This window comes from Stenotrophomonas muris (assembly GCF_052751275.1).
Map to the genome: position 1 here is coordinate 3931881 of NZ_CP199879.1, position 113430 is coordinate 4045310.

At 67.3% G+C, this 113430-nt stretch carries 97 protein-coding genes and 1 tRNA gene (2 of these 98 running past the window's edge); 49 read left to right on the top strand and 49 right to left on the bottom strand.

Annotated features, from left to right (window positions below):
* Window positions 1–364: the 5' portion of a YbjQ family protein gene (locus tag ACUVWL_RS18215; protein WP_049442059.1), read on the bottom strand. Its footprint begins 17 nt before the window's first position; 364 of the gene's 381 nt are visible here — the first part of the coding sequence; it begins with the start codon at window positions 362–364; its stop codon lies beyond the left edge, outside the window.
* Between the two features lie 138 nt (window positions 365–502).
* Here ACUVWL_RS18215 and ACUVWL_RS18220 point away from each other — a divergent pair, with 138 nt between their 5' ends.
* Window positions 503–1210: an alpha/beta fold hydrolase gene (locus tag ACUVWL_RS18220; protein WP_445978634.1), complete on the top strand. Its 708-nt coding sequence runs from the start codon at window positions 503–505 to the stop codon at window positions 1208–1210.
* Here the strand turns inward: ACUVWL_RS18220 and ACUVWL_RS18225 are convergent.
* A complete protein-coding gene (locus ACUVWL_RS18225; RefSeq protein WP_445392010.1) occupies window positions 1167–1946 on the bottom strand; it encodes a YdcF family protein in 780 nt (259 codons plus the stop codon). The genes ACUVWL_RS18220 and ACUVWL_RS18225 overlap by 44 nt on opposite strands.
* A gap of 310 nt (window positions 1947–2256) precedes the next feature.
* On the opposite strand from ACUVWL_RS18225, the gene ACUVWL_RS18230 reads away from it, so the two are divergent.
* Together ACUVWL_RS18230 and ACUVWL_RS18235 are read left to right on the top strand one after the other, a co-directional pair.
* On the top strand, window positions 2257–2661 hold the full coding sequence (locus ACUVWL_RS18230; protein WP_046433170.1) for a hypothetical protein: 405 nt from the start codon (window positions 2257–2259) through the stop codon (window positions 2659–2661).
* Between the two features lies 1 nt (window position 2662).
* Window positions 2663–4396: an ATP-binding response regulator gene (locus ACUVWL_RS18235; RefSeq protein WP_049406828.1), complete on the top strand. Its 1734-nt coding sequence runs from the start codon at window positions 2663–2665 to the stop codon at window positions 4394–4396.
* Window positions 4397–4505: 109 nt separating this feature from the next.
* On the opposite strand, the gene dkgB is transcribed toward ACUVWL_RS18235, so the two are convergent.
* On the bottom strand, window positions 4506–5315 hold the full coding sequence (gene dkgB / locus ACUVWL_RS18240) for a 2,5-didehydrogluconate reductase DkgB (RefSeq protein ID WP_126411505.1): 810 nt from the start codon (window positions 5313–5315) through the stop codon (window positions 4506–4508).
* 245 nt (window positions 5316–5560) lie between these two features.
* Window positions 5561–7681, bottom strand: coding sequence for a methyl-accepting chemotaxis protein (locus ACUVWL_RS18245; protein ID WP_126411504.1), 2121 nt, complete (start codon window positions 7679–7681; stop codon window positions 5561–5563).
* A 183-nt stretch (window positions 7682–7864) separates the two neighbouring features.
* On the opposite strand from ACUVWL_RS18245, the gene ACUVWL_RS18250 reads away from it, so the two are divergent.
* Entirely contained in the window at window positions 7865–8320 is a 456-nt protein-coding gene (locus tag ACUVWL_RS18250; RefSeq protein ID WP_014648823.1) for an Rrf2 family transcriptional regulator, read from the top strand.
* The gene (locus tag ACUVWL_RS18255; protein ID WP_445978635.1) at window positions 8310–9215 is read left to right on the top strand and encodes an NAD(P)/FAD-dependent oxidoreductase; all 906 of its coding nucleotides are present in this window, start codon (window positions 8310–8312) and stop codon (window positions 9213–9215) included. The genes ACUVWL_RS18250 and ACUVWL_RS18255 overlap by 11 nt, the downstream gene beginning before the upstream one ends.
* A 95-nt stretch (window positions 9216–9310) precedes the next feature.
* Here the strand turns inward: ACUVWL_RS18255 and ACUVWL_RS18260 are convergent, their stop codons facing one another.
* From ACUVWL_RS18260 to ACUVWL_RS18275, 4 genes are all read right to left on the bottom strand, one after another.
* The gene (locus ACUVWL_RS18260) at window positions 9311–10531 is read right to left on the bottom strand and encodes an RtcB family protein (RefSeq protein WP_126411501.1); all 1221 of its coding nucleotides are present in this window, start codon (window positions 10529–10531) and stop codon (window positions 9311–9313) included.
* 56 nt (window positions 10532–10587) lie between these two features.
* Complete coding sequence (locus tag ACUVWL_RS18265; protein WP_014648820.1) at window positions 10588–11712, bottom strand: slipin family protein; 1125 nt, start codon at window positions 11710–11712, stop codon at window positions 10588–10590.
* A gap of 356 nt (window positions 11713–12068) precedes the next feature.
* Window positions 12069–12141: transfer RNA gene (locus ACUVWL_RS18270), tRNA-Gln, on the bottom strand.
* Between the two features lie 648 nt (window positions 12142–12789).
* On the bottom strand, window positions 12790–13746 hold the full coding sequence (locus tag ACUVWL_RS18275; RefSeq protein WP_445978636.1) for an aldo/keto reductase: 957 nt from the start codon (window positions 13744–13746) through the stop codon (window positions 12790–12792).
* A 169-nt stretch (window positions 13747–13915) separates the two neighbouring features.
* Here ACUVWL_RS18275 and ACUVWL_RS18280 point away from each other — a divergent pair, with 169 nt between their 5' ends.
* Window positions 13916–14773: a class I SAM-dependent methyltransferase gene (locus ACUVWL_RS18280; RefSeq protein ID WP_445978637.1), complete on the top strand. Its 858-nt coding sequence runs from the start codon at window positions 13916–13918 to the stop codon at window positions 14771–14773.
* A 171-nt stretch (window positions 14774–14944) separates the two neighbouring features.
* The gene (locus ACUVWL_RS18285; RefSeq protein WP_014648817.1) at window positions 14945–15484 is read left to right on the top strand and encodes a pseudouridine synthase; all 540 of its coding nucleotides are present in this window, start codon (window positions 14945–14947) and stop codon (window positions 15482–15484) included.
* 93 nt (window positions 15485–15577) lie between these two features.
* Here the strand turns inward: ACUVWL_RS18285 and ACUVWL_RS18290 are convergent, their stop codons facing one another.
* Both ACUVWL_RS18290 and hrpB read right to left on the bottom strand, forming a co-directional pair.
* On the bottom strand, window positions 15578–15952 hold the full coding sequence (locus ACUVWL_RS18290) for a hypothetical protein (RefSeq protein WP_014648816.1): 375 nt from the start codon (window positions 15950–15952) through the stop codon (window positions 15578–15580).
* 200 nt (window positions 15953–16152) lie between these two features.
* Complete coding sequence (gene hrpB, locus ACUVWL_RS18295; RefSeq protein ID WP_445978638.1) at window positions 16153–18657, bottom strand: ATP-dependent helicase HrpB; 2505 nt, start codon at window positions 18655–18657, stop codon at window positions 16153–16155.
* A 67-nt stretch (window positions 18658–18724) separates the two neighbouring features.
* Between hrpB and ACUVWL_RS18300 the strand changes: the two genes are divergently transcribed.
* A complete protein-coding gene (locus ACUVWL_RS18300; protein WP_046433165.1) occupies window positions 18725–19522 on the top strand; it encodes a TatD family hydrolase in 798 nt (265 codons plus the stop codon).
* 55 nt (window positions 19523–19577) lie between these two features.
* On the opposite strand, the gene ACUVWL_RS18305 is transcribed toward ACUVWL_RS18300, so the two are convergent.
* The 5 genes from ACUVWL_RS18305 to ACUVWL_RS18325 all read right to left on the bottom strand — a co-directional run bounded on the left by ACUVWL_RS18305 (window position 19578) and on the right by ACUVWL_RS18325 (window position 24476).
* Window positions 19578–20387: an epimerase gene (locus ACUVWL_RS18305; RefSeq protein ID WP_262093735.1), complete on the bottom strand. Its 810-nt coding sequence runs from the start codon at window positions 20385–20387 to the stop codon at window positions 19578–19580.
* Between the two features lie 71 nt (window positions 20388–20458).
* Complete coding sequence (panE, locus tag ACUVWL_RS18310) at window positions 20459–21397, bottom strand: 2-dehydropantoate 2-reductase (RefSeq protein ID WP_241887727.1); 939 nt, start codon at window positions 21395–21397, stop codon at window positions 20459–20461.
* 187 nt (window positions 21398–21584) lie between these two features.
* Complete coding sequence (locus tag ACUVWL_RS18315; RefSeq protein ID WP_041863959.1) at window positions 21585–22352, bottom strand: hypothetical protein; 768 nt, start codon at window positions 22350–22352, stop codon at window positions 21585–21587.
* A gap of 367 nt (window positions 22353–22719) precedes the next feature.
* On the bottom strand, window positions 22720–23511 hold the full coding sequence (locus ACUVWL_RS18320) for an ABC transporter permease (protein ID WP_014038898.1): 792 nt from the start codon (window positions 23509–23511) through the stop codon (window positions 22720–22722).
* Window positions 23508–24476, bottom strand: a complete 969-nt coding sequence (locus ACUVWL_RS18325) for an ABC transporter ATP-binding protein (RefSeq protein ID WP_005411567.1) — start codon at window positions 24474–24476, stop codon at window positions 23508–23510. The genes ACUVWL_RS18320 and ACUVWL_RS18325 overlap by 4 nt, the downstream gene beginning before the upstream one ends.
* An 84-nt stretch (window positions 24477–24560) precedes the next feature.
* On the opposite strand from ACUVWL_RS18325, the gene ACUVWL_RS18330 reads away from it, so the two are divergent.
* The gene (locus tag ACUVWL_RS18330; protein WP_014648809.1) at window positions 24561–25310 is read left to right on the top strand and encodes a ferredoxin--NADP reductase; all 750 of its coding nucleotides are present in this window, start codon (window positions 24561–24563) and stop codon (window positions 25308–25310) included.
* 264 nt (window positions 25311–25574) lie between these two features.
* Here ACUVWL_RS18330 and ACUVWL_RS18335 read toward each other — a convergent pair whose 3' ends face one another.
* The 3 genes from ACUVWL_RS18335 to ACUVWL_RS18345 all read right to left on the bottom strand — a co-directional run bounded on the left by ACUVWL_RS18335 (window position 25575) and on the right by ACUVWL_RS18345 (window position 28814).
* On the bottom strand, window positions 25575–26744 hold the full coding sequence (locus ACUVWL_RS18335; protein ID WP_445978639.1) for a lytic polysaccharide monooxygenase: 1170 nt from the start codon (window positions 26742–26744) through the stop codon (window positions 25575–25577).
* Window positions 26745–26925: 181 nt separating this feature from the next.
* A complete protein-coding gene (locus ACUVWL_RS18340) occupies window positions 26926–28095 on the bottom strand; it encodes a lytic polysaccharide monooxygenase (RefSeq protein WP_142235044.1) in 1170 nt (389 codons plus the stop codon).
* A 191-nt stretch (window positions 28096–28286) separates the two neighbouring features.
* Window positions 28287–28814, bottom strand: coding sequence for a DUF1203 domain-containing protein (locus tag ACUVWL_RS18345; protein WP_041863955.1), 528 nt, complete (start codon window positions 28812–28814; stop codon window positions 28287–28289).
* A gap of 296 nt (window positions 28815–29110) precedes the next feature.
* Between ACUVWL_RS18345 and ACUVWL_RS18350 the strand changes: the two genes are divergently transcribed.
* The 3 genes from ACUVWL_RS18350 to ACUVWL_RS18360 are packed head-to-tail and all read left to right on the top strand — an operon-like array spanning window position 29111 to window position 32561.
* Entirely contained in the window at window positions 29111–30637 is a 1527-nt protein-coding gene (locus ACUVWL_RS18350; RefSeq protein WP_445978640.1) for an alpha/beta hydrolase, read from the top strand.
* Window positions 30634–31380: an ABC transporter ATP-binding protein gene (locus ACUVWL_RS18355; protein WP_046433110.1), complete on the top strand. Its 747-nt coding sequence runs from the start codon at window positions 30634–30636 to the stop codon at window positions 31378–31380. The genes ACUVWL_RS18350 and ACUVWL_RS18355 overlap by 4 nt, the downstream gene beginning before the upstream one ends.
* On the top strand, window positions 31377–32561 hold the full coding sequence (locus ACUVWL_RS18360) for an ABC transporter permease (protein WP_126411496.1): 1185 nt from the start codon (window positions 31377–31379) through the stop codon (window positions 32559–32561). Before ACUVWL_RS18355 ends, ACUVWL_RS18360 begins: the two co-directional genes overlap by 4 nt.
* A 24-nt stretch (window positions 32562–32585) precedes the next feature.
* Here ACUVWL_RS18360 and ACUVWL_RS18365 read toward each other — a convergent pair whose 3' ends face one another.
* Both ACUVWL_RS18365 and ACUVWL_RS18370 read right to left on the bottom strand, forming a co-directional pair.
* Entirely contained in the window at window positions 32586–33296 is a 711-nt protein-coding gene (locus ACUVWL_RS18365) for a transposase (RefSeq protein WP_180835848.1), read from the bottom strand.
* A gap of 99 nt (window positions 33297–33395) precedes the next feature.
* Window positions 33396–34193 carry an AraC family transcriptional regulator gene (locus ACUVWL_RS18370; RefSeq protein WP_445979175.1) on the bottom strand — a complete coding sequence of 266 codons (798 nt, stop codon included), beginning with the start codon at window positions 34191–34193 and terminating at the stop codon, window positions 33396–33398.
* 78 nt (window positions 34194–34271) lie between these two features.
* Between ACUVWL_RS18370 and ACUVWL_RS18375 the strand changes: the two genes are divergently transcribed.
* Window positions 34272–34526, top strand: coding sequence for a hypothetical protein (locus tag ACUVWL_RS18375; RefSeq protein ID WP_049442042.1), 255 nt, complete (start codon window positions 34272–34274; stop codon window positions 34524–34526).
* 83 nt (window positions 34527–34609) lie between these two features.
* Here the strand turns inward: ACUVWL_RS18375 and ACUVWL_RS18380 are convergent, their stop codons facing one another.
* Window positions 34610–35623 (bottom strand): energy transducer TonB, encoded by a 1014-nt coding sequence (locus ACUVWL_RS18380; RefSeq protein ID WP_014648799.1) that lies wholly within the window; start codon window positions 35621–35623, stop codon window positions 34610–34612.
* A 201-nt stretch (window positions 35624–35824) separates the two neighbouring features.
* Window positions 35825–36466, bottom strand: a complete 642-nt coding sequence (locus ACUVWL_RS18385; RefSeq protein WP_445392003.1) for a TIGR00645 family protein — start codon at window positions 36464–36466, stop codon at window positions 35825–35827.
* Window positions 36467–36576: 110 nt separating this feature from the next.
* Between ACUVWL_RS18385 and ACUVWL_RS18390 the strand changes: the two genes are divergently transcribed.
* The 4 genes from ACUVWL_RS18390 (at window position 36577) to ACUVWL_RS18405 (ending at window position 42063) form a co-directional block, all read left to right on the top strand.
* A complete protein-coding gene (locus tag ACUVWL_RS18390) occupies window positions 36577–37266 on the top strand; it encodes a glutathione binding-like protein (RefSeq protein ID WP_014648797.1) in 690 nt (229 codons plus the stop codon).
* Window positions 37267–37429: 163 nt separating this feature from the next.
* A complete protein-coding gene (locus tag ACUVWL_RS18395) occupies window positions 37430–39655 on the top strand; it encodes a S9 family peptidase (protein ID WP_445978641.1) in 2226 nt (741 codons plus the stop codon).
* A 25-nt stretch (window positions 39656–39680) separates the two neighbouring features.
* Window positions 39681–40196: a cytochrome c oxidase assembly factor Coa1 family protein gene (locus ACUVWL_RS18400; RefSeq protein WP_134809410.1), complete on the top strand. Its 516-nt coding sequence runs from the start codon at window positions 39681–39683 to the stop codon at window positions 40194–40196.
* Between the two features lie 67 nt (window positions 40197–40263).
* Window positions 40264–42063 carry a DUF885 domain-containing protein gene (locus ACUVWL_RS18405; protein ID WP_046433089.1) on the top strand — a complete coding sequence of 600 codons (1800 nt, stop codon included), beginning with the start codon at window positions 40264–40266 and terminating at the stop codon, window positions 42061–42063.
* A 105-nt stretch (window positions 42064–42168) separates the two neighbouring features.
* Here ACUVWL_RS18405 and ACUVWL_RS18410 read toward each other — a convergent pair whose 3' ends face one another.
* Window positions 42169–42627 carry a hypothetical protein gene (locus ACUVWL_RS18410; RefSeq protein ID WP_005420187.1) on the bottom strand — a complete coding sequence of 153 codons (459 nt, stop codon included), beginning with the start codon at window positions 42625–42627 and terminating at the stop codon, window positions 42169–42171.
* Between the two features lie 186 nt (window positions 42628–42813).
* On the opposite strand from ACUVWL_RS18410, the gene ACUVWL_RS18415 reads away from it, so the two are divergent.
* From ACUVWL_RS18415 to ACUVWL_RS18430, 4 genes are all read left to right on the top strand, one after another.
* Window positions 42814–43062: a hypothetical protein gene (locus ACUVWL_RS18415; RefSeq protein ID WP_005420185.1), complete on the top strand. Its 249-nt coding sequence runs from the start codon at window positions 42814–42816 to the stop codon at window positions 43060–43062.
* Between the two features lie 123 nt (window positions 43063–43185).
* Entirely contained in the window at window positions 43186–44103 is a 918-nt protein-coding gene (locus ACUVWL_RS18420; protein WP_014038878.1) for a bestrophin family protein, read from the top strand.
* 19 nt (window positions 44104–44122) lie between these two features.
* On the top strand, window positions 44123–45112 hold the full coding sequence (gene hemB / locus ACUVWL_RS18425) for a porphobilinogen synthase (RefSeq protein WP_014648793.1): 990 nt from the start codon (window positions 44123–44125) through the stop codon (window positions 45110–45112).
* A gap of 32 nt (window positions 45113–45144) precedes the next feature.
* Window positions 45145–45414, top strand: a complete 270-nt coding sequence (locus ACUVWL_RS18430) for a hypothetical protein (RefSeq protein ID WP_032959066.1) — start codon at window positions 45145–45147, stop codon at window positions 45412–45414.
* A 121-nt stretch (window positions 45415–45535) separates the two neighbouring features.
* Here ACUVWL_RS18430 and ACUVWL_RS18435 read toward each other — a convergent pair whose 3' ends face one another.
* Entirely contained in the window at window positions 45536–46399 is an 864-nt protein-coding gene (locus tag ACUVWL_RS18435) for a TolB family protein (RefSeq protein WP_111206068.1), read from the bottom strand.
* 48 nt (window positions 46400–46447) lie between these two features.
* On the opposite strand from ACUVWL_RS18435, the gene aroE reads away from it, so the two are divergent.
* The 3 genes from aroE to dinG all read left to right on the top strand — a co-directional run bounded on the left by aroE (window position 46448) and on the right by dinG (window position 49920).
* Window positions 46448–47293, top strand: a complete 846-nt coding sequence (gene aroE / locus ACUVWL_RS18440; protein ID WP_445978642.1) for a shikimate dehydrogenase — start codon at window positions 46448–46450, stop codon at window positions 47291–47293.
* Window positions 47294–47296: 3 nt separating this feature from the next.
* The gene (locus ACUVWL_RS18445; RefSeq protein ID WP_014648789.1) at window positions 47297–47650 is read left to right on the top strand and encodes a hypothetical protein; all 354 of its coding nucleotides are present in this window, start codon (window positions 47297–47299) and stop codon (window positions 47648–47650) included.
* A gap of 167 nt (window positions 47651–47817) precedes the next feature.
* Window positions 47818–49920, top strand: a complete 2103-nt coding sequence (gene dinG / locus ACUVWL_RS18450; RefSeq protein ID WP_014648788.1) for an ATP-dependent DNA helicase DinG — start codon at window positions 47818–47820, stop codon at window positions 49918–49920.
* Between the two features lie 105 nt (window positions 49921–50025).
* Here the strand turns inward: dinG and ilvD are convergent, their stop codons facing one another.
* Entirely contained in the window at window positions 50026–51864 is a 1839-nt protein-coding gene (ilvD, locus tag ACUVWL_RS18455) for a dihydroxy-acid dehydratase (RefSeq protein ID WP_445978643.1), read from the bottom strand.
* Window positions 51865–52273: 409 nt separating this feature from the next.
* On the opposite strand from ilvD, the gene ACUVWL_RS18460 reads away from it, so the two are divergent.
* From ACUVWL_RS18460 to ACUVWL_RS18470, 3 genes are read left to right on the top strand one after another with little or no spacing between them, the layout of a single operon-like run.
* Entirely contained in the window at window positions 52274–52846 is a 573-nt protein-coding gene (locus ACUVWL_RS18460; RefSeq protein ID WP_005420172.1) for a DUF1190 domain-containing protein, read from the top strand.
* A 7-nt stretch (window positions 52847–52853) separates the two neighbouring features.
* The gene (locus ACUVWL_RS18465) at window positions 52854–54032 is read left to right on the top strand and encodes a glutathionylspermidine synthase family protein (protein ID WP_445978644.1); all 1179 of its coding nucleotides are present in this window, start codon (window positions 52854–52856) and stop codon (window positions 54030–54032) included.
* Window positions 54032–54691 (top strand): hypothetical protein, encoded by a 660-nt coding sequence (locus ACUVWL_RS18470; RefSeq protein WP_169411994.1) that lies wholly within the window; start codon window positions 54032–54034, stop codon window positions 54689–54691. Before ACUVWL_RS18465 ends, ACUVWL_RS18470 begins: the two co-directional genes overlap by 1 nt.
* An 810-nt stretch (window positions 54692–55501) precedes the next feature.
* Here ACUVWL_RS18470 and ACUVWL_RS18475 read toward each other — a convergent pair.
* The 10 genes from ACUVWL_RS18475 to baeS form a co-directional block, all read right to left on the bottom strand.
* On the bottom strand, window positions 55502–56800 hold the full coding sequence (locus tag ACUVWL_RS18475; protein ID WP_014648783.1) for a DUF58 domain-containing protein: 1299 nt from the start codon (window positions 56798–56800) through the stop codon (window positions 55502–55504).
* On the bottom strand, window positions 56797–57783 hold the full coding sequence (locus ACUVWL_RS18480; RefSeq protein WP_014648782.1) for an AAA family ATPase: 987 nt from the start codon (window positions 57781–57783) through the stop codon (window positions 56797–56799). Before ACUVWL_RS18480 ends, ACUVWL_RS18475 begins: the two co-directional genes overlap by 4 nt.
* The gene (locus tag ACUVWL_RS18485; protein ID WP_049442036.1) at window positions 57780–58964 is read right to left on the bottom strand and encodes a DUF4350 domain-containing protein; all 1185 of its coding nucleotides are present in this window, start codon (window positions 58962–58964) and stop codon (window positions 57780–57782) included. Before ACUVWL_RS18485 ends, ACUVWL_RS18480 begins: the two co-directional genes overlap by 4 nt.
* Window positions 58961–60577, bottom strand: coding sequence for a DUF4129 domain-containing protein (locus ACUVWL_RS18490; protein ID WP_445978645.1), 1617 nt, complete (start codon window positions 60575–60577; stop codon window positions 58961–58963). Before ACUVWL_RS18490 ends, ACUVWL_RS18485 begins: the two co-directional genes overlap by 4 nt.
* Entirely contained in the window at window positions 60567–61559 is a 993-nt protein-coding gene (locus ACUVWL_RS18495) for a stage II sporulation protein M (protein WP_445978646.1), read from the bottom strand. The genes ACUVWL_RS18490 and ACUVWL_RS18495 overlap by 11 nt, the downstream gene beginning before the upstream one ends.
* A complete protein-coding gene (locus ACUVWL_RS18500) occupies window positions 61556–62245 on the bottom strand; it encodes an RDD family protein (protein ID WP_014648778.1) in 690 nt (229 codons plus the stop codon). Before ACUVWL_RS18500 ends, ACUVWL_RS18495 begins: the two co-directional genes overlap by 4 nt.
* Before the next feature lie 123 nt (window positions 62246–62368).
* Window positions 62369–62899, bottom strand: a complete 531-nt coding sequence (locus ACUVWL_RS18505) for a gamma carbonic anhydrase family protein (protein WP_014038860.1) — start codon at window positions 62897–62899, stop codon at window positions 62369–62371.
* A 142-nt stretch (window positions 62900–63041) separates the two neighbouring features.
* Complete coding sequence (locus ACUVWL_RS18510; RefSeq protein ID WP_014648776.1) at window positions 63042–63863, bottom strand: nucleotidyltransferase domain-containing protein; 822 nt, start codon at window positions 63861–63863, stop codon at window positions 63042–63044.
* 135 nt (window positions 63864–63998) lie between these two features.
* Window positions 63999–64688 (bottom strand): response regulator, encoded by a 690-nt coding sequence (locus ACUVWL_RS18515; RefSeq protein ID WP_014648775.1) that lies wholly within the window; start codon window positions 64686–64688, stop codon window positions 63999–64001.
* The gene (baeS, locus tag ACUVWL_RS18520; protein ID WP_049442029.1) at window positions 64685–66076 is read right to left on the bottom strand and encodes a sensor histidine kinase efflux regulator BaeS; all 1392 of its coding nucleotides are present in this window, start codon (window positions 66074–66076) and stop codon (window positions 64685–64687) included. The genes ACUVWL_RS18515 and baeS overlap by 4 nt, the downstream gene beginning before the upstream one ends.
* Before the next feature lie 128 nt (window positions 66077–66204).
* On the opposite strand from baeS, the gene smeA reads away from it, so the two are divergent.
* The 3 genes from smeA to smeC are packed head-to-tail and all read left to right on the top strand — an operon-like array spanning window position 66205 to window position 71975.
* Window positions 66205–67401: a multidrug efflux RND transporter periplasmic adaptor subunit SmeA gene (smeA, locus tag ACUVWL_RS18525; protein WP_049442027.1), complete on the top strand. Its 1197-nt coding sequence runs from the start codon at window positions 66205–66207 to the stop codon at window positions 67399–67401.
* 12 nt (window positions 67402–67413) lie between these two features.
* Window positions 67414–70563, top strand: a complete 3150-nt coding sequence (gene smeB / locus ACUVWL_RS18530) for a multidrug efflux RND transporter permease subunit SmeB (RefSeq protein WP_111206560.1) — start codon at window positions 67414–67416, stop codon at window positions 70561–70563.
* Window positions 70560–71975, top strand: coding sequence for a multidrug efflux transporter outer membrane subunit SmeC (gene smeC / locus ACUVWL_RS18535; RefSeq protein ID WP_111206562.1), 1416 nt, complete (start codon window positions 70560–70562; stop codon window positions 71973–71975). Before smeB ends, smeC begins: the two co-directional genes overlap by 4 nt.
* Window positions 71976–72125: 150 nt before the next feature.
* On the opposite strand, the gene mnmG is transcribed toward smeC, so the two are convergent.
* A complete protein-coding gene (mnmG, locus tag ACUVWL_RS18540) occupies window positions 72126–74015 on the bottom strand; it encodes a tRNA uridine-5-carboxymethylaminomethyl(34) synthesis enzyme MnmG (protein ID WP_069117673.1) in 1890 nt (629 codons plus the stop codon).
* A gap of 547 nt (window positions 74016–74562) precedes the next feature.
* Window positions 74563–75054 (bottom strand): hypothetical protein, encoded by a 492-nt coding sequence (locus ACUVWL_RS18545; RefSeq protein WP_032957537.1) that lies wholly within the window; start codon window positions 75052–75054, stop codon window positions 74563–74565.
* 160 nt (window positions 75055–75214) lie between these two features.
* Here ACUVWL_RS18545 and ACUVWL_RS18550 point away from each other — a divergent pair, with 160 nt between their 5' ends.
* Together ACUVWL_RS18550 and ACUVWL_RS18555 are read left to right on the top strand one after the other, a co-directional pair.
* Window positions 75215–76177: a pyridoxal-phosphate dependent enzyme gene (locus tag ACUVWL_RS18550; protein WP_014648768.1), complete on the top strand. Its 963-nt coding sequence runs from the start codon at window positions 75215–75217 to the stop codon at window positions 76175–76177.
* Window positions 76162–76806 (top strand): YdcF family protein, encoded by a 645-nt coding sequence (locus tag ACUVWL_RS18555; protein ID WP_032957535.1) that lies wholly within the window; start codon window positions 76162–76164, stop codon window positions 76804–76806. The genes ACUVWL_RS18550 and ACUVWL_RS18555 overlap by 16 nt, the downstream gene beginning before the upstream one ends.
* Before the next feature lie 77 nt (window positions 76807–76883).
* On the opposite strand, the gene bioC is transcribed toward ACUVWL_RS18555, so the two are convergent.
* The 5 genes from bioC to bioB all read right to left on the bottom strand — a co-directional run bounded on the left by bioC (window position 76884) and on the right by bioB (window position 81722).
* On the bottom strand, window positions 76884–77768 hold the full coding sequence (bioC, locus tag ACUVWL_RS18560) for a malonyl-ACP O-methyltransferase BioC (protein WP_140230551.1): 885 nt from the start codon (window positions 77766–77768) through the stop codon (window positions 76884–76886).
* A gap of 12 nt (window positions 77769–77780) precedes the next feature.
* The gene (locus ACUVWL_RS18565) at window positions 77781–78560 is read right to left on the bottom strand and encodes an SDR family oxidoreductase (RefSeq protein WP_014648765.1); all 780 of its coding nucleotides are present in this window, start codon (window positions 78558–78560) and stop codon (window positions 77781–77783) included.
* A 29-nt stretch (window positions 78561–78589) separates the two neighbouring features.
* Window positions 78590–79369, bottom strand: a complete 780-nt coding sequence (gene bioH / locus ACUVWL_RS18570) for a pimeloyl-ACP methyl ester esterase BioH (protein ID WP_445978647.1) — start codon at window positions 79367–79369, stop codon at window positions 78590–78592.
* An 18-nt stretch (window positions 79370–79387) separates the two neighbouring features.
* Complete coding sequence (gene bioF / locus ACUVWL_RS18575; RefSeq protein WP_046433053.1) at window positions 79388–80611, bottom strand: 8-amino-7-oxononanoate synthase; 1224 nt, start codon at window positions 80609–80611, stop codon at window positions 79388–79390.
* 67 nt (window positions 80612–80678) lie between these two features.
* A complete protein-coding gene (gene bioB / locus ACUVWL_RS18580) occupies window positions 80679–81722 on the bottom strand; it encodes a biotin synthase BioB (protein WP_445978648.1) in 1044 nt (347 codons plus the stop codon).
* Between the two features lie 103 nt (window positions 81723–81825).
* On the opposite strand from bioB, the gene ACUVWL_RS18585 reads away from it, so the two are divergent.
* The 6 genes from ACUVWL_RS18585 (at window position 81826) to ACUVWL_RS18610 (ending at window position 86452) form a co-directional block, all read left to right on the top strand.
* Complete coding sequence (locus tag ACUVWL_RS18585; RefSeq protein WP_445978649.1) at window positions 81826–82446, top strand: DUF3658 domain-containing protein; 621 nt, start codon at window positions 81826–81828, stop codon at window positions 82444–82446.
* Between the two features lie 115 nt (window positions 82447–82561).
* Entirely contained in the window at window positions 82562–83122 is a 561-nt protein-coding gene (locus tag ACUVWL_RS18590) for an HAD family hydrolase (RefSeq protein WP_197607933.1), read from the top strand.
* A 123-nt stretch (window positions 83123–83245) separates the two neighbouring features.
* Window positions 83246–84586: a chloride channel protein gene (locus tag ACUVWL_RS18595; RefSeq protein ID WP_014648760.1), complete on the top strand. Its 1341-nt coding sequence runs from the start codon at window positions 83246–83248 to the stop codon at window positions 84584–84586.
* A 93-nt stretch (window positions 84587–84679) separates the two neighbouring features.
* Window positions 84680–85375 (top strand): ComF family protein, encoded by a 696-nt coding sequence (locus tag ACUVWL_RS18600; protein WP_049442014.1) that lies wholly within the window; start codon window positions 84680–84682, stop codon window positions 85373–85375.
* Window positions 85376–85433: 58 nt separating this feature from the next.
* Window positions 85434–85985, top strand: coding sequence for an HdeD family acid-resistance protein (locus tag ACUVWL_RS18605; protein WP_126411479.1), 552 nt, complete (start codon window positions 85434–85436; stop codon window positions 85983–85985).
* A complete protein-coding gene (locus ACUVWL_RS18610; protein WP_126411478.1) occupies window positions 85982–86452 on the top strand; it encodes a SecDF P1 head subdomain-containing protein in 471 nt (156 codons plus the stop codon). Before ACUVWL_RS18605 ends, ACUVWL_RS18610 begins: the two co-directional genes overlap by 4 nt.
* Before the next feature lie 52 nt (window positions 86453–86504).
* Here ACUVWL_RS18610 and ACUVWL_RS18615 read toward each other — a convergent pair whose 3' ends face one another.
* The 6 genes from ACUVWL_RS18615 to ACUVWL_RS18640 form a co-directional block, all read right to left on the bottom strand.
* Window positions 86505–88283, bottom strand: a complete 1779-nt coding sequence (locus ACUVWL_RS18615; RefSeq protein WP_049442013.1) for an MFS transporter — start codon at window positions 88281–88283, stop codon at window positions 86505–86507.
* Between the two features lie 192 nt (window positions 88284–88475).
* Entirely contained in the window at window positions 88476–89591 is a 1116-nt protein-coding gene (gene nagA / locus ACUVWL_RS18620; RefSeq protein ID WP_046433040.1) for an N-acetylglucosamine-6-phosphate deacetylase, read from the bottom strand.
* Window positions 89588–90364 (bottom strand): DeoR family transcriptional regulator, encoded by a 777-nt coding sequence (locus ACUVWL_RS18625; RefSeq protein WP_014038836.1) that lies wholly within the window; start codon window positions 90362–90364, stop codon window positions 89588–89590. Before ACUVWL_RS18625 ends, nagA begins: the two co-directional genes overlap by 4 nt.
* 33 nt (window positions 90365–90397) lie before the next feature.
* On the bottom strand, window positions 90398–91732 hold the full coding sequence (locus tag ACUVWL_RS18630) for a D-tagatose-bisphosphate aldolase, class II, non-catalytic subunit (protein WP_014648754.1): 1335 nt from the start codon (window positions 91730–91732) through the stop codon (window positions 90398–90400).
* 16 nt (window positions 91733–91748) lie between these two features.
* The gene (locus tag ACUVWL_RS18635) at window positions 91749–92687 is read right to left on the bottom strand and encodes an ROK family protein (RefSeq protein WP_046433033.1); all 939 of its coding nucleotides are present in this window, start codon (window positions 92685–92687) and stop codon (window positions 91749–91751) included.
* On the bottom strand, window positions 92680–93834 hold the full coding sequence (locus ACUVWL_RS18640) for an SIS domain-containing protein (RefSeq protein ID WP_046433031.1): 1155 nt from the start codon (window positions 93832–93834) through the stop codon (window positions 92680–92682). Before ACUVWL_RS18640 ends, ACUVWL_RS18635 begins: the two co-directional genes overlap by 8 nt.
* A gap of 322 nt (window positions 93835–94156) precedes the next feature.
* Here ACUVWL_RS18640 and ACUVWL_RS18645 point away from each other — a divergent pair, with 322 nt between their 5' ends.
* The 11 genes from ACUVWL_RS18645 (at window position 94157) to ACUVWL_RS18695 (ending at window position 112459) form a co-directional block, all read left to right on the top strand.
* Window positions 94157–97516, top strand: a complete 3360-nt coding sequence (locus ACUVWL_RS18645; RefSeq protein WP_445978650.1) for a TIM-barrel domain-containing protein — start codon at window positions 94157–94159, stop codon at window positions 97514–97516.
* Window positions 97517–97650: 134 nt separating this feature from the next.
* On the top strand, window positions 97651–100626 hold the full coding sequence (locus tag ACUVWL_RS18650) for a TonB-dependent receptor domain-containing protein (protein ID WP_445978651.1): 2976 nt from the start codon (window positions 97651–97653) through the stop codon (window positions 100624–100626).
* Window positions 100627–100691: 65 nt separating this feature from the next.
* Window positions 100692–102047 (top strand): Gfo/Idh/MocA family oxidoreductase, encoded by a 1356-nt coding sequence (locus tag ACUVWL_RS18655; protein WP_206621337.1) that lies wholly within the window; start codon window positions 100692–100694, stop codon window positions 102045–102047.
* Between the two features lie 317 nt (window positions 102048–102364).
* Window positions 102365–107050, top strand: coding sequence for an RHS repeat-associated core domain-containing protein (locus ACUVWL_RS18660; protein ID WP_445978652.1), 4686 nt, complete (start codon window positions 102365–102367; stop codon window positions 107048–107050).
* Window positions 107047–107502: a hypothetical protein gene (locus ACUVWL_RS18665; protein WP_032958733.1), complete on the top strand. Its 456-nt coding sequence runs from the start codon at window positions 107047–107049 to the stop codon at window positions 107500–107502. The genes ACUVWL_RS18660 and ACUVWL_RS18665 overlap by 4 nt, the downstream gene beginning before the upstream one ends.
* 397 nt (window positions 107503–107899) lie before the next feature.
* Window positions 107900–108265, top strand: a complete 366-nt coding sequence (locus ACUVWL_RS18670; RefSeq protein ID WP_180886920.1) for a hypothetical protein — start codon at window positions 107900–107902, stop codon at window positions 108263–108265.
* A gap of 286 nt (window positions 108266–108551) precedes the next feature.
* Window positions 108552–108812, top strand: a complete 261-nt coding sequence (locus ACUVWL_RS18675) for an ankyrin repeat domain-containing protein (protein ID WP_197562012.1) — start codon at window positions 108552–108554, stop codon at window positions 108810–108812.
* Between the two features lie 683 nt (window positions 108813–109495).
* The gene (locus ACUVWL_RS18680; RefSeq protein WP_445978653.1) at window positions 109496–109993 is read left to right on the top strand and encodes a hypothetical protein; all 498 of its coding nucleotides are present in this window, start codon (window positions 109496–109498) and stop codon (window positions 109991–109993) included.
* Window positions 109994–110949: 956 nt separating this feature from the next.
* Window positions 110950–111384 (top strand): hypothetical protein, encoded by a 435-nt coding sequence (locus tag ACUVWL_RS18685; RefSeq protein ID WP_046433006.1) that lies wholly within the window; start codon window positions 110950–110952, stop codon window positions 111382–111384.
* The gene (locus ACUVWL_RS18690; protein ID WP_100450745.1) at window positions 111381–111830 is read left to right on the top strand and encodes an adhesin; all 450 of its coding nucleotides are present in this window, start codon (window positions 111381–111383) and stop codon (window positions 111828–111830) included. Before ACUVWL_RS18685 ends, ACUVWL_RS18690 begins: the two co-directional genes overlap by 4 nt.
* Before the next feature lie 170 nt (window positions 111831–112000).
* Window positions 112001–112459, top strand: coding sequence for a hypothetical protein (locus tag ACUVWL_RS18695; RefSeq protein ID WP_445978654.1), 459 nt, complete (start codon window positions 112001–112003; stop codon window positions 112457–112459).
* Window positions 112460–112536: 77 nt separating this feature from the next.
* On the opposite strand, the gene ACUVWL_RS18700 is transcribed toward ACUVWL_RS18695, so the two are convergent.
* Window positions 112537–113430, bottom strand: partial view of an aspartyl protease family protein gene (locus ACUVWL_RS18700; RefSeq protein WP_445978655.1) — the 3' portion only. 984 nt of this gene lie beyond the right edge of the window; 894 of the gene's 1878 nt are visible here — the last part of the coding sequence; the start codon falls outside the window, past its right edge; the stop codon is at window positions 112537–112539.

Genomic DNA, 113430 nt, shown 5'->3' on the forward strand with positions numbered 1-113430 from the left:
CCACCACCGCCGTGCCATAGCACAGCACTTCGGTAAGCCCGGTCATCACATCGGTGGCGTCGTAGCGCATGCCGATGATCGCGTTGGCACCCAGCTGCCGTGCATGCTTGACCATGTCGCGGTAGGTTTCCTCGCGGGCCTGTTCGCACAGTTCGGTATAGATGGTGATGTTGCCACCGAAGATCGTCTGGATACCGCCGAGGAAGTTGCCGACGATCGAGCGCGAGCGCACGGTGATGCCGCGCACCACACCGAGGTTGCGCACGACGCGGTGCCCAGGCAGCTCGAAGGCGGTGGTGACCAGCGCATCATCGAAGCGGAGCGCGGGTGGGGTGGGGGTGCCGCTGTTGTAGGGGTCTGCCATGGTCGCGTCCGTGTCGCTGCCTTCTGAGAGTCGAGCCATGCTCGACGGGCCGTGCAGCAGTCGAGCATGGCGCGACTCTACAACGCAACCGCCTGTTGCGGCATGGTTCCGTCACCGTGCTGGCGCGACAATACCCCCATGACCGACCGTATTCCCCTGCTGCTGCTGCCCGGCCTGCTCAACGATGCCGAGCTGTGGCGCGCGCAGCTGGCCGACCTGGCCGACATCGCCGACTGTACAGTAGGCGACCAGACCCGTGGCGAGACCCTGCAGGCGGTGGCCGAGGACGTACTCGCACAGGCACCGGAGCGCTTTGCGCTGGCCGGTTTCTCATTGGGCGGCTTCGTCGCCCAGCAGATCCTGCGCATTGCGCCGGAGCGCGTGCTGCAGCTGGCGCTGATCGATACCTCGATCCACGCCGATCCACCGGAACGTGCCGAGCAGCGCCGCAGCCAACGTGCCAGCGTGCGCCTGCCGGGGAAGTTCCACGGCTTCGGCGATGTGCTGATGCGCAGCTACATCGATGCGTCGCGGCTGGATGACTACGTGCTGGTGCAGCGCGTGCGCGACATGACCGCCCGCCTGGGCGCGGACGTGTTCCTGCGCCAGAGCGCGCTGGAACGCCGCGATGGCCATGATGTGCTGGCCGGCTACCGCGATCCGCTGCTGATCGTGTGCGGCGCGAACGATCGCATCACGCCACTGGCGATGAGTGAGGAAATGCACGCGATGGTGCCGCACTCGCAGCTGGTGGTGGTGCCCGACTGCGGGCACCTGGCACCGATGGAGAAACCGGACGAGGTCAGTGCGGCGATGCGTGGGTGGTTGCTGCAGGCGCGACACTGACCGGCTCGATGGGGGCGTCGTTCCAGCCCATCCGGTTGTAGAGGTGGTAGCGCAGAACGCCGATACGCTCATGCAACATCACTTCGACCAGCAATAGATTGAATGTGGAGGGCAGCCACCCCCGGGTGGCACGGAGGCGGTCGCTGGGCAGGCCCTCGGCCACGACGCCGAAGTGACGGAAGTAGATCAGGCTCCGCGTGAGATGCAGGCCCGAGGTCACCAGCACCACCCGCGGGCTGTTGCGCCCGATGATCGCACTGCTGTTTCGGGCGTTCTGCCAGGTGTTCCTGCTGGCACGCTCGCGGACAATCCTCTCGGTGGGCACGCCCAGCGCAATCAGTTCGCGTGCGTAGACATCGGCCTCAGCGACATCGCCCTTGGCAGTGACGCCTCCGCTGGCAAGCACCGTACAGACCTCCCGCGTGCGATCGCATTCGTGGTAACGCTGTGCTGCCCTCATCAGGCGGCTGTAACCGCCCAGCCCGGGCCTGGAGCCCCGGGCATCGTGGTCGATGCCGGCACCCAGTACCACGATCACAGTGCGCGGATGAAGTGCACCGTGATCAGTGACAGAAGGGGTGCCCTGCGCGCGATCCAGCAACCATTGCGTGACCGGGGCGCTGGCACTGGCTGCCATGGCCAGCGGAAGCGTCGCCAGAAACGCAGCACTGCGCAGACGGCGTTTCCAGACCAGCACGCTGCATGAAAGCAGCAGGAGAAGTGTCAGTGTCAGCATGGTGGTCCATGAGGAAAGTTTGAAAGAATTCCGATGGCGTAGCGCATTCGTTGCCTACATGCTGGATGTCATGGATCTGAAGCGACTGTCACTCCCGGCCCGATGTGCTGCCATCGTAGGCGGAATCATGCTCGCGGTGGCTGCAGGGCATCTGCTGGGTGGCTGCTTTCCGCAGTTCTTCGTACAGATCCATCAGCGGATGCAATAGCTCGCGGGTCCTGCATGCTGACGCCTGAGGTCTCCAGTCAGGCGTAACGGGACGCTGGAATACATCCGTTCAGGTGTTGAATGCGACAGATGGAGGAAGGCGATGCAAAGCTTGAAGTCCCGGTTTGGGCTGAACGCAGGTCCACACGCCATGGACCGGCCTGAGCTTGGGGAACGCTCGATGCTAGGTCTCATTGCGGCAACGTCGCCCCACCAGCTGCCTTCATTCACCGCAGCGTTGGACGCGGCGATATCGCAGTGGATGAGCAAGGCGAAGGACGAATCCTTCGGTGGCTTGGAGCAGGAGCTGGCGCGTCTGCATGCCTTGAAGAGCGTGACCTCGGCGTTGGGCAGCGCCGAGGTAACGCTGGCCTGCGACGCATTGAGTGACTGTCTCCGCTCGGGTACAGAAGCGTACGCTGTGCGGCGGCGGGCATGCGCGTTGGCACTGTCCGCGCAGCGTCTTCTGCATCGTGCGACGGCGCATTTCCGGATGGAAGGAGGCTGACGTGCACCAGCCCTGTGTGTGCTCGCAGGCTTCCGCACCGGCAGCATTGCTGCAGGCAGCCCGTGCGCTGGAGATGCACCGCCTGGCCTGGCTTCTGTCGTGCCTTCAGGAGCCACGCGCCAGCGGGTTCCGGGTCCTGCTGCAGGTACTGGTGGTGCTGTGGTGCTGGCAGTGGGTGGATGGCCCGCAGCCGGTTCTGGCCAATGAGGCGGCCCGCGTGCTGCCGGTGGCCGTTGCACTGCTCGCGGTATCCGGGACATGGGCACTTGTTGCAAGGCTCTGCATGGAGCGCTGCCACCGCTGGTGCGATGGGGTAGGCCTTCTGCTCAGCCTGGCAATGGTTGCGATCCAGGTGGACGCGGCGTTCATCCTGCTGATGACGCTCAATGCAGCCCTGCCTTTCCTCGTGATCTCCGCGACCGCGGTGTATGGCCGCAGGGCAATTGCTCCCGCGATTGCATCGACTGCGCTGGCATTGCTGTGGGCCGCGCCTGAAGGCTACTGGGTCTCTCGGCCCGCCTACCTCGCCTACGCGCTGGCATTGACGATCCTGTTGCCGCTGGTAGCGGCGTTGCTGGTAGCCGCGATGCGTGACATAGCGCTGCGTGCCATTGCTTCGCGTGAGGCGCAGGGCCGATTCGTCAGTACGATGAGCCACGAGCTGCGGACGCCGCTGAACGCCATCATCAGTGGGATCCAGCTGCTGGAAGTGGGGACGGCAAGTACGGCCCAACGGCATGCACTGGCGACGGTCGCAACGCAGGCGCAGGCGCTCAGGCACCGCATCGATGATGTACTGGACGCAGCCAGCATCGATGGTGGCCGGCTGCAGTTGCGGCTTCATCCTTGTTCGCTGCGGTCGATCATTGAAAGCGTGCAGGCGACCTGCATGCCGGCTGCCGCCGACAAGGGCGTACTTCTGCAGCTGGATGGGAGTGAGCCCGATGTCTGGATGCTGGCAGACGGCGGACGTATCGAACAGGTGGTGACCAATCTTGTCTGCAATGCCATCAAGTTCACCCCGATGGCGGGCGAGGTGTCGGTATCCATCGTTGCGGTCCGATCGGGTGACGACTGGCAGGTTCAGATCGAGGTCTGCGATTCCGGCACGGGGATCGAAGCCGCGGACTTGGAGATGATCTTCTCGCCGTTCGTACAGCTCAGCCAAGGTGAGGCACGCTGCGAGCAGGGTGTCGGGCTGGGGCTGTACATCGTGCGGCTGATTTCCGATGCCATGGGTGGGACGATCAGCGTGAGCCGCAATGAAGCAGGCGGTGCCTCATTCGCGTGGCGCTTCACGGTGGCCTCAACCACGGAGGTGGACCCTCTTCCTTCCCTTGAAGAACTTCTTCAGTCACACGCAGCGTCGGTGCGACCGCTGCACTGCCTGCTGTTCGAGGACGTGGAAACCAACCGTGACGTGGTAGAGCGCCTGCTGCAGAGCGCCGGTCATCGCCTCAGCTCCCGCCACGATGGTCACGACGCGCGCGCAGTAATCGCGGCAGTCGAGCCTGATGTGGTGCTGCTGGATCTGCACATGCCCGGCTGCAGCGGATGGGAGGTGCTGGAGTCGCTAGCCAGGGACCCCGGCGCGCCACCGGTTCTTGTAATGAGCGCGGATACGCGGGTACAGGTGATTGAAAGAGCCCGCGCGCTGGGGGCTGCCGGTTTTCTATGCAAGCCACTGGACATCCACGACGTGCTGGATATGTTGCGCGGTGTTGCCGAGCGCTGACCGTCCGGCAGGTGCCGACCTTGGTCGGCACGGTGTTTCATCGATCGATCAGACGTCTGCGCCGACCAAGGTCGGCGTCTACCAGAGCAGTTGCGCGCCGTCGTTGGAATCAATCCCAGGCCGGGGCGATGCCTTCCGGGTTGGCCAGGCGATGGCCGCGGTCGAGCTTGGCGATCTGTGCCATGTCTTCGTCGGTAAGCCGGATCGCTGCCGCTTCCAGGTTGCTCGCCAGGTTCTCGCGCTTGGTCGAGGACGGAATGACCGAGAAACCCTGCTGCAGCGCCCAGGCCAGCGCGACCTGCGCCGGCGTGGCCTGGTGGCGTCCGGCAATGGCCTGGATCACCGGGTCCTTGATCACCTCGCCGTAGGCCAGGCTCATGTAGGCGGTGATGTGGATGCCGTTGTCCTGCAGGAACTTCACCAGCAGGCGATTCTGCAGGTAGGGGTGGATTTCGATCTGGTTGGTGGCAATGGCACCGGCGCCGAGGATGCCGATCGCCTTGCGGGTCTGCGCGATGGTGAAGTTGGAGATGCCGATCTCGCGGGCCAGGCCCTGCGCCTTGGCTTCAGCCAGTGCGGCCAGGTACTCCTCCATCGGCACGTCGACCTTGTCGTTCGGCGATGGCCAGTGGATCAGCGCCAGGTCGACGTACTCGGTTCGCAGCTTTTCCAGGCTGGTGCGCAGGCTGGCCAGCAGCGCATCGCGCTTGAACGCGGTGATCCAGACCTTGGTGGTCAGGTAGATGTCGTCGCGCGGCACGCCGGAATCGGCGATGGCCTGGCCGACCTCGGCTTCGTTGCCGTAGATCTGCGCGGTATCGATGGCGAGGTAGCCGACCGCCAGCGCGTTGCGCACGGAGTCGATCACGGTCTGGTCTTTCAGGCGGAAGGTGCCGAGACCGAAGGCGGGGACAGTCATGGGGGCTCCAGCAGAGGGGGAGGGAGGCGGGAATATCCACGAAAGGGTAGGCCAGCGGCCGTGTGCATGCCGGCAACGGTGCATTGCATCGACGTGTACGACGGCAGGTGGTGGTGGGTGCGGACCGTTGGTCCGCACTGTTCATGCCGCCACCCATGCAGCGTTGGACGCGGCCGGCCAGCGGCCGGCACTCCCCCTGTCTGCGCTCGACGGTAGTGCCGGCCGCTGGCCGGCAACCGGATCAATCAAGCCGCGCGTGCCAGCCCGCCCTTCGCCGCCGCCGTGGTTGACAGGTCGAACACATCCACCGCATCGATCAGGCGGTTGGCCTGCTGCTCCAGGCTGCGCGCGGCGGCGCTGGCTTCTTCCACCAGCGCGGCGTTCTGCTGGGTCGTGCCGTCCATCTGGATCACGGTCTGGCTGACTTGTTCGATGCCCGCGCTCTGCTCCTGCGAGGCCGCGGAGATCTCGGCCATGATGTCGGTCACGCGCTGCACCGATGCAACGATCTCGGCCATGGTGTCGCCTGCCTCGCGCACGCGCTGTGCGCCATGGCCAACCTGTTCCACCGAGGCTTCGATCAGTGACTTGATCTCCTTCGCGGCTGCCGCCGAGCGCTGCGCCAGCGTGCGCACTTCGCTGGCGACCACCGCGAAGCCGCGGCCCTGTTCTCCGGCGCGTGCCGCTTCCACCGCGGCATTCAGCGCCAGGATGTTGGTCTGGAACGCGATGCCATCGATCACGCTGATGATCTCGGCGATCTGCCGCGACGAGGTCTCGATCGCGCCCATCGTCGCCACCACCTGGCCGACCACGCTGCCACCGTGCGAGGCGACCGTATGTGCGCCGATCGCCAGCTGGTTGGCCTGGCGCGCATGTTCGGCGTTCTGGCGCACGGTGGAGGTCAGCTCCTCCATCGATGCCGCGGTCTCCTCCAGGTTGGCCGCCTGCTGCTCGGTGCGGCGCGACAGGTCATTGTTGCCGGCGGCGATCTCCGCGGCGGCGGTGTGGATGTTGCCGGAGGCGTGCTTGATGTCGGTGACGATGGTCGCCAGCTGCGTGGCGGTGGTATTGGCATCGCCGGCGATACGGGCGAACACCCCCTGGAAATCACCGTGCATGCGCGCGCCGAGACGGCCATCGGCGATCGCGCGCAGCATCGTCGAGACTTCGCCGAGGTTCAGTTCGGTAGTCTGCATCAGGCGGTTCAGGCCTTCGACCATTGCACGGAAATCATGCTCGAAGCGGGCACTGTCGCCGCGCTGGCTGAAGTCACCGGCGGCCGCCGCCTCGGCCAAGCGGCGGATCTCGCCATTGATCAGGCCGAGGTTGTGCTTGGCCATGTCCAGCGCTTCGGTGATCACGGCCTTCTCGCCGGGCAGGCGTTCCATGTCCTGGCTGAGGTCGCCGACCGCGTAGCGGCCCATGATCGAGATCGCGCGCATCTTCACCCGGATATGCGCATCGACCAGTGCGTTGCAGTCGGCCACCATGGTGCCGAACGCGCCGGGGAAGGCAGCGGCGTCCATGCGATGGCTGATGGTGCCGGCTTCGTGCGCCTGCGCCATCGCGGCCTGTGCATCCAGCACGCTGCGCAGCGTGGATTGCACCGCCTGCATGGCCTGCGCGAGGCGACCGATCTCGTCGCGGCTGCGCACCTGTACTGCGTGCTGCAGGTCACCGGCGGCCACCGCGCGCGCCGCTGCTTCCACTGCCAGCACCGGCTGCACCACCGCACGCCGCAGCCACCAGGCCAGACCGATCAGCAGCAGCACGGCGGCCAGCACGGTCAGCGCCGCGCACAGCAGCAGGGTCTGCCGGGCCTGCTGCGAACGGGACGCCACCGCCGCTTCAGCCACCTGCGTGGCGTGCGTGCTCAGCGCATCCAGAGCCATCGCCACCGGGCGATCCTTGCCGCGCACCAGGTTGTCGCCGGCCGCGGGATCGTAGCCGGCCGCGGCAAATGCCTGCAGCGCCGCGTGATAGTCCTGCTGCAGCTGCGCGTGCAGGCCAACGAACGCCTGCGCCAGCTCACGCGTGCGCGGGTCCGGGCTGGTGGCCAGACCCTTGGCCAGTTGCCCGACCAGGCGGCCTTCGCTGTCGAAGCCATCCAGGTGGCGTTGGCGCAGCGCATCGTCGTGCCCGCGCAGCAGCACGTTCTTCCATTCCTGCACCTGGCCACGGAACTCACGCTGCAGGCGTTCGGCATCGCGGCTGTGCGCGACTTCGGGCGGGACCTCGGTGGACAACTTCAACCAGGCGGAGGCCAGGCCTGCCAGCGCGCACAGCAGGACCACGGCCAAGCCAACAGAAACCGCGCCGAGCAGCTTGGACTGCAGGCGCGGAGCACGGACAGACGCATTCATCGGGAAGCACTCTCGGGAAGGGGCAATGCGGTATCGACCCGCTACGCTTCCGCTGAAGTGCGACGAACATCACATTAGCGTTTCGTTTAGTGATGTGAAGGAAGTGTTTCATAGGACAAATGTGTCCATATGGAACAAATACGGACCCTGGACAGGGGATATAAATGTAACTAATGTAGTTACATGAAATCCGCGAACCCGCTCTCTGACGCCCTGCACGTGATGGCGCATCTGGTCGGCCAGGATGGCCCGCGCACGTCCGGGCAGCTGGCGTCCTGCCTGCCGACCCATCCGGTGGTGATCCGCCGTCTGCTGGCGCAGCTGCACAAGGCCAGCTTGGTACGCAGCACCCGCGGTCATGGCGGTGGCAGCCAGCTGGCCCGCGACGCTGCAACGATCACCCTGCATGACATCTACCTGGCCGTGGGCGCACCACCGCTGGTGCAGGTCGGCGCCCGCGACGCCGGCGGCGGCTGCCCGATCCAGCAGCTGGTCAACAGCGCGCTGCTGGAGGGGGCACGCGAGGCACAGCGGTTGCTGGAGGCGCGCCTGCGGGCGACCACGCTGGACCAGCTCGGCGCCGACTTCGCCCGCCATCTCGCCCATCACCGTTCCCTGGAAGGTCCTCATGAATCCTGATGTGCTCATCGTCGGCGGCAGCTACGCCGGCATTGCCGCCGGCCTGATCCTGGCCCGCGCCCGGCGGCCGGTCACCGTCATCGACGCCGGCTCGCCGCGCAACCGCTTCGCCAGCCATTCGCACGGGGTGCCAGGGCTGGATGGCATCAGCGGCGCCGAGCTGCTGAAGACCGCGCGCCAGCAGCTGCTGGATTACCCCAGCGTGCGCTGGGTGCATGCCGAGGCTGTGCAGGCCAACGCCAGCGCAGAGGGCGTGGAAGTACGTACCGCCGATGGCCAGGTGCTGGCCGCGCGCAAGCTGCTGCTGGCCAGCGGTATCGCCGACCAGCTGCCGGAACTGCCCGGGCTGGCCGAGCGCTGGGGCAGCACCGTGCTGCACTGCCCCTACTGCCATGGTTACGAAGTGGGTGGCGGCGCCATCGGCCTGCTTGGCGGCCATCCGATGTCCGCCGGCAAGGCGCCGCTGTTTGCCGACTGGGGCAATGTCACCTTCTTCAGCCAGGGCCTGCCGATGACCGATGAGGAACGGGCTGCCATGCAGCAGCGCGGCGTGCAGATCGAGACGTCGCCGGTGCTGGGCGTGCAGGGCGACCAGCCGACCTGGCTGGAAGTGGAGCTGGCCGATGGCCGCCGCATCGCCCAGCGTGCGCTGTTCGTACCGGCCACCCAGGCGATGGCCACGCCATTGGTGCAGCAGCTTGGCTGCACCTTGGCCGAGAGCCCGCTGGGGGTGCTGATCGAGGTCGACATGATGAAGCAGACCTCGGTGCCGAACGTGTATGCCGCAGGCGATGCGACGACGGTCGGCAACATCACCCTGGCCATGGCCGAAGGCGTGCGCGCGGGCATCGGCGTGCATCATGCGCTGGTGGCCGAAGACAGCGTGCCGCGCTGAATGTGGCGGGGTCAGATCCCTTTCGCAGAAAGCGATCTGACCCCCGACGTGACGTACTGCTCTGGTAGAGGCCGGCCTTGGCCGGCACCGCTCCGTTACCCCTTCACGCACAGCACCTGGCGCAGGGTGTGCACCACCTCGACCAGGTCCAGCTGTGCGGCCATCACATCGTCGATCGACTTGTACGCGGCCGGTGACTCGTCCAGCACGCCGCTGTCCTTGCGGCATTCCACGTGCGCGGTGGCCTCGCGGTGCTGGGCCAGCGTGATCTGCTGGCGCGCCGTGCCACGGCTCATCACCCGGCCGGCACCGTGGCTGCAGCTGTGGAAGCTGTCGGCGTTGCCCTTGCCGCGCACGATGTAGCTGCGCGTGCCCATGCTGCCGGGAATGATGCCCAGCTCGCCTTCGCGCGCACTCACCGCCCCCTTCCGGGTCACCAGCAGTTCCTGGCCGTGGTGCGTCTCCTTCTGCACGTAGTTGTGGTGGCAGTTCACCGCCATCGCTGCCAGCTGGAACTTCGGCAAGCGGTGGCGCATCTCGGCAAGCACGCGCGACATCATCGCCTCGCGGTTCTGCCGGGCGTAGTCCTGCGCCCACGACACGGCTTCGACGTAGTCATCGAACAGCGGCTCGCCTTCCATGAAGAACGCCAGGTCCTTGTCCGGCAGGTGGAAGCCGAGCACGCGCCGGGCCAGTTCCTCGCGCGCCTTCTCGATGAAGTAGGTGCCGATCAGGTTGCCGGTGCCGCGCGATCCGCTGTGCAGCATCACCCACACCGTGTCCGTCTCGTCCAGGCACAGTTCGATGAAGTGGTTGCCACCACCCAGCGTACCCAGCTGGCGGTCGAGCTTGTCGGTGCGGATTCTGCGGTGCCTGTCCTTGATCTTCTCCAGGCCGACGGCCAGCCCGGACTGCACCAGCCGGGTGTGGATGCTGTCGGGCATGCGGTGATGCTCGCCGCCGCGCCCGTTGCCGACCGGAATGCTGCGCTCGATGCTGTTGCGCAGCTGCCGCAGGTCGTCGGGCAGGTCGTTGGCGCGCAGCGTGGTGCGTACCGCCGCCATGCCGCAGCCGATGTCGACGCCGACCGCGGCCGGGATGATCGCACCGCGGGTCGGAATCACCGAGCCGACGGTCGCGCCCTTGCCCAGGTGCACGTCCGGCATCACGGCCACCCACGGCCCGACGAACGGGATCGCGGCGATGTTGCGCAGCTGCTCATGCGCCTGCGCTTCCAGCGGCACACCGTTGACCCAGCCCTTGATCGGCGTGGTGCCCTCGGCGTGCAGCCATTGATAGTTGTGTTGAGTGTCCATGTCTTCGTGTATGTCCTTGATGGGCCGGCGGCGCGTCCCTGCGCCGCCGCTGCCCCCTACCTGATCGTCACCAGCTGCTTCAGCACGCCATCCAGGCCGCCGAATACGGTGAGCGTGTCGATCTTCTCGGTGACCTTCTCCAGTGCCTCCAGCTCCTTCAAGCGCATCAGCACCGGGTTGTCCTCGATCAGCTTTGCGGTGTTGAGCTGCGAACGCGTGGCGTTGGCCTCCTCGCGTCGACGGATCACGCTGGCCTGGGCCTGCTTCTCGGCCAGCACCACGCCATTGAGGATCTCCTTCATCTCGCCCGGCAGGATCACGTCCTTGATGCCCACGCCGAGCAGCCGCACGCCGTGGCCCTCGATCGCGGCCTGCACATGGGCGGCGATCTCGCCGTCCAGCGCCGCCTTGTCGCCCAGCAGCTCGTCCAGGCTGCGCGCGGCAATCGCCTGGCGCAGGCCGAACTGCAGCTGCCGGTAGACGAACTCATCGGCATTGCTGAGCGTGCGGTGTGCACGCACCGGGTCGATCACCTGCACGGTCGCGGCCAGGTTCACCCGCAGGGTCACCTTGTCGCGGCTGAGCAGCTCCTGGCCGGACACGTCCAGCGAACGTGCACGCAGTTCCACGCGCTCCACCGACACGTTGCCGTTGAAGTTCCAGAACGCGTGCAGGCCGGCGTCCAGCGTCTGCCGCAGCGTGCCATCGATGAACAGCAGGCCGACCGACTCGCTTGGCACGGTGCTGATCACCGCCACACGCGGCAGCACCCCCAGCTGGCCCAGGCGTTGCTGCACGTCCGCCGGGATGCGCGGCTCGTCACCCAGCGCCATCACGCGTACCTGGGTGTCGACCGAACCCCGCCAGTACAGGCGGCGGCTGCCCGGCGGCAGCACTTCATCGATGCGGCCGTTGCGCAGCAACAGGCCGACTTCGGTGGCGCTGACATTGGCCAGCACGAAGTGCGTGTCCAGCGTCGCGCCCAGTGCCTCGATCAGGCTGTCCTGGTCGCTGCCGGTATAGGCCGCGCCCTTCGATGCGGTGTGGATGTCCACGTGCGGGCGGCCGCCGAACGGCGACAGGCGGTGCACGCCCGGCAGCAGCATCTGCTGGAAACGACGGTTGCGATACACCAGGCCGCGCTCGCCGTCGCCGATCACGACCTTGATGGTCCAGAACATGGGAGTCTCTCCTTGTATGGCTCTGGTGGTTCGACCCGTTGCGGATGAATCGCCATGACCCGGGTCGATCAGGTCGTGGCGCGGCCGCCTGCACACCACGTGCAGGCAGCGGAAGAGGGCGGCCATCGGCGGACGGTCCGCGCGCGGAGCCTTCGGTGCGCCGGCAGTGCTGCCATCGCCGTTCCCGGCAGGCAGCACCGGGGCGGAACGTGGCTGGCAGTGGCGGCGGGCCGGGGCCCGGCGTGCGGTCCGTTGCCTTCCACGCCCCGCCCGAAGGCGATGGCGGTGGACGGCGACGATGGCCGCTGGGGCTTGCGCCCCGGGTGTTGCTTCAAGTCATGACGTGACAGGTCATGTGGTTTGGAGTGGGAGTCGAACCCACGACAGACGGAATCAGGATCCGTTGCTCTACCCTGCTGAGCTATCCAGTTGGGGACCGCGCGGAATCGAACCGCGTACCGGCGAACCGGCGCCTGCCTCCAGCAGGCGATCCAGGCGATGGCATGTCCGCGACCTCCGGCATACGCCACGGCAACGCCGCGCGCACCAGCCCGTGATGGAAACGGGACCGTTGGAGAATCGAGGGTGCAGGCCACCGACATTATCGACGAGCGATAATGTTTTGATGCGATGCAGATAATGTCCTGGCGCAGCCGATCGCGCGAAGTAAATCCTTCGGCGGGGCGGGAGAAACCTGGGTCAGTGAGCGGCGGGTTGCCGCGCGGGGTGCAGTTCTGGCATCGCGGGTCCTTGTGCCGACGCAAACGAAAACGCCCCCGGGACTTGCGTTCCGAGGGCGTCGTCAGGCCTCGGAGATCGGGGTGGCCGATCTCCGCAGGGCGGGTATCAGGCCGTTGTCAGCTGGTCTTCCTTGCCGAACGCGCGCGCCAGCCCGTCCATGCGCAGGCATGGCAGCAGTTTGGCGATGGCGACGGAATGCGCGTTCAAGGGAAGTTTCCAGTGGTTGTTGAAACGAGGTGCGCACGATAAACCACGATTTAGTCGCGTGCAACCATTTTGTTCAATTGTTTTCTTCGCTGTTGTGCAATGCCGGCCAGCGGCCGGCACTACCGGGCCTCACGCTTCGGCGCTGGCGGCATCCAGCTGCGCGACATCCTGCACGCTCAGCGACACGTTGGCCGCTGCCAGCAGATCGTGCAGCTGTTCGACGCTGGTGGCGCTGACGATCGGCGCGGTGATCGACGGCCGCGCGATCTGCCATGCCAGTGCGATCTGTGCGGCGCTGACATTGTGCTTGCTGGCCACGTCATCCAGCGCCTGCAGGATGCGCAGGCCGCGCGGGTTCAGATAGCGCTTCACCACCGTTTCGCCACGTGCCGGGCTCTTGGCCGCATCGGCCGGTGTGCGGTACTTGCCGCTGAGGAAGCCACTGGCCAGGGCGTAGTAGCCGATCACGCCGATCTGTTCGCGCTGCACCAGCGGTTCCAGCTCCTTCTCGTAGCCGGCACGGTCGTACAGGTTGTACTCCGGCTGCAGGGTTTCGTAACGCGGCAGCTTGTAGTCGGTGGACACCTTCAGCGCATCGGCCAGGCGCGTGGCGCTGTAGTTGGAGGCACCGATGGCGCGCACCTTGCCGGCTTCGATCAGGCGGCCGAACGCGGCCAGGGTCGCTTCCAGTGGCGTCGACTCATCATCCTCGTGGGCCTGGTACAGATCGATCACGTCGGTCTGCAGGCGGCGCAGCGAATCCTCGACGGCCGCATTGATGTTGTCCGGGGTCAGGCCGGGGCGTTCGGCCCATTTGGCCACCTTGGTCGCCAGCACCACCTTGTCGCGCTTTCCGCTGCGCGCGAACCATTTGCCGATCAGCGTTTCCGATTCGCCGCCGGCGTTGCCCGGCACCCAGGCCGAATACACATCGGCGGTGTCGACCAGGTTGAAGCCGGCGTCGACGAAGGCATCGAGCAGGGCGAAGCTGGCCTTCTCATCGGCGCTCCAGCCGAACACGTTGCCACCGAAGGCGAGCGGACGTACATGCAGGCCGGAACGGCCCAGTTCGCGGGTTGCCGTCATGGGCACGGACTCCTTGGGGGAAGTGCTCCAGAATAGAACGCGTAGTGTGACCGTGCTGCGGCGGCGACCACAAAACAGTGTTCCGCGATACGCACGCGGCTAACGTTTTGTGAACACCTGGGGCGCCGCGGCTGCTAGTCTCGCCGCATCTTCCGCTGGAGTCGCTCCGATGATGCCTGCTTCGTCCCTGCGTGGTTGCCGCCTGCTGCTTGCTTCGGCCCTGCTTGCCGCTGTTCCCGCGTTTGCCGCACCGGCCACGGTCGCGCCGGCGAAGATCGAGGTGTCGCCGGCCATCGACGCGGCGGTGAAGGCGCCCACCCGCGATGCCAACAACGTCAAGCGCGACGGTTTCCGCCACCCGGCGCAGACGCTGTCGTTCTTCAAGGTGACGCCGGAAAAGACCGTCATCGAGATCACCCCCGGCAACGGCTGGTACTCGGAGATCCTGGCGCCGCTGCTGCACGACAAGGGCCACTACGTTGCTGCGGTGGTCGATCCGATGGCGGTGCCCGAAGGCCGCGGCCGTGACTACCAGCAGCGCAGCCGCGACAGCCTGGAAAGGAAGTACGCCGCTGCACCGGCACAGTTCGGCAAGACTGCCGTGGTCGCCTACGATCCGGCCAAGCCGGTGTTCGGCCCGGCCGGTTCAGCCGATGTGGTGCTGACCTTCCGCAACGTGCACAACTGGCGCAAGGCCGGCCAGGCGCAGGGCATGTTCCAGGGCTTCTTCAACGTGCTCAGGCCGGGCGGCGTGCTGGGCGTGGTCGAGCACCGCGCCAAGGCCGACGTGGCCGACGACGATGACACCGGCTATGTCGGCCAGCAGCAGGTGATCGCGATGGCCGAGGCCGCCGGCTTCAAGCTGGACGCGCGCAGTGAGGTCAACGCCAACCCGCGCGACACCAAGGACCACCCGAACGGCGTGTGGACGCTGCCGCCGACCAACCAGCACGACAAGGCCGATGATGCGAAGTACCAGGCGATCGGCGAAAGCGACCGCATGACCCTGCGCTTCATCAAGCCGTAAGAGGGGTGCCGGGCTGGCGCATGCTGACTCTGTAGAGCCGAGCCCATGCTCGGCTGCTGTTGCGTTCCGCCGTGCTGTGCGCGATGAGCCGAGCATGGGCTCGGCTCTACAGCCGAGTGGCGCGTGGCGCGGCATGGGACAATGCGCCATCCGCCGACTGCCGTGCCCGCAATGCTGATCGCCTTCAACAAGCCCTTCAACGTGCTCTGCCAGTTCACCGACCGCAGCGTACCGCCGCGGCCGACGCTGGCCGGGTTCGGCCTGCCGCCGCGCGTGTATGCCGCCGGTCGCCTGGACCATGACAGCGAAGGCCTGCTGCTGCTGACGGATAACGGCACGCTGGCGCACACGTTGACCGACCCGAAGCACAAGGCCGACAAGACCTACTGGGTGCAGGTGGAAGGCACGCCCAGCGATGAGCAGCTGCAACGGTTGCGCGATGGGGTGGAGCTGAATGACGGGCCGACCTTGCCGGCGAAGATCGAGCGCCTCGATCCGGCGCCGTCGCTGTGGACACGCGATCCGCCGGTGCGCTTCCGCAAGACCGTGCCCGATGCCTGGCTGGCGATCACGATCCGCGAGGGCCGCAACCGCCAGGTGCGGCGGATGACCGCGGCAGTGAACCTGCCAACGCTGCGGCTGGTGCGGGTGGCGATGGGGCCCTACCGGCTGGACGACCTGCAGCCGGGGCAGTGGCGGCAGATCGGTTGAAACAGAAAGGGCCGGATACCTCGCGGCATCCGGCCCTCTCGTAGCTGGTAGGGTCAGAGCCCTTCCTGCGGAAGGGGTCTGACCCGGGCAGCTTCACGCGTCGCTGCCGATATCGCTGTGCTCGTCCACCACGGTGTCGTTGCGGCGGTCGCGTGCGTGGATGCGCTGCGCCTGCCCATTCACCACGTGGCCATTGGCAGCCTTCTTCTTCTGCTGCTTGCGGTACAGCGCATAGCCCAGCAGGCCGACGCCGACGGCAGCCGCGGCAATGGTCACGGCCGGGTTGCGGCGGGCGAACTTGGTGGCGACCTTGCCGCCGGTCTTCACTGCGCCGAGGGCGGCGCCGGTCTTGATCCAGTCCGCGTTGCGCAGGCTGCCACCGGCGCTCTTCAGGCCATCGCCGGCGGTGTGGGCCAGCTCCAGGGCGCGCTCCAGAGCGCGGTCGGTGATTACGGTCAGCTTGCTCATGCGGGGGTCCTTTGCCTCGGGTCGAAGTCCAGTGTCGCGTGTTGCCCGTAAACGGTATGTCAGTCGGGGACGCACGTGGTGTGACTTTACCGCAGCCATTCAGGATCAGGCAGGCTCCGCACCCGGTAGTGCCGGCCGCTGGCCGGCAATGCTCTCCGCCTGGTGCCAGGGGGCTGCCGGCCAGCGGCCGGCACTACCAATCAGGTTCCGCGCGGCTTGGCCCGGTGCGTGGCCGTCGCCGTCCACGGATCATCCGGCCATGGGTGGCGCGGGTAACGGCCCTTCATCTCCTTTTTCACTTCGGCGTAGGTGCTTTCCCAGAAGTTGCGCAGATCCTGGGTGACCTGCAGCGGGCGGCCGCCGGGGGAGAGCAGGTGCAGGGTCAGCGGCACGCGGCCATCGGCGATGCGCGGCGTGTCGGCCAGGCCGAACAGTTCCTGCAGCTTCACCGCCAGCACCGGCGGCAGCGGATCGCCGCTCTCGCTGTCCAGCGCATAGGTGATCGGCCGCTCCAGTCCGGACGGCACGGTGATGCGGGTCGGCGCATGACGCTCGACCAACTGCCGTTGTGACCACTCCAGTGGCGATTTCAGCGCCTCGCCGAAGCTGGATTCATCCAGCGTATCCAGTCGCGTCCTGCCGGCGAACGCGGGCTGCAGCCATTGTGCGCGCGTGGCCAGCAGGGCATCGTCGCTGCAGTCGGGCAGGCCGAGCTCGGGCATCCAGCGCCGCAGCGATTCCACCCGGGCCTGCCACTGGCGCAGGCCCTCGGTCCACGGCAGCGCCTGCAGGCCGAGCTCGGCCACCGCATCGGTCAGCGCCTGCGCGGCGTGCTGCGGATCGACCCGGCCGGCCGAGCGGCTGTCCAGCACGATCCGGTCGAAACGGGTCTCGCGCAGCGCCACCAGGGCGCGTCGCTCGCTGTCCCAGCGCACCACGTCTTCGGTGACGAAGCGCTCCGGCCATGCCTTGCGCAGCTGGCCTTCATCCACCGGTGCGGCACGCAGCAGCAGCGCATCGCGCGCCTCGAAGCGCAGTTCGCTGGCCACCAGCCACGGCTCACCGCGCAGGTCACTCAGTTCGTGCAGGCGCGCGCTGCGGCCATTGGCCAGCAGGTAGCGCAGCGGATCGCCGGGATGCTGGAAACCGATCCGGTCGGGAAAGGCGTGTGCAAGCAGATCGCCCAGTTCGTGCGCCTCGATGCTGGCCGGCGGCGTAGCCTCGCAGCGCAGGCGGCGACGCCACTGCTTGGCGGCGGCATCAATGGCGGCCAGCCCGCTGCGGTTGGCATCGCCCGGCGCGCGGCCAGTGCGGAACGCGGCCAGTGCGCGCCAGCGGGCCGCCAGCGCGTCACCGCCCTGGCGCAGCGGGTCGCGCGCTTCCAGCAGGGCGGCCAGATCGGCGGCCAGCGCCTGCGCGCGGGCATCGGGCGCTGCCAGCAGCATCGCCGCCATCCGCGGGTGCGTACCCAGCGCCAGTACACGGCGCCCGAGTGCGGTGATCGCGCCCGAGTCCGACAGTGCACCCAGGCGCTGCAGCAGTTCGCGCGCCGCGCCCATCGGGCCGGCCGGTGGCGGATCGAGGAAGCGCAGGTCACTGCTGCCCCAGGCGGCCAGTTCCAGCGCCAGTCCGGCCAGTTCCACCTGGTCGATCTCGGCGCGGCGCTGCGGCTCCAGCCGCTGCGACTGCGGCCACAGCCGCCAGGCCACGCCTTCGGCGACGCGACCGGCGCGGCCGGCGCGCTGGTCGGCCGACGCCTGCGCGATGGCCACCACGTCCAGCCGGGTGAAGCCGCTGTTGGGGTCGTAGCGCGGCTCGCGCGCCTGGCCGCTGTCGATCACCACGCGCACGCCGGGCAGGGTCACCGACGACTCGGCGACGTTGGTCGCCAGCACCACGCGACGGCGGCCATCGCTGGCGGCCTGCAACACGCGCGCCTGTTGTTCCACCGGCAGCTCGCCATGCAGCGCCAGCACCTCGACGTTGCCATCGAGTGACTCCTGCAGGCCGGCCTGGACGCGCGCGATCTCGCGCTGGCCGGGCAGGAACACCAGCAGGTCACCGGGGTGCTCGGCCAGCGCCTGCTGCACCGCGCGGCGCACCTGCAGTTCCAGGGCTTCATCGCGGCGCGCCGGGAAGTGGCTGATCGCCACCGGATAACTGCGGCCCTCGCTGCTCAGCCGCGGCGCATCGAGGAAGCGTGCCAGCCGCTCGCCGTCCAGCGTGGCCGACATCACCACCAGGCGCAGGTCGTCGCGCAGCTGCGCCTGCACGTCCAGCGCCAGCGCCAGGCCCAGATCCCCACTGAGATGGCGCTCGTGGAATTCATCGAACAGGATCGCGCCGACGGTTTCCAGCATCGGGTCGTCCTGCAGCATCCGGGTCAGGATGCCCTCGGTGACCACCTCGATGCGGGTGCGCGCGGATACCTTGTTCTCGAAGCGGATGCGGTAGCCGACCGTGCCGCCGACCTCCTCACCCAGCTGCCGTGCCATGAACAGCGCCGCGCTGCGCGCGGCGACCCGGCGTGGTTCCAGCAGGATGATCTTGCGGCCCTGCAGCCACGGCGCGTCGAGCAGCGCCAGCGGCACCTGGGTGGTCTTGCCGGCACCGGGCGGGGCCTCCAGCACCAGCCGTGGTTGCACGGCCAGCTGCTGCTGGATCTGCGGCAGCAGCGGGGAAATCGGGAAGAGCGGGGCGTTCATATGCAAAGGATAAGGGGCCACGGCAGGCGCAGGTACAATGCGCGGGCACTTTTCCCCCGCGATGACCATGCACCTGATCGATATCGGCGCCAACCTGACCCACGACTCCTTCGACCGCGACCGCGATGCCGTGCTGGACCGCGCGCGCCAGGCCGGCGTGGTGCAGATGGTCATCACCGGTGCCAGCCGCGAGCACTCGCCACTGGCCCTGCAGTTGGCCCAGCAGCACCCCGGCTTCCTGTACGCCACCGCCGGCGTGCACCCGCACCACGCGGTGGAATACACCGAGGAATGCGATGCCGAAATGCGCGCGCTGCATGCCCACCCGGAAGTAGTGGCGGTGGGGGAGTGCGGGCTGGACTACTTCCGCGATTTCTCGCCGCGCCCGGCCCAGCACCGCGCGTTCGAGCGCCAGCTGCAGCTGGCCGCGGACAATGGCAAGCCCCTGTTCCTGCACCAGCGCGATGCGCATGCCGATTTCATGGCACAGATGAAGAACTTCGAAGGCCGCATCGGCCCGGCGGTGGTGCATTGCTTCACCGGTGAGCGTGACGAGCTGTTCGACTACCTGGACCAGGACTGGTACATCGGCATCACCGGCTGGCTGTGCGACGAGCGCCGTGGCGCGCACCTGCGCGAACTGGTGAAGAACATCCCGGCCAACCGCCTGATGATCGAGACCGACGCACCGTACCTGCTGCCGCGCACGCTGAAGCCGATGCCGAAGGACCGCCGCAACGAACCGATGTTTCTCTCGCACATCGTGGAAGAACTGGCGCGTGACCGTGGCGAGGACGTGGCAGTGACCGCCGCGAATGCAACGGCCGCGACGCGTACGTTCTTCCGCCTGCCCGGCGCAGGTTGATGGTAGTGCCGGCCGCTGGCCGGCAATACGGTTGATTGCCGGCCAGCGGCCGGCACTACCGGAGCAGGTCGCGCAGGCCCTCACGGTAGCTGGGGAACCGCGGCGCCCACGCCAGTGCTTCACGCGTGCCACGGCTGTCGATGCGCTTGTTGCTCTGGTAGAAGCGTCGCAGGGTCGGGCTGAGTGCAGGGTCGTCCCATGCCACGGCAGGTGGCATCGCAAACCCGCCCAGCTGCGCGGCGAAGGCCAGTACCTCCTGCGGCGGTGCCGGCTCGTCATCGGCCGGCAGATACAGGCCATCCACGCACGGCCGCTGCATCGACGCGATAACGACCGTCACCAGGTCATCCACGTGCAGCCGGTTGAATAGCAGCCCGGGACGCACTACGTGGCGGGCACGTCCCTGCGCCAGCTGCAGCAGCGCATTGCGCCCCGGCCCGTACAGGCCGGGCAGGCGGAACACTGCCGATGCGATGCCGCGTTCTCCTGCAAGCGCACGCCATTGCGCTTCGGCCCGCAGGCGCTGCACGCCGGCTGCTTCAGTGGCATCGGCTGCGCTGCGCTCGTCGACCCAGCCGCCGGCGCGGTCGGCATACACCGAGGTGGACGACAGATAGCCCACCCAGCGCAATGCCGGGCTGGCCCGCAGCGCGGGCAACAGCAGGCGCAGCGCAGGATCGCCATCGGCGTCGGGTGGCACGCTGCACAGTACGGCCTCGGCCTGCGCGATCTCATCGAGCAGGGCGGGCGATGGCGTGGCATCGGCACCCAGCGGATGGCGACGCAGACCATCGCGTGGTGCCGATGCGGGATCGCGTACCGTGCCGGCGACGTGTGCGCCCAATGCCTGCAGATGTCGGGCCATCGCACCGCCACTCCAGCCCAGCCCGAGGATCAGCACCCGTGAGGGCGATGCACTGGCGGCGGAGATGATGCTCACGCGCCGCGCAGTGCCTGGTAGGCCTGCAGGCTGCTGTAGGCGACCTGCAGCAGCAGGGCTTCCTGGTCGGCCTTGCGCGCGCGGGCCAGCATGTCGCCGACGATCTGTTCGGCCTCCACCTGTTGGCCGGCTTCCAGGTCACGCAGCATCGATGCCTTCAGTGCCGAGCCGGCCTGGGTCAGGGTGCCGCGCGCGGTGTCCTGCGCGGCCACGGGAACCGGTTCACCGGCGGCTTCGGCCACGGCCAGGCATTCGTCGTACAGGCCGCGCACGATCGCCTCGCCATCATCGGTGGCAACGATGGTGCCGATGTCGGCGCGCAGCAGGCAGGTCGCCGCCGCCAGCGCGGTAAGGAAGGTGTACTTGATCCATTGTTCCTGGCCGATGTGTTCGCTGGCCAGGTGATCAAGATGGGCCTGCGCGCAGACCGCAGCGAAGGCGCGCACGCGCGCCGAGGCCGCGCCGCTGTCGCGCTCGCCGAAGGTGAGCTTGGCCGGTTTGCCCAGGTGCAGCACCGCACCGTCGGGGGCCTTGGTGGCGCTGATGAAGCACAGGCCACCAAGCACGGCGTCGCGGCCGAAGCGCGCGTCCAGTGCGTTGTAGTGATGCAGGCCGTTGAGGATCGGCAGCACGGTGGTGCCTGCGCCCACGGCCGGGGCAATGGCGTCGATCGAGCTGTCCAGGTCGTAGGCCTTGCAGCTGAGGATGACCAGGTCGAACGGCTTCTGCGCGGCCAATGCGGGCAGTGCATCAGCGGTGACATGCTGCACGGGGAAGCTGGCATCGCCGAGCGGGCTGCGGATGACCAGGCCGTCGCGATCCAGCTGGGCGGCGCGCGCGGGGCGCACGAGGAAGGTCACGTCCACACCGGCCTGGGCCAGGCGACCACCGAAGTAACCGCCGGTACCGCCGGCGCCGAGGATCAGGATGCGCATTGCACGTTCACCGTGTTCTGGGGAATCAGGATTTCGATTGTGCCGGAGATCGCGGCCAACGGCGGTGCCACTCGTGGTGGTTCGCGGAAAGCACGGTTCAGTGGGGTTGGCCGGGTGCGGCCACCACGGAAGACAGATCAGGAGCGGAAGCGGGCCGCTCGCTGCGCGAGCGCGTGTAGAACCGCGCTCAGGGCAGCTGTTCGCTGAAGCCTTCGGTGTATCCCAATAGAAGCGTGGTGCGGGAGGACAGCGTTGCAGCCAGTTGTGACCAGGTGTCGTGCGTTCCGGCAGCGTAGACGCGCTGCAGGTCCGCGACCAGAGCGTCCGCTTCCGCAGGCGACGGCGCGCTGTCACGCTGGAAGCCCAGCCACGATGCGCCAAGCCCGAACAGGCGGTAGTCGTAATGCTCTTGCAGGTGCCGGATCAGGGCGTGGTTCTGGAAGATGTTCCAGTCCGCGCTGAAGTAGCCGTTGGGCAGGGCGGCGATCAGCAGGTCGTCACGATCCACGGGCACCTGTTGCACGCAGACCACCTCGTCGACGATGAGATCCGGTGCGGCATTGGCCGCGACCAATGCCTCGATGTCTGCGTCATTGCACATCAGCGTGCCCGCCAGCGTGCTCCATTCCAGCCGATGCGTCGAATGCTCAAGCTGCGCGACCACATGCGCCAGCAACCGCCCGCGTGCCGCCAACGCATCGTCGGGGGTTGCCGGGTCTTCGTCCTCGTAGAGCGCGATGCGCGCGTCGTCTGATGCGTGCATGCTGGTGTAGCGGCACTGGCCGGCATCATCGAGCGTGCACAGGTAGCGATACCGGGGATCAGCCGCGTGCCGCGAGGCCAGGTATTCCAGCACCTCATCCAGCGTGGGTGAATCGCCCAGCAACGCATGGCTGAAGGCATCGATGGGGCCGTCCGACACGGCTTTGTCCAGCGCAATGGAAGTGATCTTCATCGCCACAGCCTAGCTGCAATCCCGAACGAGAAAAGCGGAACATCGGCTTTGCCGTGAAAGCTCCATCCACGCATGGCGTCGATCCATCGTGTCGACCAAGGTCGACACCTACCAGCAGCAGCGGAGAACGACATCCCGGCAGATCGCCGGAATTTGTCGAAGGCGGGGTGGGTCCGATTGCGGGGGTGTCCGCGGCATGGATGCCGCGGCCAAGCCCCCAGGGATGGGTTTACGGCGTCCCCCGCAATCGGACCCACCCCGCCATCCCCCGGATAGTCAGCTTTTGCCGTTGCCGTTGCCGTTGCCGTTGAAGTTGAAGTTGACGTTGATTCGGCGGGTGCAGGGCCGCAGGCCCTGCAGGCCACCCTTAGCTGCGCATGCCCACGCCACGGCGCAGCAGCCACAACGCCAGCGCCGTCAGCGCCACCACGAAGCCGATCATCAACCCATAGGCCACCGGCAGCGGCACATCGCTGCTGCCCAGCAGGCCATAGCGGAACGCATTGACCATGTAGAAGATCGGGTTCGCGTGCGTGGCCGCTTCGGCCCAGCCCGGCAGCAGCTTCACCGAATAGAACACGCCACCCAGGTAGGTCAGCGGGGTCAGGATGAAGGTCGGCACGATCGCCACGTCGTCGAACTTCTTCGCATACACCGCATTGATGAAACCGGCCAGCGAGAAGATCGTCGCGCCCAGGATCACCGTGGTCAGCATCACCAGCGGGTGCGGAATGCGCACCGGGGTGAAGAACATCGCGATGATCAGCACGATCACGCCCACCATCAGGCCGCGCAGCACGGCGCCGGCCACGTAGCCCCACAGGATCACCCAGTTCGGCATCGGGCTGACCAGCAGCTCTTCCACGTGGCGGCCGAACTTGGCACCGAAGAACGAGGAACTGATGTTGCCGTAGCTGTTCTGGATCACGCTCATCATCACCAGGCCCGGCACGATGAACTGCATGTACGTGTAGCCGCCCATGTCACCCACGCGCGACCCGATCAGGTTGCCGAAGATCAGGAAGTACAGGGTCATGGTGATCGCCGGCGGCACCAGGGTCTGGCCCCAGATGCGCATGATGCGGGCGACTTCGCGGCGCACGATGGTCATCAGTGCGATGCGGTTGCGCTGGCCGTCGGTCAGCTCGGTGGTGCTCATGCAGGCTTCTCCAGGTTGCCGGTGAGGCGCACGAACAGCTCCTCCAGGCGGTTGCTCTTGGTACGCATCGAACGCACGCGGATACCGGCCTCGTTGAGCGTGGCGAACACGCGGTTGAGGTCCATTGCGCGCGGCATGTCGATGTCCAGCGTGTGCGGGTCCGGCGCGGTCAGGGTCGCGCCCTCGATCACCGGCAGCTGCGCCGGCAGGTCACCGTCGATGTCCAGCAGGAAGCCCTCCACGTCCAGCTTGGCCAGCAGGGTGCGCATCGGCCCCTGCTCGACGATCTGGCCATGGTTGATGATCGCCAGGTGGCGGCACAGGTACTCGGCTTCTTCCAGATAGTGCGTGGTGAGGATGATCGTGGTGCCGGCAGCGTTGATCTCCTTCAGCACGCGCCACATGTCGCGGCGGATCTCGATGTCCACGCCGGCGGTCGGCTCATCCAGGATCAGCAGGCGTGGGCGGGTCATCATTGCGCGGGCGATCATCAGCCGGCGCTTCATGCCGCCGGACAGCGTGCGGCTCATCACCTGCGCCTTTTCCCACAGGTGGGCCCGCTTCAGTTCCTCTTCGGCGCGCTGCTCCGCTTCCTCGCGCGGCACGCCGTAGAAGCCGGCGTAGTTCACCAGGATGTCGAAGGGCTTTTCGAACAGGTTGAAGTTGATTTCCTGCGGCACCAGCCCGATCAGGCGCATGGTGGCGCTGCGGTTGCGCACCAGGTCGCTGCCGAACACCTCCACCTGGCCCTCGCTGAGGTTGACCAGGGAGCTGATGATGCCGATCAGGGTCGACTTGCCGGCACCGTTGGGGCCCAGCAGGGCGAAGAAGTCGCCCGGGGCCACTTCCAGGGAAACCCCCTTCAGGGCCTGGGTGCCGTTGTCGTAGGTCTTGCGCAGGTCGCGCACGCGCAGGGCGGGCGCCGTATCGTTCTGGGATGCCAAGCTCGAAGCCTTCGCGCCCATGGGCTGGCGCTGGAGAGGGGCGGGGAGGGGCTATTATAGAAGACCCCGAGGGCTTGCCCCGGCTACACACTGTCCCGAAAAGTCGTGCCTGTTCAATTCCCCCTCAAGCTGGTCGGCCGCCGCATGCTGGCCCCGACCGTCGGCCACTACCAGTTCGTGCGTGACGATGGGCAGCCGCTGGATTTCCAGCCCGGCCAGTTCATCCAGGTCCATTTCAGCTACGCCGATGGCACCGAAACCAAGCGCAGCTACTCGCTGGCGACCATTCACGACCACGCACTGGGCCCGGGCGAGGCGGTGGATATCGCGGTCAGCTTCGTGCCCGGTGGCGCCGCCACCGCGCTGTTCGAGGCGCTGGAGCACGGCGGCCAGATCAGTGCATCCGGCCCCTACGGCCGCTTCTGCCTGAATCCCGGTGACCACAATGCCCGCTACCTGCTGATCGCCACCGGTACCGGCGTTACCCCGTACCGCTCGATGCTGCCGCTGCTGGAAAAGGCCATGGCCGAACGTGGTGCGCAGATCGTGCTGCTGCAGGGCGCGCGCAGCCCGGGCGAGCTGCTGTACAGCGAGGACTTCTACAGCTTCGCCGAAAAACACCCGAACTTCCGCTATGTTCCGTGCCTGTCGCGCGAACTGCCCGCCGATCCGCATCCGGACGTGCAGCACGGTTACGTGCAGCAGGCGCTGGCCGGTTTCACGCCGGACCCGGCCACGGACATCGCCTACCTGTGCGGCAACCCGGACATGGTCGATGCCTGCGCCGAGCTGCTGAAGGCCGCCGGCCTGGGCAACCCGCAGATCCGCCGCGAGAAGTACGTCAGCAGCAAATAGGTCCGGCTGGCGCCGGCCGCTGGCCGGCAACCCCACGAACCTGGTAGTGCCGGCCGCTGGCCGGCAACCGCACGAACCCCGGTAGTGCCGGCCGCTGGCCGGCAACGGCATGAACCCCGGTAGTGCCGGCCGCTGGCCGGCAACCGCACGAACCTGGTAGTGCCGGCCGCTGGCCGGCAACCGCACGAACCCCGGTAGTGCCGGCCGCTGGCCGGCAACCCTGGAAACCGGAGGCGACCCCACGCCGCCCCCGGTGCCCTGCCTTCAGTACTCGATCCAGGCATCACGCCAGGCAGAGCCGGTACCCGGGCGGTAGGCCTCTGCATTGATGTTGCACCAGGCGCCTTCCGGGAACGGGCGGCAGGCATACAGCTTGCCGTCGGTGCCCTTCACCACGGTCTGGCCCGGCGTGTAGCTGCCGATACCCGCGGGGTATACGAAGTCGTAGTCGTCAGCCGGCGGCGGATCGATCGGATCGACCGGATCCGGCACGCGGGTATCGAGCTGGAACAGGTGGCCTGGCTTCAGATAGACGCGGTTCCCGGTAGCCGAGGCGACGGGCGTGATCACGCCGTTCTTCATCACCCCCACGCGCGCCTGCTGCGCAGCGCCATTGACCTTGCGGGCCAGTGCCAGCGGCCACTGGTTCGCAGCGGTCTGGCCGGCGGCAAGGGTGATCTGCGGGCTTTCCAGATCGTTGCCCTGGGCGTTGAAGACCCGCAGGGTCAGGATGGTGCCCACGTCCAGCGCACCACGGGCAGTGACCGGACCCGCGTCCTGCCACTGCGGCGGCGGGGTCACACCACCGTCCCCCTCGAAGCGCACGTCTGCGCAGGTATAGAACGCCTCGCCCGAATCCGAGCGCTGCCAAGTGTTGTAGATGATGTGCTGGCCGCTGCGCTTGGGTAGCGGGCAGTCCAGCTTGTAAACGTCACCGGAGACCGGCACGTTGCCCAGCGTGCAGAATTCCTGCAGGTCGGCCCAGCGCAGCGGGCTGCCCGGTTGCCAGCCATCGCGGGTGACATAGAACTTCCACTCGCGGGTGGCATGCGGGGCCGGCGCCTTGAACTCGAACGTGTAGCGGCCACGGGCGTCGGCACGGATCGGCGAGGTCTGCCAGTCACTGCGGTTCAGATCCAGGCCGCGGTACTTGCTGTTGCCGCCGCTGCACAACTCGCCATCGGGCACGACGGCCTGGTGGTTGCCATGGGCCTCGGCCTGGTTGATCCCGGCCCAGTCATAGAACGGTTGCGCACCACCGATGGCCTTGGCGGCAGCGCAGGCGGGGTTGGTCGGATTCTCGGGATTGCCCTGGTAACAGGCATAGACACGGCTGGCGGGTTTGGACAGGGTGCCGTGGGCGAACGCGCTGCCAGAGGTGGCAATGCCTGCGATCACAGACAGCGCGATGACGGTCCGGTGTGACAGATGCATGGAGATCTCCTGAGGGTGGTGAAACCCCGCGAAGTCTCGACATCCCACCCGCCCGCATCCATCGGATTACGTTGAAAAAAGCATCGCGTGGTTGCATATGGGAACGGCTTCCCACTCACACGCTGGCGCGTCTCACGCTATGCAGGGAACGGCGCTCTGCCACCGTTCCCTGTACCCGGTCTCAGTATGCAATCCACGCATCGCGCCAGGCCGCACCCACACCCGGCCGGTACGCCTCGGCGTTGACGTTGCACCATGCACCTTCCGGGAACGGGCGGCAGGCGTACAGCTTGCCGTCGCTGCCCTTCACCACGGTCTGGCCCGGCACATAGCTGCCGATGCCCGCCGGGTACACGTGGTCGAAATCACCGCCCGGTGACGGTGTACCCGGGTCGGGCACCTGGGTATCGAGCTGGAAGCGGTTGCCGTCCTTCAGGTACACGCGGTTGTCGGTGGCCGAGGCGGTCGGCGTGATCACGCCATTGGCAAGCACGCCCACGCGCGCGTGCTGGGCACTGCCATTGACCTTGCGGGCGAGCACCAACGGCCACTGCGCGGGTGCGGTCTGGCCGCTGGCCAGGGTGGCCTCCACACGTTCGACGTCATTGCCGTTGGCGTTGAACACGCGCAGCGCCAGCGTCGTGCCAACCGGCAGCTCACTGCGTGCGGTGACCGGGCCGGCGTCCTGCCATTGCGGTGCCGGTGCGGTCCCTCCGCCTCCCTGGAATCGCACGTCCATGCAGGTATAGAACGCCTCGGTCGAATCCGAGCGCTGCCAGGTGTTGTAGATCACATGCTGGCCGGTGCGCTGCGGCAACGTGCACTGAAGCTTGTAGGTGCCGTCGGCCGACAGCGGCGTATTGCCCAGCGTGCAGAACTCCTGCAGGTCGGCCCAGCGCAGCGGGCTTCCCGGCTGCCAGCCTTCGCGGGTAACGAAGAAGCGCCAGTCGCGCGTGGCGTGTGGTGCGGTCGCCTTGAACACGAAAGTGAACTTGCCATTGGCATCGGCCTGGATCGGCGTGGTCTGCCAGTCACTGCGGTTCACGTCCAGGCCGCGGAAGGTCGGGTTGTTGCCGCTGCACAGCTTCCCGTCGGGCACCACGGCCTGATGGTTGCCGTTGGCGTTGGCCTGGTTGATGCCGTTCCAGTCGTAGAACGCCTGTGAACCGCCAATCGCTTTTGCAGCGGCACAGGCCGGGTTGGTCGGGTTCTCGGGATTGCCCTGGAAGCAGGCATAGACGCGGCTGACCGGCGTGGTCATCGTGCCGTGGGCGAACGCGCTGCCGGCCAGGCACAGGCCCGCAGCGGCGAACGAGGTGGCCAGCAACAGCGGTGTGGATCGGAATGACATGGCGCATCCTTGTGGTCGTCGAAAGGGAACGGTGACCGCAGGAGCTGCGCTGCGCGGCGGACTTTCGGCGGCACCACGGCGAGTATCGAGCCGCACTGCAGGCGACGGAACCATCGCAGTGCCGATCCGTGACTGCGCATGTGAAGCCCTTCCCGCAGGCTTCACGCAGGGCTGAACGGATGCGCTGGACGTCACGTGACCGGCGTGGCATCGATCACGTCATGGAGATCACGCGACGCAGTCCCGGTACCCACCCGATCTGCCTGGCACGAGAAACAGCCATGCGCCGCGTTGTGCAGCTGCACGAACGCCACCGACGGGTCGGCAAACAGTGCATCCAGGTGGTCGGCCACCTCGGTGCCCGCGCAGACCTGGGCACCGCACATCAGCGCGGCGTGGTCATAGGCACGCATCGAGATCATCCGGCGCTGCACATACGGGGGCACCTCGCCCGGCGGCAGGACGCAACGGGTCACGCCGCGCTGCACGAAGATCGGGCCGGCGGCGCGGTACGGCGAATGCAGCGGCAGGTGGACGTGGGACAGCAGGAGCAGCTCGCTGCCAGGCGCGGGGTCGCTCAGGCTGATCCGGCAGGGATGTCCGCCGTTGGCGCCGGCCCAGCGACGCTGGATGCCGAGCGTGGCGAGCGCGCTGTCGCTCATCTCGAACAGGTGCAGGAAAGGGCGGTGGTCGATGCCGCCGAGGTACCACGCGTGCATGGGCGTCTCCTTGGGTTTTCCGCGGATTGTGCGCATGCGCCGGTCGCCGTGCTCGCCGTTTTCAGACCCCGCATCGCCCTCGGGCCGGAACACTGGCCCTTGGGGTGCTGCTGGCCGCCGCCGATGCCGCCCTGCACGGGCCAAGGCCGAGCGCGGGACTGCCAGGTCTGCGCGCCGTCGGCGGCGGATTCGTCATTGCCCATCGCCGTCGGCGCGCTGCCCGTGTAAGTTGGGTCACATCTTCCGCGGCAGCCCGTCGTGGTCGACAGGAACGTCCTCCAGGGGAAACGAGCACGATGCAAAGACACCACCTCGCGCTGGCCGGGATGCTGGCCAGCCTGATGCTTGCCGGGTGCAGCCAACCGCCGCCGGCCGCCGCCGGAAGCGCCAGCGATGCACCCAGCCGCCGCTTCGGCACGATCGACTTCCAGCCCTGCACGTTGTCCACCGAAGGCGCCAGCGCCAACGTGGAGGCGCAGTGCGCCACCCTGCAGGTGCCGGAGAACCGGGCCCAGCCCGATGGCCGCCGGATCGGCCTGCGCATCGCCTGGCTGGAATCGGGCAGCAGCGGCGCCAGCCAGCCCGACCCGGTGTTCTTCCTGGCCGGCGGCCCCGGCCAGGCGGCCAGCGAGGTGGCGGTCATCGTCGATACCGCACTGCGCCAGGTGCGCAAGCAGCGCGACGTGTTCCTGATCGACCAGCGCGGCACCGGCGGCTCCAACCCGCTCAGCTGTCTGGGCGCAGATGGCAAGCCGCTGCAGATGGACGAGGATGCCGCGCCTTCCGAGGCATCGCTGCGCGACTACGCCCAGCGCTGCGCCGCATCGCTGCAGGGGCGTGCCGATGCGCGCTTCTACACCACCACCGAGGCGATCGCCGATCTGGATGCGGTGCGTGCGGCGCTCAGTGTGGACCAGCTGAACCTGGTTGGCGGCTCCTACGGTACCCGCGTGGCCCAGCGCTATGCCGGGGCCTATCCGCAGCACACCCGCAGCATCGTCATCGATGGCGTGGTACCGAACGAGCTGGTGGTCGGTGGCGACTTCGCGACCACCTTCGAGGATGCGATCGCCCTGCAGTCGGCGCAGTGCCGCAAGGATGCCGCGTGCAGCAAGCGTTTCCCGACCGACACCCGCGCGCAGCTGCGCAGCGTGGTCGACACCCTGCGCCGTGCACCGGTCTCGGTCGAGTATCGCGACCCGGGTACCAACGCACCGCGGCAGGATGTCCTGACGCCGGACAGCGTGGTCGGCCTGGCCTTCGCCTTCTCCTACGTGCCGCAGTATTCCTCGCTGCTGCCACTGGTGCTGGATGAAGCCGCGCACGGTCGTTATGCCCCGTTGGCATCGCTGGCGCGCGGCGCGAACCGCAGCATGGATTTCCAGATCAACCGCGGCATGCAGTGGTCGGTGATCTGCAGCGAGGATGCGCCGCGCTACCACGCGCCGGCCGAGGACCCCGAGCGGCTGTTCGGCAACGAAGTGGCCAGCGCCTTCTTCGCCGCCTGCCCGGTGTGGCCGCACCGTCCGGCGCCGGCAACCGATGCCGTGCCGCTGCGCAGCGACGTGCCGGCACTGCTGCTGTCCGGTGAGCTGGACCCGGTGACCCCCCCGCGCTACGCCGCACAGGTGCTCAAGGGCCTGCCCAATGGCCGTGCGCTGGTCGCCCGTGGCCAGGGCCATGGCACGTTGACCGCCGGCTGCATGCCGCGGCTGCTCGGCCAGTTCATCGACAAGACCGATGCCAAGGCGCTGGATGCCGGCTGCCTGGACACGCTGAGCTACGTGCCGGCGTTCACCTCGTTCAACGGATGGGAACCATGATCGTCGCCGACAACCTGCACAAGGCCTTCGATACCCGCACGGGCCGCATCCAGGCGGTCGCCAACGTCGGCTTCCGCGCCGGCGATGGGCAGATCACCGGCCTGCTCGGCCCCAACGGTGCCGGCAAGACCACCACCATGCGCATGCTCTACACGCTGATGACCCCTGACCAGGGCAGCATCAGCGTCGATGGCATCGATGCCGCCGGCAATCCGGTGGAGGTACGTCGCCACCTGGGCGTACTGCCCGATGCGCGCGGCGTCTACAAGCGTCTGACCGCGCGCGAGAACATCGCCTACTTCGGCGAGCTGCATGGCCTGTCGGCCGAGCGCATCCGCGAACGCATCGAGGTGCTGTCGCACGCGCTGGACATGGGCGACATCCTCGACCGGCAGACCGATGGCTTCTCGCAGGGCCAGCGCACCAAGACCGCGATTGCCCGCGCGCTGGTGCACGATCCGCGCAACGTCATCCTCGACGAACCGACCAACGGCCTGGACGTGATGACCACGCGCGCGCTGCGCCGCTTCCTGCTGGGCCTGCGCGAAGAGGGTCGCTGCGTGATCCTGTCCAGCCACATCATGCAGGAGGTGGGCGCGTTGTGTGACCACATCGTGATCATCGCCAAGGGCACGGTGATGGCCGCCGGCAGCGCCGATGATCTGCGTGCGCAGGCCGGTGAAGCCAATCTTGAGGACGCGTTCGTGAAACTGATCGGCAGCGAAGAGGGCCTGCACGCATGAGCATGATGTCGACCCTGATGACGGTGATGCGCAAGGAACTGCGCGACCTGTCGCGTGACCGCCGCACGCTGCTGCTGACCCTGCTGTTCGGGCCGCTGCTGTACCCGGTGCTGCTGCTGGGCATGGGCAAGCTGGCCGAGAGCCGGGTGCGCACCCAGATCGAGGAGCCGTTGCAGATCCCGACGATCGGCGCGGAGAACGCGCCGAACCTGGTGCGCTTCCTCGCCGCACAGGGCCTCAATGCCGCACCGGCGCCGAAGGACCTGGCCGAGGCCATCCGCAGCCAGGATATCGATGTGGCGCTGCGCATCAGCGGGGACTTCGGCAAGGACTGGGCCGAGGGCAAGCCGGCGCTGGTGGAGGTGATCAAGGACAGCACGCGTCGCGCGGCCGAGGTACCCAGTGCACGCCTGGAGGCGGCGCTGGCCACCTACAACGGCCAGGTCGGTGCCTTGCGCCTGATGGCACGCGGCATCGATGCACAGGTGGCACGCCCGCTGGACGTGGCACGCCAGGACCTGGCCAGTGCCGAAGCCAAGCGCGGCATGATCCTGTCGATGCTGCTGCCGGTCCTGCTGACGCTGACCTCGTTCATCGGGGGCGCCTACCTGGTGATGGACGCCACCGCCGGCGAGCGCGAGCGGCAGTCGCTGGAACCCCTGCTGGCCACGCCGGGCTCCCGCAGCGCGATCGTCAGCGGCAAGATCGCCGCCGCCTGCGTGGTCGGTTTCGTGTCGCTGCTGCTGACCCTGGTCGCGTTCAAGGTGAGCGCGCAGATCGCACCCGGCAACATCGGCCGCCAGTTCAACATGAACGTCGGCTCGATGCTGCAGATGCTGCTGGTGATGCTGCCGATGCTGCTGATCGGTACCTCGCTGCTGACCTTCCTGTCGGCCGCGGCCAAGAGCATGAAGGAAGCGCAGAGCCACATGACCTGGCTGATGCTGCTGCCGATGCTGCCCGGCTACGCACTGGTGGCCTACCCGCTGAAGAGCGAACTGTGGCAGTACGCCGTGCCGTTCCTGTCGCAGAACCAGATGCTGCTGAAGGTGATCCGCCACGAGACCATCACCCCGACGGTCTGGGCGATCTACCTTGGTGCCAGCCTCGGCCTGGCCGCCGTGCTGTGGTTCGCCGCCGTGCGCCGCTACCACAACGAGCGCCTGGCCATCTCCGGCTGACCCCAAAAAAGGGGACGGAGGGGATTAAGTCGTTTCTGCCCCTCCCGTCCCCTCCTTGCGCGGGCGGCCTTGTCTTCGCATCGCCACCGGCCGCCCGAGCATCTTCTCTACCATCCGCAGGAACGCAGCATCCCCCAACGGACGCTGTTTGGCGCTATGACTGCGGATTGCGGGCAGATCGGCGGACGCATTCACATCGCGCAGGAATCGCGCATACACCGTCGTCCTGTTGCGAGCGGTCGCGGCCAACGCTCTGAATGCGGGATGCGGGGTCAGCATGGGGTCATCGCGTCGTTGAAGGTTGCCGTGCACGCTGGACCACGGATGATCTTCAGCACTGACCGCAATGCCGGCACGAACGGGATTGCGTTCGATGTAGCGGTATACGCTGAGCAGGTAAGCGTCGCTGTCGATCATCGAGGAATGGAAGCGGCCCTGCCACAGGGGACCGGTGCGGCCGTGCCGCTGGTTGAAAGCCTGTACATAGTTGTTGCCCTGCATGCGCATTGCATCGGCCAGCCCACGCTGCGTGGATGGCGTGGCCAGCAGGTGGATGTGGTTGTCCATCAGTACGTAGGCATGCAGTGCGACGCGGTGCTTGAGGAAAGCGCTGTGCAGCAGATGCAGGAACAGTTGCCGGTCGATGTCGTCGACAAAGATCGCACCCTTGTTCACACCGCGCTGGACCACGTGATAGGCCTGGCCGGCCAGCATCAGGCGCGCTTGTCGGGGCATGGGATTCCCAGGTCGAAGGGGGCCTCAGCCTGGCATCGGCACCGTGGCGTAGGGCATCAGGTAATGCCGCGCAGGCGTATCGGAGGAGTCAGAAGCGACTTAATCCCCTCCGTCCCCTTTTGCGTACCGCGCGGGCGTTACCCCCATCTCGCGCTTGAATACGTTGATGAAGGAACTGGGGGTGTCGTAGCCCATCGACAGGGCGACGCTGATCACCGGCTCGCCTGCCAGCAGGCGTGGCAGTGACAGCAGCACGCGCAGGCGCTGCCGCCACTGGCCCAGGGCCATGCCTGTTTCGGCCTGCCAACGGCGGGCGAGGCTGCGGCTGGACAGTCCGCTGGCGGCTGCCCACGCTTCGACGCTGCGCAGGTCGTCCGGCGAACGCGCCAGCGCCGCCGCGATCCGCCGCAACCGGCGATCCCGCGGCTGTGGCAGGGCAAATGGCAAGGGAGTGCTGGCACGGATCTCATCGGCGATGACGCCGGCCAGGCGTGCCTGCGCAGCGTCCAGTGCCTGATGCGGCCAGCGCAGTGCGCGCGTCACCGCCGCCTGCAACAGCGCATCGGGTTGGAAAATACGGGGCAGCGGGGGCAGATCCAGGCCGGTATCGGCGCGGACGTACAGGCTCCAGCCATCGAATGCGTCTGCCCCGAGCAGCGCATGGGGCAGCAGCGGCGGTATCCAGGCAACGTGCCCGGCCGGAAGCAGCCACTGCAGATTCCCGGCTTCGATCCGCAACAGGCCCTGATGGGCGCCCAGCAATTGACCGCGCCGGTGTTGGTGGCGGGCGGTGCGCCGCCTCCCGGGCACGCGCAGCTGGCCGGCCAGCACGATGGGGCCGTCGTCGGCGTCCGCCAATGCCGGATCAATCAAGCCGGTCGGTGTCTGATCTGCCATATCCATTGGCAGTTATACGGCAGAAGCGCCGATCCGCGCGCGCCACACTGGGCGCCCATTTCAACACGAGCCGCCCCGATGCAGCCCCAGGACATCCTTCCCGACCACCAGAACGAAGTACAGGTAAACGGCCTCACCGTGCGCAAGGGCAGCGTCGGCGCCTTCCTCGCCAGCGTCCGTGACTGGCAGGACCCCGCCAGCGATGACGCCACCCGGGCCACCGCCGAAGCAGATCTGCGTGGGCTGCTGCCGGGCCTGCATGCGCTGGGCCTGTTCCAGGTGCTGGCCGCGCGCGATCCGGCACTGCAACGCCTGATCGACAGCCTCTCCTGAAACGAACACGGCCCGGACATGCCGGGCCGTGTCCTCATTGCGGGGGCGGAAACGACTTAATCCCCTCCGTCCCCTTTTTGCGGTCAGGTGCCGCCCGGGGCGAATACCAGGGTACGGCGGGTGGTGACCGGTGCGCTGACCGGCTCGAAGCGCCAGCGCTTGACCGCGTTCATGGCTTCGCGATCGAAGACGCGCGACGGTGTTGCGCGCAATACGCGGGCGTTGGTCACTGAGCCGTCGGTGCCGACGGTGATTTCCACCAGCACTTCGCCGGAGGTGCCTGCACGCAGTGCCTCGGACGGATAGCGCGGCGCCGGGGTGCTGACCGGGCGCAGGTTCGGCGCCGCAGCGGCCGCTGGAGCCGCGGCCTGGCGTGCGGCACTGGCCTGCTGGGCGGCGGCCTGCTGCTGCTTCAGCTCGGCTTCGCGGCGCGCGGCGGCCTGGCGCTCGGCTTCCTGGCGCTCGTTGTCGCGGCGGGCGGCATCCTGCTGCGCAGCGATCTGCTTGGCCGCGTCGGCTTCCTTGGCACGCTGCTCGGCCAGGCGCTGCTGTTCGGTCTGCTGCTTGCTGCGGTCCTCGGCGTCCTTCTTGGCCTTCTCGGCTTCGGCCTCGGTGCGCTTGGCCGCGTTCTGCACGCCCTTGGCCAGGCCGTCCTTCAGGCGCGGCAGGGCCGGCGCGGATGCATCCACCTTCTCGATCAGCGCCACCAGCCGCTGCGCTTCGGTGTAGTCCTCGCGCCCCAGGTGCTGCTCGGCGGCGATCAGGGTGTACGGCAGCAGGTCGGTCAGCGCGCTCTTCACCGAGGCGTCGTCCGGGGTCTTGTCGCGCAGGGCGAGGTAGTACTCGATGGCGTTGTCGCCGGCCGGCGCGTACATGCGGTTCTCGCGCAGGGCCTGGCTGGCCGACTCACGCAGCTGCTCGGTGCCCATCGACTGCACCTTGGCGGCGACCACCGGTGCGGCAGGTGCAGCGGCGGTGGGGGCGGCGGCCGGAGCCGGTGCTGCGGATTCTTCCTTGCCCGAGCAGGCGGCCAGCGCCAGTGCCAAGGCAACCGGCAGCCACCGGCGCGCGGCGGTGATCGTTGAGACGTGCGACATCCTGCTCCCCTTTAGAAGACGACGTGACGTAAATCATTGATATGCATGGCCGGGACCCGTGGTCCAGGCGCGGCAGGGTAGCGTTTCCCGACGCCACCGCCGGCAACGGCGAGGATGCAATCTAGCATCCCGGCCACCGCCCCGCACAAGGGGTGGTGGCCGGGTGGGGCCGCGGCGATCATGTCGTGGCCGGCGGCGACCTCAGTAGTCGTGTGCCTTGTCGTGCGACTTGCTGTGGCCGTTGGACATCAGCTTGTCGGTCCAGGCGATGCCGATCGCCGACAGGATGAACACGCAGTGGATGATGGTCTGCCACAGCACGCCTTCCTGGGTCATGGTCGTGCAGGTATCGACGCCAGCGTTGTAGAAGCTGGTCGAAGCCGAAGACACTGCTGCCGCCCATTGTTCCGGCTTGCACAGTGGCAGTCCCTTCAGCGCGCTGGTGGCAATGAAGGTCTTCAGCAGGTGGATCGAGGAGATGCCGATGATCGCCATCGCCAGCTTCACCTTCAGCACGCTGGCGTTGACGTGGCTCAGCCATTCCGGCTGGTCCGGGTGGCCTTCCAGGCGCAGGCGCGAGACGAAGGTCTCGTAGCCGCCGACGATCACCATCACCAGCAGGTTGGAGATCATCACCACGTCGATCAGGCCCAGCACGATCAGCATGATCTGCTGTTCGCCCATCGACACCGAGTGGGACAGCAGGTGCCACAGTTCCTTGCCGAACAGGAACACGTAGACGCACTGGGCAAGGATCAGGCCCAGGTACAGCGGCAGCTGCAGCCAGCGCGAGGCGAAGATCAGCGAGGACAACGGGGACAGGGGACGGGGACTGTGGCTCATGCAGGACAGTGCGTTTCGGGGGAGCCGCGAGGTTACCGGCCCGCCATGACGGTGCCAACCCAACTCACGCACTAGACTTCAGGTTCCTTTCCGCACCCCGAGCCGACGCCATGATCGACCTGTATTACTGGCCCACCCCGAACGGCCACAAAGTGACCCTGCTGTTGGAGGAAGCCGGCCTGGAGTACCGCATCCACCCGGTCAACATCGGCTCGGGTGACCAGTTCAAGCCAGAGTTCCTGGCCATCTCGCCCAACAACAAGATGCCGGCCATCGTCGACCACGCCCCGGCCGATGGCGGTGCCCCGCAGAGCGTGTTCGAGTCCGGTGCGATCCTGCTGTACCTGGCCGAGAAGACCGGCCGCTTCCTGCCCAGCGACCCGCGCGGCCGCGTGACCACCTTGGAATGGCTGTTCTGGCAGATGGCCGGCCTGGGCCCGATGAGTGGCCAGATGGGCCACTTCAACGTGTACGCACCAGAAAAAATTCCCTATGCCATCGAGCGCTACGACAACGAAGTGCGCCGCCTGCACGGGGTGATGGACAAGCGCCTGGCCCAGCACGCCTTCCTGGCCGGCGACGAGTACACCATCGCCGACATGGCCAGCTACCCGTGGATCGGCGCCTACGACAAGCTGCCGGTGGACTTCGCCGCGTTCCCGAACCTCAAGCGCTGGCACGAGGCCATCGCCGCGCGCCCGGCCACCCAGCGCGCCTATGCGCTGCGCCAGCAGGTGAACCCGAACGCCGGCAAGCCGCTCAGCGACGAAGAGCGCAAGCACCTGTTCGGCCAGCGCTGACCCGCCGCGGGGTCGGATCCCTTTGCAACGCAAAGGGCCCTGACCCCAGCACCGCAGCATGGGCAGAAGGTCATGCTGCCTTCCTGCACGGGCTTGGTTAGGATGGGGGAACGACCGCCCCGCGCCCGCCGCCGGGCGGACCTGCCGTTTGCCGGGATCCTCCATGCGCCACCTGTTCGCTTCGCTTGCCCTCATGCTCGCCACCAGTACCGCCGCCCACGCCGAAAAGCTGACCCTGGAGGCCATCACCGGCCCGCTGCCGCTGTCCGGCCCGACCCTGATGAAGCCCAAGGTGGCGCCGGACGGTTCGCAGGTCAGTTTCCTGCGCGGCAAGGACAGCGATCGCAACCAGCTGGATCTGTGGACCTACGACATCGGCAGTGGCCAGACCCGGTTGCTGGTTGATTCCAAGGTGGTGCTGCCCGGCACCGAGACCCTCAGCGATGAGGAAAAGGCGCGCCGCGAGCGCCAGCGCATCGCCGCGATGACCGGCATCGTCGATTACCAGTGGTCGCCGGACGCACAGCGCCTGCTGTTCCCGTTGGGCGGCGAGCTGTACCTGTACGACCTGAAGCAGCAGGGGGCGGCGGCCGTGCGCCAGCTGACCCACGGTGAGGGCTTCGCCACCGACGCCAAGCTGTCGCCCAAGGGCGGCTTCGTCAGCTTCATCCGCGGCCGCAACCTGTGGGTGATCGACCTGGCCAGTGGAAAGCAGCTGCAGCTGACCCGCGACGGCAGCACCACCATCGGCAACGGCGTGGCCGAGTTCGTCGCCGATGAAGAGATGGACCGCCACACCGGTTACTGGTGGGCACCGGACGATTCGGCCATCGCGTTCGCGCGCATCGACGAGGCACCGGTGCCGGTGCAGAAGCGCTACGAGGTCTACGCCGACCGCACCGATGTGATCGAACAGCGTTACCCGGCCGCCGGTGACGCCAACGTGCGCGTGCAGCTGGGCGTGATCGCACCTGCCGCCGAGGCGCAGCCGCGCTGGGTCGACCTGGGCAAGGAACAGGACATCTACCTGGCCCGCGTCGATTGGCGCGATCCGCAGCACCTGAGCTTCCAGCGCCAGTCACGCGACCAGAAGCAGCTGGACCTGGTGGAAGTGGCACTCGACTCCAACCGCCAGCGCGTACTCGCCCACGAGACCAGCCCGACCTGGGTACCGCTGCACAACAGCCTGCGCTTCCTTGAAGACGGCAGCGTACTGTGGTCGTCCGAGCGCACCGGCTTCCAGCACCTGTACCGCATCGACAGCAACGGCAAGACCACCGCGCTGACCCACGGCAACTGGCCGGTGGACGAGCTGCTGGCGGTGGATGAGACGGCCGGCAAGGCCTACTTCCGTGCCGGCATCGAAAGCCCGCGCGAAAGCCAGATCTACGCGGTATCGCTGCAGGGCGGTGAGCCGCAGCGCCTGTCGAAGGCGCCGGGCATGCACAGCGCCACGTTCGCCCGCAATGCCAGCGTCTATGTGGACAGCTGGTCCAACAGCACCACGCCGCCGCAGATCGAGCTGTTCCGCGCCAACGGCGAGAAGATCGCCACACTGGTGGAAAACAACCTGGCCGATCCCAAGCACCCGTATGCGCGCTACCGCGACGCGCAGCGCCCGGTCGAGTTCGGCACGCTCACCGCCGCCGACGGCAAGACGCCGCTGCACTACAGCCTGATCAAGCCGGCCGGCTTCGATCCGTCCAGGCGCTATCCGGTGGCGGTGTATGTCTATGGCGGCCCGGCCAGCCAGACTGTCACCGACAGCTGGCCCGGCCGTGGCGACCATCTGTTCAACCAGTACCTGGCCCAGCAGGGCTACGTAGTGTTCTCGCTGGACAACCGCGGCACCCCGCGCCGCGGCCGCGACTTCGGTGGTGCGCTGTACGGGAAGCAGGGCACGGTGGAAGTGACCGACCAGCTGCGCGGCGTGGCCTGGCTCAAGCAGCAGCCGTGGGTGGACCCGGCGCGCATCGGCGTGCAGGGCTGGTCCAACGGCGGTTACATGACCCTGATGCTGCTGGCCAAGGCGTCGAACCAGTACGCCTGCGGCGTGGCCGGTGCCCCGGTCACCGACTGGGGCCTGTACGACAGCCATTACACCGAGCGCTACATGGACCTGCCGGCGCGCAACGACGCCGGTTACCGTGAAGCGCGCGTGCTGACCCACATCGATGGGCTGCGCTCGCCGTTGCTGCTGATCCACGGCATGGCGGACGACAACGTGCTGTTCACCAATTCGACCAGCTTGATGAGCGCGCTGCAGAAGCGCGGCCAGCCGTTCGAGCTGATGACCTACCCGGGTGCCAAGCATGGCCTGTCCGGCGCCGATGCCCTGCATCGCTACCGTGTGGCCGAAGCCTTCCTGGGGCGCTGCCTGAAGCCTTGAAACACAGACGGGAAGGAGCCCGCCGATGACACTGCCGCCGCCGATTCCCACCCACGGCCCGAAGCCCGCCGGCTGGTGGTCCCGCCACTGGCGCTGGGCGATGCCCGTGGCCGTGCTGCTGGTGCTGGCCGGGGCCGGTGGCACGGTGGCCTGGAGCGTGCTGCGCTGGAGTGAGGCGGCACGCGAGAGCCCACCGATGCGCGAGGCGATGCGTCGCGCCGGCTGCAGCATCGAACTGGTGGAAGCCTTCGGCGAGCCGCTGCGTATCGAATCGATGCCGCTGGGCAGCATGCAGACCGCGCTCAACGGCCAGCGCGATGTCGGCCTGACCGTGGCCCTGGAAGGCCCCCGCGCACACGGCCGGTTGTTCGTGAAGGGCACCCGCAGTGACGACGTGTGGGACTACCCGGTGATGTACGTGCTGGGCGAGAACAAGCAGACCTTCGACCTGACTGCGCTGGATGACGATGAGGCCGCGCAGGAATGCGAACTGCAGGCCTGCCGCGAACGCGGCGAATGCCCGCTGACCGCAGCGTTGTGACCTCCGGCCGATTGTCGCCACCGCGCTGAGCGCGTAGGGTGCGGGCAACCCTGTCCTGGAGTGCACCATGAAGCCGATCGCGTTGGCCGTTGCCCTGGCCCTGACCGCCGCCCCGCTGCTGTCCGCACCGCCGGCGCTGGCGGCACCCGCCGCCAAGGCCGCCACACCGGCCAGCCCGGCCTGGGTCGCCCGCAGCAACGCACTGGCGCAGATCCTGCTCGATGCGCAGGGCCCGTTCCAGCCGGAAGAAACCGGCTTCTTCGGCGTGCCCGGCTACGACGACAAGGTGGCCGACCTCGGCGCGGACAACGGCAAGCGCTACCGCGCCGCGATGGCCAAGGCCCGCGACGAACTGAAGGCGAAGCTGGCCACCGAGCAGGATCCCAACGTCCGCCAGGACCTGGAGATCATGATCCACGCCGCCAACCAGAACATCGAAGGCAGTGAGCTCAACGAGAAGTACCTGCTGCCGTGGAGTGACGCGCCGCAGACGGTGTTCAGCGGCCTCAACCTGCTGCTGTCCGACCAGGTGCCGGCGGAGCGCCGGGCCAAGGCGATCGACCGCCTCAAGGCTTATGCCGGCCTGCAGCCGGGCGGCACCGCGTTCACCACGCTGGCCCGCCAGCGCTACGAAGAGCGCTTGAAGGACAGCAGCCTGTTGCAGCCGACGAAGATCGAAGTGCAGCAGTCGCTGGACAACGTCGAGACCTACATCAGCGGCATCGAGTCGCTGCTGAAGAAGTACCAGATCGCCGGCGCCGATGAAGCGATGAAGGCCCTGGCCGGGCAGATGAAGGACTACGCCAGCTGGACGCGCTCGACCGTGCTGCCGAAGGCGCGCACCGACGCACGGCTGCCGGCGCCGCTGTACGCCTACCAGCTCAAGCAGGTCGGCATCGACATCGACCCGAAGCTGCTGATGCAGCGTGCGCAGCTGGAGTTCATGGAAACCCGCTCGGCGATGCAGCAGCTGGCGCCGCTGGTGGTGAAGGAGAAGGGCCTGAAGGTGGCCGACCCGAGCGACCCGGTGGCGGTGATCCGCGCGCTGAAGGCCGACAAGATCGCCGACGACCATCTGGAAGGCCACTACCGCAAGGTGATCGATGCGATCGATCCGCTGATCCGCGAGCACGCCATCGTCGACGTGCCCAAGCGCGCCATGCAGATGCGCCTGGGTTCGGCCGCCGAGAGCGCGGCCAGCCCGGCCCCGCATTTCCTGCCTGCGCCGCTGGTCAACAACACCGGGCAGCAGGGCACCTTCGTGCTGCCGCTGGGCAACCCGGCCGCGGGCCCGGGCGCACAGTACGACGACTTCAACTTCGGTGCGGCGGCGTGGACGCTGAGTGCGCATGAAGGCCGCCCCGGCCACGAGCTGCAGTTCACCGCGATGGTCGAGCGCGGCGTGTCGCTGGCACGCACCATGTTCGCGTTCAATTCGGTGAACGTGGAAGGCTGGGCGCTGTATGCCGAGGCCGAGATGGTGCCGTACGAGCCGCTGGACGGGCAGATGATCGCCCTGCAGTTCCGCCTGCTGCGCGCCGCACGCGCGATGCTCGACCCGATGCTCAACCTCGGCCTGACCGACCGCGCCAACGGCGAGCGCGTGCTGATGGAGCAGGTCGGCCTGTCCAAGGCGATGGCCACCCAGGAACTGGACCGCTACATGGTGCGCATGCCGGGCCAGGCCGGCAGCTACTTCTACGGCTACACCCGTATCCTGGAACTGCGCATGCAGACCGAGCTGGCACTGGGTGCGAAGTTCGACCGCCTGGCGTTCAACAACTTCCTGCTCGACCAGGGCCTGCTGCCGCCGGACCAGCTGGCCGACGCGGTGAACAAGGTGTTCGTGCCGAAGTACAAGCGCTGAACACCCCCCGGTAGTGCCGGCCGCTGGCCGGCATTCCCCTGACGTCGGGAGGATTCCTGAGGTTGCCGGCCAGCGGCCGGCACTACCTGCGGTGATGCTGCCGCGTCACCGCTGCGGGGTGATCACCTGCGTCGGCAGTCGTGCCGGGGGTTCCGGGTTCGGCACCCAGATCGCCACGCCGGCGGCGCGCTTCTGCGTGGTCGGAATACCGATGCCGACGCCACCGCCGACATGCGAGCCGAACGTGCCGGCACCCACCGACATGCCCACCGGTGAGCCGCTGCTGCCCACGCCCATCAGCACCACGCCATTGGCGCCCAGCGCTGCGGCCTCGCGCTTCAGGCGCGCCACCGCTGCATCGGTCTGGCCCTGCGTGCCGAAGCCCACGGCAGACGCCGATTCCAGCTGGGCGATTTCCTGGGAGCCGGCCGGCGGCGTCGAATAGATCTGCACCAGTGCCGGATCGATCGGCGCGCGGGCGCGCCCCAGCATGACCTTGGAGGTGCTGGCACAGCCGGCGGCGACCAGCAGGATGGCCGCCAACGCGGCCCAACGGATGTTCATGGCACGACCCCTGTAGGACTGGTTGCGATCATCGGCGGGCCACTCTGAATCGGCGCCAACACCCGGCCCAGAGCAGGCACGGCGGCACGCTAGCACGCTGCTGGTGACAGCCCCGCCAACGGCAGTAGGCGGCGACGGCGGGAACGACTATGGTGCACAGACAGGAACCAACTGCGGGAGAGTGGAATGGGCGTGATCAGTCTGTTGTGGGGCGTACTGGCGCTGTTGTGGATGATCCTGGCGCTGATTCCGCTGCTGGGCTGGGGCAACTGGTTCCTGATCCCGTTCGCCGCCGTGGGCGCGGTGATCGCCGCGCTGGGCATCCTGTTCACCCACCCGACCAAGCGCGGCCGGGCCTGGGCCGGGCTGGTGCTGAACGGCATCGTGGTGGTGGTCGGCATCCTGCGCCTGGGCCTGGGGGGCGGCGTGATCTGAGCCGCATCGCCGGGTGCGACAGGGCGTCGCAGGTACACGGCCGCGGGCCGGGCAGGGGCGTACAATGAACGGCTGCGCGAGCCCCCCGCGTGCCTGTGAATCCGCGCCCGGCGCGGCTGCCCCATGATCATCCGACCCCGTCCCCACGGCTGGCAACTGCTGTACATCCTGCGCGGCTCGATCGTAAAAGCGATCGCGCCGAAGGTGCTGGCCATCCTGATCCTGTCCATCGCGGTGGCCGCGGTGGTGGAGCTGGCGCCGCCGACCGGCATCGAGCGCGTTTCCGTCACGCCGTTCACCCTGCTCGGCCTGGTGCTGTCGATCTTCCTCAGTTTCCGCAACAGCGCCTGCTACGACCGCTGGTGGGAAGGCCGCAAGCTGTGGGGCCAGCTGGTCTACGAATCGCGTTCGCTGGCCCGCCAGGTGAACCTGCTGCTGGCCGATGACGCCGGTCGCCGCCGCCGCATCGCCTACCTCACTACGGCTTTTGCCCATGCGCTGGCCGCGCGCCTGCGCGGGCGCATCGTGGCCCTGGCGGCGTTGCCGTGGCTGGACAAGCCGCAGCGCGAGCAGCTGGGCCAGCGCGAGAACGTGCCCGACGCATTGCTGTCGATGATCGCTGCCGAGCTGGCCCAGGCCCTGCGCGCCGGCGAACTCGACCCGATCCTCTACACCCAGCTGGAAGAGCGCCTGCACGCGATGTCGTCGATCCAGGCCGGCTGCGAGCGCATCCTCACCACGCCGCTGCCGTTCGCCTACACCCTGCTGCTGCATCGCTGCGCATGGATGTTCTGCGTGCTGCTGCCGTTCGGCCTGGCCAGCTCGCTGGGCTGGGGCACGCCGGTGCTGTCGGCGGTGCTGGCCTACGCCTTCTTCGGCCTGGACCAGCTGGGCGAAGAAATGGAAGACCCGTTCGGCCTGGAGCCGAACGACCTGCCGCTGGACGCGCTGGTGCGCACGATCGAGATCGACCAGCTCGACGCGCTCGGCGAACGCCCGTTGCCCGAACCCCTGCTGCCGCAGGGCTACCTGTTGCAATAGCCACTCCTCGGAGCCTGCCATGTCCCACCCGCTTTACCGCCCGCGCCGCATGCGCCACGACGAGTTCTCGCGCCGCCTGATGCGCGAGAACACGCTGACCACCGACGACCTGATCTACCCGGTGTTCGTGCACGAACGGGCGGGCCGCACCGCAGTGCCGTCGATGCCGGGCGTGGAGCGGCTGTCGATCGAAGAGCTGCTGAAGGTGGCCGAAGAAGCGCTGGAACTGGGCATTCCAGTGATCGACCTGTTCCCGGTGATCGACCCGTCGCTGAAGTCGCTGGACGCGTCGGCGGCGTGGGCCGAGGACGGCCTGGCGCAGCGTGCGATCCGCGCGCTGAAGTCGCGCTTCCCGGAACTGGGAGTGATGACCGACGTGGCGCTGGACCCGTACACCACCCACGGCCAGGACGGCATCATCGACGACAAGGGATACGTGCTCAACGACATCACTGTCGAAGCGCTGGTCAAGCAGTCGCTGTCGCACGCCGAGGCCGGTGTGGACATCGTCTCGCCGTCGGACATGATGGACGGCCGCATCGGCGCGATCCGCCGTGCGCTGGATGCCGACAACCACATCAACGTGCGCATCATGGCCTACTCGGCCAAGTACGCCTCGGCGTTCTACGGCCCGTTCCGTGATGCGGTGGGCAGCGCGGCCAGCCTCGGCAAGGCCGACAAGAAGACCTACCAGATGGACCCGGCCAACGGCGACGAGGCCTTGCGCGAGATCGCGCTGGACCTGGAAGAGGGCGCCGACATGGTGATGGTCAAGCCGGGCATGCCGTACCTGGACCTGGTGCGCCGGGTGAAGGAGACATTCGGTGTGCCGACCTTCGCCTATCAGGTGAGTGGCGAGTACGCGATGATGAAGGCCGCCTTCGCCAACGGCTGGCTGGACGAACGCGCCTGCGTGCTGGAGTCGCTGCTGGGTTTCAAGCGGGCCGGCGCCGATGGTGTGCTGACCTATTTCGCGCCGCAGGTGGCGCGATGGCTGCGCGAGCGCTGACAATAGCGCCACGATAGACGGAGGACTGCGCGATGGGACCCGAACTGGGATGGATGCAATGGCTGATCTGGGGCACCGGTACGCTGGTGTTCGGCGCCATCATCGTCGCTGTCTTCATCGCCGCCTGGCGGGCCGGCAAGCGCCCGCCGGAACAGCTCTCCGCTGCCCGCCACGTGGCCCGTGAGCAGGCGCTGCCGGAGACCGTGCAGGCCGAGCTGGCCGCGTTGAACCAGCGCAAGGACAACGGCCAGCTGAGCGAGATGGAGTACGAGCAGTTGCGCGCCAAGGTGTTGTCGCGCTGACGGGGCGTTTCAATCCACGCATGGTGTGGATCTACTGGTAGTCGCCAACCTTGGTTGGCGCTTTCACGTATGCCAACCAAGGTTGGCATCTACCAAACGGCCATCCACGCATGGCGTGGATCTACCGCGCGCACCCGGCCACCGCCGCCACCTTCGGCACCGCCAACCGGTACACGTCCACGCCGCCGGCACGCGGCGCCTTCGCTGCACTGCTGGCCACCATCATCTCGCCCGGCTTGGCGTTGTCGACCACCGGCGCACCGGTCCAGCCGCCGGCCTGGTTGAACGACAGCCCCAGCGGCTGCAGCGCTACACCGCTCCACGCACAGCCGCTGCTCCAGACCTGCGCGGTACTGCCATTGCCGCGGCTGAACACCACGGCGCCGTCCTGGCCCAGCCAGTCGCCGTCGGTCTCGTCGTCGGCGCTGTTCAACGCGCTCAGTGCGCTGGCCGGGCCGCGCAGGCCCTGCGCATCCAGCGTCGCCACGAACAGGTCCCAGCCGGCGCCACGGCCCTGCTGGCGGGCAAACAACAGCTGCTTGCCGTCCGCGCTCAGGGCCGGCCCGCGCTCTTCGCGGCGCCCGCCGTCACCGGCCAGCGGCTGCGCCGGGCCCAGCCGGCCGTCGGCGGCCAACGCGGCGCGGTACAGCGCCAGCGCGCCCTCGCGGCCGGCCGCGAACAGCAGCCAGCGGCCGTCACGGCTGAAGTAGGGATCGCGCGCTTCACCGTCCACGCCTACCGGCAGTACCTGTGCCTGTTGCCAGCGACCGTCCACCACGCGTGCCTGCCACAGGCCCCAGCCGGCCTCGCCGCGGCGGGCGAAGACGATGCGCTGGCCATCGGCGCTGATCGTGGCGCGGCCTTCGTCGGCGCGGGTCGAGACCACGCCCATGCCTTCGATGCCGTACTCGTTCAACGCCATCGCCACGGGGGCAGAGAGTAGACTGGCGGCGAGCACCAGCAGGGGCGGGGTGATGCGCATCATCCGGTTCCGTGCACGAAAGAGCATCAGTCTAGCCAGCTTGAGGATTCCATGACCGACCGTTACGCCGTCTTCGGACACCCCGTTGCCCACTCGAAGTCGCCGCAGATCCACGCGACGTTCGGTCGCCAGGAAGGCATCGCCATCGACTACCGCGCGATCGACCTGGCCCCGGATGCGTTCCTGGCCGGACTGGAGGCCTTCGCCGCCGAGGACGGTGTCGGCGCCAACGTCACCCTGCCGCACAAGGAAGCCGCGTTCTCGCTGTGCACCACGCTGACCGCGCGCGCGCGCCGCGCCGGCTCAGTCAACACACTGCTGCGCAAGGGCGACCGCTGGCACGGCGACACCACCGATGGCATCGGCCTGGTGCGCGACCTGACCGACCGCCACGGCCTGGACCTGCGCGGTCGCCGCGTGCTGATGATCGGCGCCGGTGGCTCGGCGCGCAGCGTCGCCCCGGCGCTGCTCGATGCCGGCATCACCGAACTGGTGGTGGTCAACCGCACGCCGGAGCGCGCCGACGAACTGATCGACGCGATGGGCGAGCCCGGCCGTGCGATCAGCCGCTACTGGGAAGACCTGCGCGACCTCGGCGACTTCGAACTGATCGTCAATGCCACCTCGGCTGGCCGCGACCGCGACGTCGAGTTCAAGCTGCCGCTGTCGCTGGTCAATTCGATGACCACTGCCGTCGACCTGAACTACGGCGAGGCGGCCATCGCCTTCCTGGCCTGGGCCCGTGCGGCGCAGTGCCGCAATACCGTCGACGGCCTGGGCATGCTGGTCGAGCAGGCCGCCGAGAGCTTCCTGCAGTGGCACGGCGTGCGCCCGCAGACCGGCGAGGTCTACCAGTCGCTGCGCCAGGGCTCGGCCGTGCTGGCCGGCGAGGACTGACCGATGGACAGCACAACCCTGATGGTGACCGTGCTGAGCATGGTCGGCGTGCGCCTGCCGGTGCTGATCGCGCTGTGCGTCGGCCTGGTCTGGGTGGTCGGTGCGCCGCGCGATGCCACCCGCACCGGCGCGCTGGTCGGCCTGCTGCTGTTGCTGCTGTCCAGCCTGGGTGGCCTGGCGGCGGGCATGCTGCCGATGTGGCTGGTCAGCAGCGGCAACTTCAGCGCCATCTCGGGCATGAGCGCCATCTTCGGCGTGGTGCACTTCGCGCTGGCGATGGTCGAGGCCATTGGCGTGGTGCTGCTGGTGTGGGCGCTGGTGCGCCTGCTGCGTAGCCGTCCCGCCCCGGTCGCCTGAGCGCTGGCGCCGGGCCACGCCCGGCGTGTTTCGCCCCTGTGCGGCGCGGGCTTCGGACCGTGCGCGCCGGCGGGCGTCGTCGCTGGCTCGTTCAGGGTGCCAGCAACAGTGAACGCGGCCGGCCATGCGACAATGACCGGCCTGATCCAGCTACGGTAGTTCCCGGCGTGACCGAAACCGTCGCCGCTCCGCGCACGCTCGATGACACCTTGAAGGACGCGATCCGCAAGGCGTACACGACGCTGCAGGCCAACACCCCCGGCTTCTCCACCCGTCGCTCGCAGAGCCAGATGATCGGCGTGGTGTCGCGCGCGCTGTCGAAAAGCGGTGGCGTCGGCGTGGTCGAGGCGCCGACCGGCGTCGGCAAGAGCCTGGGCTACCTCACCGCAGGCGTGCCGATCGCGCTGGCCACCAAGAAGAAGCTGGTGATCAGCACCGGCACCGTGGCGCTGCAGTCGCAGCTGGTCGAGCGCGATATCCCGAATTTCCTGAAGGCCACCGGCCTGGAAGCGACCGTGGCGCTGGCCAAGGGACGCACCCGCTACCTGTGCACGCGCAATGCCGCCGAGGCGCAGGGCGAGGGCTCGCAGGGCGGCATGTTCGAGGATGACGCGCCACTGTTCGACCGGCCGCTGGCGCCGATCGAGATGGACATCGCCAAACGCCTGACCGACGCCTTCACCAGCGGCAGCTGGGATGGCGATATCGACAATGCGCCGGAGACCATCAGTCCCGGCCTGCGCAGCCGCATCACCACGCCGGCCTCGGGTTGTGCCGGGCGACGCTGCGCCTATTCGGCGCAGTGCGCGGTGTTGCGCTCGCGCAATACGGTGCGCGACGCACAGATCGTGGTCACCAACCACGCGCTGCTGCTGTCGGCGCTGTCGATCGGTGACAGCGACAACGGCCAGCCGTTGATCGCGCCACCCTCGGACATGCTGCTGGTGCTGGACGAAGGCCATCACATCGGCAACGTGGCGATCGACCAGGGCGCGGCCAGCCTCGCGCTGGACGAGATGGCCAAGCGCACCGGCCGCCTGCAGATCCTGATCGCCGGTGCGTACCGCGCGGTCGACAAGGACCGGCTGGGCAACCTGCTGCCCAACGAAGCGATCGAAGTCGCCAGCAACGTGGCCAAGCAGCTGCGCGCGTTCCGTGATCACATCGAGCGGGTGTGGATGCCGGCGCCGGCGGACGAAGAGCCGATGTGGCGCGCGGCCAATGGACGCCTGCCCGAGGCCTGGCGCGAGCCGATCGAGGCACTGGCCGACGATACCCGCAGCCTCTACAACTGGGCGCATGCGGCCACCACGCAGGTGGCCAAGGGCAAGCCGGACGATGCCGCGCGCGAGCGCCTGCAGCGCAACCTGGGCATGGCGCTGGAGATGATCGAGCAGCAGTACAACCTGTGGCAGGCGTGGCGCCGCGAAGACAAGGACGGCGCGCCGCCGATGGCGCGCTGGGTGACTGCCACCCGCGATGGCGACCTGGTGCTGCACGGTTCGCCGGTGTCGGCCGCGCACGTGCTGCGCAAGCTGCTGTGGGATGAAGTGGACTCGGTGGTGATGACCTCGGCGACGCTGACCGGCGGTGGCGACTTCCAGTCGCTGGCGATCGACAACGGCATTCCGGAAGAGGCCGAGATGGTCTCGCTGTCGTCGCCGTTCGACCTGCCCAACCAGGCCGAACTGATCGTGCCGAAGTTCCCGGTCACGCCGGACGACCGCGAAGGCCACCCGCGCGAAGTGGCGCGCTACCTGGACACCGAACTGGACTGGGCCAAGGGCTCGATGGTGCTGTTCACCTCGCGCTGGAAGATGGAGAAGGTGGCCGGGCTGATGCCGGCTGCGCGCCGCAAGCAGGTGCTGGTGCAGGGCGAGATGTCCAAGACCCGGCTGATCGAGGAACACCTGAGGCGTGTCGAGGCAGGCGAGGGCTCGGTGCTGTTCGGCCTGAATTCGTTCGGCGAGGGCCTCGACCTGCCCGGCGAGGCCTGCACCACGGTGGTGATCACCCAGGTGCCGTTCGCCGTGCCGACCGACCCGCAGACCGCCACCCTCAGCGAGTGGTTCGAGGGACGCGGGCTCAACGCGTTCAACCTGATCGCCATTCCGCATGCGCTGCGCACGCTGACCCAGTTCGCCGGCCGCCTGATCCGCACCTCCACCGACACCGGCCGCGTGGTCATTCTTGATTCGCGGCTGCTGACCCGCCGCTACGGCAAGCGCATCATCGACGCGCTGCCCCCGTTCAAGCGCGTGATCGGCTGAAAAAAGGGGACGGAGGGGATTAAGTCGTTTGAGCCTCAAACGACTTAATCCCCTCCGTCCCCTTTTCCCAGATGGCGGCCAGCGGCCGGCACTACCGGATCGGCATCAATCGCCGAGCAGGGCGGTGTTGCGTACGGCGCCCTTGTCGGCGCTGGTGGCCAGCAGGGCGTAGGCCTTCAACGCGCTGGTGACCTTGCGCGGGCGTGGCGCGCGCGGTTTCCAGCCACGCGCGTCGGCGTCGGCGCGGCGCTGGGCCAGCGTGGCCTCATCCAGCAGCAGGTCGATGCGGCGGGCCGGGATGTCGATGCGGATGCGGTCGCCGTTCTCCACCAGACCGATGACACCGCCGCTGGCGGCTTCCGGCGAGACGTGGCCGATCGACAGGCCCGAGGTGCCGCCGGAGAAACGGCCATCGGTGAGCAGCGCGCACTGCTTGCCCAGTCCCTTCGACTTCAGGTAGCTGGTCGGGTAGAGCATTTCCTGCATGCCGGGGCCGCCCTTCGGCCCTTCGTAGCGGATCACCACTACCTCACCCGGTTGCACCTCGTCGGCGAGGATGCCGGCGACGGCGGCGTCCTGGCTTTCATAGACACGCGCGGGGCCTTCGAACACGTGGATCGATTCGTCCACGCCGGCGGTTTTCACCACGCAGCCATCCACGGCCAGATTGCCACGCAGCACGGCGAGGCCGCCTTCCAGTGAGTACGCATGCTGCAGCGAGCGGATGCAGCCCTCGGCGCGGTCCATGTCCAGGGTCGGCCAGCGCGTGGCCTGGCTGAAGGCCTCCTGGGTAGGGATGCCGGCCGGGCCGGCCTTGAAGAAGGCATGCAGGGTGTCGTTGTCACTGCGCACTACGTCCCAGCGTTCCAGCGCGTCGGCCAGGCTGGCGCTGTGCACGGTCGGCACCGTGGTATCGAGCAGGCCGGCACGGTCCAGTTCACCGAGGATGCCGAACACGCCGCCGGCGCGGTGCACGTCCTCGATGTGGTACTTCGGCGTGTTCGGCGCCACCTTGCACAGCTGCGGCACGCGCCGCGACAGCGCGTCGATGTGGGTCAGGTCGAAGTCGACCTCCGCCTCCTGTGCGGCGGCCAGCAGATGCAGGATGGTATTGGTGGAGCCGCCCATGGCGATGTCCAGGGTCATCGCATTGGCGAACGCGGCCTGGGTGGCGATGCCGCGCGGCAGTGCGCTGGGGTCTTCGCCGCCGTACCAGCGATGGCAGAGTTCGACGATCAGGCGGCCGGCGCGGCGGAACAGCGCCTCACGGTCGGCGTGGGTGGCCAGCGTGGTGCCGTTGCCGGGCAGCGACAGGCCCAGCGCCTCGGTCAGGCAGTTCATCGAGTTGGCGGTGAACATGCCCGAGCAGGAACCGCAGGTGGGGCAGGCGCTGCGCTCGAACGCGGCGACTTTCTCGTCGGAGGCGCTGTCATCGGCGGCCACCACCATCGCATCGACCAGATCCAGCTTGTGCTCGGACAGCCTGGTCTTGCCCGCTTCCATCGGCCCGCCGGAGACGAACACCACCGGGATGTTCAGGCGCAGCGTGGCCATCAGCATGCCGGGGGTGATCTTGTCGCAGTTGCTGATGCACACCAGCGCGTCGGCGCAGTGCGCGTTGACCATGTACTCCACGGCGTCGGCGATGATCTCGCGGCTGGGCAGCGAATACAGCATGCCGTCGTGGCCCATCGCGATGCCGTCGTCCACGGCGATGGTGTTGAATTCCTTGGCGACGCCGCCGATCTGTTCGATCTCGCGCGCGACCAGCTGGCCGAGATCCTTCAGGTGCACGTGGCCGGGCACGAACTGGGTGAAGGAGTTGGCGATGGCGATGATCGGCTTGTGGAAGTCGCCGTCCTTCATGCCGGTGGCGCGCCACAGGGCGCGGGCGCCGGCCATGTTGCGACCGGCGGTGGAGGTGCGGGAACGGTATTCGGGCATGGCGGGCGGAACGGGCGGGCCGTACGACGTGGGGGTCAGCCGATCATGGCCAATTTTTTCGGTTGCTGCTGCAACCACCTTCACCGCTTGCAGCGGCTTGGCGGTCCGCGCATTTCCCCTTATCCCCGCGCCTTCGGCGCGCCCCCCTTGAACAACAAGGGGGCTTCTTGCCGGAGACTTGGCTGCGCGCGCCGGGCATGACCGGGCGCCGCGGGATGTGTGCCAACCAAGGTTGGCACCTACCAGAGCGGTGCGTCGCCTGGGGTCGGATCCCATCGCGGCGCGATGGGCTCTGACCCCAATGCCGACGAAAATGAAAGTCCGTTCATCTTTCGCACTTTGCCGATTCCGGTTGCTGGCCCGGATTTGGCATCATTGGGGCATTGATCCGTCGACAGGGCATGAGGCCATGAAACGTTCCCGCACCACCGCGCTGCTGCTGATGAGCGCCGCGCCGCTGCTGTTCACCGCCTGCCAGAAGGAGCCGGAGGTGAAGGTGCAGGAAGGCCTGTATACCTCGGTGGAGGCCTGCACCGAGGCCACCGGCGATCCGTCGTCGTGCCGCAATGCGTTCGCTGAAGCGCAGAAGCAGGCCGCCGATGCGGCGCCGAAGTACGCCAGCAAGGAAGCCTGCGAGAAGGACTACAAGCCGGAACAGTGCGTGCAGCAGCACACCTCGGCCGGTACCTCGTTCATCGGCCCGATGATGATGGGCTTCTTCATGTCGCAGATGCTGAGCAACCGCGGCGGCCTCGCCCCGCAGGCGCCGGCGTCGGCACCGGCCTACCAGGACAAGAATGCGGGTTGGGCGCGCCCGGCACCGGGCGGCACCGGTGGCCTGAACACCGCCAGCGGCATCGGTGCTGGCAAGGCCGGCCTGGCCCCGGTCACCAGCGAGCCGAACCGTGCGGTCACTGCCAGCCGTGGTGGCTTCGGCAACACCAGCGCACGCCGCAGCACCAGCGGCAGCTACGGCGGCTGATCGACCCATGCAGCGCATCCGGATTGCCGAGCGTGCCCAGTGGCGGGCGCGCGCGGAAGAGGCGGGTTTCCGCTTCCACACCATCGACGGCCAGCCGTACTGGGATGAACGCGCGTATTACGCCTTCACCCTGCGCCAGATCGAACAGGACATCGAAGACCCCAGCGCCGAGCTGCACCAGATGGCGCTGGATCTGGTCGGTGATGTCATCGGCAGCGAACGCTTGATGGACCAGCTGGCGATTCCGTCGCACTACCGCGACTGGATCGCCGACAGCTGGCGCCAGCGCCAGCCGCACCTCTATGGCCGCCTGGACCTGGCCTACGACGGTACCGGTCCGGCCAAGCTGTACGAATTGAACTACGACACGCCGACCTCGCTGTTCGAAGCCAGCTTCTTCCAGTGGCAGTGGCTGGAAGACCAGCGCAATGCCGGTCGCCTGCCGCAGCATGCCGACCAGTTCAACGCCATCCATGAGGCGCTGGTCGAGCGTTTCGGCGACCTCGCCACACAGCTGCCGCCCCCGCTGTACTTCAGCGCGGTCGGCAGTTCGGAGGAAGACCGCGGCACGGTCGAGTACCTGCGCGACTGTGCGTCGCAGGCCGGCCTGCATGGCCAGGCCATCGCCATCGAGGACATTGGCCTGTCCGAGGACGGACGCTTCACCGCGCTGGACGATTCGGTGATCGGCACGCTGTTCAAGCTGTATCCGCTGGAAGACCTGATGGCCGAGGAATTCGGCCGCGCGCTGCCCGGTTCGGGCGTGCAGCTGCTGGAACCGGCCTGGAAGGCGGTGCTGAGCAACAAGGGCATCCTGCCGCTGCTGTGGCAGCGCAACGTGGGCCATCCGAACCTGCTGGAAGCGCATTTCGATGACGGCAGCGCGCTGGCGTCGGGCTGGGTACGCAAACCGCTGTTCTCGCGCGAAGGCGCCAACATCGAGATGCACCTGGCCGATGGCAGCACCCAACGCAGCGACGGTCCCTACGACGGCCCGGCGATCATCCAGCGTGCGCATCCGCTCACCCGCTTCGAAGGCGGCTATCCGCTGATCGGCAGTTGGGTGATCGGTGACCATGCCTGCGGCATCGGCATCCGCGAGGATGACAGCGCGATCACCCGCGACAGTGCGCGCTTCGTGCCGCACGCGATCGTCGACGAGGCGCCGACGCGGATCTACGTCTGATGACGGTGCGGCGCAATCGCGACCTGCGGCCTGCGCCGCTGCCGGGCCGGCATCTGGATGACGGCCACGCCCTGTGGCGCTATTCGGACCGCATCGCGGTGCGCTGCCACCGCTGCGATACGCCCGGCTGGGTGGTGCGGACGCCGGAATCGCGACGTTTCCGCTGCCTGGGCTGCAGCGCAGCCCTCGACAGTGGATGCGGCTGCGGTTGCTGTGCCGCGGGCGACTGGGTCGGGCCCGTGCGCTACAGCGGCTATCGTCCCTGCGGATACTGCGGGCACAAATGGGTCCGCGCCGAGCTGCACCGTGCGCGTGCAGTGTCGCCGTTGCGGACGCTGGCGGCGGACTGCAGTCAGTGCGGACGCAGCAGCGAGGTGGAGGTCACGCTGTCGCGATGGCGTGGCACTGAGGCGATCGATCCGCATTTCGGCTTGCCGCTGCGGCTGGTCGAAAAGACCGCGGCCGGCGTGCTGTGGGCCTACAACGAAGCCCACCTGCAGGCACTGCACGACTACGCTGCCGCGCCTCTGCGCGAGCGCGCGGGCGTTACCAACGGTTCGATGTTCTCGCGCCTGCCGCAGTGGATGAAGCTGGGCCGCAACCGGGTGCTGCTGCAGCGTGCGGTGGAGCGGTTGCAACGTCGGTTGCTGCAGGGGTAGTGCCGGCCGCTGGCCGGCAACCGGTTTTGGTAGATGCCGACCTCGGTCGGCGCTGTGGGTTCGTGCCAACCAAGGTTGGCACCTATCAGGGCGATGCATCGGTTGTTGCAGGGGTAGTGCCGGCCGCTGGCCGGCAACCGGTTTTGGTAGATGCCGACCTCGGTCGGCGCTGTGGGTTCGTGCCAACCAAGGTTGGCACCTACCAGGGCGATGCATCGGTTGTTGCAGGGGGTAGTGCCGGCCGCTGGCCGGCAACCGCCGTTGGTAGCTGCCGACCTTGGTCGGCGCTGTGGATTCCGTGCCAACCAAGGTTGGCACCTACCAGGGCGATGCATCGGTTGTTGCAGGGGTAGTCCCGGCCGCTGGCCGGCAACCGGTTTTGGTAGATGTCGACCTTGGTCGGCGCTGTGGATTTCGTGCCAACCAAGGTTGGCACCTACCAGGGCGATGCATCGGTTGCCGCAGGGGTAGTGCCGGCCGCTGGCCGGCAACCGGTTTTGGTAGATGCCGACCTCGGTCGGCGCTGTGGGTTCGTGCCAACCAAGGTTGGCACCTACCAGGGCGATGCATCGGTTGCCGCAGGGGTAGCGCCGGCCGCTGGCCGGCAACCGGTTTTGGTAGATGCCGACCTCGGTCGGCGCTGTGGGTTCGTGCCAACCAAGGTTGGCACCTACCAAGGCGATGCGGCGGCTGTTGCAGGGGGTAGCGCCGGCCGCTGGCCGGCAACCGGTTTTGGTAGATGCCGACCCTGGTCGGCGCTGTGGATTCCGTGCCAACCAAGGTTGGCACCTACCAGAGCGATCGCGGGTATCAGAGCAGCCCTTCGCGCTTCACCGCCAGATAGCGTTCCACCAGCGCGCCGGGCAGGGCATCGGCGGTCACGTCCAGCACCATCACCTTTTCGCTGCGCAGGGCCTCATGCGCCTTCGCGCGTTGCTGCAGGTACAGCGCGGCGGCACCGGCCTGGGTGGCGTCTTCCAGTGTCTGCACCTCGCCCTCCAGTGCGCCGTCCAGCTCGCGTTCGCGCAGGCTGGCCACGCACACCAGGTGGCGCCGCTGCAGCAGGCGCACTGCCGCCAGCAGGTCTTCGATGTCCTCATCACGCACGTTGCTGACCAGCATCACCAGCGCACGCCGGCGCTGGCGCAGCGACACCTCGGTGGCGGCGGCCAGGTAATCGGTGGCCACCGCGCGTGGCTGCAGGTCGTAGCTGGCGCGCAGCAGGTGCTCGACCGTACCCATGCCGCGCTGCGGTGCCACCCAGCGGCGTTCGCCACCGGCAGCGTACAGGCCGGCAGCGTCGCCCTGGCGCAGCGCCAGGTAAGCCACCACCAGCGAGGCGTTCAAGGCATGGTCGAAGTGCGAGAGCCCGCCTTCGCTGGCCAGCATGCGCCGGCCACTGTCCAGCATCAACAGCAGCTGCTGGTTCTTCTCGTCCTGGTATTCGCGCGAGATCAGCTTGCGCGCACGCGCGGTGGCCTTCCAGTCGAGCTGGCGCAGGCTGTCGCCGATGCGGTACTCGCGCATCTGGTGGAAATCGGTGCCTTCGCCACGGCGGCGCTTCACGTGCGCACCAACCAGCCGCGAGGCCTGGTCGGCACTGAACAATGCGAAGCGGGTGAGCGGCACGAAGTTCGGATAGACCCGCACCTCCAGCGCCGGCGGCAGCGTGCGTTGCTGCCACCACAGGCGCCACGGCGAACGCATGCGCAGGTGCACCCCCTCGAAGCGGAAGTGCCCACGCTGCAGCGGCTGCAGGTGGTAGTGCAGGGTGGACGCCGTACCGGCCTGCAGGCGCACGCGCTGCGGCAGCGCTTCCAGCGGCCAGCCGCCGGGCACCAGGTCGAACACCTGCACCGTCATCGATTGCTCGGCCTGCAGGCGCAGCGCCGCCTCGCGGCGCACGCCCAGCGCCAGCGCTTCGGGCAGCTCGCGCTGTACCTGCGGCGACGGACGCCGCGACTGCCGCCACAGATCCCACAAGGCGGGCAGCGCGATGACCACGGCTGCCAGCGCCCAGCTCCAGCGCGGCAGCCACCCGCCCAGCACCAGGCCGCCCAGGGCAGCCCAGGCCAGCAGCAGCGCCAGCAGCAGCGGGGCCGGTCTCATCGGCGCGGTGCTTCCACCTTGGCCAGCAGCGCGCCCAGCACGTCGTCGGCGTCCTGGCCTTCGATCTGCAGCTCCGGGGCCAGTGCAATGCGGTGGCGCAGCGCCGGGCGCGCAATGTCGCGCACGTCGTCCGGCGTGACGAAGTCACGGCCGGCCAGCACCGCCTGCGCGCGCGAGGCACGCACCAGCGCGATGCTGCCGCGGGGGCCAGCGCCGACCGCGATGCCCGGCCACTGCCTCGTGGCCGCCACAATCCGCACCGCGTAGTCGATCACTTCGTCATCGACGGTGATCGCCGCGGTCGCGCGCTGCAGTTCCAGCAGCTCGCCGGCCCCCAATACACGCGGCACCTGGCTCAGGTCGAAATCGCTGGCGGCACGGCCACTGGTGATCGCGGTCACCATGCGCTTCTCGTCCTCCAGCTGCGGGTAGTCGATCAGCACCTTCAGCAGGAAGCGGTCCAGCTGTGCTTCCGGCAACGGGTAGGTGCCTTCCTGTTCCAGCGGGTTCTGCGTGGCCAGCGCCATGAACGGCGGCGCCAGGGTGAAGGCCTTGCCTTCGATGGTCACCTGGCCTTCCTGCATCACTTCCAGCAGGGCCGACTGGGTCTTGGCCGGGGCACGGTTGATCTCGTCGGCCAGCAGCAGGTTGGTGAACACCGGGCCGCGACGGATCTTGAAGCTCTCGCTCTTCGGGTCGTACACCGCGTGGCCACTGACGTCGCTGGGCATCAGGTCGGGGGTGAACTGCACGCGCCCGTAGTCCAGCTCCAGGGCCTGTGCCAGTGCACGCACCAGCAGGGTCTTGCCCAGACCGGGCACGCCTTCGATCAGCACGTGGCCACCGGCCAGCAGCGCCACCAGGATCTGGTCCAGTACATCGGCCTGGCCGATGAAGGCGTGTCCAACGGCGGTGCGGATGGCATCGACGCGTTCGATCAGGCGGGCGTTGGCGGCCGCCGGCAGCTCGGGGACTTCGGTCATAGCAGGGATCTCATCTGGAGCAGCAAGCGGATGCGCTCGCGCAGGGCGGAGGAATCGTGCGGTGGCGGGGGCGTGAGCGCGCTGGCAACACGGCCTTGCGGCCATTTCAGCAGTTCGGCGATGGCCTGATCGCGCGGCGCACCGTCCAGTGCAGCGGCTACCGGTGCGCGCAGGCGCAGGCGATGCAGAAACAGGGCGAACACGGCGTCGTACAGGCGCGTGCCGTGGCCGAAGCGCAGCAGCAGCTCGCCACTGGCACGCACGTGCTCCAGCAGCGAGCGGCGTTCCAGCACCGGCGACGGCAGCAGGCTGCCGAAGCGCTGCGAGCGGCCCCACAACCAGCCCAGCAGGGCCAGCAGCAGCGGCGCCCACAGCGGCCAGCCCTGGTAGAACAGGCGCGCCCACAGTGACGGCGGGCGGCTGGCATAGACCAGCCAGAACGCACCCTTGCCGTAATTCGGGTCGAGCAGATAACGGGTCAGGTCGCGGTGCGAGAGATCGTGCAGGCCATCACTGGCCTTGCCTGCGGCCGACGCCAGGCGTGCCGCCGGCGAATCCACCTCGCCGCGCATGAATTCCATGTCGGCCAGCACGCTCACCTTGCCCTGGCCATGGTGCAGGCGTGCGAACACCAGGCTGTGCTCGTTGCCCCAGCGCCGTTCGGCCCGCGCATTGGCGGCAAAGCCCAGCGTGAAGCGACGGCCACCGCAGAACTCGACGTGGCTGGGATCATCGATGACGTGGAATGGCTGGCAGTCGCTCTGCTGATACAGGCTGTCCACGCCCAGCTGGTCCAGCAGGGGCCCCTGCGTGCTGCTGGCGTCGTCCTCGGCGGGCGGCGGCGTACGCACCAGCAGATGGCCACCACCATCAACCCAGGCCAGCAGGGCCCTGGCCGCCGGTGCCGGCAGTTCGCTGCTGTCCTGCAGCAGCACCACCGTATCGTGCGGGCCCAGCGCCATCTGCTGCAGGTCCAGCCGCGGCCGCGAGTGCACCTCGATGCCATCGGCACGCAGGGCCTGGCCCAGCACGTACAGCGGGTTGTAGCCAGCTTCGCCCTGCGGCGGCAGTTGCACGGTCTCGGTCACGCGTTCGTGCGTGCGCAGGTAGAGGATCGTCAGCGGCACGCCGAACAGCACCAGCCCACCCAGCAGCAGCGACCAGAACAGGCGCGGACTCATGCCAGCCACCTGTACTGCCGGCGCAGGGTATCGGCCAATGCATCGAAATCGGCGCGGCTGGGCAGGCGGCCACCGTAGGCGGCGTACTGCCACATGCGCACGATGCGCGCGAACAGGTCACGGTCGGTGGCATCGGGCATGCGCCGCGACGCGCGCAGGCATTGCGCTTCGGTGGCACCGGGCGGAAGCGCGATGCCGCTGCGCTCGCCCACCGTGCGCACGCTGGCGCGGTACAGCAGGGCCAGCGCCTGCCGCGGCCGCCCCTGGTCCCACAGCAGGCCGGCCTGGGTGGCCACGTCCGGCGGCAGCACGACCGGCAGTTCCACCGGTTCTTCCACTACCTGCGGTGCGGCCTCGGCCTTGCGCCGGCCACTGCCGCGCAGCCACGGCAGCCACAGCCGTGCGGTCAGCAGCAGCACCAGCAGCAGGACGCCCAGCAGGCCCCACAGGCCCCACTCGGCCAGGCGTGCCAGCCAGGCGATGCCGTCCTTGCGCGCTTTGCGTTCACCCTTGCTGTTGGTGTCACGCTGCAGCTGCTTGTCTTCCTTCTTTTTTTCCTCGGCCTGCTCGATCGGCTTCCAGCGGGTGACCTGGCGGGTCGGGCGCTGCAGCGGATCTTCATAGGCGCGGTTCACCGCCTGGCGGAAGCCGGCGGTGTCCACTGGCGCTGCACCGAAGATCATGGCGGGTGCATTGGCCGGATCGTTCGCCGCAGTGGCCGGTTCCTCCGCGCTGTCCTCGTCCTCTCCGGCATCGTCTGCCTGTTCTGCCGCCGTCTGCGCGTCCTGCGCATGCACTGGCGCGGAGGCCAGCGGCAGGGCAAGGCACAGCAGCAGCGCCAGCGTCGATGCCGCCGGCAGCAGCCGCTCGCGCAGGCGGCGCAGGGCGATCTCAACGTCCCACGCTTCCATCTGCGTGCGCCGGTTCAAGTACAGGCCGAAGCCGGCGCCGACGTAGAACGGACCGATCAGCACCGAGGCCAGCCAGCACGCCAGGTTGAAGCCGGCCCGCGCCCAGGCGGGTGTGTCCTGGCCGATCATGTCCCACGCGGCACGCCATGATTCGGACATCAGCTCCAGCGGCATGAACATGAACACCGCGCCGATCGCACCGGACACCAGCACCGCTTCAAACGCCATGCAGGCCACGGTCAGCACGGCGGCGGCACCCGCCGCACCAGCGGCCACAGCGCGGCGGCGTGCACCGCGCTGGGCCGGCGCATTGCCCTCCAGCAGGTTCACCGGCAGGCACAGGCTGCGCAGCACGCTGAAACGGCGCCAGCCCAGGTAGCCCCAGAAACCTGCATTGCCCCAGCTGCGTTGCGCGCGCAGGGCCGCCAGCGTACCGACCGGCTCGCCGAAGATGCCACGCGACAGCACGTACAGCGGCGCCCGTTCGAACAGCGGCTTGCACCAGCACATCGCCAGCCACGCCCAGCCGAATGCATCCAGCCACCAGCCCAGCGCGTTGAAGACCACGAACAGCGGCGCACTGGCCAGCAGCCAGCTGCCCCATACCGCGCGTGCGTGGCGGCGCGACAGGGCGCTGCCCAGCTCCATTGCTTCCCAGCCGCTGCGCGCGCGCAGCACCACGTCCAGGTGATCAATGCGCATGGCCGCCTCCGCGTCCGCCGCGCCACAGCCACAGCAGCACGCCGGCCCACAGCATGCCGGCCACGCTGAACTTGCCCCACGCCGGCACGTCGGCAATCGACGACCAGAAGGCTTCGATGAACGCGGCCACCAGCAGCATGAACGCCACGCCCAGGCACAGGCGCGCACCGATGCGGCCGCCCTCGACCAGTGCATCCAGGCGGCTGCGCCGGCCGGGTGCCAGCAGTTTCATGCCCAGCTGCAGACCGGCACCGCCGGCGATCACGATCGCGGTCAGCTCGAAGGCACCATGGCCTGCGACGAAGCGCCAGAACGGATCACCATGGCCGATGTGCTGCAGGTGGCCCGCCACCGAACCGATGATCACGCCGTTGAACAGCAGCACCAGCAGCGTGCCCAGGCCGGCCAGCAGGCCGCTGGCGAAGGTACGCAGGGCGATGCTGATGTTGTTGAGGATGTAGTGGCCGAACATCATCCAGTCGGTGCCGCTGTCGCGTCCCAGGTGCTCGGCGGCCGGATCGTACATGCGCTCCATCTCGGCGATCTGGCGGTTGTCCATCACCATGTGGATCAGGTCCGGATAGACCTGCACCAGCACGAAGCAGGCCAGCGCCGGCAGCGCGAACATCGCCAGCGCCACCCACATGCTGCGCGCCTGGCTGCGCACCAGCAACGGGAAGTCGGCCACCAGGAATTCCAGCGCACCGCGCCAGCGCGTCGGCGGCGTGCGGTACAGCACGCTGTGGCCCTGCTGCATCAACTGCTGCAGGCGCTGCACCAGCTGCGGGCTGTAGCCGCGCTCGCGGGCCAGCGCCAGCTGCTGGCACAGGCGCCGGTAGCGCTGCGGGAAGGCGGTATCGTCCAGCGCGAGCGCGCTGGCCTTGCGCCGCGTGCGGCGCGAAGCACCGGCGCGCAGCAGCAGCCAGTGTTCCAGGTCCTGCCATTCCTGCTGGTAGCGGGCGACGAACTGTTCCTGCTTCATCGCCGCCCCAGCAGCCAGTTGGCCATGGCATACAGGCGCAGCACGCCGACCTGGCCGTGGGTGCCGGTCAGTGGCTCGGCAATGCCGGCCAGTTCCTGCTGGCGTGCCGCCGACAGCCGCGGCGCGCGCTCGGCAAAGGCCATCAGCGCCGCCTGTTCTTCCGGTCGCAGCGGCTGCGGCGGGGCCAGCACGCTGTCGATGGTGGGCGGAGGCGGCAGGTACAGCACCGGTGCATGCACCACCACGGTACCGGCCACCAGGTCGCCGAGGCGGCGGCCGTGGGAATCGAACAGGCTGCTGATCAGGCCCAGTGCATAGCCGAACGGCAGCATGTCCACGGTGCGCAGCAGGTTGCGGGTGATGGCGGCCATCCAGCCCACCGGCGCGCCATCGCGCGCGAGCACGTGCAGGCCCAGTGCGCGCTTGCCCAGGGTGCGGCCCCACCGCGCTTCGCAGACGATCGGGTAGGCCCAGTAGACCAGGAACATCAGCACCAGGCCGAGCCCGGAGCCGAACGAATCCAGCAGTGCCAGCGGAATCGACATCAGCACCAGCACCGCGATGCGCACGCCCAGATCGATCAGCCAGGCCATCGCCCGGGGCACCGGGCCGGCCGCCGGCAACTGCAGCGGCACACCCTCCGGCGTCACCACCTCGCGGTAGGTATCGAGCATCGGTGCGGCCATCAGTGCGATGGCCTTCGTTGTGGGCGGCGGAGTCCTCTCCGGCAGGCAGCCACAGGCATGGGGGTCTCGACAGGTCCTGGTCGGGCCCAGACTTTAGCAGAGCCGCATGGCGGCGTTGGCCGTTCAGCCCAGGTATTCGTCCTTCAGCCGCACGTAGTGGTCGGCCGAATAGTGCAGCGACTCGATCTCCTTGTCGCTCAGCGTGCGCGCCGGGCGGGCCGGGTTGCCCACCCAGAGCTCACCTTCACCGACCACCTTGCCCGGGCCGACCACCGCTCCGGCACCGACGAAGCCATGGCGTTCCACACGGGCGCCATCGAGGATGCAGGCGCCCATGCCGATCAGGCTGTAATCACCGATGGTGCAGGCGTGGATGATGCAGCCATGGCCGACGGTCACGCCTTCGCCGATCAGGGTCGGGTAGCCGGCCTTGTTGTACGGGCTGTGGTGGCTGACGTGGATGATGGTGCCGTCCTGCACATTGGTGCGCGCACCGATGCGGACGTAATTGACGTCGCCGCGGATGATCGTACCCGGCCACACTGATACGTCCTCGGCCAGTTCCACGTCACCGATGAGGGTGCAGGCCGGATCGATGTACACGCGCTCGCCGAGGACGGGCATCTTGTCGCGGAAGGGGCGCAGCGGGTTCATCGGTGTCTCCGGAAATCAGGGCGTTCACCGCGATGATACCTGCGTGGTAGTGCCGGCCGCTGGCCGGCAACGTCATGGGCGTACCTGGAATTCTGCGGTTGCCGGCCAGCGGCCGGCACTACCCGAGTCCAGGTGCAGCCGCTCAGATCGGCGCGTGCTCGGCCAGCATCTGCCGGAACAGCTCATCCAACCATGCCGCATCACCGTGTCCAGCGGGCAGCTGCGGCGCCTGCGCAGTCCGGATGGCCAGTTCACGATCGATGAAATCGCTGATCGCCGCGATGCGTGGTCCGGCACTGACCTCGGCACTGGCGCGTTTAACCGCCAGCAGGGCATCGATGGCTTCACGCACCGGGCCGTGCGGCAGCAGCCGGTCCAGCAGGTCCTCGAAGGCCATCGGCGGGGGGGTCTGTTCGTGCTCGATCCACTGGCAGGCCAGCAGTGGGCGCAGCACGTACAGGTACTTCTTCGTGCGTACCGTTTCGCCACGCAGGTAACCGCGATGGTTCGAGCGCGCCATGTTGAAGTAGTGCCACCACGTGCCCAGTGGTGAATAGAACGACTCAGCTGCCTTCCAAAGCTGCGACACTGCGGTGTGATCCTGCTGGTAGATGATCGGCGAGCGCAGCCATTCAATCAGTGTCGGATTGGATTTTGAAACCAGGCGCAATGCCTTGCGCAGGTCCCAGCCGCTGACATCGAGCTCATCGTCGATCGGCAGTTCGATCACGTCCCGCTGCGCATCGCCGGGGCCGGTGCTCTCGTTGACGGTGAGATACCACGGCTGGCGATGCACGTAGATGAAGCGTGCATCGTAATCGCTGTCCGGCGAAGAGAAGCCCCAGCCACGGCTGCCGGACTCGCACGCCAGCAGAACGCGCACGTCGTGTCGCCGTTCGATGTCGGCGAGGCTGGAAAGAATGGCGGCGCGCTTGCCCGGCGCGATCGGGTGGATGTCGTCCATGCAGTCGTGATCCGTTGATGTCGAGCGTGCTCGACTGTAGCGCAGTTGCGCACGGGTAGTGCCGGCCGCTGGCCGGCAACCTCAATGGGCGCACCTGGAATTCTGCGGTTGCCGGCCAGCGGCCGGCACTACCGGCTAGGGTTCGTAGCTGTAGCCCATGCCGTACACCGAACGGATCGGTTCGCCTTCCATGCCGGCGTCGGCCAGCTTGCGGCGCAGGTTGCGCACATGGCTGTCGACGGTGCGGTCGACCACCACGCGGTGGTCCAGGTAGAGGCGGTCGAGAAGCTCATCGCGCGCCCAGATCCGGCCGGGCGTGGCCAGCAGGGTGCGCAGCAGGCGGTATTCCACCGGCGTCAGGTCCAGGCCCTTGCCGTTCCAGGTGGCGCGTGCCGCCGGTTCGTCGATGTGCAGCCCGCTGTTGGCGCGTGCAGCGGGGTCCGGGCGGTAACGGCGCAGCACTGCCACCACCCGCGCCACCACCTCGCGCGGACTGAACGGCTTGCAGATGTAGTCGTCGGCACCGATGTCCAGGCCCAGCAGGCGGTCGATCTCTTCCACCCGCGCGGTGACCATGATCACCGGTACGTCGCTGCCGGCGCGCAGTTCGCGGCACAGGTCCACGCCATCGCGTTGCGGCAGCATCAGGTCCAGCAGCACCAGGTCGGGCTGGTAGCGCGCGAATGCGTCGATCACCTGGCCGCCATCGTCCACCCATTCGCTGGTCATGCCGGCGGCGGCCAGGTAGTCGCGCAGCACCGAGGCCAGGCGTGGCTCATCCTCGACGATCAGGATCTTCGCGGACGCGGCGGGGGACAGGCTCATGCGGACTCCGGCAGGGTGACGACCACGCGCAGCCCGCCCAGCGGCGAGGGCTCGGCGTGGATATGGCCGTGGTGGGCGAGGATGATGTTGTGGCTGATGGCCAGGCCCAGCCCGCTGCCGCCGCTGGCGCGGTTGCGCGAACTCTCCACCCGGTAGAAGCGCTCGAACAGCAGCGCGCACTTGTCGGCCGGTACGCCCGGCGCGGTGTCTTCCACGATCAGCTGCACGCCGGCGGGCACGCGCGCAGCCTGCACGCGCACGCGGCCGCCGCCATGGGTATAGCGCAGTGCGTTTTCCAGCAGGTTGGCCAGCACCTGCTGCAGGCGGCGCTCGTCACCGGACACCTGCAGCGGTGTGGCGGGCAGCGCTTCTTCCAGTGCCAGCCCCGCCGTGGAGAAGCGCACGCGCATGCCATTGAGCTCGCTGCGCACCAGCGCCACCAGGTCCAGCGGGGCGAAGCGGTAGGCCAGGCCGCCGGACTGGGTCATCGACAGGTCGTGCAGGTCGTCGATCAGCTTGCCCAGCTGGCGGATCTCGCCCTGCAGGGCACCCAGGTTGGCGCGGTCCAGCGGGCGGATACCATCCTCGATCGCCTCCAGTTCGGCGCGCACCACCGCCAGCGGCGTGCGCAGTTCGTGCGAGATGTCGGCAATGAAGGCGCGGCGGTTGCGCTCGGTGTCGTCCAGCGCCTGCGCCATCCGGTTGAAGTCGTTGACCAGTGCATCCAGCTCGTCATCGCTGGTGCGCTCGATGCGGGTGGCGTAGTCGCCGGCGGCGAGCCGGTGGGTGGCGGCGGCCAGCTTGGCCAGGCGCTGGCGCAGCGCGCGCGACACCAGCCAGGCCAGCACTACGGTCACCAGCAGCAGCGAGATGCCGATCACCCACCATGCGCGCATCTGGGTGTTGTAGAAATTCAGGTCGTTGGTAGCGATGACGGTCTGGAACGGCACCATGCCCAGCCAGCCGACGGTGTGTCCGTCCACCTGCACACTGTGCGGCTCGTCGTCGCTGATCGCGTCCGGGTTGCCGGCCACGAACCGATGCTGCGCATCGAACAGGCCCAGCCGCGAGGGAACGCCGGTCTGGTCGGACAGCGGCGGCACGGGCCCCTCGTGCCCATGGCCCAGGTCCGGGCGCAGCAGCCGCGCCCAGCGGTCACTGTCACCGCGCAGATGCTCCCAGCCGCCTTGCGTGCGGTACTCGCGCTGCAGGTGTGGCATCACGCGCTGCATGCGCAGGTCGCCCTGGTCGTTGAGGTAGTCCAGGAAGCCGGTCTGGAACGCCACGCGGCTGGCAATGCCGTTCACTGCCAGCACCAGCAGGCAGGCGGTGAAGATCGCGAGGAAGGTCTTCGCGGTCAGGCCGAATTTGAATCGAATCTTCGCCATCGCCGGGCCATTAGCGGCGCATGCGGCGCCGAAAGCAAGCGCCCGCTGAGCCGGTCGCACAATCTCCATATTCTCTGCACACTTTCACGGCAGCGTGCACGGGTCAACGAAAGGCCCCCACGCCCCCCATGTCACTCCTGCGTCCGCTGTTCCGCTCCCCCCGTGCGTTGTTGTTGCCCCTGCTGCTGGGCCTGGCGGCCTGCTCGGCGGGCAGGACCGAGGCCCCGGCCACCCCCGAAGTCGGCGTCATCACCGCCCGCGCGCAACCGCTGGCACTGCAGCGGACCCTGCCCGGCCGGGCGGTGCCGTTCGAGGTGTCCGAGGTGCGGCCGCAGATCGGTGGGCTGATCCGCCAGCGGTTGTTCACCGAAGGCCAGCAGGTCAAGGCCGGGCAGCTGCTGTACCAGGTCGATCCGGCGCCGTACCAGGCCGCCTTCGATACCGCGCGTGGCCAGCTGGCGCAGGCCGAGGCCGCTGTGCTGTCGGCGCAGCCGAAGGCCGAGCGCACCCGTACGCTGCTGGGCATGGACGCGGCCAGCAAGCAGGACGCCGACGATGCCACCTCGGCACTGAAGCAGGCCCAGGCCAACGTGATTGCCGCGCGCGCGGCATTGCAGGCCGCGCGGATCAACCTGGACTACACCCGGGTGACCGCACCGATCGACGGCCGCATCGGTACCTCCAGCGTCACCGCCGGCGCGCTGGTCGCCGCCGGCCAGGATGCGGCGCTGGCGACCATTCAACGGCTGGACCCGGTCTATCTGGATGTGACCCAGTCCAGCACGCAGATGCTGGCGCTGCGCAAGCAGCTCGACGCCGGCCTGGTGAAGGCCATCGATGGCAAGGCCCAGGTGAAGGTGCTGCTGGAGGACGGCAGCACCTATGCCCATGAGGGCACGCTGGAGTTCGTCGGCAGCGCAGTCGATCCAGGCACCGGCAACGTGGTGCTGCGCGCGGTCATTCCGAACCCGGAGGGCCTGCTTCTGCCGGGCATGTACCTGAAGGCGGTGTTGCCGATGGCCACCGATGCGCGTGCCCTGCTGGTGCCGCAGAAGGCGGTGCTGCGCAATGAACGTGGCGAGCCGCTGCTGCGCCTGCTCGACGCAAAGGATCGCGTGGTCGAGCGGCGGGTCAGCACCGGCCAGGTGGTGGGCAACCAGTGGCAGATCACGCAGGGCCTGAAGGCTGGCGAGCGGGTGATCGTCAGCAACGGCAGTGCGGTAGCGCTGGGCCAGCAGGTGAAGGCGGTGGCGGCCACCACGGCGCAGCTGGCGGCGATGCCGGCGGTCGACCCGAACGGCAACACCGACGAAAAGTCGCACTGAGGCCTGCCGCGCATGGTTCGTTTCTTCATCGACCGGCCGATCTTTGCCTGGGTGATCGCCATCGCGGTCAGCCTGCTCGGCCTGCTCGCGATCCTGATCCTGCCGGTGGACCGCTACCCGCAGATCGCCCCGCCCACCATCACCATCCGCGCCACCTACACCGGCGCCTCGTCGCAGACCGTGGAAAACGCGGTCACCCAGGTCATCGAGCAGTCCCAGCAGAGCCTGGACCACCTGATGTACATGACCTCGACCAGTGCTTCCGATGGCTCGGCGCAGGTCAACCTGGTGTTCGCCACCGGCACCAACCCGGACACCGCGCAGGTGCAGGTGCAGAATCAGCTGCAGGCCGCGATGGCGACGCTGCCGCAGGCGGTGCAGCAGAACGGCCTGACCATCACCAAGTCCAGCGGTTCGATCTTCGAGGTGCTGTCGTTCACCAGCGAAGACGGCAGCATGGACAACTTCGATGTCGCCAACTTCATGGAAGCGCGCATCGACGACCAGATCAGCCGCGTCAGCGGTGTCGGCAACATCCAGCCGATCGGCCAGGAATACGCCATGCGTATCTGGCTGGACCCGGAAAAGATGCGCCAGTACGCGCTGATGCCGTCGGACATCGAGACCGCACTGCAGGCGCAGAACACCGACGTGTCGGCCGGTGAACTCGGTGGCCAGCCGGCGCTGAAGGGCCAGCAGCTGGACGCGACCGTGACCGCGCGCAGCCGCCTGCACACGCCCGAGCAGTTCGCGCAGGTGGTGCTCAAGGCCGATGCCAATGGCAGCGTGGTGCACCTGGGCGACGTGGCGACGATCGGCCTGGGCCCGGAAAGCTATGACAGCATCAGCACGTTCAACGGCAAGCCGTCGGCCTCGCTGGGCATCGAGCTCAACGCCGGTGCCAACGCCATCGCCGTCTCCAAGGCCGTCGAGGCACGACTGCAGCAGCTGCAGAAGTACTGGCCGCATGGCTACACCTACCACGTGGCGTTCACCACCACGCCGTTCGTGACCATCTCGCTGAAGGAAGTGGTGATCACCCTGATCGAGGCGATCGCGCTGGTCGTGCTGGTGATGTACCTGTTCCTGCAGAACTGGCGGGCCACGCTGATCCCGACCATCGCGGTGCCGGTGGTGCTGCTGGGCACCTTCGGCGTGCTGGCCGCCTTCGGCTATTCGATCAATACGCTGACCATGTTCGCGCTGGTGCTGGCCATCGGCCTGCTGGTGGACGACGCCATCGTGGTGGTGGAGAACGTGGAGCGGGTGATGACCTTCGAAGGGCTGGCACCGAAGCCAGCCACGTTGAAGGCGATGGGCCAGATCACCGGCGCGCTGGTCGGCATCGTGCTGGTGCTGACCGCGGTGTTCCTGCCGATGGCGTTCTTCAGCGGTGTCACCGGCGTGATCTATCGCCAGTTCTCGGTGACGATCGCCGCTGCGATGATCCTGTCGGTGCTGGTGGCGATGACCATCACCCCGGCGCTGTGCGGCAGCATCCTGCACCAGATTCCCAAGGGCGGCCATCCGCATGGCGACCACGCTGGCGAGCCGGGCCTGCTGGGCAAGTTCTTCATCTGGTTCAACCATCGCTTCGAGCGCACCTCCAACCGACTGCGCCATCGCGTCGACCGCTTCCTCGGCCGGCGCACGCTGGGCGTACTGTTCTACCTGGTGCTGAGCGTGGCCACCGGCCTGTTGTTGTGGCACCTGCCGGGCGCGTTCCTGCCCGATGAAGACCAGGGCATGCTCAACGCGCTGGTGAAGCTGCCCGCCGGGTCCACCCTGGAGCAGACCCGTGCCGTGATGGATCGCCTGAGCGCCGCCGCGGTGAAGGACGACAGCGTACTGTCAATCCAGGCCACCGCAGGTTTCAGTGTCAGCGGCAGTGGCCAGAACGTCGGCCAGGCCTTCATCCGGCTCAAGGATTGGGACGACCGCAAGGACGATGCCGATACCATCGCCGCGCGCTTGACCGCGGCCATGGCCAGCGTGCCCGATGCGCAGGTGTTCATCACCTCGCCACCGGCCATCCTCGGCCTCGGCGATGCCGGTGGCTTCACCCTGGAACTGCAGGACGAAGGCGGTGCCGGCCATGCCGCCGCCGTGGCCGCGCGCAACACGCTGCTGAAGGACGCTGCCAAGGATCCGAAGCTGGTCAACGTGCGCTACGCCAGCCTGGAAGACGCGCCGGTGTACGCGGTGAAGGTGGACGACGCCAAGGCGCAGGCGATGGGCGTCAATCCGCAGGACATCAATGACACCTTGAACGCCGCGCTGGGTGGCGACTTCGTCAACAACTTCATCTACAAGGGCCGCATCAAGAAGGTGTTCATCCAGGGCACGGCCGAAGCCCGCATGCAGCCGCAGGACATCGAGCGCTGGAGCGTGCGCAACCAGGCCGGGCAGATGGTACCGCTGTCGTCGCTGGTCAGCGCGCACTGGACCAGTGCGCCGGCCGCGCTGCAGCGCTACAACGGCGTCTCGGCGATGGAGATCACCGGCCAGCCGGCACCGGGCGTCAGTTCCGGCGAGGCGATGGCCGAGATCGCACGTCTGGCCGGCACGCTGCCGGAAGGCTTCAGCCATGCCTGGTCGGACATGGCCTACCAGGAACAGCTGTCGGGGAACCAGGCGCCGATGCTGTATGCCATCTCGCTGCTGTTCGTGTTCCTGTGCCTGGCCGCGCTGTATGAAAGCTGGGCGGTACCGTTCGCGGTGATGCTGGCAGTGCCGGTGGGCGTGTTCGGCGCCGTGCTGATGATGAACCTGCGTGGCCTCAACAACGACGTGTACTTCCAGGTCGGCCTGCTGACCACGATTGGCCTGGCAGCGAAGAACGGCATCCTGATCGTCGAGTTCGCGCGCATCCTCGAGCAGCAGGGCAGGAGCACCCGCGACGCGATCCTGCAGGCGGTCTACCTGCGGCTGCGCCCGATCGTGATGACCTCGCTGGCATTCCTGATGGGTGTGCTGCCGCTGGTGTTCGCCACCGGCGCCGGTTCGGCCGCGCGCCGTTCGCTGGGTACCGGCGTGGCCGGCGGTACGGTCGCCTCGATGGTGCTGGGCATGTTCTTCGTGCCGTTGTTCTACCTGCTGGTGCGCCGCCTGTTCCCGGGCCGCGCGCCGGCCGACGCCACTGCCCCGGAGGCACGCCCATGAAGCCGATGCTGCTGCGCGCCCTGGCGGCCGCAACGATGACCACCGTGCTGGGCGGCTGCGTGAGCATGGCCCCGCACTACCAGCGCCCCGAGGCGCCGGTGCCGGCACAGTTCGCCAATGCCGCCACCGGCGAGACCGGGCCAGCACTGGCGATGCCGGCCTGGCGCGAGGTGTTCCTGGAGCCGCGCCTGCAGCAGGTCATCGCGCTGGCACTGCAGAACAACCGCGACCTGCGCGTGGCGGTGCTGCAGGTGGAGAAGGAACGCGCGCAGTACCGCATCCAGCGCGCGGCGCTGCTGCCGTCGGTGGATGCCAGCGGCAGCGTGACCCGTTCGCGGGTGAGTGATGCCAACAGCGAGATCGGCGTCAGCCAGGTGACCGAATCCGATGCCGTGCAGGTGGGCTTCAGCAGCTGGGAACTGGACCTGTTCGGGCGCATCCGCAGCCTGAAGAACGAGGCGCTGCAGAACTGGCTGGCCAGTGCCGAGAACCAGCGTGCGGCGCGCACCAGCCTGGTCGCCGAAGTGGCCACGGCCTGGCTGGCGCTGGCGGCCGACGAGCAGTCGCTGGCGTTCACCCGGCAGACGCTGGACAGTCAGCAGCAGACCCTGCAGCGCACCGAGGCCCGCCATGCACAAGGCCTGGCCTCGGGCCTGGACCTGTCGCAGGTGCAGACCAGTGTGGACGCCGCGCGCGCTGCGCTGGCCAGGCTGCAGACCCAGCAGGCGCAGGATCGTGATGCGCTGCAGTTACTGGTGGGTGCTCCGCTGGACGCGGCATTGCTGCCCAGCGCACAGGCACTGGACGGCACCGTGGCGCTGGCGCCGTTGCCTTCCAACCTGCCCTCGAGCGTGCTGCTGCAGCGTCCGGACGTGCTGTCCGCCGAACACGCGTTGCAGGCGGCCAACGCCGATATCGGCGCCGCGCGCGCCGCGTTCTTCCCGACGCTGACGCTGACTGCCAACTACGGCCACAGCTCCACCGCGTTGTCGACGCTGTTCTCGGCCGGCACCCGCGGCTGGTCGTTCGCGCCCAGCATCACGGCGCCGATCTTCCACGCCGGTGCGTTGAAGGCCTCACTGGATGCCTCGAAGATTGGCAAGGACATCGGCATCGCTCAGTACGAGAAGGCGATCCAGCAGGCCTTCAGTGAAGTGGCCGATGCCCTGGCCACGCGCGATCACCTGGGCGCGCAGATGGAGGCACAACGGGCACTGGTCGCCGCCAGCCAGCGCAGCTACACGCTGGCCGAGGCGCGCTATCGCACCGGGCTGGACGGCTATCTGCAGGCGCTGGATGCGCAGCGCAGCCTGTTTGCCGCGCAGCAGGACCTGATCGCGCTGCAGCAGCAGGAAGCGGGAAACCGGGTGACGCTGTTCAAGGTGCTGGGCGGTGGCGCAGACGCACGGTAACGCGCCCTGCTCTGGTAGGTGCCGACCTTGGTCGGCACGGAAGCATGGAGTGTCGCGATCTGATGATTCGTGCCGACCAAGGTCGGCACCCACCAAGGCAGATTCATGTGCCGACCCAAGTCGGCACCCACCAGAAGCGGACGGTGCTGCCTACGCCACGCGGCCCCGGCGTGCACGCTCCAGGTGCACCAGCAGCAGCGAGATTGCCGCCGGGGTCATGCCCGGGATGCGCTGCGCCTGGCCGATGGTCTGTGGGCGCACGCGCTCCAGCTTCTGCAGGGCTTCGGCCGACAGCCCGCGCACCGTGGCGTAGTCGAAGGCTTCAGCGATCGGCGTGGCTTCATGCCGCTGCTGGCGCTCGATCTCCTCGCGCTGGCGGTCCAGGTAGCCGGCATACTTCACGCCGATCTCCACCTGCTCGGCCACCTTGGCGTCGGCCACGGCCGGGCCCAGCGACGGCACCTGCATCAGCTGCGCGTAATCCAGCTCGGGGCGCTTGATCAGGTCCAGCACGTTGGTTTCGCGGCTGACCGCCACGCCCAGCGTGTCCTGCACTTCGCGGCCCAGCGCATTGGCCGGGGTCGCCCACAGCGCGCCCAGGCGCGCGCGCTCGGCGGCGACGGCGGCCTGCTTGGTCTCGAACGCGCTCCAGCGCTGGTCATCCACCAGGCCCATCTCGCGGCCGGCCGGGGTCAGGCGCTGGTCGGCGTTGTCCTCGCGCAGCTGCAGGCGGTATTCGGCGCGGCTGGTGAACATGCGGTACGGCTCGTTGGTACCGTGGGTGATCAGGTCATCCACCAGCACGCCCAGGTAGGCCTCGTCGCGACGCGGGCACCAGCCGTCCAGCCCACGCACCTGGCGTGCGGCGTTGAGGCCGGCCAGCAGGCCCTGCGCGGCGGCTTCTTCATAGCCGGTGGTGCCGTTGATCTGGCCGGCGAAGAACAGGCCGTTGACCAGCTTGGTTTCCAGCGAAGCCTTCAACCCGCGTGGATCGAAGAAGTCGTACTCGATCGCGTAGCCGGGGCGGGTGATGTGCGCGTTGCCGAAGCCGCGGATGCTGCGCACCATCTCCAGCTGCACGTCGAACGGCAGCGAGGTGGAGATGCCGTTGGGGTAGATCTCGACGATGCCCAGGCCTTCGGGTTCGACGAAGATCTGGTGGCTGGCCTTCTCGGCGAAGCGCACCACCTTGTCCTCGATGGACGGGCAGTAGCGCGGGCCGATGCCTTCGATCTGGCCGCTGTACAGCGGCGAGCGGTGCAGCGCGTCGCGGATGATCTGGTGGGTCTGTTCGGTGGTGTGGGTGATCCAGCAGCTGACCTGCTGCGGATGCTCGTCCACCGAACCCAGGAAGGACATCACCGGGCGCGGCGAATCGCCGGGCTGCTCGTCCATCACGCTGTAGTCCAGCGAGCGGCCGTCGATGCGCGGTGGCGTGCCGGTCTTCAGGCGGTCCACCTGGAACGGGCGCTCGCGCAGGCGCGCCGCCAGCGTGGTGGCCGGCGGGTCGCCCATGCGGCCGGCGGCGTACTGGGTCGGGCCGACATGGATCTTGCCGGCCAGGAAGGTGCCGGCGGTCAGCACCACGGCCTCGGCATCGAAGCGCAGGCCGGTCTGGGTGATGACCCCGCGCACGGCGTCGCCGTCGATGACCAGGTCATCGACGGCCGCCTGGAACACGGTCAGGTTGGCCTGGCCTTCAACGATGGCGCGGATCGCCATGCGGTACAGGTTGCGGTCGGCCTGGCAGCGGGTGGCGCGCACGGCCGGGCCCTTGGAGGCATTGAGGGTGCGCCACTGGATGCCGGCACGGTCGGCGGCATGCGCCATCGCACCGCCCAGGGCGTCGATTTCCTTGACCAGGTGGCCCTTGCCGATGCCTCCGATGGCCGGGTTGCAGCTCATCGCGCCCACCGTTTCGATGTTGTGGGTCAGCAGCAGGGTGCGCACGCCGGTACGGGCCGCGGCCAGCGCGGCTTCGGTGCCGGCGTGGCCACCGCCGATGACGATGACGTCGTAACGATGGAAGGACGGGTTCATGGGGCTGTTCAGCTGGGGGCAGGCGCGGCCGGGGCGGCGCCGGGGTGGCGATTTTAGCGCCATTCGGGGCCGCGGCGTCGGTGCCGGCCGGCCGGCGTCGAAATCAGCCCTAAAGTTGGCAGGATTATTGCAGATAACCCAATAGCACCCACCGTGGCTGGCGCCGCAGGCGCCCGTGACCGGAATTGGAACAGGGGCCGGTACAGGCGCACGGTGGGGGAGCAGAGGGCCGGCAGTCGGGGGACTGTCCGGCCCTGTTTTTTTGGGATTGCCGGGAAAGGCCCGACCACGCATGGCGTGGATCTACCGACGCTGGGGCTCTCTCCGGTTGGCGACCCGGCAAAACAGACGGCCCCGCAGTGCGGGGCCGTCTGTCTTCAGAGGTGCCGACATCCGACAGGGCCGGAACAGGGGGGATCCAGATGTTCCTGTCGGATATCGACGTAGAGATTTTTGCGGCGGCCCGTCTCGCTTTTTGTCACTTTGTGACGCGGGCCGTCACCGGTTCCGTAGAGTGCAACCTGGACCGGGTGAAATGCAAGACGGTTCAGCGCTCAACTGTGCGCTGCGTCCCACGATCCATGTTGCGCCACGGGGAACCGTTCATCCTCGGCGCGCTCGGCGCCGGGGTCGGACGGGCCGGCGGCGGCGGCGCCGACGGCTGGATGTTCGACTGCGGCGGGCGACGCATCGAGTCCATGTTCCGCCACGGCGAACCGCCGTTGTACGACGGCCGCGGCGGCGGCGGCGGACGGTTCTCGCCACCGTTGCCGGGCGGGCGCGGTGGCGGACGGTGGTTGTGCGGCGGGCGGTAGATCGGGCGCGAGTAGTACGGATTGCCATAGCCGCCGTAGTAGCCGCCATAGCCGCCGTAGTAAGGGTAGCCGTAGTTGTAGGGATAGCCGGCCGGGTAGCGGTACTCCACCGACGGCGCACCGTGGTAGTAGCTGCCGCTGCGGCCACCGCCGACATAGTCGTAGGTGGTGCAGCCGGTCAGGGCCAGCAACAGGCCACCGGCAAGCATCAGGCGCGTTTTCATGGTGGGTCCCCCCAGAGGACGGGTTGTGCAGTCAGCTTCGTGCGCAGGCGTTGAATCGGCCCTTAACTTCACTGCCCAGGATGAATGGAGGTGAAGGCCCTCATGCTGGCATGACCTGTGCCGGGGTCGCCAGCGTGGGGCCATACGTTAATCTTGCGTCATGAGCGATTCACTGTTGCCCCGTGCCGACGATGTCCTGGCTGCCGCTGCGCGGATCGCGCCGCACGCCAGCGTGACCCCGGTGCTGCGCTCGCGCACGCTTGATGCGCTGGCCGGCGCGCAGCTGGCGTTCAAGGCCGAGCACCTGCAGCGCGGCGGCGCATTCAAGTTCCGCGGGGCCTGCAACGCGGTGTGGTCGCTGGATGCCGATCGCGCCCGTGCCGGCGTGGTCACCCATTCGTCCGGCAACCACGGCGCTGCCCTGGCCCTGGCCGCGCGCACCCGTGGCATTCCCTGCCACGTGGTGGTGCCCGAAGGTGCGGTGGCGGCCAAGCTGGCCAACATCGCCCGCCACGGTGCCACGCTCTGGCGCTGCCCGCCGACCATCGCCGACCGCGAGGCCGCCTGCGCCAAAGTACAGGCCGATACCGGCGCGACCCTGGTCCATCCCTATGCGGACCCGGCGGTGATGGCCGGGCAGGGCACCGCGGCCCTGGAGCTGCTGCACAGCGACGGTCCGTTCGACGTGCTGGTAGTCCCAGTCGGAGGGGGCGGCCTGGCCAGCGGTACCGCCCGGGCCCTGCAGTTCGCCAGTCCCCAGACCCGGCTGGTGCTGGCCGAACCGGCCGGTGCCGACGACACCGCGCGCTCGCTGGCCGCAGGCGAGCGCCAGGGCGCGTTCACCCCTGACACCATCTGCGACGGCCTGCGTACCCTGATCGGCGCCCCCAACTTCGCGCTGCTGCGCGCGGCCGGCGTCGAGGTGATCGTGGTCGACGACGCCGCCACCATGGCCGCGATGCGCCTGCTGTGGGAGGTGCTCAAGCAGGTGGTCGAGCCGTCCTCGGCCACCGTGCTGGCCGCGGTACTGGCACAGCCGCAGCGGTTCGCCGGCCTGCGGGTGGGCCTGGTGCTGTCCGGTGGCAATGTCGACCTGCCCGCGCTGCGTTGGGGGGCGCCTTGAGCCGCGACGGGCACCGGCCCCGCACCGGCCTGCTGGGCTGGCTGTGGCGGCTGTTCGTGCTGCTGGTGGTCTGGCTGCTGGGCGTGACCGCCTGGATCGTCTGGGTGGGGGAGCGCGACCAGGCAGCCAAGGCCGACGCCATCATCGTGCTCGGTGCGGCGGCCTATGACGCCAAGCCGTCGCCGGTATTCGAAGAACGCATCCGTCATGGCCTGGATCTCTATGAAGCCCGGTACGCGCCACTGCTGATCTTCACCGGCGGCTACGGTGGCACCGGCGCGCGCTTTTCCGAATCGCAGGTGGCGCGGCGCTATGCGCTCAAGCATGGCGTGCCGGACGATGCGATCCTGATCGAGACCGCCTCGCGCAACACCGTGCAGAACCTGGTCGAGGCCAAGCGGCTGATGGACCAGCGCGACCTGCACCGGGTGATCATCGTCAGCGACCCGTTGCACATGGCGCGCGCGCTGCGCCTGAGCAAGGCGCTGGGCATCGATGCGCTGGCCTCGTCCACGCCCAGCACGCGCTTCCGCAGCTTCCACACCAGCTGGCGCTTCCTGGTGCAGGAAATCTATTTCTTCCACCGCGACCTGGTGCGGCCGCCGCTGAGTTCGCCGGCCAATACCTGAGGGCGGAAACCTGATCTGGGCAGACGCCCATCGTGGAAACGTGAGGTTGCCGGCCAGCGGCCGGCACTACCAGCCGGTCAGGTCTGCCTGCGCCGGATCGGAATCGCCGACACCGGCACCGAGGCCACGTCATGCCCGCCTTCGCGGATCGGTGCGCCCGGGTCCGGTGCCCAGGCGTGGGCGTAGATCACTTCCCAGCTGCTGGGCAGCTTGCCGTCGGCGCGTCGCATCGGTTCATACGCCGCTGCCGCCGCGGCGAAGCGGCCACGCCCGGTCAGCGTGTGACGGCGGTCCACCCGCGCATTGGTCGCGCCCATCGCGCGCAGCTCCCGCATCAACGAGGGCAGGTCGTCGTAGGTCAGGGTGAACAGGTCGCGGTCCAGCACCGGGTCGCGGAAACCGGCCATCATCAGCGCATCGCCGAACTGGGCGATCTGCGCGAAGCGGCTCACGTGCGGGCGATCATCGGCGGCTGCGAAGGCCTCATTGAGTTCGACCAGCGTGTCCGGGCCGAAGGTGGAGCACAGCAGCAGGCCGCCGGGCTTGAGCACGCGGCGGAAGCCGGCAAACACCGCCGGCAGGTCGTCCACCCACTGCAGGCACAGGTTGCTGAAGATCACGTCCACGCTGTTGTCGGCCAGCGGCAGCGCGGCGGCGTCGCCGCACAGGCGCTGGAACGGCTTCCACCAGCCGGCCTGGCGCTTGGCCTGATCCAGCATCGGCAGCGCCACGTCCAGCGCGATCACCTGCGCCTTCGGCCAGCGCTTCTTCATCAGCGCACTGGCGTGGCCGGTACCCGCGCCGATGTCCAGCACTACCTCGGGCTTGCGTGCCTCCAGGTAGTCCAGCGATTCCACCAGCCGCGCCTGCACCTCGCGCTGCAGGGCGGCGGCGGCGTCGTAGCTGTTGGCGGCGCGGGCGAACGCGCGGCGGACATGGCGGGCATCGAAGTGGGACGGCATTGCGAAAGTCTCTTAGAACGTACCGGGGTAGGCGCCGCCGTCGATCAGCAGGTTCTGCCCGGTGAGGTAACCGGCCTGTGCGCTGCACAGGAAGGCGCAGGCCGCGCCGAATTCATCCGCCGTGCCGAAGCGGCCGGCCGGGATCTGCTGGCGGCGGCGTTCGGCCACTTCGGCAGCATTGCCGTCCTTGCCCGCACTGTGGGCGAAGTTGGCGCGCAGGCGGTCGGTGTCGAACTGGCCGGGCAGCAGGTTGTTGATGGTGACGTTGTGCGCCACGGTACGGCGCGACAGGCCGGCGACGAAGCCGGTCAGGCCGCTGCGCGCGCCGTTGGACAGCGCCAGGATGTCGATCGGGGCCTTCACCGCCGAGGACGTGATGTTGACGATGCGGCCGAAGCCACGCGCGATCATCGCGTCCACGGTGGCGCGGATCAGCGCGATCGGCGCCAGCATGTTGGCGTCCAGTGCGGCGATCCAGTCGTCGCGCTCGAAACTGCGGAAGTCGCCCGGCGGCGGGCCACCGGCATTGGTGACCAGGATGTCCACCTGCGGGCACGCGGCGAGCGCTGCGGAGCGACCGGCCTCGGTGGTCACGTCGGCGGCGACCACGCGGACTTCGGCGGCGCCGGGCAGGGCGCGCAGCGCTTCGGCGGCGGCCTGCAGCGCAGCCTCACCACGGGCCACGATCACTACGTTGACGCCCTCGCGCACCAGCGCACGCGCGCAGCCCAGGCCCAGCCCCTTGCTTGCGCCGCAGACCAGTGCCCAGCGGCCGTTGATACCCAGATCCATGCATCAATCCTGCGGAATGAGGAAGGCGCTCATTGTCCGCCATCGGCCGGTGACAGGCCGGCAACGAAGTGTTGCAGGGCGGCGGCCACCTCGTCGGCATGGCCGAGGAAGGGCGCATGGCCGCCGTGGGCGATGGTCAGCGCCTGCGCACCGGGGGCCAGTACCGCGGCGGCCTGCATTGCCGCCGGAGACACCAGCCGGTCACGCTGGCCGGCGATCCACAGGCTGGGCTTGGCCAGCGTCGGCAGTGCGCCACGCAGGTCGGTGCTTTCCAGCAGGCGCAGGCCTTCCAGCAGGGCGCGTTCGGTGGGTGCACCGCGCTCGACCAGGCGCTGGCGCAGCGTGCGCAGCTCCTCGCGGGCGTGTGCCGAGCCCATTACATCCAACGCCAGGAAGCGTTCCAGGGTGCCACCGAAGTCGGTGGCCAGCTCGCGCCCGAACTGCTCGAACACCGCCGGCTCCACCGCATGCGGCCAGTCGTCGCCACGCACGAAGCGCGGCGTGGCCGCGATCATCGCCAGCCCGCGCACCTTCGGCAGTGTCGCGGCGGCGTGCAGCGCGAACAGGCCGCCCAGCGACCAGCCGCACCACACCGCAGGCGGCGTGGCCGCGGCAATGGCATTGACCACGAACGGCAGGCGCAGCGGCGTGGTGTCATCGCGGCTGTGGCCATGGCCCGGCAGATCAACCAGATGCAGGGTGAAGTGATCGGCCAGGCGTTGCACCAACGGCGCGAACACGCCGCCCTGCAGGGCCCAGCCATGGATCAGTACCAGGTCCGGCCCCTGGCCGGTGACGTCGATATGCATGGGGAAACGGCAACAGGCTCAGGCAAAGACAGGCAGCGGCGGTGGCGCGGCCTCACGCGCGGCCAGGTCGACGCGATCGCGCGCGCTGGCAATGGCTTCGACCAGGCCACGCACCTGCTCGGGGGTGTGCAGCGCGGACAGCGTGACGCGCAGGCGCGCCTTGCCTTCGGGAACCGTGGGCGGGCGGATCGCGCCGACCAGCCAACCGGCCTGTTCCAACGCCTGGGACATCGCCACGGCGCGATGGTCGTCGCCACACAGCAGCGGCTGGATCGGCGTTTCCGAGGCCATCAGGTCCAGGCCATGGCGGCGGGCTTCGCCGCGGAACAGCGCGATCAGATCGGTCAGTTTCGAGCGCCGCCAGTTGTCACGGCGCGCCAGGCGCACCGCTTCCAGTGCTGCGGCGGCCAGCGCCGGCGGCATCGCAGTGGTGTAGATGTACGGGCGTGCGGTTTCGGCCAGGTGCTCGACCAGGTCGTCGCGGCCCAGCACCAGCGCGCCGGAACCGCCCAGTGCCTTGCCCAGCGTGACCAGCTGCAGCGGCACATCGTCCACGCCCAGCCCGGCGGCGGCCACGGCACCACGGCCATCACCGACCACGCCCACGCCGTGCGCATCGTCCACATAGAACAGCGCCTGCTGCAGGCGTGCCACCAGCGACAATGCACGCAGCGGTGCGATGTCGCCATCCATGCTGAACACACCGTCGGTGGCCAGCATCGCCGCGCCATCGGGCGCGTGCTTGAGCTGGCGCATCGCGCCTTCGGCGTCGAGGTGCGGATAACGGCGCAGGCGCGCACCCGCCAGCCGCGTCGCATCGAGCAGGCTGGCGTGGTTGAGCTTGTCCTGCACGCACACATCGTTCTCTTCGCTCAGCAGCGCCTGCTGCACGGCCAGGTTGGCGGCGAAGCCACTGCCGAACAGCAGCGCGCGCGGGTAGCCCAGCCACTCCGCCACTTCGCGCTCCAGCGCGTCATGCAGGGCGTGGTGGCCGCAGACCAGATGCGAGGCGCCCGCGCCGGAGCCTTCGCGTGCGGCCGCATCCTGCAATGCGTTGACCACGCTGAACTGCTGGGCCAGGCCCAGGTAATCGTTGCTGCAGAAGCCGGTCAGCCACTGGCCGTCCACCTCCAGGCGGACGCCATCACGACGGCTGACCGTGCGCCGCGTGCGGCGACGGCCTTGGGCATCGCGCAGGGCGCGTTGGGCGTGGAGGCGGGCGGTCAGGTCGGGGCGGGCCATGGCGGCTGAATGCGGCGACGGGGCGGCTAGGGTAGCGCGTTGCCGCGGCGCCTGCTTGCGGCCCGTCTCAGGCCGCGTGAGCGCAGCCACAGGCGGGCGCATCGGCGCTGATATCAGCGTGCACGATGCCGCCGTGGTCGTGGCCCTCGGCATCCACCTGCACCGCCATCGGCTGCAACCCCAGCCGCGCGAACAGGGCCAGGTCGTGCTCGCTCTCCGGGTTGCCGGTGGTCAGCAGCTTGTCGCCGTAGAAGATCGAGTTGGCACCGGCCACGAAGCACAGCGCCTGCAGTTCGTCGCTCATCGCCTCGCGACCGGCCGACAGCCGCACCATCGAACGCGGCATGGCGATGCGTGCCACCGCGATCATGCGCACGAACTCGAACGGATCCAGTTCGGCACTGCCATGCAGTGGCGTGCCCGCCACCTGCACCAGCCTGTTGATCGGCACCGAATCGGGATGCGCCGGCAGCGTGGCCAGCGCCAGCAGCAGGCCCACGCGCTGCGCGCGCGTCTCGCCCATGCCGACAATGCCGCCGCAGCAGGTTTTCAGACCGGCATCGCGCACGTGCGCCAGCGTGTCCAGGCGGTCCTGGTACTGGCGCGTGTGGATGATCGAATCGTAGTAGTCCGGCGCGGTGTCGAGATTGTGGTTGTAGTAGTCCAGGCCGGCGTCCTTCAGCGCACGCGCCTGCTCGCCACTGAGCATGCCCAGCGTGGCGCAGGTTTCCAGGCCCAGCGCCTTCACCCCGGCGATCATCGCCGCCACCTTCGGGATGTCGCGGTCCTTCGGCGATCGCCACGCGGCACCCATGCAGAAGCGCGATGCGCCGGCAGCCTTGGCCTGGCGTGCCTTGGCCAGCACCGCGTCGGTGTCCATCAGCTTCTGCGCGTTCACCCCGGTGCTGTAGCGCTGTGCCTGCGGGCAGTACGCGCAGTCTTCCGGGCAGCCGCCGGTCTTCACCGACAACAGCGTGGACACCTGCACCTGCGCTGGGTCGAAGTGCTCGCGATGGACTGCGGCAGCGCGGAACAGCAGCTCGGGGAACGGCAGATCGAACAGCGCCTGCAGTTCGTCGTGTTGCCAGTCGTGGCGGATGGCAGCAGCCATGGCGGGACCTTGGGTACGAGTGGAGCGAGGGCGGCAGTGTGGGTGGGTTGGTGAGCCCTGTCAACTTGATTGATTCCCATGTGGTTTACATCGGTTGACCGCCATGAATGGGCGCTACGGTGTAAGTTCATTGCTGCATACGGACGCGCGAGCACGTGCCATGAACAGCTACCAGTCCTACCCGATCCGCCGCGACGCGGTGCTGTGCAGCCTTGCCGAGCTGCCCGACGGCGGCCTGCGCGTGGTGCTGGATGATCTGCGCCAGTCCGACACGCCAGGGCAGTGGAAGAACCACGTCTTCGTGACCTTCAAGGACTACCCGGCAGGGCAGCTCGATCCGGCGACGTTGCCCAAGGAGGAGCTCGAGGCTTTCGGACACTATGTGCTGGTTCGCCTGTTGGCCATCAATGGCTGCCTGCGCGATACGGACGAGCGCTCCGACAACGATGCCCATCTCACTGACCTGGCGCGGCAGAACATCGCCGCGCTGACCAGCGAGGACATCGCCTCGATCGATGAGCAGCTGTTCTCCCTCTGCGACGGGCAGTTCCGAAAGATCGCCTACATTGTGGGCATGGCCATGTCGCTGCAGCCGAAGTGCCGATCGGGAATTCCCGATGTGTTCTATGCAGGGCGTGTACGCATGCTGGTGGAACGGGGCATGTTGCAGGCACAGGGCGACCTCACGCGGATGGGCTGTTGCGAAGTGCGCGTCCGGCAGTAGGCTTGCGCCCACCAGGACCTGGCTGGAACTGTGCTTACATCTACCTGCTGGAAGGACACATGCTGAAGTCCATCCAGAAGATGGCGGCAGCCGAGGCAATGAAAGAAGGATGCGCATGGAACCGGACACGATGCCGCAGGGCGGGAAGCTGCTGATACTCGATCTGGATGAGACGCTGGTGCATGCCAGCGAGCGTGAACTGGAGCGACCCGCGGATTTCCGCCTCGTCGGCTACCACGTCTACCTGCGGCCCCATCTGCAGGCATTCCTCGACTATGCCTTTGCCCATTTCACGGTGGGTGTGTGGACGTCGTCCGGGCAACTGTACGCCGAACCGCTGGTGGACCGGCTGATGCCGGGGCGTCCGCTGGCGTTCCTGTGGTCCGCGCCGCGGTGCAGCACGGCCCGTGATTGGGAAACCGGCGGTTACACCTCGCAGAAGCGGCTGGGCAAGCTGAAGCGCCACGGCTTCCGTTTGGAGCAGATGATCGGTATCGATGACACGCCCGGCAAGTACGCCAGAAACTACGGAAATCTGGTCGCGGTGCGTGAGTTCACCGGTGATCCGGCTGATGACGAGCTGGCCCATCTGCAGCTGTATCTGGAGTGGCTGCGGCAGCAGCCCAACGTGCGTGCGGTGGAGAAGCGCCGGTGGCGGGAGCGCCTGCAGGCATAGGTAGCTGCACAGGGCAGGTGCTATCGGCGAGCACCCGCACTCGCGCGTTTCACCGCATCCTGCAAGGCCTGCAGCCACAATAACCGCTGCCCAACGCAAGCGCTGGCGCGCAGACTGTGCCCCATGACCGATCTCCATCGCCTCCGCGGCCGCATCACCGCGCTGGTTCTCAGCGAGGCCTGGCGCCGCCGTGCCGCGCTCTGGGGCGGCGCGGTGGCCGTGGCGTTGGTGGCCATCCTGTTCGCCAAGGCCAGCGACGCGGCCTTCCATCTGTTCCAGCGCATCACCGCGCACTCGCCGTGGTGGGCCCTGCTGCTCACGCCGGGCATCTTCGCGCTGCTGGCCTGGTTGACCAGTGGCGTGCTGAAGCCCACGCGGGGCAGCGGCATTCCGCAGGTCATCGCTGCGTTGGACAAGCCCGATGAGCCATTCCGGAAGACCAATCTTTCGCCTGCGGTCTCAGCCGGCAAGCTGCTGCTGACCTCGTTGTCGCTGCTCGGCGGCGCGTCCGTCGGACGCGAAGGTCCCACGGTGCATGTGGGTGCCAGCCTGATGTACCTGTTCGGCCGCTGGTTCGGCTTCAAGGATCCTCGCGAGCTCTCGCACTTCCTGCTGGCCGGTGGTGCAGCGGGCATTGCCGCGGCGTTCAACACGCCGCTGGCTGGCATCGTATTCGCCATCGAGGAGCTCAGCGGCCGTTTCGAGCATCGCTTCTCCGGCACCCTGCTGACGGCGGTGATCGTCGGTGGCGTGGTGTCGCTGGGCCTGCTTGGCAACTACACCTACTTCGGCCATGTGAGCGCGCGGCTGCCGCTGGGGCAGGGCTGGCTGGCGATCCTGCTGTGCGGCGTGGTGGCCGGGCTGCTGGGCGGCCTGTTCGCGCGCGCGGTGCTGGCCAGTGCGGCGGGCCGCCCGCGTTGGCTGGGCCAGCTGCGCCAGCGGCATCCGGTGCTGCTGGCCGCAGGCTGCGGCCTGGCGGTGGTGGCACTGGCTTTGACGTTCGGCGACGGCGCGTTCGGCACCGGCTACGAGCAGGCGCGCAGCCTGGTGCAGGGGCAGGCGTTGGTCGGCCACGAGTTCGGGTTGATGAAGCTGCTGGCCAACCTGGCATCGTACGTGGCCGGCATACCCGGCGGCCTGTTCTCGCCCGCGTTGGCGGTCGGTGCGGGGCTGGGCCACAACCTGGCGGTGCTGATGCCGGGCGTGGATCCGCGCGCGTTCGTGCTGCTGGGCATGTGCGCGTACCTGACCGGCGTCACCCAGGCACCGCTGACCTCGGCGGTGATCTCGCTGGAGCTGACCGACAGCGGCGATCTGCTCCTGCCGATCCTGGCCACGGTGCTGATCGCGCGGGGCGTGTCCGGTCTGGTATGCCGGGTGCCGATCTATCGTGGGTTGGCGGAGGTGTTGACGGCGTCGGCCGTTGCATCAACCGGGCCTGGGCAGGGCGGACGCCTTTCCTGATCGGCAGCACCCTCTGCAGTTGCGGGCAGTCCCGACACTGCGATCGGTGCTTCGCCGATGGCCGCACATGGGCAGCGCGATGAAGCATGGGCAATGCGTATTGATCTCCTGCATTCGGCAACCCGTGTCTCCCGCGCACTGCTGGGTGTCCTGCTGCCACTGCGCTGCCTGGTCTGCGGCGATCCGGGCCATGATGATCTCGATCTGTGCCGCGCCTGCCTCGCCGGACTGCCCTGGGCCGGTCGCGCCTGCCTGCGGTGTGCACTGCCGTTGCCGGATGAGGCCCTGATCGTCTGCGGCAGCTGCCGCGAGGAAGCACCACCGCAGACGGCCACGCACGCCAGCCTGCTGTACCTGCCGCCGGTGGACCAGCTGCTGCTGCGCTACAAGTTCCATCAGGACCTGGCGGCCGGTCGCCTGCTGGCGCAGTTGATGCAGCGCGCACCACCGCCCTGGTCCTGCCCGCCGCTGGTGCCGGTGCCGCTGCACCGCCGGCGCCTGCGCCAGCGCGGCTACAACCAGGCTGCCGAGCTCTGCCGGCTGCTGCCGTTGCCGGTCTGGCAGGGGCTGTACCGGCGGCGGCACACCGCACCGCAGTCCGAACGCACGGCCGAACAGCGCAGGGAAAACCTGTTCGATGCGTTCGATGTCCACGGGCCGGTGCCCACGCATCTGACCGTGGTCGACGACGTGATGACCACCGGCAGCACGGTGATGGAAATCGCCGAAACCCTGCGCTGCGTGGGCGCCAGAGAGGTGCGGGTATGGGTGTGCGCGCGGGTGCCGTGATCGCTCCCTTCATCGCAACGGGCTAGGATGAACCCGGTTCCGGATCGAAGGAGTGACCATGAATTCCCCCTTGTCTCCCTTGTTGTCAGCGGTTGGCCGCAGCTGGTGGATCCTGCTGCTGTATGGCCTGGTCGCGCTCGGCTTCGGCATCATCGCCATCGGTTGGCCGCTGTCCGCAGCCATGGCATTGGCCTGGACGCTGGGCGTGATGGCCATCATCGAAGGGGTCATCAGCCTGTTCGCACTGATCAGTGGTGGCAGCGGCGCCTCGCGCGGCTGGCTGGCGCTGTATGCCATCGCTTCGCTGGGCTTCGGCATCCTGGCGGTGATCAACCCGCTGGCCACCGCCAGCGTGCTGGTGCTGTTCCTGGCGGCGTGGCTGCTGGTAGCCGGCATCTATCGCATCGTCTTCGCGATCCGCGTGCGCAAGCAGATCCAGGGCGAGTGGCTGCTGATCCTCAGTGGCGTGCTGGCGGTGGTGCTGGGGCTGCTGTTCGCGGCCAATCCACACGCAGGCGTGGCGGTGACCACGCTGTGGATCGGCATTGGCAGCCTGCTGTACGGGCTGCTGCAGGTGCTGGTGGCATTCAAGCTGCGGAAGCTGAAATGAGGGGCGCGCTTCCGCTCCTGCTGGGCGCGGCGCTGGTGCTGGCCGGATGCATGCCGGGTGCCACGCCCGGTGCGCTGGCAGGCAAGGATCATGCGCCGCGCGCCGGCGTGGATGTGTGCCTGAGCGCGGTCGATGCGGCTGGCAACGGCACTCCGGCGCACTGGCAAGGTGAAACCCTGGCCCTGCGCGAGCCGCCGATTGCCGGCAGTGCGGACATCGCCGATGTGCGCTACGTGCTGGACGATGCCAAGCAGCCAGGCCTGCAGATCCGCTATCGGCCAGAAGCGCATCAGCGCATCCACGATGGCACCTCGGCCCTGGTGGGCCAGCGCGCGGCGATCAGCGTGGACGGCCGCGTGCTGATGGTGGCGACGGTGAAAGGCCCCTTCGGGGAATCGATGATGCTGAGCGGGCTGCCGAGCATTGCCGAGGCACAGGCGCTGGCCAGGCACATCACCGGTCAGTGACGGGCGCGCCAACACCACCGCGCTACGCGCGGAGGTCGACCAAGGTCGACCGCTACCGTGCGAACCGTGCCTCGATCTCCTCCAGTGACTTGCCCTTGGTCTCCGGCAGCCAGAACGCGGCTACCAGGAAGAACACGAACGTGCACGCCGCCCAGAACAGGAACATGCTGGCGTAGCCGTAGTGGCCCACCGTGGGCAGGAAGATCGCCGCGATGGTGGTCGACACGAACTGGTTGATCAGCAGGGCGATGCTCATGCCGTTGGAGCGGATGCGATTGGGCATCAGTTCCGACAGTGCCAGCCACACGCAGACGCCGGGGCCGACCGCGAAGAACGCGACGAATACCAGGATGCAGGCGGCTACCGCCCAGCCATGCGCCGGCGGCGGCACCGGGCCGATGCGGGCCTGCTCGATGCGCAGCGGTGCCTGTGCGGCCTTGGCCGGGTCGGCGAACGGGTTCAGATGCAGCTTGCGGAAGAACGCGCCGATCACACTGTCCGGCTGCACGGTCCCGGCACGCTCGATGCGCAGCTCGCGGTCGGTCAGGCTGTCGCTGCGCAGGGCGCGCACATTGGTGAAGTCACCGTAGGCGTACGACACGGTCAGCTGCATCGGCCGGCCTTCGCTGTCGATGCCGGCGCCCAGGCGCTGCCACTGTGCGTCGTCCAGCACCAGCTGCAAGCCATCGGCGCTGACCGCCGCCTGCAGTTGCGGCTGCACGTCGGCGCGGCCACGCTCGGCCTGGAAGAACAGCGTGGCGGCGGCCAGCAGGGCCACGCAGATGCCGCCGCTGCCGAGCATCAGCAGGAACTTGCGGCCCTTGCGGTCGACCAGCAGCAGCGCGACCACGGTCATCACCGCGTTGAGCAGCTTGATCGCCACGTCGGCACCGTTGGCCACCGAGCCGGACAGGCCGGCCTGGTTGAGGATGTTCACCGCGTAGGCCAGCACCGAATTGATGCCGGTGGCCTGGGTGCAGGCCAGCACCACGCAGGCCAGCACGAACGGCACCACGTAGCGTCGGCTGAGCAGTGGGTCGCGCTTGCCGTCGCTGCTGCTCGATTCCGGCGCCTGGATCTGTGCAAGGGTGGGTTCCACGTCGGCAGCAGGCAGCACCCGCTGCAGGCTGCGGCGGGCATCATCGACGCGGCCGCGGCGCACCAGCCAGCGCGGCGATTCGGACAGCCAGAAGATGCCGGCACAGAACAGCAGGCCGGGCGCCAGACAACTCCAGAAGATGGTGCGCCAGGCCTGGTCCTTCACCGTGAACAGTTCCTGCGCCTGCTGCGCCAGTGGCAGCGAGCGCACGGCTTCGGCGGCGGCATCCACCGCATGTGCGTGGTACAGCCCGATCAGTGCCGCCAACACCAGGCCGATGGTCAGCAGCAGCTGGAACATCGCCGCACCGCGTCCACGCCGCTCGGGGCTGAGCACTTCGGCCAGGTACAGCGGAATCACCACGCCGATCAGGCCGCCACTGATGCCCTGCAGCAGCCGCCCGAGCAGCAGCGGCGTGTAGCCCGAGGCCAGCGCCATGATCGGAATCGACGCGGTGAACAGCAGGCCGGCCAGCAGCATCGCACCGCGGCGACCGATCAGGTCGGCGACCATGCCGGCGAACAGCGAGGACAGCACGCTGCCCAGCAGTACCGCCGCCACCACGAAGCCGAGTTGCTGGCTGCTGAGCTGCCAGGCGTGGCTGGCCGTTGCCTCCAGGTAGGGCAGGGCACCGGCGATGATGCCGATGTCGATGCCGTACAGCAGGCCGCCGAGGCCGCCGATGAAGAGCAGGTAGCGTACGGGCCAGCGCGGGGCGGTGCTTGCAGTCATCGGCAGTTCCTGTGGTAGCGCCGGGCCAGGCCCGGCGGCGGTTCGTCGCAGAGTGCATTCTGTAGAGCCGAGCCATGCTCGGCTGCTTTCCGTTCCGATATCGAGGTTCCCCATGCCGCGCTTCGCGCGGTGAGCCGAGCATGGCTCGGCTCTACAGGGAGCCCGCGCGGCATCCGGGCCGCATCGCTTGCGTCAGGTCAGATCGACCACGCGCCCACCAATGACCACCTGCTGCAGGCGCAGTTCGGCGTCCAGCACCACCAGGTCGGCGCGGGCGTCGGGCGCGATGCGGCCGCGATCGCCCAGGCCCAGATAGTCGGCCGGGAAGGTGGAAACCCGCTGCGAGGCGTCGGCCAGGTCCAGGCCGACGCGCACCAGGTTGCGCAGCGCCTGGTCCATGGTCAGTGCGCTGCCGGCCAGCGAACCCGTCGCCAGGCGCACGCAGCCGCCGCACTTGTGCACGCGCTGCTCGCCCAGCGCGTACTCGCCGTCGGGCATGCCGGTGGCGGCAGTCGCGTCGGTCACCGCGTACAGGCGCGGGATCGCGCGCGCGGCCAGCCGGATAACGCCGGGGTGGATGTGCTGTAGGTCGGGGATGATCTCGGCGTACTGCGCATGCGCCAGCGCCGCCGCCGCAATGCCCGGGCGATAGTGGTCAACGCCGGTCATGCCGTTGAACAGATGGGTGAAACCGGAGGCACCGGCCTGCAGCGCCGCCACGCCCTCCTCGTAGGTGCCGGCGCTGTGGCCCAGCTGCACGCGGATGCCCATCGCCGAAAGCGCGGGTATCAACGCGGTGTGCTCGCCGATCTCCGGCGCCAGCGTCATCACCCGGATCGGCGCCAGCGCGTGCAGCTGCTGCACCAGTGCCACCGTCGCCTCGATCGTACGATTGGGCTGTGCGCCCAGCCGCTGCGGGCTGATGAACGGTCCTTCCAGATGCACGCCGACGATGCTGGCGGCGTCGGTATCAGGCGCCGCCATTGCCGCAGCGACGCCGTGCAGCGCGTGCTCGATCTCGTCCAGCCCGGCGGTCATGGTGGTCGCCAGCAGCGTGGTGGTGCCGAAGCGCAGATGGGTGCGGGCGATGGTGCGTGCCACGTCGCCGCCCTGCATCAGGTCCACGCCGGCCGCGCCATGCACATGCAGGTCGACGAAGCCGGGCAGGATCACCGGCAGCTGCAGGTCGTCGGCGCCGCTGTGGTCGTCCACCTGCAGCCGGCGCACGCGTGAATCGAAGTGGACGTGCCCGCGCCGCCAGCCCAGCGGGGTGAGGATGCGGCCATGCAGGGTGCGGGTGTCGGTCATGCGGTGGGCTCGGCGATGATCACTTCGATGCCCAGCCGCTGCAGCCCTTCGCGGGTTGCATCGTCGATGCCGGCGTCGGTGATGATGGCGTGGATCTGGTCCAGCAGGGCGATGCGGTGCAGGCTGACGCGGCCGAACTTGGAGGCATCGGTCAGCACCACGATGCGGCGCGCACGCTCGACCATGCGGTGGTTGAGGCGGGCTTCGGCCTCGTCGTGGGTAGTCAGGCCGAACTGCAGGTCCAGGCCGTCCACGCCCAGGAACAGGGTGTCGAAGCTGTACGAGTTGAGGCTGGCTTCGGCCTGGCTGCCCTGCAGCGACAGCGACTGCTGGCGCAGCAGGCCACCTGTCAGCAGCACGGTGATGCCCGCGGCATTGGCCAGTTCCCAGGCGATGTTCAGGCCGTTGGTCATCACCGTCACGTCGCGATGCGCGCGCAGGTGGCGGGCCAGCGTCATCGTGGTCGAGCCGGAATCGATGATGATGTTGTCACCCGGCTGCACCAGGCGCGCAGCGCGCGCACCGATCGATTCCTTCAGTGGCAGGTTCAGCGCGTCCTTCTCATGGATGTCCTGTTCCTGCGGCGGCGTGCGCACCAGGGTCGCGCCGCCGTGGGTGCGGTTGGCCAGGCCCTGCGATTCGAAGTGGGTCAGGTCGGCACGGATCGTCACCGCCGACACGCCGAAGCGCTCGACCAGATCGGCCACCTGCACCGAGCCGTGCTCGATCAGCAGCTGCAGGATCTGTTGCCGGCGGGAGCGGGTGTTGCGCATGGCCATTCTCGGTTTCGCGGGAAAAGGTAGAGATTAGCCGTTCGCAGGAACGCCGGCAGCCGAACCTGCGTTCTGCGTGCGGGGTCCGGCCTGGTTGGCGCTGCAGGCACGGGCGTACTCACCCAGGCACAGGCCGATGCGGTGCTGCACCAGCGCGGTGGGGGTGTTGGCCAGGCTGCCTTCGCGCACGGCGCGGTACTGCTCCGGCAGGTACTGGCTGAGCAGCACCAGCGGCGGCGCATGCTGCTCCAGGTTGGCGAACAGGGTCTGCACCGCCTGTACCAGCGCCGGCTCGCCCCAGTAGTAGCGGCAGCGGTCGCTGAAGGAATAACGGCGCAGCAGGCGCAGCGCGGCGGCATCGCCCTGGTAGTAGGACTGCCAGTACTTCGGCTGCGCCACCATCACCTCGTCCAGCACCTGCGGTAGGTGCGAGCACTGTGCGGCCGGCAGCAGTTCGGCCTCGATCGCGGCCAGCGCGAACAGCGCCTCGCGGTAAGCGAAGGTGGCCGCCGGGCCGACCTTGAGGATGGCGAAGTGGTCGCGTACCAGCGCATGCAGGCCGCTTTCGCGCTGGTAGTCGGTGGAATGCGCTTCGAACACGATGCGCGGCTGCCGCTCGAGGAAGTCGGCCAGCGCATGGGCGGCGTCCGGGTTGTACTCATGCACGCTGCTGTGGTCGAAGTCCACGCCCGGCTGCACCACCATCGCGATCACGCGCTGCCACGCATCGCGCAGCTGTGGCGTGTCGAACGCCTGCTGGTGGATGGCCAGGGTCTGCGCGGCGGCAGCCGGCGTGGTCACCTGCAGGCCTTCGGCCAGCGAGGCTTCGCCGCCGGGAATCGGCACCTCGGTACCGATCACGTAGACCGGCGGCGGCAGGCCGTGTTCGGCGGCGGTGCGTTCGGCGATCTCGGCAAGCTCGGCCGAACGCGCAGCGACGATGGCATCGGGCAGCGGCACCGGGTCATCGGCGCAGGACATGCTGCAGTCGAGGTGGATCTTGTGGAAACCGGCGGCGACGTAGGCTTCGATCAGCACGCGCGCGTGGGTCATCGCTTCGGCCGCCGGGCGCTTCTGCCAGGCATTCGGGCCGAGATGGTCGCCGCCCAGGATCAGCCGTTCGCGTGGGAAGCCTTCCTCATCGGCCAGGGTGCCGACGTAATCGCGGTACTGCGGCGGGGTCATGCCGGTGTAGCCGCCGAACTGGTCGACCTGGTTGGAGGTGGCCTCGACCAGCAGCACGGTGCCATGTGCCTGTGCCACGTGCATGGCCGCGCGCAGCACCTGCTCGTTGCTGCAGCAGACGCTGTACAGGCCGACATTGGCACCGGCGCGGTGGGAAGCAAGCAGGGTCTGCAACGGGGACATGGTCAGGCTCCGGACATCAGGAAAACGAGGGTTGGCAGGCGAGCAGGGCGGCACCACGTGCGCCACCGGCATCGCCGAAGCGTGGCGGCACGATCGGTGGCACCTGCACACCCTTGAACAGGTGGGCGGCGATGGCGGCGGGCAGGTGCTGGTACAGCGGCGCGTACTGCGAAAGGCCGCCGCCGAGCACGATCACGTGCGGGTCCAGCGCCAGCACCAGCGCGGCCAGGCTGTGGCCGAGCAGGTCGCGATGGATGTCCAGCGCCTTGCGCGCGCGGGCATCACCGGCTTCGGCCAGGGCGATCACCGCGCTGGCGTCGGCGGCGCTGCCACCAAGGTGGCGCTCGATCATCGCCACGCCACTGCCGGACACATAACGCTCCACGCAGCCCTGCAGGCCGCAGGCGCAGTCGATCAGCGGCAGGCCGTGGCGCTGCAGCAGATGACCGGGCACGCTCCAGTGGCCCCATTCGCCGGCCAGCCCGTTGAAACCGGTCAGCAGGCGGCCCTGCACGCAGAAACCACCGCCAGCACCGGTGCCGAGGATGGCGCCGAACATGCTGGGGTAGCCGTCGGCGGCACCGCCGTGTGCTTCAGACAGGGCAAAACACTGCAGGTCGTTGCCGAAATGCAGCGGGCGTTGCAGCCGCGCCTGCAGGTCCGCGGCCACGCTGTGGCCGGTCAACGCAGGCACGTTCGCGCTGAGCTGGCGGCCGCTGCGGCGGTCGCGCACGCCGGGCAGGGCGATGCCGATCGCCGCATCACTGCGGCCCAGTGCGGCATCGGCCTCGGCGACCAGCGCCACGACTGCCTGCAGGAAACCGTCGTAGTCACCCTGTGGGGTGGCCACGCGGCGGCGCCAGGTAACCTGCATCGCCACATCGCACGCCACCAGCTCGATCTTGGTGCCGCCGATGTCGATGCCGTAGCAGGCGTGGGCGATCAGCTCAGCCATGGTGGATGGTGACGCCCTTGACGACGCGGTTGACGGTGCCGTCCGGGAACGGGTTGTCCGGGGTCAGGCCCAGCGCGGCCGAGCGCTGTAGTGCGAACAGCTGCGCAAAGCCCAGCCACACCGGTGCCAGCCACGGATCGTCCAGTGCCGGCACGGTGAGGGTGTATTCGTCGTCGGCGCCGATGTCCGAATGCGGACCGATCGCCAGCACCTGGCCGGCCACGCCGTCGCGGCGCAGTTCTTCCAGCAGGTCCTGTTCGTAGCGGCGCGCCAGCGGCTGCACGCTGCGCAGCACCACCACCAGGGTGTTGCCATCCAGCGTCGACTTCGGGCCATGACGGAAGCCCAGGGGTGTGTTGGCCAGCGCCAGCACGCGGCCAGCGGTGAGCTCCAGCACCTTCAGCGCGCACTCGCGTGCCAGTGCTTCCAGCGGGCCGCTGCCGAGGTAGATGATGCGGTTGAACGGGCGCTGCGCCAGTGTCGCCACCGGTGCATCCCACTGCGCCAGGCCTTCGCGGGCCAGTGCGGCGATCTGCTTCAGGCGCGTCACGCGCGCATCCCACGGCGAACGATCGAACACGGTCAGCGCGGCCAGCAGCATGCAGGTCAGGCTGCTGGTCATGGCGAAGGCGCGGTCGCAGCTGGCCGACGGCATCAGCAGGGTGCAGGTGTCGGCACGGCCGGCGCCACGGCGGGCCAGCTCGCCATCGGCGTTGCAGGTGATGTCGAGGAAGCGCGCGTCATCCACGTCGCTGCGCACGCGGTCCACCGCCGCCACGCTCTCCGGGCTGGAGCCACTGCGGCCGAACGAGACCAGCAGGGTCGGACGGTCGCGCTGCAGGTACAGCGCCGGGTGGGTCAGCAGGCTGGTGGTGTGCACCACGCGCACCTCGGCGGGCCATTGCGCGTTGATCGCGTCGGCCACCATTTCGGCGATGAAGCCGGAGCTGCCGGCGCCGGTGAACAGCACGCGCTGGTTGGGATCGTTGAGGCTGTCGCCGAGGAAGGCCTGCAGGCGGTCGCGGGCACGCGACAGGTCCTGTGCGAGGGCGTCCCACAGCGCAGGCTGCTGGGCGATTTCGGTAGCGGTATCGGCTCCGCCAAGGCGCTGCCAGGCGGACACATCGGAAAGCAGGGTGACGTCCATTCGGAGGTTCCAGTTGGGCCAGCGCACCATCTGCGTTTTCTTTCGAAATGTCAAACATCGAAAGTAAAAAGAAAGAAAAAAGGTGGGTGGCTTTGCCCTGTGCGCAATGCCGGGAAAAACGAAAGGACCCACTGAATGCCGTATCGCACAATGCTTAACAGGCACCTGCAAGCGCTTACACAAAGTATTGCGGCGCAACAACTTTCGTTTCAACGGAATATATCTTCCTTTTTCCTTTCAATTTGTTGACATCTTTCGAATCGCTGCCCTAGAGTCGGCCCAATCGCTTTCGAAACGCCCGGTGAACGGGTTGGGAGTCCGCGTGGAAAACTGCGTTCGTCGCTCGCCGCTGATGCTGGCCCTGGTGCCGGCCTTGATGCTGGCGTCCATGACGGCCCGCGCCGAGCCGGTCGGCAACCTGCGTACGGTCAGCGCCAGCGCCAGCCGCGACGGCGTGCAGGGCTGGGACCTGCAGACCGACAAGGGCGCGCGCATCCGCATTGAACTGCCGGCGACCGACATCATCCGCGTGCAGGCCGGCCGCAACGGCACGTTGACCGGCGCCGGCGACAAGGCCGCGCCGATCGTGCTGCCGCAGCCCAAGGCGAGCGTGCAGGCGCAGCTGGAAGAAGACGCACAGGAAATCCGCGTGCGTACCGAGGCACTGGTACTGCATGTACAGCGGCAGCCGCTGCGCCTGCGCCTGGAACGGCTGGACAATGGCCAGCCCACCGCGCTGTGGCAGGAACTGCAACCGCTGGACCTGGATGCCACGCAGAGCGTGCAGGTGCTGTCCTCGCAGGCCGATGAGGGCTACTTCGGTGGTGGCCAGCAGAACGGCCGTTACCAGTTCAAGGGCCGCGAGCTGGAGGTGTCCTATTCCGGTGGCTGGGAAGAAGGTGATCGGCCGAGCCCGGCGCCGATGCTGCTGAGCAGCCGTGGCTGGGGCATGCTGCGCAATACATGGAGCGATGGCAGCTACGACCTGCGCCAGAGCGACCAGGCCACGCTGCTGCATCGCGAAGACCGCTTCGATGCGTACTACTTCGTGGGCGCCGACCTGCCCAAGCTGATCGAACGCTACACCCAGCTGACCGGCCGCCCCAACATGGTCGCGCGCTGGGCGCTGTCCTACGGCGATGCCGATTGCTACAACGACGGCGACAACAGCAGGAAGCCCGGCACCGTGCCCGAAGGCTGGAGCGACGGCCCGACCGGCACCACGCCCGATGTGATCGACAGCGTGGCCAAGCAGTACCGCGCCCACGACATGCCCGGTGGCTGGATTCTGCCCAACGATGGCTACGGCTGCGGCTACAAGCAGCTGCCGGAAACGGTGAAGGGGCTGGCCGGCTACGGCTTCCGCACCGGCCTGTGGACCGAGAACGGCGTCGACAAGATCGCGTGGGAAGTGGGCAAGGCCGGCAGCCGCGTGCAGAAGCTGGACGTGGCCTGGACCGGCAAGGGCTACCAGTTCGCGATGGACGCCAACCGCCAGGCATTCAACGGCATCCTCGACAATTCCGATTCGCGCCCGTTCCTGTGGACAGTGATGGGCTGGGCCGGCATCCAGCGCTACGCGGTGGCATGGACCGGCGACCAGAGCAGCAGCTGGGATTACATCCGCTGGCACGTGCCGACCCTGGTCGGTTCGGGCCTGTCCGGCATGGCCTACGCCAGCGGCGATGTGGATGCGATCTTCGGCGGAAGCGCCGAGACCTTCACCCGCGACCTGCAGTGGAAGGCGTTCACGCCGGTGCTGATGGGCATGAGCGGCTGGTCGTCGAACGCGCGCAAGCACCCGTGGTGGTACGACGAGCCCTACCGCAGCATCAACCGCGACTACCTGAAGTTGAAGATGCGCCTGACGCCATACATGTATGGGCTGGTGCACGAGGCCGCGCAGACCGGTGCACCGCCGGTGCGTGGCCTTATGTGGGACAACCCGCGCGATCCGCATGCGCAGGATGAAACCTACAAGTACCAGTTCCTGCTCGGCCGCGACCTGCTGGTGGCGCCGGTGTACCGCAGCCAGGCCGCCAGCCGTGGCTGGCGCCGCGACATCCACCTGCCGGCCGGCGGCTGGATCGACTACTGGGATGGCCGTCGCGTGCAGGCCGCCGCCGATGGCCGCCAGCTCGACCGCCAGGTGGACCTGGCCACGCTGCCGGTGTTCGTGCGTGCCGGTGCGATCCTGCCGATGTACCCGTCGATGCTGTTCGATGGCGAAAAACCGCTCGATGAAGTGACCTTCGACCTGTACCCGCAGGGCGACTCGCAGTACACGTTGTACGAAGACGATGGCAACACGCGCCGCTACCAGCAGGGCGAGTCGAGCACGCAGGTAATCCGCGTGCAGGCGCCGGCGCAGGGCAGTGGCCCGGTGCAGGTGCAGATCGACGCCGTGCAGGGCCAGTACAACGGCCAGCTGGCGCAGCGCCGCTACGGCCTGCGCGTACTCAGCCGGCAGGCACCACGTGCGGTGCAGGCCGGTGGCCGCGCGCTGCCGGCGCTGGCCGATGCTGCCGCCTTCAACAGCGCCAACGAGGGCTGGTACTTCGATGCCAAGGACCGCCGCGGCACCGTGCATGTGCGCACTGCCACCCAGGACATCCGCCAGCCACTGCAGCTGCAGCTGGACTTCGCAGTCGCTGCCGCAGCCACCGATGATGCCTATCCGGCCGCACCGGGGCTGGGCCGCGAACTGCCGGCCGACAGCCTGCTGGTGGTCAACCGCCCGGCCGAAGAGCCTGGCCATGCGTTGGAAAATGCTTTCGACGACGATCCGGCCACCTGGTTCCGCAGCGTGCGCAACCAGGCCGTGCGCACCGGCGCCCACGAGTGGGTGATCGGCTTCGGCGAGCGGAAGATGATCGATGGCATCGACATCGCGCCACGCAATGACAAGAACTGGAAGCACGGGCAGGTACGTGACTATGAGGTCTACCTGGGCGACAGCAACGGTGAGTGGGGCGAGCCGATCGCCCGTGGCCGCCTGCAGTTGAAGGAAGGCGTGCAGCGCATCGACTTCCCGGCCCACGCCGGCCGCCTGCTGCGCTTCCGCGTGCTGAGCGTGCAGAACCCCGAAGGCGACGGCGCCAGCAGCACCGACCCGATGGTCACCGCCGCACAGGGCAGCGCCCGCGCGTTCGATGCACTGCAGCCGCGCGATGTTGGCCCGATCGCCCTGTCCACCTTCCACATTCTCGAACACCAGGAACCGGAGCGACCGGCCCGGCAGCGCTATCTCTCCGAGCTGCCGGTGCCGGCCGCGCTGGCCAGCCAGCTGCGTACCGACCAGTCCTTCCGTGGCGACGCCGGCATGCGCATGAACGGCCTGCAGTTCCGCCGTGGCCTGGGGGTCGGCGCCAGCAGCCGCATCGACCTGCGCCTGCAGGGCGGCTGGCACCTGCTGCGTGCCGACCTCGGCATCGACGACGCCTGCCGCAACGCCGGCGGCCTGCAGTTCCAGGTATGGGGCGACAACCGCCTGCTGTACGACAGCGGCCTGGTGAAGGCGCCCGGCGTGGTCAAGCCGGAGCTGGACATCCGTGGCCTTTCCACCCTGAGCCTGCGCACGCTGGGTGCGCAGGGCAGCCAACCCGCCCAGGTCTGTGCCAACTGGGCCAACGCCGTACTGATCGGCCAGGAGGGCGACTCCGCCAGCATCGTCGCCCCATGACCCCCACGTAACACCGCTCCTCCCCCGCCCCATCCCGACTACGGCCCTCATGGCCGTGGCCCGGGAGCGTTTTGCCCGCCGAACGCCCACGCGCTCACTCAGTTGCGCCGCACCCTTGCCAGGAGAGAACCCCGATGTTGCCCGCCCGCCACCACCGCCCCCCCTGCCGCCCGATCGCTCCGCTGACGCTGGCCATTGCCGGCGCGCTGTTCTCGCTTGCCGCTCCTGCCTTCGCCCAGGAGAGCAAGGACAACGCCACCGACCTGGCCCGCATCGAGGTCACCGGCTCCAACATCCGCCGCACCGACGTTGAAACCGCCTCGCCGGTGCAGGTGATCAGCAAGCAGGACATCCAGAACATGGGTGCGCGCACGCTGCTGCAGGTGCTCGACAACCTGCCGGCCGCACGCCCTGCGCAGCAGGATGCGCGCTCGCTGTTCACCGGTTCCGATGGTGCCTCGCAGGCCAACCTGCGCGGGCTCGGCGCACAGGGCACGCTGGTGCTGCTGAACGGTCGCCGCCTGTCGTACTACGGTGCGCCGGCCGGCTTCCAGACCCAGTTCGTCAACATCGATGCGATCCCGGCGGCGGCCATCGAGCGCATGGAAGTGCTGACCGACGGCGCGTCGGCCGTGTACGGTACCGACGCGGTGGCCGGCGTGATCAACGTGATCACCAAGCGCAACTTCCAGGGTGCCGAGATCAGCTTCACCAACGACACCTCCTCGCGCATCGACTCCTATGGCGAACGCCAGGCCAGCATCACCGCCGGCTTCGGCGACCTGGCCGAGAACCGCTTCAACATCTACGGCGCGGTGAACATGTACCGCCGCGACGCGATTCCGCTGAGCGATTTCTACGACAAGCGTCCGGACCAGTACTACGTCAACAACCCGAACTACCTCAACAACCTGCGCCTGGGCGTGGGCAGCAAGCCGGGCGAGTTCAACCCGGGCACCTACTTCGCCTTCGATCCGGTCACCGGCCGCCGCGTGCAGGAAGCTGCGCCGGGCTGCAGGAACGTGCTGACCAGTGAAGCGGCCGGTCCGCGTTGCGTCTGGGAAACCTGGATGAACAACGAGATCGACGCCGGTGCCAAGTCCGAGCGCAACACCGCCTACCTCAACGGCACCTTCCTGGTGGGTGACAGCACCGAGATCTTCGCCGAGGCGACCTACACCGACATCGACCTGCGCGCCAACGGTGGCACGCCGCGCACCTACGGCACCACCACCGGCAACCCGACCAGCTGGTTCTCGCGCAATACCGGCAACACCGTCAACCAGTTCCTGTACCCGTTCCTGGGCCCCAACAACGAATACAACCATGCCAGTCCGCAGTTGAAGGCGATGATGGGCGGGGTGGTCGGCCTGAACTACCTGCTGCAGGATGCCGGTCCGAACTACTTCGGCCAGCGCAACACCGACAAGAGCTACCGGGTGCTGGCCGGCGCACGTGGCAATGTGGGTGACTGGAACTGGGAAACCGCCTTCGCCAGCGCGGGTACCCACTCCACCACCTACCAGACGATCAACGTCAACACCAAGGGCTTCGAAAAGGCGTTCGGCCCGTACACGATCGATCCGGGCACCGGTCGGGTGATCATCTCCGACCATCCGGCGTACAAGTTCGGCGAGATCAGCGAAGCCAACGCCGCGTTGATCCGTGAAGCGTTCCCGACCTTCGACATCCAGTCGTGGACCCGCCTGCATACCCTGGACGGCAAGATCGAAGGACCGCTGTTCCAGCTGCCGGCCGGCGAGATGCGCGCCGCGTTCGGTTTCAACGCCAGCCGTGAGACCTTCTACACCCCGGGCAACGCCGATGCGGCCAATGGCCTGATCACCCAGCAGGGCGGCTCGTGGTTCGACGGCAAGCGCAACACCTACGCGCTGTTCGCCGAGACCGTGGCGCCGATCACCGACAAGCTGGAACTGGATGCGGCGGTGCGCGTGGACAAGTACCCGAACTTCAGCGCCAACATCGCGCCGAAGATCGGCTTCAAGTACCAGGCGTTCGATCAGCTGATGCTGCGCGGCACCTATTCCACCGGCTTCCGCGCACCGAGCCTGGCCGAGTCCGGCAACGGCGGCGTGTTCGCCCAGCTCGGTGGCTTCCGTGACGAACTGCGCTGCGGCGAGACCAACGCCATCGCCAACCTGCTGCTGAAGTCGCAGCGGCCGGGTGACGTCGACCTCGGCAAGACCCTGCTGAACGTCGACTGCAGCCGCACCGTGGCGCGCATGACCCAGCCGAACAAGGACCTGAAGCCGGAGAAGGCGAAGATCGCCACCCTCGGCTTCGTCTACGAGCCGGCCAGCTGGCTGTCGGTGTCGGCCGACTACTGGTTCATCTACCGCAACAATGAAATCGTCGCGCCGGACTATCGCCGCATGGAAGACATCATCTCGATGTCGCGCTCGCCGATCACCGATAGTGACCGCGCCAACCTGGCGCAGCTGGCGGCGATGTGCGCCGATCCGGCCAGCGGTGTGAGCTGCCCGGCGAACCTGCCGGGCTACTCCGCCGGCAACGTGGCCAGCGTGGTGGGCCAGTACAAGAACCGCGGCAAGACCCTGATCGACGGCTTCGACATCGACGCGCGCAGCCGCTTCTCGCTGGGCGACTGGGGCAACCTGAACATCGGCCTGGCCGCCACCATCGCCAACCGCAACCGCTTCTACATGGACGCCGAGAACGGCTGGTACTACGGCGACGTGGTGGGTTATTACAACAATCCGCGCCTGCGCGCCACGCTCAATGCCGACTGGACCTACAAGCAGGTGACCACCAGCATGTTCGTCAATTACGTGGGCGGCACCAAGTGGGCCACCGACCAGATCGACGAAGAGAGCAACAACAAGGAAACCTGCACCGGCGGCTACCTGGCCCTGCAGAAGAGCAAGTGCGATGGTGCACCGTCGTGGTGGACCGCCAACATGAGCGTCACCTGGCGCCCGGACGATGCGTGGAACCTGAGCTTCACCGTCAAGAACCTGTTCAACCGCCTGCCGTTCTACGATCCGAACAGCTTCCTGGGTGACTCCAGTGACTACGCAACCATCTTCGGTCGTGGTTACAGTGTGACCATCGGCTACCGGTTCAAGTAATTCCGTTTGCGTGACCTGGCGTGCCGGCTGCGGCCGGCACGCTGCCAAGAGGAGAGATGTTTGCCATGAAGCGTAGGGAATTCATCGCGGCCAGTGCCGCTGTCGCCGCCAGCAGCCTGCTGCCGCAGACCCCGGCATGGGCACGCGGGCGCAAGGTGCGCCTGGCGATGATCGGTACCGGCATGCGCGGGCTGGTGCTGCTGAAGGAGCTGGTACGTCGCGACGACGTCGAAGTGGTTGCCCTGTGCGACATCGAGCCGATCATGCTGGGCCGTGCCACAGAGATGGTGGCGAAGGCCGGCAAGCCCGCGCCGAAGACCTATGGCCAGGATCGTGATACCAACGCGTGGAAGCGCCTGCTGGAACAGAAGGGCATCGATGGCGTGATCATCGCCACGCCGTGGGAATACCACGCACCGATGGCGATTGCCGCGATGCAGGCCGGCGTGGCCGTCGGCTGCGAAGTGGTGGCCGGCATCACCCTGCAGGACCACTGGGACGTGCTGAAGACCCAGCTGAGTACCGGCACCCCGTACATGCTGCTGGAGAACGTCTGCTACCGTCGCGACGTGATGGCGGCGTTGCAGATGGTGCGCCAGGGGCTGTTCGGCGAGCTGGTGCATCTGCAGGCCGGCTACCAGCACGACCTGCGCGGCGTGAAGTTCAATTCCGGCGACCCGAACCAGCCCTACGACAGCGGCGTGGAGTTCGGTCCCAAGGGCTGGAGCGAAGCACGCTGGCGCACCGAGCATTCGGTGGAGCGCAACGGCGAGTTGTATCCCAGCCACGGCATCGGCCCATGCGCGATGTACACCGGCATCAACCGTGGCAACCGCTTCACTCACATCAACGCCTTCGCGACCAAGGCGCGTGGCCTGCACGAATACACCGTGGCCAAGAGTGGCGGCACCACCCACCCCAGCACCAAGGTGAAGTTCAAGCTGGGCGACATCGTCACCACCACGCTGGCCTGCGAGAACGGCGAGACCATCCTGCTGCAGCACGACACCTCGCTGCCGCGCCCGTACTCGATGGGCTTCCGCGTGCAGGGCACCAAGGGCCTGTGGATGGACGTCAACCATTCGATCCACATCGAAGGCCGCAGCCCGCCGCACCAGTGGGAGGAGTTCAAGAAGTACCAGGATGAGTACGAACACCCGCTGTGGAAGCAGAATGCCGACACCGCCGCCAGCGCCGGCCACGGTGGCATGGACTGGTTCGTCATCCATGCATTTGTTGAAGCACTGAAGGCCAAGGCACCGATGCCGATCGACATCTACGACGCGGTGACCTGGAGTGCGATCACCCCGTTGAGCGAGCAGTCGATCGCCAACAGCTTCCAGACGCTGGAGTTCCCGGACTTTACTGCTGGTGCGTGGAAGACGCGCAAGCCGATCTTCGCGTTCGACGGGAAGTATTGAGGTTTACACCCTTCCACGCTGTGACGGAGACGCCGGGCACTGCCCGGTGTTTCTGTTTCTGGAAGCATTCGTCTTGTAGAGCCGAGCCCACGCCCGGCTGCTTGTTCGGTCGGTCGCTCGCTTTATCAGAAAACTCTGAAATCCGACCCACTCCACAGTTTCTGACTTGAATGTGTAAACCACATCGGAGATAACGTTCCCCGTGCGGTCATGGCCGCATTCCGGACCAGGGACGATCCGAAGCATGACGTGGTGAGACAGCTGCCCCACGTTCTCGTTCCCGCCGGAGCTGTGTTCGTCCAGGAAGGAGAACAGGGATGTTGGAACGACTGAAGACCATTTCGTGTGCCGCACTGGCGATGATCGCGCTAGGGAGCTTGGCTCCTTGGGCTGCGCAGGCGCAGGAGGTGCAGAAGAAGTGGGAGAGCTACCTGTCGATGGGCCAGCCGCGAGCCACCGAAGCGGCGGTGCAGAAGGACATCAAGTCGCTCTTTTCCCAGTACGAAAAGGACAAACCCTTCGATTGGCATGTCAAACGCCAACGCGTCCTTGGAAAGAAGGTCATCTACGATTACCGGGTGAGACCCGAGAAGATCGTTACTACCGACTGGGTCTACATCCACTCAGGGCAGGAGTACTCCTCCGAAGATCAGATTCGTAGCGTGATCCTCGCTACCCGCGTCAGCGACCCGCAGTGCCCGGCGACTTCACTCACGGAGGATCCTTGGGTGGAGCTCCTTGGACTTGGCAGGGGCGACGACGGTAGCGTGACCAACGAGGAGAAGGATTTCCATTACACCTTGAACTTCTATCATCAGAGCACTCAAGAATGCTCGTCGATAGTGGGGTGGGAGCATGTGCGCCGGGCCAGAACGGCGCTTTGTCCGAATCGACCGTCCCTGACGTGGAATGAGGCCCTGCAGATGTGCTCTCTGGTCCAGCAGGACGAGCCGCACATGTCGCCCATGCTCTCCTACACAAGCGGGCCGCTGCCGCCGCAGCAGTGTCCTGTTGGTAACCCGTGTGATCCGACCACTGGCGATAAATCCCAGCCTGAGCCGGATTTCAACCTTGGATGGGTGAGCTTCCAACGCCACTATCACTCCCTGACGAGCACGGCGGGTGGCGCGTTGGGTACGGGCTGGACCCATTCCCATAATCTGCGGCTTACCACAGGCGTAGACGATTCCACCTTCCCTCCCAGCTCCGAACTGAAAGTTGGGCTGATCGGCGCCGATGGCGGGCAGACCGCATTCCAGAAAGTGGGGGCAAGCTACGAAGCCATGGACGGAAGCGGCGATCGCGCGGTCCAGCAGGGCACCAACTGGCAACTTTCACGTGCCGAAGAGCGCATTTATTTTGATGCTGATGGCTTGATGCAGCGCCGTGATTTCGAAGACGGTACTTCGCTGACCTATGCACACGACAGCCGCGGCCGCCTGCTCAGCATCACCCATTCAACCGGTCGGCGCGTGGATGTCCAGTACCTCGCGCCGGGCGACGATTCACTGATCTCGGCCCTGGTGATCGCCGGCCAGCCTGTGGTGAGCTACGCCTATTCTCCGGCCGGGGAACTGATCACCGCGACCTATGCAGACGGCGCCAGCCGTACATACCACTATGAGGACACACGTTTCCCGGGCTACCTGACGGGCGTGACCGCCGAAGACACCCGGCGCTACAGCTGGTTTGGCTATGACGCCAAGGGGCGGGTCAGCTGCAGCCGCCATTCCGGTGATTGCAGTCAAGCCGACGTGGGCATTGATGGCGTGCGCCTGGAGTACACCCCGGCAGGCACCACCATCGTCACCGACGCACTGGGCAAGCAGAGTACGTACGCATTGACCGCCAGCGGTACCAGCGGCCTTCCGCGCAAGGTCAATGGCATCACCGAAAGCAACGGCAGCATCACTCGCTCCTATCTGCCCGAGGGCACCGATTTCCGGCGTCGGCTGCAGTCGGTGACCGATCGCCGTGGTGTCGTCACCAGCTACGCCTATGCCGAGGCAAGCGATGCTGCCGCAGGCGCCGTCAGCGTGACCACCACCACCGAAGCGGCCGGTACTCCGGATCAGCGCGTCAGCGAAACGCGCGTGGCCATGGACAGCAATCGGCTGGTGCAGCAGACCGTCGGTAACCGTGAGGTCCGCATCGCACGCAATGCGCGCCTCCAGCCAACCACCATCACCGTGCGCGACAGGGTGACCGGTGATACCCGCATCACCACGCAGACCTACTGTGAGGCCGAAGGGCCGGAGTGCCCGCTGGTGGGACTGCTGCGTAGCGTGGATGGCCCACGCAGTGATGTGGCGGATATCTCCACCTATGCCTACTACACCGCGGACGACGCGGGATGCGCGACCAATGGTGCCTGCAGTTATCGCAAGGGTGACCTGCGCAGTGTGACCGATGCGCTGGGCCAGACGGTCGAGACCTTGGCCTACGACGCACTCGGGCGGCCGTTGTCGGCGAAGGATGCCAATGGCGTGATCACCGCCTACACCTACCATGCCCGTGGCTGGCCGACCTCGGTCACCGTGCGCGGTGCCACCACAGCCGAGGACCGGGTGACCCAGATCAGCTACTGGCCGACCGGCCAGGTGCAGCAGGTCACCGAGCCGGACGGCAGCAGTGTCACCTATGTCTATGACGCCGCCCAGCGCTTGACCGATATTGCGGACAACAGCGGCAACACCATTCACTATGCGCTGGACAACGCCGGCAACCGCCTCAAGGAGGACACGCTGGACACTGGCGGCACCCTGCGCCGGACCCTGGCACGGACCTTCAACACGCTTGGCCAGCTGACCGCATTGAAGGACGCAGGCAATCACGCCACCGGCTTCGCCTACGATGCCAACGGCAACCCGCAGACCGTGACCGACGCCCTGCAGCGCGTGACCAGCCAGCAGTACGACCCGCTCAACCGACTGGCCCAGTCCCTGCAGGATGTGGGTGGCGTCGCGGCGGAGATCCGCAGTCAGTACAACGCGCTGGACCAGGTCACCCAGGTCACTGACCCGAAGGGCCTGCATACCACCTATGCCTACAACGGTTTCGGTGATATGACCGGGCAAGTCAGCCCGGACAGTGGCGCCAGCAGCTTCACCGTGGACGCCGCCGGCAATCGCAAGACGGCTACCGATGCGCGTGGCGTCACCGCCACCTATCACTACGATGCACTCAACCGCCTGATCGGTATCGCCTACCCGGACCCCAATCTGGACGTGGGCTACAGCTATGACGTGGCGCCTGCTGCGTGTACCGCCGACGAGCGCTTTGCCAAGGGACGCCTGGGGCAGGTGCTGCATGCCAATGGCAGCACCCAGTACTGCCATGACCGCTTCGGCCAGGTCACCCGCAAGGTGCAGACCGTCAATGGTGTGGCCAGCACACTGCGCTATGCCTACAGCAAGTCGGGTCGCCTGGCCGCGCTGACCTACCCGGATGGCAGCGTGGCTGACTACGTGCGTGATGCCCAGGGCCGCATCAGCCAGATCGGCCTGACCCGGCCTGGCCAGGCGCGCCAGATCGTGGTGAACAACGTGACCTATGCGGCCTTCGGCCCGGCGACCGGCTGGACCTACGGCAACGGCCGCCAGCTGCAGCGTCCGCTGGATCTGGATTACCGCCCGCAGGCGGTGCATGACCCGGCCGCCGGTGGCCTGTCGCTGGGCTATGGCTACGATCCCGTCGGTTCGATCACCGAGCTGAAGAACGGCACAGGCTCGACGGTGCTGGCCAAGTACGCCTACGACACGCTGGGCCGCCTGACCCAGACCCAGGACGGTACGACCGGCACGCCGATCGAAACCTATGCCTACGACACCACGGGTAATCGCACTTCGCTGACCACTTCGGCGGGCACTGCCAGCTACACCTATCCAGCAACCAGCCATCGCCTGACTGCGGTGGATGGCGAAGCACGCAACCATGACGCAGCGGGCAACACCACCAGCATCGGCAGCAAGACGTTCATCTACAACGATGCTAACCGCATGAACGCGGTGAAGCAGGGCAATGCCGTACTGGAAAGCTACGGTTACAACCATCGCGGTGAACGCGTACTGCGTACCCCGGCCGGTGGCGCAGCGCAGATCACCCTGTATGACGAGGCGGGGCAGTGGCTGGGCAACTACTCGGCCACGGGCCAGGCGCAGCAGCAGGCGATCTGGCTGGACAACTACCCGGTGGCGCTGATCAGCGTGCCGGGTACCGGTGTGCCAGAGCTGGCCTACGTGCAGCCGGATCATCTGGGCACGCCGCGCGTGGTGATCGATCCGGTTCGGAATGTCGCGATCTGGGAATGGAGCAGCAAGAGCGAAGTGTTCGGCAACCAGATCCCAAGTGCCGATCCAGATGGCGATGGTGTGGCATTCGAGCTGGCACTGCGTTTCCCGGGCCAGCAGGCGACGGATGTGAGTGGGCTGCTCTACAACTACCAGCGCGAGTACGATCCGGCTGTGGGGCGCTATTCGCAGAGTGATCCGATTGGGTTGATGGGGGGGATCTCGACCTATGGGTACGCTAGCGCTTCCCCGGCAAGGCGGGTCGACCCTCACGGGCTCACCGACCTAAACTATATTCCACCCCACGACAATCCTGATTCTTATCTGGGCAATAAAATGATTCCGTCGCCCCCGAATATGCTTACCATTAGCATTCACCACAACGGAAGTAACTTCATAGGGCCGGATGGTAGAAGCATGTCTGTTGAATCGCTGGCGCAGTCAATTCGACGCGATGCAGATCTTTCAAAGTATCTGTATATCAGGCTCTATTCCTGTCGAACAGGTAAGTCGGTAAATGGTGGGCCGATCCCAGCTCAGCAGCTATCTAAGGCGCTGAATATGACGATTCAGGCGCCTACCGAGTACACCTGGGCAAAGAACGATCCTTTGTATCCGGATCAAGGAAACTATGGAAAAACACCTGAAGGGAAGAAAGATAAAAGCAATCCTGGAGAGTGGGTGAATTTCATGAAGGAGGGTGGGGTCAAATGAGCATGTTCAAGAAGACTGGTCTTGTCCTGTATCTGGTGGGTGCAGGGTATGTAAATGCGCAGGTGCCCCCTCAGCCGGAAAGGCCGGTGGTTGAGCTTGACGGCTCGATCGCGACGGATAGTGGCGCTGAGCTTGATGATAAGCAGCTACTTGCGTTGACTGGCCGCGCAGACGCGGGCGACGCTGAGGCAGCGTTTCGAATCTCACGCCACTTTGAGGGCAGAGGCACGGCTGGCAGCTCCCACATGTGGCTTGTCTATGCCGCAGCACTGGGGCACCCGATTGCACAGTACAACGTGTTCTTCATGTTGAAGGACAAGAAGGACTGCGCGTCATCAAGTGAGGCATACGCATGGCTCAAGAGTGCCGCGTTGAAGGGGGTGAGAGGCGCGGACTCTGAACTTGAGCAAGCGGCCCGCATAGCAGCTCAACGATGCGGTAGTAAAGGATAGGGAGAGAGAGGTCACTTGCCGATTGAGGGCTAACAACGTCCAGCTACGCACTAAGTCCCCAGGCTCACATGGTGCGCAGAGGATGGGCGTGGGCTTTCGGCTACCGGTCGTATGTCAATAGATGGGAATGACAATGGAATTCTCATCTTGTACGGGGTAATGGGACGTTGTGGGGAGCAAGTGCATCGAAGTGGTTGCTGTGAGCCTGAATAAGAGGCCTGCCAAGGTCTTCGGAGGGTGCTCAGGAGCGCTTTGAAGATTCTTAAGTGAGTGGGTCTGAGGTGGGAATAGGGAAGTGGGAATTTCATTTGCGAGCGTTCTGTTGGTGTGCTTGCGGGCGGGGCAGAGATTGCAGCTGTTGAGCCAGCTTGTAGCATTGGCCAAATAGAAGGAACTTGTGAGTATTGATATTCATGATCTCCAGTTAGCTGGAATTCGTCTTGATCCGGTGTCCGGAGTGACTGTTTCTCTGTTCGATGACTCTGTGCAGGGATCCTATGATTTGGTCTTTGGTCGAGTCAGGAAGGCGAGCATTGATGGTTTCTCTAGCCAGAATGTCGTGCTCGATCTTAAGGTCTTCAATCGAAAGGATGATTCCTTTGAATTCCAGCGGTGTTGCTTCCTCCTTGGTCTAGACCCAGTGGCTGCCCGGGAAATTGTCGATGGTGACACCTTGGTCTTCATTGAGGCCTCTGTCGGCGCAGAGATTGCACTTCTAGTAGAGGGCACTTGGGAAGGCCGGTTGATTCCTGTCAAATCATGATTCCTGAGCAGAGCTTCCCGGGGCGATCGAGCTATCGATCACCGGGGGCAACAGCAGACGGATACGCCGGATGGGGACGGAATTTTCATTTCCACGCGAATCCATCGTGGGTGCGGAGTGATCTGTTGAGGGTATCGCTCCACGACGCACGCTCCGCCTGGCTTGAGTGGGTGCGGGCTGCGGGGCATCTAGGTCGACACGGAGCTGACGGAGGGATGGATTACAGGACGGATCACCATCGGGCCAACGCAATGGGCTCTACCGTGCGTGCAGCCCGATGAACATCATGGATCCTGTACTCAGCGAACTGCTTTCCCGGCTCGGTGTCGGCACTGACTTCGGCGATACGGTGCTGACTTGTCCGGAGACCCAAGGGGCCTATGAGGACACGCCCCTGCATGTGGTGGCCTATTACAACGATGTGGCCCTCCTCAGCGCATTGATGCCCTTCGTGACCACCATCGATGTGCGTGGTGATCTTGATCTGACGCCGCTGGCAAGCGCGGTGGCACATGGCAGCGTCGCGGCTGCGGCCTATCTCCTATAGTGTGGTGCAGACCCACACGCACGGAATGAGCTTGATCGGACACCACTGGAAATGATGTGCCAGGACCCGAGGTTTGATGATGTGGTGCGTATGGTCGACGCCGCAGATGGAACCTGCTGATGGAAACTTCTGAAAAGAGGTTTTACCGATGCGCCTGATGACCTTCATCTGTCCACTTTGTGGCGCCAGCGGGCAGCGCTTTCCCCTGCGATTTGCTGGAAGGCGTCAAGCAAAGATGTCCTGCCGGAGGTGTCGCGTCGAGCTTCGTTCAGACCCGCGGTTGGGCACGTACACGCTCTATCTTCTGTACACACAGGTCGTCATCCTGGTGGCGGCATTGCCGCTGATCGGGGCCAGTGTCGCGGGTGAATGGGTACGGCTGGGAACGATCTGTCTGGTAGTGCTGGTGCTGTGCTGGTTCCCGGGCGTGATCAGGCACGCACGAAGTCCGATCGTGCGCGCTTGCCGGGATCCCGATTACAGTTATGCGCGCAGGCCGGGTGTTTCGACTACGCACGCTGCCGCAAACCCGGGGCAGAGTAGCGACACGCCAAGCGCCAGCCCATGATAGGGAAGTCAAGAAATGACATGCCATCTTGGGCACGAGGTACAAATCATAGATCATTTTGCAGAACGGGTTGCAGATGATAATTAGCATTTGGCCGGCCCTTTCTGGGGCTTTCATGTCTATGCCGAAGGCTGGTATCTTGCGTGCAGCGGTGCTGCTCTTGCCAATGCTAGGGGGCTGCAGCATTCACCAGTTTCAACATACGGAATGGAAGTCGGACTGGGTAGATGTTTCGTCCGATGCGATTTTCCCTGGCAATTCAACGACTCTGCCGCTTGACCGCATTTCCACGCTTGATCCTGATAGTGAAGCAGCCATTGCGGAGTGGATGTTGAAGCATTCGCTGGCCGTGGTATCGGCATCAGAGGTTGAAGGGAAGATCGGTCCAATGCCGTTGAGTGACCTGAAGCCAGCGCCCGGGGAGAGCGTCTACTTCGTCAGGGCCGCTTCGGATGAAAGTAGGGGCAAGTTCATCGGCTACGTCAACGACAAGGGACTTCTCATCATGTATGGGGTGATGGGGGGCTGCGGTGAGCAGAAGCAACGGGTGGTTGCCGTGAGCCTTCGGGAGAAGCCCGCCAACGTATTCGGTCGATGCTCGGCGGCGCTATAGTGCGCTGAAGCGCCGAGCTCCGCCTACTGCCTGGCGGATGACGCCAGGTGTGCGACCAATGGCGCGCTCGGCAACCGCAAGGGAGATCGGCGCAGCGCGACCAATGCGTTCGAGCAGATCGTTCTGGGGAGGTAATGGAAAACAGTCAAAGGAAATCGGGGTTGCTCAAGAGTTCTCTCGATGCCAAAGGCTTCTTCCTGCGCGCTTTGTCTGTCGCGTCCGTCTGTGTGCTCGCCCTGAGCGCATGCGAGAATGACCGCTTAGGGGAGCTGCAGCTGAAACCCATCTACGCGGAACTGAGTAGTGCGTATTACGGTGGGATGTGCGAGGGTGCAGCCGGTCCAGACGCCAGTATCGAGAAGGTTCGTGCGGTGCGCATTGGTACGATCGCTGGTGATTGCGCAGTGCTCTATTTGGACGGAGTAGATAGGAAGGGTGAGCCCGTGATCTATGGAGCGAAAACTGGGGATCGGCCTGAATGTGCTGGATTGATACGAAAGCTCGAAGTCGGACGGGCAAGCGCGGCAGTTCTCGGCAGGGCGCGGGAAATATGCAGATAGTGATTTTCAGATATTCTCCGTATGACCTCCACTGTTGGGGGGCGCAGATGCCCGCTGTGGGCCGGCAGTCGCAATCTTCTTCTCAGTGCCAGCCTGGCCTTAAGAAACTCGAATTCGGCGTCTGGTATGAAGATGAATTTGGATACCTTGGAAAAGGTCTCATCAATATTGTTCGACGCGCTCCGCTCCAGGGGCTTGCAAGAGAACTGGCCGCACTGTTCAGGAGGTATCGGATTCCACTGGCCCAGCTGCGAACGCTGGAGGCAGGCAGGTACTCTCGAGCGCTGCGCGATGCGTTGCGCGAGTAGGGCGCCAAGCGGGATGCAAGGTGCATGAGCTCCCGCGCTCCTCCACCAAAGAACGCGATCGGCCTGCACGCCCTCGGAGAGGTACAAGATGAAAGCCAGGCAGATTCTTCGGTACGGGCTGGCCTACGCGGTGTCGTGTGGAGCACTCTGGCTGTTCCTGCACTTTGTGGGCAGGGCGCTTTACGCCTTCGACTCACATCAGGTTTTCTTCTGGCTGTATGCCGTCAGCCTTCTGTTGCTGGGAATTGGCGCACGAGTTCCCGCCGCGGGCCGCCTGACGATCAAGCGGCTTGCCAAGGGGGCAGGCCTAGGGCTGCTCGCGGGCCTTCTGGCCCAGGTCGTGGTGCTTGTACTGGAAGCCTATAGATTCAGCGGATTCAGGCCATCGCTGCTCTGGCAGGTACCGGTTTCGCTGACGGTGATGAGCGTCGTGCTGCTCACGCCGCTCTGGGGCGCAGTGCTGGTTGCCCTCACTGCCGCTTGCCGCCGCGACAACAACCCACATCAGGCCTCGAACCCATGAAGCGCCTGACTGCCTTTTGCCTCGTGGTTGCACTGACATCCTGTGCGGCGCATCCGAACCGCACCACGAAGTGTCCACCGGCCCATTTCACCTACGTCGGCACCGAGAGAGTCGACGGACTGACCTACGGGCGCTTCCAGATCACCCACAACGCTGATCAGCCGCTTCAGCTGTGGGTGGATGAGAGACGCAGGTTGAACTCAAGGACCGCTCGCGCAGAGATGAGGCGTAAAGGCGAGGATGCCTGGCGACCTTACAACGTGATCCTTGAGGAAATCACACCGGGAGCGATCGGGCTGTCGATCGGGCAGGGTGAACAGCAGAGCGTTTTGTTCGATGGTGATGGCGTGTTCCTGCCCGGCCAATCCAGTGCGGACACGGAGTACTCCATCGTGGTACGGGATGCAGCCGGTTGCGAACATCGCACCGCGTCATTCATTCCCTGACGTTGCCGCCGCTGTGCGAGATTCTCGGTCACCCCCGCTCAGCGGCACCCACTGCATGCGCAGCGGGTGCCCCACAGCGGTTTGCGCGATCTCAATCGGCACGCCATCTCGCAGCCACGCGGCCCGCCAGCACCAGCTCGGTATCTGAGGTCAAACTACAGCAAATGCCAATGTCCCGCGAACTGATTTTCATAAGGTGCATGAAGGGCGCAGCTGCAGTTGGAGCGTTGGCGATCTGCTGCGCGCTGATTGCGTCCATGATGAATATGGGCTGTCCAGTCGTTGAGTACTCTCCAGCAGTCATGTTTGCTCTTTTTTTCGCATTGCTGGTGCTGCTTGTGTATTCCAAGTTCGAACTGGCGGGGAGGGGAATTCTGTCGGTTGAGGTTGGGCGAGTGCGATTCGCATTCGCTATGGCTTTCCTGGCCGAGATGTTCATGATTGGGTTGCTGGTCGCCCGCAACCTCGAATGCGATAGCTTTGTTCGCGCGATTCCCATTCCTGGGGCACTACTTGTCTTCTATACAGCTGCCGCCTTCTCATTTGTATTCAGTGACTTCTACCTTGGTGCAGCGCGAAAAATCATCAGACTTGGTGCTCGGCCGAGGAACTTCTTAAGAGACAAATAGTTGGAACTGCCTTTGTGGTGCGTGAGCATCCGCCACGTTAGTGGCGGGTGCTCCGCAGGGATAGCGCCAGTGCTGACTCAATCGGCACGCCATCCCGCAGCCACCCGGTCCGCCAGTACCAGATCGGTATCCACCTGCCGGCCATCGCGCAGATAACGGATGCCCACGCGCGTCCCAACCGGACGCTCACGCAACAGCGCACGCCAGTTCGCCAGCATCCGCGTGGCAATCGGCTCGCCTGAAACCATGACAATGCGATCATCCCTGCGCAGCCCAGCGCGTGCCCCGGCGCTGGACGGCGCCACATCGGCCACACGCAGTGCATCGTGTTCAGCCTGCAGCCACAGCCCGCTGCGATCGAAGGCATCGGCCTGCGTGCTTTCGGTATTGGGTACCAGATAGAGGCGCTTGGCACCGTAGTCGATGCCCATCGAGAAGCGCCGCAGCACGCCGCCACCCAGGATCGCGCCGTAGTCGGCCAGGGCCAGCGCGCCCTTGTCAGTGCTGGACAGATCACCGACCAGACCAGTGACCTCGATATCGCCCATGCGCAGCACACCGAGCCGGGCAGGTCGCGCCCGCCCCGGGCCACCCAGGCCCCATCCAAGCACCGCCTCCTCACTGGCGTGGTATTTCTCCAACAGACCATGGGTACGCACGAACGGACTGCTCAGGCTCAGCGAGTTGCGTGAGCCGGTGTCCAGCCACAGGCGAAGCGGGATGCCGTCAAGCTCGCCATTCAGTACCGGCGCGCGGTCATCCTGTTCGAACGGCAGCACCACCGCGTTGGCAGGCGGCTGGTAGTGGCCCGGCAGGGTGAAGCCGAGCACGCGCGCGCCATAGTCGAAGGTGGTGACGAAGCGCAGGAAGGTCTCGTAGCCGATGAAGCCATCATGCGGCACGCCCATCGAGTTGATCTGCTGGCCGAGGTCGATGATGTGGAACACCGGGCTTGCAAGGTGCGCGCCACC

What these genes read in the sequence shown, in the direction of transcription:
- ACUVWL_RS18220 (WP_445978634.1), top strand. Translation starts at nt 503, where the DNA reads ATGACCGACCGTATTCCCCTGCTGCTGCTGCCCGGCCTGCTCAACGAT.
- ACUVWL_RS18225 (WP_445392010.1), bottom strand. Translation starts at nt 1,946, where the DNA reads ATGCTGACACTGACACTTCTCCTGCTGCTTTCATGCAGCGTGCTGGTC.
- ACUVWL_RS18230 (WP_046433170.1), top strand. Translation starts at nt 2,257, where the DNA reads ATGCAAAGCTTGAAGTCCCGGTTTGGGCTGAACGCAGGTCCACACGCC.
- dkgB (WP_126411505.1), bottom strand. Translation starts at nt 5,315, where the DNA reads ATGACTGTCCCCGCCTTCGGTCTCGGCACCTTCCGCCTGAAAGACCAG.
- ACUVWL_RS18245 (WP_126411504.1), bottom strand. Translation starts at nt 7,681, where the DNA reads ATGAATGCGTCTGTCCGTGCTCCGCGCCTGCAGTCCAAGCTGCTCGGC.
- ACUVWL_RS18250 (WP_014648823.1), top strand. Translation starts at nt 7,865, where the DNA reads ATGAAATCCGCGAACCCGCTCTCTGACGCCCTGCACGTGATGGCGCAT.
- ACUVWL_RS18255 (WP_445978635.1), top strand. Translation starts at nt 8,310, where the DNA reads ATGAATCCTGATGTGCTCATCGTCGGCGGCAGCTACGCCGGCATTGCC.
- ACUVWL_RS18260 (WP_126411501.1), bottom strand. Translation starts at nt 10,531, where the DNA reads ATGGACACTCAACACAACTATCAATGGCTGCACGCCGAGGGCACCACG.
- ACUVWL_RS18265 (WP_014648820.1), bottom strand. Translation starts at nt 11,712, where the DNA reads ATGTTCTGGACCATCAAGGTCGTGATCGGCGACGGCGAGCGCGGCCTG.
- ACUVWL_RS18275 (WP_445978636.1), bottom strand. Translation starts at nt 13,746, where the DNA reads ATGACGGCAACCCGCGAACTGGGCCGTTCCGGCCTGCATGTACGTCCG.
- ACUVWL_RS18280 (WP_445978637.1), top strand. Translation starts at nt 13,916, where the DNA reads ATGATGCCTGCTTCGTCCCTGCGTGGTTGCCGCCTGCTGCTTGCTTCG.
- ACUVWL_RS18285 (WP_014648817.1), top strand. Translation starts at nt 14,945, where the DNA reads ATGCTGATCGCCTTCAACAAGCCCTTCAACGTGCTCTGCCAGTTCACC.
- ACUVWL_RS18290 (WP_014648816.1), bottom strand. Translation starts at nt 15,952, where the DNA reads ATGAGCAAGCTGACCGTAATCACCGACCGCGCTCTGGAGCGCGCCCTG.
- hrpB (WP_445978638.1), bottom strand. Translation starts at nt 18,657, where the DNA reads ATGAACGCCCCGCTCTTCCCGATTTCCCCGCTGCTGCCGCAGATCCAG.
- ACUVWL_RS18300 (WP_046433165.1), top strand. Translation starts at nt 18,725, where the DNA reads ATGCACCTGATCGATATCGGCGCCAACCTGACCCACGACTCCTTCGAC.
- ACUVWL_RS18305 (WP_262093735.1), bottom strand. Translation starts at nt 20,387, where the DNA reads ATGGCCCGACATCTGCAGGCATTGGGCGCACACGTCGCCGGCACGGTA.
- panE (WP_241887727.1), bottom strand. Translation starts at nt 21,397, where the DNA reads ATGCGCATCCTGATCCTCGGCGCCGGCGGTACCGGCGGTTACTTCGGT.
- ACUVWL_RS18315 (WP_041863959.1), bottom strand. Translation starts at nt 22,352, where the DNA reads ATGAAGATCACTTCCATTGCGCTGGACAAAGCCGTGTCGGACGGCCCC.
- ACUVWL_RS18320 (WP_014038898.1), bottom strand. Translation starts at nt 23,511, where the DNA reads ATGAGCACCACCGAGCTGACCGACGGCCAGCGCAACCGCATCGCACTG.
- ACUVWL_RS18325 (WP_005411567.1), bottom strand. Translation starts at nt 24,476, where the DNA reads ATGGGCGCGAAGGCTTCGAGCTTGGCATCCCAGAACGATACGGCGCCC.
- ACUVWL_RS18335 (WP_445978639.1), bottom strand. Translation starts at nt 26,744, where the DNA reads ATGCATCTGTCACACCGGACCGTCATCGCGCTGTCTGTGATCGCAGGC.
- ACUVWL_RS18340 (WP_142235044.1), bottom strand. Translation starts at nt 28,095, where the DNA reads ATGTCATTCCGATCCACACCGCTGTTGCTGGCCACCTCGTTCGCCGCT.
- ACUVWL_RS18345 (WP_041863955.1), bottom strand. Translation starts at nt 28,814, where the DNA reads ATGCACGCGTGGTACCTCGGCGGCATCGACCACCGCCCTTTCCTGCAC.
- ACUVWL_RS18350 (WP_445978640.1), top strand. Translation starts at nt 29,111, where the DNA reads ATGCAAAGACACCACCTCGCGCTGGCCGGGATGCTGGCCAGCCTGATG.
- ACUVWL_RS18355 (WP_046433110.1), top strand. Translation starts at nt 30,634, where the DNA reads ATGATCGTCGCCGACAACCTGCACAAGGCCTTCGATACCCGCACGGGC.
- ACUVWL_RS18360 (WP_126411496.1), top strand. Translation starts at nt 31,377, where the DNA reads ATGAGCATGATGTCGACCCTGATGACGGTGATGCGCAAGGAACTGCGC.
- ACUVWL_RS18365 (WP_180835848.1), bottom strand. Translation starts at nt 33,296, where the DNA reads ATGCCCCGACAAGCGCGCCTGATGCTGGCCGGCCAGGCCTATCACGTG.
- ACUVWL_RS18370 (WP_445979175.1), bottom strand. Translation starts at nt 34,193, where the DNA reads ATGGCAGATCAGACACCGACCGGCTTGATTGATCCGGCATTGGCGGAC.
- ACUVWL_RS18375 (WP_049442042.1), top strand. Translation starts at nt 34,272, where the DNA reads ATGCAGCCCCAGGACATCCTTCCCGACCACCAGAACGAAGTACAGGTA.
- ACUVWL_RS18380 (WP_014648799.1), bottom strand. Translation starts at nt 35,623, where the DNA reads ATGTCGCACGTCTCAACGATCACCGCCGCGCGCCGGTGGCTGCCGGTT.
- ACUVWL_RS18385 (WP_445392003.1), bottom strand. Translation starts at nt 36,466, where the DNA reads ATGAGCCACAGTCCCCGTCCCCTGTCCCCGTTGTCCTCGCTGATCTTC.
- ACUVWL_RS18390 (WP_014648797.1), top strand. Translation starts at nt 36,577, where the DNA reads ATGATCGACCTGTATTACTGGCCCACCCCGAACGGCCACAAAGTGACC.
- ACUVWL_RS18395 (WP_445978641.1), top strand. Translation starts at nt 37,430, where the DNA reads ATGCGCCACCTGTTCGCTTCGCTTGCCCTCATGCTCGCCACCAGTACC.
- ACUVWL_RS18400 (WP_134809410.1), top strand. Translation starts at nt 39,681, where the DNA reads ATGACACTGCCGCCGCCGATTCCCACCCACGGCCCGAAGCCCGCCGGC.
- ACUVWL_RS18405 (WP_046433089.1), top strand. Translation starts at nt 40,264, where the DNA reads ATGAAGCCGATCGCGTTGGCCGTTGCCCTGGCCCTGACCGCCGCCCCG.
- ACUVWL_RS18410 (WP_005420187.1), bottom strand. Translation starts at nt 42,627, where the DNA reads ATGAACATCCGTTGGGCCGCGTTGGCGGCCATCCTGCTGGTCGCCGCC.
- ACUVWL_RS18415 (WP_005420185.1), top strand. Translation starts at nt 42,814, where the DNA reads ATGGGCGTGATCAGTCTGTTGTGGGGCGTACTGGCGCTGTTGTGGATG.
- ACUVWL_RS18420 (WP_014038878.1), top strand. Translation starts at nt 43,186, where the DNA reads ATGATCATCCGACCCCGTCCCCACGGCTGGCAACTGCTGTACATCCTG.
- hemB (WP_014648793.1), top strand. Translation starts at nt 44,123, where the DNA reads ATGTCCCACCCGCTTTACCGCCCGCGCCGCATGCGCCACGACGAGTTC.
- ACUVWL_RS18430 (WP_032959066.1), top strand. Translation starts at nt 45,145, where the DNA reads ATGGGACCCGAACTGGGATGGATGCAATGGCTGATCTGGGGCACCGGT.
- ACUVWL_RS18435 (WP_111206068.1), bottom strand. Translation starts at nt 46,399, where the DNA reads ATGATGCGCATCACCCCGCCCCTGCTGGTGCTCGCCGCCAGTCTACTC.
- aroE (WP_445978642.1), top strand. Translation starts at nt 46,448, where the DNA reads ATGACCGACCGTTACGCCGTCTTCGGACACCCCGTTGCCCACTCGAAG.
- ACUVWL_RS18445 (WP_014648789.1), top strand. Translation starts at nt 47,297, where the DNA reads ATGGACAGCACAACCCTGATGGTGACCGTGCTGAGCATGGTCGGCGTG.
- ilvD (WP_445978643.1), bottom strand. Translation starts at nt 51,864, where the DNA reads ATGCCCGAATACCGTTCCCGCACCTCCACCGCCGGTCGCAACATGGCC.
- ACUVWL_RS18460 (WP_005420172.1), top strand. Translation starts at nt 52,274, where the DNA reads ATGAAACGTTCCCGCACCACCGCGCTGCTGCTGATGAGCGCCGCGCCG.
- ACUVWL_RS18465 (WP_445978644.1), top strand. Translation starts at nt 52,854, where the DNA reads ATGCAGCGCATCCGGATTGCCGAGCGTGCCCAGTGGCGGGCGCGCGCG.
- ACUVWL_RS18470 (WP_169411994.1), top strand. Translation starts at nt 54,032, where the DNA reads ATGACGGTGCGGCGCAATCGCGACCTGCGGCCTGCGCCGCTGCCGGGC.
- ACUVWL_RS18475 (WP_014648783.1), bottom strand. Translation starts at nt 56,800, where the DNA reads ATGAGACCGGCCCCGCTGCTGCTGGCGCTGCTGCTGGCCTGGGCTGCC.
- ACUVWL_RS18480 (WP_014648782.1), bottom strand. Translation starts at nt 57,783, where the DNA reads ATGACCGAAGTCCCCGAGCTGCCGGCGGCCGCCAACGCCCGCCTGATC.
- ACUVWL_RS18485 (WP_049442036.1), bottom strand. Translation starts at nt 58,964, where the DNA reads ATGAGTCCGCGCCTGTTCTGGTCGCTGCTGCTGGGTGGGCTGGTGCTG.
- ACUVWL_RS18490 (WP_445978645.1), bottom strand. Translation starts at nt 60,577, where the DNA reads ATGCGCATTGATCACCTGGACGTGGTGCTGCGCGCGCGCAGCGGCTGG.
- ACUVWL_RS18495 (WP_445978646.1), bottom strand. Translation starts at nt 61,559, where the DNA reads ATGAAGCAGGAACAGTTCGTCGCCCGCTACCAGCAGGAATGGCAGGAC.
- ACUVWL_RS18500 (WP_014648778.1), bottom strand. Translation starts at nt 62,245, where the DNA reads ATGGCCGCACCGATGCTCGATACCTACCGCGAGGTGGTGACGCCGGAG.
- ACUVWL_RS18505 (WP_014038860.1), bottom strand. Translation starts at nt 62,899, where the DNA reads ATGAACCCGCTGCGCCCCTTCCGCGACAAGATGCCCGTCCTCGGCGAG.
- ACUVWL_RS18510 (WP_014648776.1), bottom strand. Translation starts at nt 63,863, where the DNA reads ATGGACGACATCCACCCGATCGCGCCGGGCAAGCGCGCCGCCATTCTT.
- ACUVWL_RS18515 (WP_014648775.1), bottom strand. Translation starts at nt 64,688, where the DNA reads ATGAGCCTGTCCCCCGCCGCGTCCGCGAAGATCCTGATCGTCGAGGAT.
- baeS (WP_049442029.1), bottom strand. Translation starts at nt 66,076, where the DNA reads ATGGCGAAGATTCGATTCAAATTCGGCCTGACCGCGAAGACCTTCCTC.
- smeA (WP_049442027.1), top strand. Translation starts at nt 66,205, where the DNA reads ATGTCACTCCTGCGTCCGCTGTTCCGCTCCCCCCGTGCGTTGTTGTTG.
- smeB (WP_111206560.1), top strand. Translation starts at nt 67,414, where the DNA reads ATGGTTCGTTTCTTCATCGACCGGCCGATCTTTGCCTGGGTGATCGCC.
- smeC (WP_111206562.1), top strand. Translation starts at nt 70,560, where the DNA reads ATGAAGCCGATGCTGCTGCGCGCCCTGGCGGCCGCAACGATGACCACC.
- mnmG (WP_069117673.1), bottom strand. Translation starts at nt 74,015, where the DNA reads ATGAACCCGTCCTTCCATCGTTACGACGTCATCGTCATCGGCGGTGGC.
- ACUVWL_RS18545 (WP_032957537.1), bottom strand. Translation starts at nt 75,054, where the DNA reads ATGAAAACGCGCCTGATGCTTGCCGGTGGCCTGTTGCTGGCCCTGACC.
- ACUVWL_RS18550 (WP_014648768.1), top strand. Translation starts at nt 75,215, where the DNA reads ATGAGCGATTCACTGTTGCCCCGTGCCGACGATGTCCTGGCTGCCGCT.
- bioC (WP_140230551.1), bottom strand. Translation starts at nt 77,768, where the DNA reads ATGCCGTCCCACTTCGATGCCCGCCATGTCCGCCGCGCGTTCGCCCGC.
- ACUVWL_RS18565 (WP_014648765.1), bottom strand. Translation starts at nt 78,560, where the DNA reads ATGGATCTGGGTATCAACGGCCGCTGGGCACTGGTCTGCGGCGCAAGC.
- bioH (WP_445978647.1), bottom strand. Translation starts at nt 79,369, where the DNA reads ATGCATATCGACGTCACCGGCCAGGGGCCGGACCTGGTACTGATCCAT.
- bioF (WP_046433053.1), bottom strand. Translation starts at nt 80,611, where the DNA reads ATGGCCCGCCCCGACCTGACCGCCCGCCTCCACGCCCAACGCGCCCTG.
- bioB (WP_445978648.1), bottom strand. Translation starts at nt 81,722, where the DNA reads ATGGCTGCTGCCATCCGCCACGACTGGCAACACGACGAACTGCAGGCG.
- ACUVWL_RS18585 (WP_445978649.1), top strand. Translation starts at nt 81,826, where the DNA reads ATGAATGGGCGCTACGGTGTAAGTTCATTGCTGCATACGGACGCGCGA.
- ACUVWL_RS18590 (WP_197607933.1), top strand. Translation starts at nt 82,562, where the DNA reads ATGGAACCGGACACGATGCCGCAGGGCGGGAAGCTGCTGATACTCGAT.
- ACUVWL_RS18595 (WP_014648760.1), top strand. Translation starts at nt 83,246, where the DNA reads ATGACCGATCTCCATCGCCTCCGCGGCCGCATCACCGCGCTGGTTCTC.
- ACUVWL_RS18600 (WP_049442014.1), top strand. Translation starts at nt 84,680, where the DNA reads ATGCGTATTGATCTCCTGCATTCGGCAACCCGTGTCTCCCGCGCACTG.
- ACUVWL_RS18605 (WP_126411479.1), top strand. Translation starts at nt 85,434, where the DNA reads ATGAATTCCCCCTTGTCTCCCTTGTTGTCAGCGGTTGGCCGCAGCTGG.
- ACUVWL_RS18610 (WP_126411478.1), top strand. Translation starts at nt 85,982, where the DNA reads ATGAGGGGCGCGCTTCCGCTCCTGCTGGGCGCGGCGCTGGTGCTGGCC.
- ACUVWL_RS18615 (WP_049442013.1), bottom strand. Translation starts at nt 88,283, where the DNA reads ATGACTGCAAGCACCGCCCCGCGCTGGCCCGTACGCTACCTGCTCTTC.
- nagA (WP_046433040.1), bottom strand. Translation starts at nt 89,591, where the DNA reads ATGACCGACACCCGCACCCTGCATGGCCGCATCCTCACCCCGCTGGGC.
- ACUVWL_RS18625 (WP_014038836.1), bottom strand. Translation starts at nt 90,364, where the DNA reads ATGCGCAACACCCGCTCCCGCCGGCAACAGATCCTGCAGCTGCTGATC.
- ACUVWL_RS18630 (WP_014648754.1), bottom strand. Translation starts at nt 91,732, where the DNA reads ATGTCCCCGTTGCAGACCCTGCTTGCTTCCCACCGCGCCGGTGCCAAT.
- ACUVWL_RS18635 (WP_046433033.1), bottom strand. Translation starts at nt 92,687, where the DNA reads ATGGCTGAGCTGATCGCCCACGCCTGCTACGGCATCGACATCGGCGGC.
- ACUVWL_RS18640 (WP_046433031.1), bottom strand. Translation starts at nt 93,834, where the DNA reads ATGGACGTCACCCTGCTTTCCGATGTGTCCGCCTGGCAGCGCCTTGGC.
- ACUVWL_RS18650 (WP_445978651.1), top strand. Translation starts at nt 97,651, where the DNA reads ATGTTGCCCGCCCGCCACCACCGCCCCCCCTGCCGCCCGATCGCTCCG.
- ACUVWL_RS18655 (WP_206621337.1), top strand. Translation starts at nt 100,692, where the DNA reads ATGAAGCGTAGGGAATTCATCGCGGCCAGTGCCGCTGTCGCCGCCAGC.
- ACUVWL_RS18660 (WP_445978652.1), top strand. Translation starts at nt 102,365, where the DNA reads ATGTTGGAACGACTGAAGACCATTTCGTGTGCCGCACTGGCGATGATC.
- ACUVWL_RS18665 (WP_032958733.1), top strand. Translation starts at nt 107,047, where the DNA reads ATGAGCATGTTCAAGAAGACTGGTCTTGTCCTGTATCTGGTGGGTGCA.
- ACUVWL_RS18675 (WP_197562012.1), top strand. Translation starts at nt 108,552, where the DNA reads ATGGATCCTGTACTCAGCGAACTGCTTTCCCGGCTCGGTGTCGGCACT.
- ACUVWL_RS18680 (WP_445978653.1), top strand. Translation starts at nt 109,496, where the DNA reads ATGTCTATGCCGAAGGCTGGTATCTTGCGTGCAGCGGTGCTGCTCTTG.
- ACUVWL_RS18685 (WP_046433006.1), top strand. Translation starts at nt 110,950, where the DNA reads ATGAAAGCCAGGCAGATTCTTCGGTACGGGCTGGCCTACGCGGTGTCG.
- ACUVWL_RS18690 (WP_100450745.1), top strand. Translation starts at nt 111,381, where the DNA reads ATGAAGCGCCTGACTGCCTTTTGCCTCGTGGTTGCACTGACATCCTGT.
- ACUVWL_RS18695 (WP_445978654.1), top strand. Translation starts at nt 112,001, where the DNA reads ATGTCCCGCGAACTGATTTTCATAAGGTGCATGAAGGGCGCAGCTGCA.